The 112,586-nt window shown below is 61.9% G+C and carries 109 protein-coding genes and 5 pseudogenes (2 of these 114 cut by a window edge); 69 read left to right on the top strand and 45 right to left on the bottom strand.

Annotated features, from left to right (window positions below; translation table 11 throughout):
• Positions 1-1,022, bottom strand: the 5' portion of a protein-coding gene (locus NKL04_RS11675) for an ABC transporter ATP-binding protein (protein ID WP_023689478.1). Its footprint begins 79 nt before the window's first position; only the first 1,022 of its 1,101 coding nucleotides appear in the window; its start codon is at positions 1,020-1,022; its stop codon lies off the left edge, out of view.
• A 264-nt stretch (positions 1,023-1,286) separates the two neighbouring features.
• Here NKL04_RS11675 and NKL04_RS11670 point away from each other — a divergent pair, with 264 nt between their 5' ends.
• Positions 1,287-1,997, top strand: a complete 711-nt coding sequence (locus NKL04_RS11670; RefSeq protein WP_023669398.1) for a GntR family transcriptional regulator — start codon at positions 1,287-1,289, stop codon at positions 1,995-1,997.
• A gap of 3 nt (positions 1,998-2,000) precedes the next feature.
• Here NKL04_RS11670 and NKL04_RS11665 read toward each other — a convergent pair whose 3' ends face one another.
• On the bottom strand, positions 2,001-3,230 hold the full coding sequence (locus NKL04_RS11665) for a GNAT family N-acetyltransferase (RefSeq protein WP_023682322.1): 1,230 nt from the start codon (positions 3,228-3,230) through the stop codon (positions 2,001-2,003).
• A 91-nt stretch (positions 3,231-3,321) separates the two neighbouring features.
• On the opposite strand from NKL04_RS11665, the gene NKL04_RS11660 reads away from it, so the two are divergent.
• On the top strand, positions 3,322-4,380 hold the full coding sequence (locus NKL04_RS11660) for a polysaccharide deacetylase family protein (RefSeq protein WP_023682321.1): 1,059 nt from the start codon (positions 3,322-3,324) through the stop codon (positions 4,378-4,380).
• A gap of 15 nt (positions 4,381-4,395) precedes the next feature.
• On the opposite strand, the gene NKL04_RS11655 is transcribed toward NKL04_RS11660, so the two are convergent.
• A complete protein-coding gene (locus tag NKL04_RS11655; RefSeq protein WP_023669401.1) occupies positions 4,396-4,611 on the bottom strand; it encodes a DUF2842 domain-containing protein in 216 nt (71 codons plus the stop codon).
• A gap of 151 nt (positions 4,612-4,762) precedes the next feature.
• Here NKL04_RS11655 and NKL04_RS11650 point away from each other — a divergent pair, with 151 nt between their 5' ends.
• Positions 4,763-5,887 (top strand): COX15/CtaA family protein, encoded by a 1,125-nt coding sequence (locus NKL04_RS11650; protein WP_023700523.1) that lies wholly within the window; start codon positions 4,763-4,765, stop codon positions 5,885-5,887.
• A gap of 53 nt (positions 5,888-5,940) precedes the next feature.
• Here NKL04_RS11650 and NKL04_RS11645 read toward each other — a convergent pair whose 3' ends face one another.
• The 3 genes from NKL04_RS11645 to speB all read right to left on the bottom strand — a co-directional run bounded on the left by NKL04_RS11645 (position 5,941) and on the right by speB (position 8,796).
• Complete coding sequence (locus NKL04_RS11645) at positions 5,941-6,777, bottom strand: aminoglycoside phosphotransferase family protein (RefSeq protein WP_023700522.1); 837 nt, start codon at positions 6,775-6,777, stop codon at positions 5,941-5,943.
• A gap of 61 nt (positions 6,778-6,838) precedes the next feature.
• Positions 6,839-7,765: an N-acetyl-gamma-glutamyl-phosphate reductase gene (gene argC / locus NKL04_RS11640; protein ID WP_023700521.1), complete on the bottom strand. Its 927-nt coding sequence runs from the start codon at positions 7,763-7,765 to the stop codon at positions 6,839-6,841.
• A 29-nt stretch (positions 7,766-7,794) separates the two neighbouring features.
• Complete coding sequence (gene speB, locus NKL04_RS11635) at positions 7,795-8,796, bottom strand: agmatinase (protein WP_023669405.1); 1,002 nt, start codon at positions 8,794-8,796, stop codon at positions 7,795-7,797.
• 98 nt (positions 8,797-8,894) lie between these two features.
• Here speB and NKL04_RS11630 point away from each other — a divergent pair.
• A pseudogene (locus NKL04_RS11630) lies at positions 8,895-9,114 on the top strand (glycerophosphodiester phosphodiesterase family protein); the annotation flags it as partial.
• Between the two features lie 200 nt (positions 9,115-9,314).
• Here NKL04_RS11630 and NKL04_RS11625 read toward each other — a convergent pair.
• Complete coding sequence (locus NKL04_RS11625) at positions 9,315-10,187, bottom strand: aldo/keto reductase family oxidoreductase (protein WP_023689475.1); 873 nt, start codon at positions 10,185-10,187, stop codon at positions 9,315-9,317.
• Between the two features lie 91 nt (positions 10,188-10,278).
• Between NKL04_RS11625 and NKL04_RS11620 the strand changes: the two genes are divergently transcribed.
• Positions 10,279-11,178, top strand: a complete 900-nt coding sequence (locus NKL04_RS11620; RefSeq protein WP_023693291.1) for a LysR family transcriptional regulator — start codon at positions 10,279-10,281, stop codon at positions 11,176-11,178.
• 267 nt (positions 11,179-11,445) lie between these two features.
• On the opposite strand, the gene rpsI is transcribed toward NKL04_RS11620, so the two are convergent.
• The 3 genes from rpsI to NKL04_RS11605 all read right to left on the bottom strand — a co-directional run bounded on the left by rpsI (position 11,446) and on the right by NKL04_RS11605 (position 13,075).
• Complete coding sequence (gene rpsI, locus NKL04_RS11615) at positions 11,446-11,928, bottom strand: 30S ribosomal protein S9 (protein ID WP_023669408.1); 483 nt, start codon at positions 11,926-11,928, stop codon at positions 11,446-11,448.
• A 1-nt stretch (position 11,929) separates the two neighbouring features.
• A complete protein-coding gene (gene rplM, locus NKL04_RS11610; RefSeq protein ID WP_023669409.1) occupies positions 11,930-12,394 on the bottom strand; it encodes a 50S ribosomal protein L13 in 465 nt (154 codons plus the stop codon).
• 216 nt (positions 12,395-12,610) lie between these two features.
• Complete coding sequence (locus NKL04_RS11605) at positions 12,611-13,075, bottom strand: PaaI family thioesterase (RefSeq protein ID WP_023693292.1); 465 nt, start codon at positions 13,073-13,075, stop codon at positions 12,611-12,613.
• Positions 13,076-13,221: 146 nt separating this feature from the next.
• Here NKL04_RS11605 and NKL04_RS11600 point away from each other — a divergent pair, with 146 nt between their 5' ends.
• The 6 genes from NKL04_RS11600 (at position 13,222) to NKL04_RS11575 (ending at position 17,748) form a co-directional block, all read left to right on the top strand.
• The gene (locus NKL04_RS11600; protein WP_023689473.1) at positions 13,222-14,043 is read left to right on the top strand and encodes an enoyl-CoA hydratase; all 822 of its coding nucleotides are present in this window, start codon (positions 13,222-13,224) and stop codon (positions 14,041-14,043) included.
• An 11-nt stretch (positions 14,044-14,054) separates the two neighbouring features.
• Positions 14,055-14,477, top strand: a complete 423-nt coding sequence (locus tag NKL04_RS11595; protein ID WP_023689472.1) for a VOC family protein — start codon at positions 14,055-14,057, stop codon at positions 14,475-14,477.
• A gap of 8 nt (positions 14,478-14,485) precedes the next feature.
• A complete protein-coding gene (locus NKL04_RS11590; RefSeq protein ID WP_023693294.1) occupies positions 14,486-15,262 on the top strand; it encodes an AAA family ATPase in 777 nt (258 codons plus the stop codon).
• Positions 15,259-15,780: a CoA-binding protein gene (locus NKL04_RS11585; RefSeq protein ID WP_023669414.1), complete on the top strand. Its 522-nt coding sequence runs from the start codon at positions 15,259-15,261 to the stop codon at positions 15,778-15,780. Before NKL04_RS11590 ends, NKL04_RS11585 begins: the two co-directional genes overlap by 4 nt.
• Before the next feature lie 167 nt (positions 15,781-15,947).
• Complete coding sequence (locus NKL04_RS11580) at positions 15,948-17,228, top strand: O-acetylhomoserine aminocarboxypropyltransferase (protein WP_023693295.1); 1,281 nt, start codon at positions 15,948-15,950, stop codon at positions 17,226-17,228.
• Positions 17,229-17,415: 187 nt separating this feature from the next.
• Entirely contained in the window at positions 17,416-17,748 is a 333-nt protein-coding gene (locus NKL04_RS11575) for a cupin domain-containing protein (RefSeq protein WP_373420123.1), read from the top strand.
• 20 nt (positions 17,749-17,768) lie between these two features.
• Here the strand turns inward: NKL04_RS11575 and NKL04_RS11570 are convergent, their stop codons facing one another.
• The 3 genes from NKL04_RS11570 to NKL04_RS11555 form a co-directional block, all read right to left on the bottom strand.
• Positions 17,769-18,296, bottom strand: coding sequence for a type 2 periplasmic-binding domain-containing protein (locus NKL04_RS11570; RefSeq protein ID WP_280790547.1), 528 nt, complete (start codon positions 18,294-18,296; stop codon positions 17,769-17,771).
• Between the two features lie 206 nt (positions 18,297-18,502).
• Positions 18,503-19,750, bottom strand: a complete 1,248-nt coding sequence (locus NKL04_RS11560; RefSeq protein ID WP_023700520.1) for a cytochrome P450 — start codon at positions 19,748-19,750, stop codon at positions 18,503-18,505.
• 107 nt (positions 19,751-19,857) lie between these two features.
• Positions 19,858-20,448 carry a hypothetical protein gene (locus NKL04_RS11555; protein WP_023689466.1) on the bottom strand — a complete coding sequence of 197 codons (591 nt, stop codon included), beginning with the start codon at positions 20,446-20,448 and terminating at the stop codon, positions 19,858-19,860.
• A 310-nt stretch (positions 20,449-20,758) separates the two neighbouring features.
• Between NKL04_RS11555 and clpP the strand changes: the two genes are divergently transcribed.
• The 4 genes from clpP (at position 20,759) to NKL04_RS11535 (ending at position 26,112) form a co-directional block, all read left to right on the top strand.
• Positions 20,759-21,388, top strand: a complete 630-nt coding sequence (gene clpP / locus NKL04_RS11550; protein WP_023682306.1) for an ATP-dependent Clp endopeptidase proteolytic subunit ClpP — start codon at positions 20,759-20,761, stop codon at positions 21,386-21,388.
• Positions 21,389-21,683: 295 nt separating this feature from the next.
• Positions 21,684-22,958 (top strand): ATP-dependent Clp protease ATP-binding subunit ClpX, encoded by a 1,275-nt coding sequence (gene clpX, locus NKL04_RS11545; protein WP_023682305.1) that lies wholly within the window; start codon positions 21,684-21,686, stop codon positions 22,956-22,958.
• Positions 22,959-23,231: 273 nt separating this feature from the next.
• Complete coding sequence (gene lon, locus NKL04_RS11540; protein WP_023682304.1) at positions 23,232-25,643, top strand: endopeptidase La; 2,412 nt, start codon at positions 23,232-23,234, stop codon at positions 25,641-25,643.
• Between the two features lie 196 nt (positions 25,644-25,839).
• On the top strand, positions 25,840-26,112 hold the full coding sequence (locus NKL04_RS11535) for an HU family DNA-binding protein (protein WP_023669423.1): 273 nt from the start codon (positions 25,840-25,842) through the stop codon (positions 26,110-26,112).
• 90 nt (positions 26,113-26,202) lie between these two features.
• Here NKL04_RS11535 and NKL04_RS11530 read toward each other — a convergent pair whose 3' ends face one another.
• The gene (locus tag NKL04_RS11530; RefSeq protein WP_023669424.1) at positions 26,203-27,225 is read right to left on the bottom strand and encodes an aldo/keto reductase; all 1,023 of its coding nucleotides are present in this window, start codon (positions 27,223-27,225) and stop codon (positions 26,203-26,205) included.
• Between the two features lie 184 nt (positions 27,226-27,409).
• Here NKL04_RS11530 and NKL04_RS11525 point away from each other — a divergent pair, with 184 nt between their 5' ends.
• Positions 27,410-27,976 carry an SIS domain-containing protein gene (locus NKL04_RS11525; protein WP_023689464.1) on the top strand — a complete coding sequence of 189 codons (567 nt, stop codon included), beginning with the start codon at positions 27,410-27,412 and terminating at the stop codon, positions 27,974-27,976.
• A 3-nt stretch (positions 27,977-27,979) separates the two neighbouring features.
• The gene (locus tag NKL04_RS11520; protein WP_023700518.1) at positions 27,980-28,723 is read left to right on the top strand and encodes a creatininase family protein; all 744 of its coding nucleotides are present in this window, start codon (positions 27,980-27,982) and stop codon (positions 28,721-28,723) included.
• 172 nt (positions 28,724-28,895) lie between these two features.
• Here the strand turns inward: NKL04_RS11520 and NKL04_RS11515 are convergent, their stop codons facing one another.
• The 3 genes from NKL04_RS11515 to NKL04_RS11505 all read right to left on the bottom strand — a co-directional run bounded on the left by NKL04_RS11515 (position 28,896) and on the right by NKL04_RS11505 (position 32,701).
• Positions 28,896-29,813, bottom strand: coding sequence for a carbohydrate ABC transporter permease (locus tag NKL04_RS11515; RefSeq protein ID WP_023669427.1), 918 nt, complete (start codon positions 29,811-29,813; stop codon positions 28,896-28,898).
• Positions 29,814-29,822: 9 nt separating this feature from the next.
• Positions 29,823-30,938 (bottom strand): carbohydrate ABC transporter permease, encoded by a 1,116-nt coding sequence (locus NKL04_RS11510; RefSeq protein WP_023689462.1) that lies wholly within the window; start codon positions 30,936-30,938, stop codon positions 29,823-29,825.
• A 98-nt stretch (positions 30,939-31,036) separates the two neighbouring features.
• On the bottom strand, positions 31,037-32,701 hold the full coding sequence (locus NKL04_RS11505) for an ABC transporter substrate-binding protein (protein ID WP_023669429.1): 1,665 nt from the start codon (positions 32,699-32,701) through the stop codon (positions 31,037-31,039).
• Between the two features lie 272 nt (positions 32,702-32,973).
• On the opposite strand from NKL04_RS11505, the gene NKL04_RS11500 reads away from it, so the two are divergent.
• The 5 genes from NKL04_RS11500 (at position 32,974) to NKL04_RS11480 (ending at position 37,300) form a co-directional block, all read left to right on the top strand.
• Positions 32,974-34,029, top strand: coding sequence for an ABC transporter ATP-binding protein (locus NKL04_RS11500; protein WP_023697414.1), 1,056 nt, complete (start codon positions 32,974-32,976; stop codon positions 34,027-34,029).
• Positions 34,030-34,071: 42 nt separating this feature from the next.
• Positions 34,072-34,524, top strand: a complete 453-nt coding sequence (locus NKL04_RS11495; protein ID WP_023669431.1) for an RbsD/FucU family protein — start codon at positions 34,072-34,074, stop codon at positions 34,522-34,524.
• 4 nt (positions 34,525-34,528) lie between these two features.
• Entirely contained in the window at positions 34,529-35,458 is a 930-nt protein-coding gene (rbsK, locus tag NKL04_RS11490) for a ribokinase (RefSeq protein ID WP_023700517.1), read from the top strand.
• Positions 35,459-35,730: 272 nt separating this feature from the next.
• Positions 35,731-36,534 (top strand): alpha/beta fold hydrolase, encoded by an 804-nt coding sequence (locus NKL04_RS11485; RefSeq protein WP_023700516.1) that lies wholly within the window; start codon positions 35,731-35,733, stop codon positions 36,532-36,534.
• Between the two features lie 130 nt (positions 36,535-36,664).
• Positions 36,665-37,300: an SGNH/GDSL hydrolase family protein gene (locus NKL04_RS11480; RefSeq protein ID WP_023700515.1), complete on the top strand. Its 636-nt coding sequence runs from the start codon at positions 36,665-36,667 to the stop codon at positions 37,298-37,300.
• Between the two features lie 61 nt (positions 37,301-37,361).
• On the opposite strand, the gene NKL04_RS11475 is transcribed toward NKL04_RS11480, so the two are convergent.
• Positions 37,362-38,375: an NADP-dependent oxidoreductase gene (locus tag NKL04_RS11475; protein WP_023700514.1), complete on the bottom strand. Its 1,014-nt coding sequence runs from the start codon at positions 38,373-38,375 to the stop codon at positions 37,362-37,364.
• A gap of 92 nt (positions 38,376-38,467) precedes the next feature.
• Here NKL04_RS11475 and NKL04_RS11470 point away from each other — a divergent pair, with 92 nt between their 5' ends.
• The 5 genes and pseudogenes from NKL04_RS11470 (at position 38,468) to NKL04_RS11450 (ending at position 43,471) form a co-directional block, all read left to right on the top strand.
• Positions 38,468-39,400, top strand: coding sequence for a LysR family transcriptional regulator (locus tag NKL04_RS11470; RefSeq protein ID WP_023700513.1), 933 nt, complete (start codon positions 38,468-38,470; stop codon positions 39,398-39,400).
• Between the two features lie 194 nt (positions 39,401-39,594).
• Positions 39,595-39,999: an MAPEG family protein gene (locus NKL04_RS11465; RefSeq protein WP_023682292.1), complete on the top strand. Its 405-nt coding sequence runs from the start codon at positions 39,595-39,597 to the stop codon at positions 39,997-39,999.
• Between the two features lie 644 nt (positions 40,000-40,643).
• Positions 40,644-41,549: an SMP-30/gluconolactonase/LRE family protein gene (locus tag NKL04_RS11460; protein ID WP_023700512.1), complete on the top strand. Its 906-nt coding sequence runs from the start codon at positions 40,644-40,646 to the stop codon at positions 41,547-41,549.
• Positions 41,550-41,617: 68 nt separating this feature from the next.
• Positions 41,618-42,789, top strand: a pseudogene (locus tag NKL04_RS11455) (alpha-hydroxy acid oxidase).
• Positions 42,782-43,471 carry an RraA family protein gene (locus NKL04_RS11450; RefSeq protein ID WP_023700510.1) on the top strand — a complete coding sequence of 230 codons (690 nt, stop codon included), beginning with the start codon at positions 42,782-42,784 and terminating at the stop codon, positions 43,469-43,471. Before NKL04_RS11455 ends, NKL04_RS11450 begins: the two are co-directional and overlap by 8 nt.
• 13 nt (positions 43,472-43,484) lie before the next feature.
• Here the strand turns inward: NKL04_RS11450 and NKL04_RS11445 are convergent, their stop codons facing one another.
• From NKL04_RS11445 to NKL04_RS11410, 8 genes are all read right to left on the bottom strand, one after another.
• Positions 43,485-44,438: a response regulator gene (locus NKL04_RS11445; RefSeq protein WP_023669440.1), complete on the bottom strand. Its 954-nt coding sequence runs from the start codon at positions 44,436-44,438 to the stop codon at positions 43,485-43,487.
• A 64-nt stretch (positions 44,439-44,502) separates the two neighbouring features.
• Positions 44,503-45,522 (bottom strand): chemotaxis response regulator protein-glutamate methylesterase, encoded by a 1,020-nt coding sequence (locus tag NKL04_RS11440; RefSeq protein ID WP_023682287.1) that lies wholly within the window; start codon positions 45,520-45,522, stop codon positions 44,503-44,505.
• A 22-nt stretch (positions 45,523-45,544) separates the two neighbouring features.
• Positions 45,545-47,278, bottom strand: a complete 1,734-nt coding sequence (locus NKL04_RS11435) for a hybrid sensor histidine kinase/response regulator (RefSeq protein WP_352723726.1) — start codon at positions 47,276-47,278, stop codon at positions 45,545-45,547.
• Entirely contained in the window at positions 47,275-47,817 is a 543-nt protein-coding gene (locus NKL04_RS11430; protein WP_352723725.1) for an Hpt domain-containing protein, read from the bottom strand. Before NKL04_RS11430 ends, NKL04_RS11435 begins: the two co-directional genes overlap by 4 nt.
• Entirely contained in the window at positions 47,814-48,518 is a 705-nt protein-coding gene (locus NKL04_RS11425; protein WP_023726879.1) for a chemotaxis protein CheW, read from the bottom strand. Before NKL04_RS11425 ends, NKL04_RS11430 begins: the two co-directional genes overlap by 4 nt.
• On the bottom strand, positions 48,518-49,759 hold the full coding sequence (locus tag NKL04_RS11420; RefSeq protein ID WP_023700506.1) for a CheR family methyltransferase: 1,242 nt from the start codon (positions 49,757-49,759) through the stop codon (positions 48,518-48,520). Before NKL04_RS11420 ends, NKL04_RS11425 begins: the two co-directional genes overlap by 1 nt.
• On the bottom strand, positions 49,756-50,223 hold the full coding sequence (locus NKL04_RS11415; protein ID WP_023700505.1) for a chemotaxis protein CheW: 468 nt from the start codon (positions 50,221-50,223) through the stop codon (positions 49,756-49,758). Before NKL04_RS11415 ends, NKL04_RS11420 begins: the two co-directional genes overlap by 4 nt.
• Before the next feature lie 23 nt (positions 50,224-50,246).
• The gene (locus tag NKL04_RS11410) at positions 50,247-51,884 is read right to left on the bottom strand and encodes a methyl-accepting chemotaxis protein (RefSeq protein ID WP_023700504.1); all 1,638 of its coding nucleotides are present in this window, start codon (positions 51,882-51,884) and stop codon (positions 50,247-50,249) included.
• A gap of 1,109 nt (positions 51,885-52,993) precedes the next feature.
• Between NKL04_RS11410 and nanR the strand changes: the two genes are divergently transcribed.
• From nanR to ligD, 12 genes are all read left to right on the top strand, one after another.
• Positions 52,994-53,701 (top strand): transcriptional regulator NanR, encoded by a 708-nt coding sequence (gene nanR, locus NKL04_RS11405; protein WP_023682279.1) that lies wholly within the window; start codon positions 52,994-52,996, stop codon positions 53,699-53,701.
• A complete protein-coding gene (locus tag NKL04_RS11400; protein WP_023669450.1) occupies positions 53,701-54,006 on the top strand; it encodes a putative quinol monooxygenase in 306 nt (101 codons plus the stop codon). Before nanR ends, NKL04_RS11400 begins: the two co-directional genes overlap by 1 nt.
• A 47-nt stretch (positions 54,007-54,053) precedes the next feature.
• On the top strand, positions 54,054-54,830 hold the full coding sequence (locus NKL04_RS11395) for an HpcH/HpaI aldolase family protein (RefSeq protein ID WP_023726880.1): 777 nt from the start codon (positions 54,054-54,056) through the stop codon (positions 54,828-54,830).
• 14 nt (positions 54,831-54,844) lie between these two features.
• Positions 54,845-55,897, top strand: coding sequence for an NAD(P)-dependent oxidoreductase (locus NKL04_RS11390; RefSeq protein WP_023689444.1), 1,053 nt, complete (start codon positions 54,845-54,847; stop codon positions 55,895-55,897).
• A gap of 120 nt (positions 55,898-56,017) precedes the next feature.
• Complete coding sequence (locus NKL04_RS11385) at positions 56,018-57,673, top strand: extracellular solute-binding protein (RefSeq protein WP_023689443.1); 1,656 nt, start codon at positions 56,018-56,020, stop codon at positions 57,671-57,673.
• An 84-nt stretch (positions 57,674-57,757) separates the two neighbouring features.
• Positions 57,758-58,699, top strand: a complete 942-nt coding sequence (locus tag NKL04_RS11380; RefSeq protein ID WP_023700503.1) for a carbohydrate ABC transporter permease — start codon at positions 57,758-57,760, stop codon at positions 58,697-58,699.
• A complete protein-coding gene (locus tag NKL04_RS11375; RefSeq protein WP_023827582.1) occupies positions 58,699-59,547 on the top strand; it encodes a carbohydrate ABC transporter permease in 849 nt (282 codons plus the stop codon). The genes NKL04_RS11380 and NKL04_RS11375 overlap by 1 nt, the downstream gene beginning before the upstream one ends.
• A 12-nt stretch (positions 59,548-59,559) precedes the next feature.
• On the top strand, positions 59,560-60,654 hold the full coding sequence (locus tag NKL04_RS11370; RefSeq protein ID WP_023700502.1) for an ABC transporter ATP-binding protein: 1,095 nt from the start codon (positions 59,560-59,562) through the stop codon (positions 60,652-60,654).
• Positions 60,651-62,624, top strand: a complete 1,974-nt coding sequence (locus NKL04_RS11365; protein ID WP_023700501.1) for a D-apionate lactonase family protein — start codon at positions 60,651-60,653, stop codon at positions 62,622-62,624. Before NKL04_RS11370 ends, NKL04_RS11365 begins: the two co-directional genes overlap by 4 nt.
• A 422-nt stretch (positions 62,625-63,046) precedes the next feature.
• Positions 63,047-63,541 carry a YidB family protein gene (locus NKL04_RS11360; protein WP_023669459.1) on the top strand — a complete coding sequence of 165 codons (495 nt, stop codon included), beginning with the start codon at positions 63,047-63,049 and terminating at the stop codon, positions 63,539-63,541.
• A gap of 55 nt (positions 63,542-63,596) precedes the next feature.
• Positions 63,597-63,956: a DUF4112 domain-containing protein gene (locus tag NKL04_RS11355; RefSeq protein WP_023669460.1), complete on the top strand. Its 360-nt coding sequence runs from the start codon at positions 63,597-63,599 to the stop codon at positions 63,954-63,956.
• A gap of 96 nt (positions 63,957-64,052) precedes the next feature.
• Positions 64,053-65,822 (top strand): DNA ligase D, encoded by a 1,770-nt coding sequence (gene ligD / locus NKL04_RS11350; RefSeq protein ID WP_023700500.1) that lies wholly within the window; start codon positions 64,053-64,055, stop codon positions 65,820-65,822.
• Between the two features lie 81 nt (positions 65,823-65,903).
• On the opposite strand, the gene NKL04_RS11345 is transcribed toward ligD, so the two are convergent.
• The 5 genes from NKL04_RS11345 to NKL04_RS11325 all read right to left on the bottom strand — a co-directional run bounded on the left by NKL04_RS11345 (position 65,904) and on the right by NKL04_RS11325 (position 70,544).
• Positions 65,904-66,026: a DUF3606 domain-containing protein gene (locus NKL04_RS11345; protein WP_348529184.1), complete on the bottom strand. Its 123-nt coding sequence runs from the start codon at positions 66,024-66,026 to the stop codon at positions 65,904-65,906.
• 577 nt (positions 66,027-66,603) lie between these two features.
• Positions 66,604-67,641, bottom strand: a complete 1,038-nt coding sequence (locus NKL04_RS11340; protein ID WP_031199112.1) for a sensor histidine kinase — start codon at positions 67,639-67,641, stop codon at positions 66,604-66,606.
• Entirely contained in the window at positions 67,641-69,128 is a 1,488-nt protein-coding gene (locus NKL04_RS11335; RefSeq protein ID WP_023669465.1) for an ATPase domain-containing protein, read from the bottom strand. Before NKL04_RS11335 ends, NKL04_RS11340 begins: the two co-directional genes overlap by 1 nt.
• 174 nt (positions 69,129-69,302) lie before the next feature.
• Complete coding sequence (locus tag NKL04_RS11330) at positions 69,303-69,506, bottom strand: CsbD family protein (protein WP_023669466.1); 204 nt, start codon at positions 69,504-69,506, stop codon at positions 69,303-69,305.
• Between the two features lie 273 nt (positions 69,507-69,779).
• Positions 69,780-70,544: a CGNR zinc finger domain-containing protein gene (locus NKL04_RS11325; RefSeq protein ID WP_156951433.1), complete on the bottom strand. Its 765-nt coding sequence runs from the start codon at positions 70,542-70,544 to the stop codon at positions 69,780-69,782.
• On the opposite strand from NKL04_RS11325, the gene NKL04_RS11320 reads away from it, so the two are divergent.
• Positions 70,531-71,502 carry a DMT family transporter gene (locus tag NKL04_RS11320; RefSeq protein WP_023700498.1) on the top strand — a complete coding sequence of 324 codons (972 nt, stop codon included), beginning with the start codon at positions 70,531-70,533 and terminating at the stop codon, positions 71,500-71,502. The genes NKL04_RS11325 and NKL04_RS11320 overlap by 14 nt on opposite strands.
• Before the next feature lie 276 nt (positions 71,503-71,778).
• On the opposite strand, the gene NKL04_RS11315 is transcribed toward NKL04_RS11320, so the two are convergent.
• The 3 genes from NKL04_RS11315 to NKL04_RS11305 all read right to left on the bottom strand — a co-directional run bounded on the left by NKL04_RS11315 (position 71,779) and on the right by NKL04_RS11305 (position 75,407).
• Complete coding sequence (locus NKL04_RS11315; RefSeq protein ID WP_245271370.1) at positions 71,779-72,138, bottom strand: hypothetical protein; 360 nt, start codon at positions 72,136-72,138, stop codon at positions 71,779-71,781.
• 933 nt (positions 72,139-73,071) lie between these two features.
• Positions 73,072-73,962 carry an adenylate/guanylate cyclase domain-containing protein gene (locus NKL04_RS11310; RefSeq protein WP_023700496.1) on the bottom strand — a complete coding sequence of 297 codons (891 nt, stop codon included), beginning with the start codon at positions 73,960-73,962 and terminating at the stop codon, positions 73,072-73,074.
• Between the two features lie 416 nt (positions 73,963-74,378).
• Positions 74,379-75,407 (bottom strand): LacI family DNA-binding transcriptional regulator, encoded by a 1,029-nt coding sequence (locus NKL04_RS11305; protein ID WP_023669472.1) that lies wholly within the window; start codon positions 75,405-75,407, stop codon positions 74,379-74,381.
• 355 nt (positions 75,408-75,762) lie between these two features.
• Here NKL04_RS11305 and NKL04_RS11300 point away from each other — a divergent pair, with 355 nt between their 5' ends.
• The 14 genes and pseudogenes from NKL04_RS11300 to NKL04_RS11235 all read left to right on the top strand — a co-directional run bounded on the left by NKL04_RS11300 (position 75,763) and on the right by NKL04_RS11235 (position 89,814).
• Complete coding sequence (locus NKL04_RS11300) at positions 75,763-77,376, top strand: extracellular solute-binding protein (protein WP_023700495.1); 1,614 nt, start codon at positions 75,763-75,765, stop codon at positions 77,374-77,376.
• Positions 77,377-77,457: 81 nt separating this feature from the next.
• Positions 77,458-78,318 (top strand): carbohydrate ABC transporter permease, encoded by an 861-nt coding sequence (locus NKL04_RS11295; protein ID WP_023700494.1) that lies wholly within the window; start codon positions 77,458-77,460, stop codon positions 78,316-78,318.
• Positions 78,315-79,271 (top strand): carbohydrate ABC transporter permease, encoded by a 957-nt coding sequence (locus tag NKL04_RS11290; RefSeq protein WP_023700493.1) that lies wholly within the window; start codon positions 78,315-78,317, stop codon positions 79,269-79,271. Before NKL04_RS11295 ends, NKL04_RS11290 begins: the two co-directional genes overlap by 4 nt.
• Positions 79,268-80,359 carry an ABC transporter ATP-binding protein gene (locus NKL04_RS11285; RefSeq protein WP_023700492.1) on the top strand — a complete coding sequence of 364 codons (1,092 nt, stop codon included), beginning with the start codon at positions 79,268-79,270 and terminating at the stop codon, positions 80,357-80,359. The genes NKL04_RS11290 and NKL04_RS11285 overlap by 4 nt, the downstream gene beginning before the upstream one ends.
• A 1-nt stretch (position 80,360) precedes the next feature.
• The gene (locus tag NKL04_RS11280) at positions 80,361-81,422 is read left to right on the top strand and encodes an ABC transporter ATP-binding protein (RefSeq protein ID WP_023700491.1); all 1,062 of its coding nucleotides are present in this window, start codon (positions 80,361-80,363) and stop codon (positions 81,420-81,422) included.
• 35 nt (positions 81,423-81,457) lie between these two features.
• Entirely contained in the window at positions 81,458-82,546 is a 1,089-nt protein-coding gene (locus NKL04_RS11275) for a Gfo/Idh/MocA family protein (RefSeq protein ID WP_352723720.1), read from the top strand.
• Positions 82,547-82,600: 54 nt separating this feature from the next.
• Positions 82,601-83,515, top strand: a complete 915-nt coding sequence (locus NKL04_RS11270) for a sugar phosphate isomerase/epimerase family protein (RefSeq protein WP_023700489.1) — start codon at positions 82,601-82,603, stop codon at positions 83,513-83,515.
• 55 nt (positions 83,516-83,570) lie between these two features.
• Positions 83,571-84,512, top strand: coding sequence for a sugar ABC transporter substrate-binding protein (locus NKL04_RS11265; protein ID WP_023673173.1), 942 nt, complete (start codon positions 83,571-83,573; stop codon positions 84,510-84,512).
• A gap of 61 nt (positions 84,513-84,573) precedes the next feature.
• The gene (locus tag NKL04_RS11260; protein WP_050586906.1) at positions 84,574-85,578 is read left to right on the top strand and encodes an ABC transporter permease; all 1,005 of its coding nucleotides are present in this window, start codon (positions 84,574-84,576) and stop codon (positions 85,576-85,578) included.
• Positions 85,575-86,372 (top strand): ATP-binding cassette domain-containing protein, encoded by a 798-nt coding sequence (locus NKL04_RS11255; RefSeq protein ID WP_023689425.1) that lies wholly within the window; start codon positions 85,575-85,577, stop codon positions 86,370-86,372. The genes NKL04_RS11260 and NKL04_RS11255 overlap by 4 nt, the downstream gene beginning before the upstream one ends.
• Positions 86,366-87,541, top strand: a complete 1,176-nt coding sequence (locus NKL04_RS11250) for an aldose 1-epimerase family protein (protein WP_023673170.1) — start codon at positions 86,366-86,368, stop codon at positions 87,539-87,541. Before NKL04_RS11255 ends, NKL04_RS11250 begins: the two co-directional genes overlap by 7 nt.
• 118 nt (positions 87,542-87,659) lie before the next feature.
• Positions 87,660-88,754, top strand: a complete 1,095-nt coding sequence (locus NKL04_RS11245) for a fatty acid desaturase family protein (protein WP_023700488.1) — start codon at positions 87,660-87,662, stop codon at positions 88,752-88,754.
• Between the two features lie 27 nt (positions 88,755-88,781).
• Positions 88,782-89,074 (top strand): annotated as a pseudogene (locus tag NKL04_RS11240) (Rieske 2Fe-2S domain-containing protein).
• 572 nt (positions 89,075-89,646) lie between these two features.
• A complete protein-coding gene (locus tag NKL04_RS11235) occupies positions 89,647-89,814 on the top strand; it encodes a hypothetical protein (RefSeq protein ID WP_155927361.1) in 168 nt (55 codons plus the stop codon).
• Between the two features lie 253 nt (positions 89,815-90,067).
• Here the strand turns inward: NKL04_RS11235 and NKL04_RS11230 are convergent, their stop codons facing one another.
• The 8 genes from NKL04_RS11230 to NKL04_RS11195 form a co-directional block, all read right to left on the bottom strand.
• Positions 90,068-90,241 carry a DUF3606 domain-containing protein gene (locus tag NKL04_RS11230; protein WP_023700486.1) on the bottom strand — a complete coding sequence of 58 codons (174 nt, stop codon included), beginning with the start codon at positions 90,239-90,241 and terminating at the stop codon, positions 90,068-90,070.
• Between the two features lie 316 nt (positions 90,242-90,557).
• Entirely contained in the window at positions 90,558-90,764 is a 207-nt protein-coding gene (locus NKL04_RS11225; protein ID WP_023673164.1) for a hypothetical protein, read from the bottom strand.
• Positions 90,765-90,967: 203 nt separating this feature from the next.
• Positions 90,968-91,360: a hypothetical protein gene (locus NKL04_RS11220; RefSeq protein WP_023673163.1), complete on the bottom strand. Its 393-nt coding sequence runs from the start codon at positions 91,358-91,360 to the stop codon at positions 90,968-90,970.
• A gap of 87 nt (positions 91,361-91,447) precedes the next feature.
• Positions 91,448-91,804, bottom strand: a complete 357-nt coding sequence (locus NKL04_RS11215; protein WP_023685250.1) for a hypothetical protein — start codon at positions 91,802-91,804, stop codon at positions 91,448-91,450.
• Positions 91,805-91,879: 75 nt separating this feature from the next.
• Positions 91,880-92,512, bottom strand: a complete 633-nt coding sequence (locus NKL04_RS11210; RefSeq protein ID WP_023673161.1) for a DUF4142 domain-containing protein — start codon at positions 92,510-92,512, stop codon at positions 91,880-91,882.
• Between the two features lie 458 nt (positions 92,513-92,970).
• On the bottom strand, positions 92,971-93,198 hold the full coding sequence (locus tag NKL04_RS11205) for a KTSC domain-containing protein (RefSeq protein WP_023673160.1): 228 nt from the start codon (positions 93,196-93,198) through the stop codon (positions 92,971-92,973).
• Between the two features lie 37 nt (positions 93,199-93,235).
• On the bottom strand, positions 93,236-93,430 hold the full coding sequence (locus tag NKL04_RS11200; protein WP_023673158.1) for a hypothetical protein: 195 nt from the start codon (positions 93,428-93,430) through the stop codon (positions 93,236-93,238).
• 193 nt (positions 93,431-93,623) lie between these two features.
• Positions 93,624-93,809, bottom strand: a complete 186-nt coding sequence (locus NKL04_RS11195; RefSeq protein WP_023700484.1) for a DUF3606 domain-containing protein — start codon at positions 93,807-93,809, stop codon at positions 93,624-93,626.
• Between the two features lie 126 nt (positions 93,810-93,935).
• Here NKL04_RS11195 and NKL04_RS11190 point away from each other — a divergent pair.
• The 5 genes and pseudogenes from NKL04_RS11190 to NKL04_RS11170 all read left to right on the top strand — a co-directional run bounded on the left by NKL04_RS11190 (position 93,936) and on the right by NKL04_RS11170 (position 96,375).
• Positions 93,936-94,810: pseudogene (locus tag NKL04_RS11190) on the top strand (ATP-dependent DNA ligase).
• Between the two features lie 71 nt (positions 94,811-94,881).
• Positions 94,882-95,031, top strand: coding sequence for a hypothetical protein (locus NKL04_RS11185; protein WP_023673151.1), 150 nt, complete (start codon positions 94,882-94,884; stop codon positions 95,029-95,031).
• Between the two features lie 23 nt (positions 95,032-95,054).
• Positions 95,055-95,276 carry a DUF768 domain-containing protein gene (locus NKL04_RS11180; RefSeq protein WP_023673150.1) on the top strand — a complete coding sequence of 74 codons (222 nt, stop codon included), beginning with the start codon at positions 95,055-95,057 and terminating at the stop codon, positions 95,274-95,276.
• A complete protein-coding gene (locus tag NKL04_RS11175) occupies positions 95,273-95,503 on the top strand; it encodes a DUF768 domain-containing protein (RefSeq protein ID WP_023673149.1) in 231 nt (76 codons plus the stop codon). Before NKL04_RS11180 ends, NKL04_RS11175 begins: the two co-directional genes overlap by 4 nt.
• A gap of 209 nt (positions 95,504-95,712) precedes the next feature.
• A complete protein-coding gene (locus NKL04_RS11170; protein ID WP_023673148.1) occupies positions 95,713-96,375 on the top strand; it encodes an outer membrane protein in 663 nt (220 codons plus the stop codon).
• A 576-nt stretch (positions 96,376-96,951) separates the two neighbouring features.
• On the opposite strand, the gene NKL04_RS11165 is transcribed toward NKL04_RS11170, so the two are convergent.
• Together NKL04_RS11165 and NKL04_RS11160 are read right to left on the bottom strand one after the other, a co-directional pair.
• Positions 96,952-97,143, bottom strand: coding sequence for a hypothetical protein (locus tag NKL04_RS11165; RefSeq protein ID WP_023673145.1), 192 nt, complete (start codon positions 97,141-97,143; stop codon positions 96,952-96,954).
• 219 nt (positions 97,144-97,362) lie between these two features.
• Positions 97,363-97,824 carry a Ros/MucR family transcriptional regulator gene (locus tag NKL04_RS11160; RefSeq protein WP_023673144.1) on the bottom strand — a complete coding sequence of 154 codons (462 nt, stop codon included), beginning with the start codon at positions 97,822-97,824 and terminating at the stop codon, positions 97,363-97,365.
• Positions 97,825-98,093: 269 nt separating this feature from the next.
• Between NKL04_RS11160 and NKL04_RS11155 the strand changes: the two genes are divergently transcribed.
• The 8 genes and pseudogenes from NKL04_RS11155 to NKL04_RS11120 all read left to right on the top strand — a co-directional run bounded on the left by NKL04_RS11155 (position 98,094) and on the right by NKL04_RS11120 (position 111,013).
• On the top strand, positions 98,094-98,843 hold the full coding sequence (locus NKL04_RS11155) for a Crp/Fnr family transcriptional regulator (protein ID WP_023686036.1): 750 nt from the start codon (positions 98,094-98,096) through the stop codon (positions 98,841-98,843).
• A gap of 1,652 nt (positions 98,844-100,495) precedes the next feature.
• Positions 100,496-101,464 (top strand): ArdC family protein, encoded by a 969-nt coding sequence (locus tag NKL04_RS11150; RefSeq protein WP_023673142.1) that lies wholly within the window; start codon positions 100,496-100,498, stop codon positions 101,462-101,464.
• A 127-nt stretch (positions 101,465-101,591) separates the two neighbouring features.
• Positions 101,592-101,771 (top strand): DUF2958 domain-containing protein, encoded by a 180-nt coding sequence (locus NKL04_RS32085; protein ID WP_502903339.1) that lies wholly within the window; start codon positions 101,592-101,594, stop codon positions 101,769-101,771.
• A 156-nt stretch (positions 101,772-101,927) separates the two neighbouring features.
• A complete protein-coding gene (locus tag NKL04_RS11140) occupies positions 101,928-104,048 on the top strand; it encodes a ParB/RepB/Spo0J family partition protein (RefSeq protein ID WP_352723716.1) in 2,121 nt (706 codons plus the stop codon).
• A 46-nt stretch (positions 104,049-104,094) separates the two neighbouring features.
• Positions 104,095-104,214: pseudogene (locus tag NKL04_RS32080) on the top strand (DUF6117 family protein); the annotation flags it as partial.
• Positions 104,215-104,387: 173 nt separating this feature from the next.
• Entirely contained in the window at positions 104,388-108,716 is a 4,329-nt protein-coding gene (locus tag NKL04_RS11130; RefSeq protein WP_023673139.1) for a strawberry notch family protein, read from the top strand.
• The gene (locus NKL04_RS11125) at positions 108,713-109,750 is read left to right on the top strand and encodes a DUF7146 domain-containing protein (RefSeq protein ID WP_023673138.1); all 1,038 of its coding nucleotides are present in this window, start codon (positions 108,713-108,715) and stop codon (positions 109,748-109,750) included. Before NKL04_RS11130 ends, NKL04_RS11125 begins: the two co-directional genes overlap by 4 nt.
• A 342-nt stretch (positions 109,751-110,092) precedes the next feature.
• Positions 110,093-111,013, top strand: coding sequence for a DUF2493 domain-containing protein (locus NKL04_RS11120; RefSeq protein WP_023673137.1), 921 nt, complete (start codon positions 110,093-110,095; stop codon positions 111,011-111,013).
• A gap of 261 nt (positions 111,014-111,274) precedes the next feature.
• On the opposite strand, the gene NKL04_RS11115 is transcribed toward NKL04_RS11120, so the two are convergent.
• Positions 111,275-111,580 (bottom strand): nucleotidyl cyclase domain-containing protein, encoded by a 306-nt coding sequence (locus NKL04_RS11115; protein WP_031214161.1) that lies wholly within the window; start codon positions 111,578-111,580, stop codon positions 111,275-111,277.
• A 347-nt stretch (positions 111,581-111,927) separates the two neighbouring features.
• Here NKL04_RS11115 and NKL04_RS11110 point away from each other — a divergent pair, with 347 nt between their 5' ends.
• Both NKL04_RS11110 and NKL04_RS11105 read left to right on the top strand, forming a co-directional pair.
• The gene (locus NKL04_RS11110) at positions 111,928-112,536 is read left to right on the top strand and encodes a hypothetical protein (protein ID WP_023702905.1); all 609 of its coding nucleotides are present in this window, start codon (positions 111,928-111,930) and stop codon (positions 112,534-112,536) included.
• Positions 112,533-112,586, top strand: partial view of a phage holin family protein gene (locus NKL04_RS11105; protein WP_023702904.1) — the start only. 339 nt of this gene lie beyond the right edge of the window; the window shows 54 of its 393 coding nt (coding positions 1-54); it begins with the start codon at positions 112,533-112,535; its stop codon lies off the right edge, out of view. The genes NKL04_RS11110 and NKL04_RS11105 overlap by 4 nt, the downstream gene beginning before the upstream one ends.

Below are 112,586 nucleotides of genomic sequence, written 5' to 3'. Positions count from 1 at the left end.
TTGGCGAAGAAGTCGGAATCGTCGATGATAACGGTGAAATCGTCGATGCCGCCGCCGGTGACCGACAGCTTCACCGTGGCGCCGCGATATTCGATGTTGGAGACGATGCCGGTGAAGCCGAGGCCGGGAGAGGGTGCTTCGCCGATGCGCACATGGTCGGTGCGGATGGCAATGTCGATCGGCGTGCCCACCTCTTGGCCCGCCTCCCGGCCTTGCCCGCGGGCGGCGAGCGAGGCGCCACCATTGACGTCGAAGACGACCATGCCGTCGCGCGCGCCGGTGACCCGGCCGGAGATGACATTGTGGTCGCCCATGAAGCGCGCGACGAAGGCGGTGGCCGGCCTTTCGAACACATCTCGCGGCGGCGCCGCCTGTTCGATGCGGCCGTCATTCATCACCACGATCAGGTCCGCCAAGGCCATGGCCTCTTCCTGGCTGTGGGTGACGTGGACAAAAGTGATGCCAAGCGAGGTCTGCAATTTCTTCAGCTCGGCGCGCATGCGTATCTTCAGGAACGGGTCGAGTGCCGACAGCGGCTCGTCGAGCAGCAGCGCCTCGGGATCGGTGATCAGAGCGCGGGCGAGTGCAACACGCTGCTGCTGGCCGCCGGAAAGCTGCGCCGGCCTGCGCGTCGCATAGGCCTCCATCTGCATCAGCTTGAGCATATCGAGCGCCTTGGCACGGCGCTGCTCCTTGTCGACGCCCTTCATCTTCAGGCTGAAGGCGACATTGTCGACAAGGTCGAGATGCGGAAACAGCGCATAGGACTGGAACATCATCGCCGTGCCACGCTTTGCCGGCGGCAGGTCGGTGACGACAATGTTGCCGAGGCGGACATCGCCCGACGAAATGCTTTCGTGGCCGGCGATCATGCGCAGCGTCGAGGTCTTGCCGCAGCCGGAGGGGCCAAGCAGGCAGCAATAGGTGCCTGCCGGTATTTTCAGGCTGATGGCCTCGACGGCAGTCGTCGTTCCGTACACTTTCGAAACGGAGACGATGTCGATCTCGGCGGCTTTGGACATTCAGGCTTCCCCGTTTGGTCGCATTAACCAATGCATTATGCGTGCCAATCGGCGGCAATCGGCCCAAGCGTTTGAATCGACAGCGAAATCGGGGTTCTTGCCCACTGCCTAGCCGGTAGGCTATCTTGTGCATTGCACAAATTATGGGCGATTGTGCGCGATCTGCACAAGAATCGTATGCAATCTTTTTTGGCTTCGTGTCCACTTTGCCTCTCGTGCGCAGGCGACGAGTCGCGCTAGAAGAGGCTGGGAACCATCATCGCCATGAACATTGCCGATCAGATCCATTCCGCCGACAGCGCCAACCAGGATCGCGCCCAGGCGATTCGCGACAATCTGCGGGACGCCATCGTCGACCGTCGGCTGACGCCCGGCACCAAGCTGTCGGAAGGCGAGGTCGGCACGCTGTTCGACGTCTCGCGCACCGTCGCGCGCGCGGCGCTGCAGATGCTGTCCTTCGAGGGGCTGGTGCGTACCGAGCGCAACCGTGGCGCCTTCGTCGCCAACCCTTCGCCCGAGGAAGCGCGCCAGGTGTTCGCATCGCGCCGGCTGATCGAGCCGGGCATCGCCATTGCCGCCTGCGGGCGGGTCACAGCCACCGATATCGCTGCGTTCCGAGCGCAGCTCGACGAGGAAGGGCGCTTCATCGCCGAGCGCGGCCCAACCGCCCGGCGCTCCGAGATCAAGGCGTCGGGCGATTTCCATCTGCTGCTCGCCTCCGTCGCCGGCAATGCCATCCTGCAGCGCTTCATGGAGGAGCTGGTGGCGCGTTCGTCGCTGGTGATCGCCCTTTACGGACGATCCGGCGTGTCGGCCTGCGGGCACAGTGAGCACACGGAAATGGTCGGCGCGCTGGAGAGCGGCGATTGCGGGTTGGTGAGCCGGCTGATGCTGCACCATATCGACCACATCGAGGCGGATCTCGACCTGCGGGTCAGGGCCGGCCCGGCGCTCCGCGAAGCGCTGAATTTCTGAACGCTAGTTTTCGTCGTCCGTGGGAGCGGGCGCTGCCTGTCCGGCGGCCTTGCGGCGCAGCATCTTGGTCAGCTTCCAGACCGTCGGGTTGTTCTTGATGAAGGCTTTCGCCCGTGCGCCCTGCCGCAGCGCCGACGCCAGGGCGCGTCCCTTCAGCGTCAGGGGCGCCAGCACCTCGAAATGCTGGGTCTCGATATCGCACCAGAGCCGCTTGTAGGGCTCGTCGCCGACCGAGAAATCATAGACATCGAAGCCTGTTTGGCAGGCTTCCTCGATGATGTCGAAGAAAAGGAAATCGCCGGGGCTGGTGTGGCCGAGATCGTCCTCGGCGATGGCGCCGAATTCGCAGATCAGGCGTTTGCCCGAGCGGCTCGAGCCGGTGATTGCGCGCAGCTTGCCGGCCACTTCGAGCCCATGCAGCACAAAGGCCGGTTTCTCCTCGGCCAGCGCGCCGGCGAAGAGGGCACGGAAGAAAGCCCGCACCTCCGGCTCGCCGAAGACATTGGCGATGCCCATCTTGGCGAAGCGGAACTCCTTCATCTCGAAGAAAGCGTCGAGCAGCCGGTTCACGTCTTCCGGTGTCTGCGCCTCGATGCGGCGATGAACGCCGACCGCCTCGAACTTGCGTGTCTGCGAACGGTGCTTCTTGCGCTTGCGCTTGCCGCCCACACGCGACAGCAGCACATCGAAACCACCGTCGAGATTGACGGCGAGCGACAGGTTTGGGCTCGGAAAGTTGGAGAACGCCGCCAGCGGATTGGCAACGCCATCGAGGTCGGGGAGCAGCCTTTCCAAGGCAACGAGATCGATGTCGGGGCGCGCCTTGCCGATCGCCGTCACCAGCCTGCGTATCCCCCCGGCATCGGCCTTTGCCAGCCATGCCGGATCGGCGGCGGCGAAATTGCCGTTGGCATGGCGCCCGCCCATGAAGCGGGCGACGCGGAATGGACCAGTTCGCGTGATTTCCAGTGCCAGTGCAAAGACCGGCCTGTCCTCGATTGTCAGCGTGGCGACGACCGCATCGGGATTGGCCTGCGCCGTCCAGGCATGAACCCAGGCCGCGCTTTGCGCCGGCGCAAACAGCGCCGAACGGCAGAATTCGCCGTAAGAGGCGAGCGCGGCAGCATCTGCGATCGACACCGACAGACTGGTCTGGTCGGCAGCCGGCGCACGCGCAGACGCCTTGCTTGCGGCGAGCCGATTGCCGTCAAATGACGCGGTGGCGTCAACCATACCTCAATCCTTAAGGCGTATTCGTCGCGATCAGGAGTTCGCGTCGGCGCGTTCCGTGCTTGGATCGAGCCTAGGCGCAAAAGGTGAATGAATGATCGACGGTGGTGAGGCAGTTCGGAAACTGGCGCTTAATATCGCCCGCTTTACCGGCCTTGCACCGCTGGCCAAGCCGTTCGTCGGCGGCATTGGCGCAATCCTCATGTTGCATCGGGTCACCGCCACGCCGGAGAAGCCGGACGGCGTCAACCGCCACCTCAACATCGCCCCGCGATTCCTCGACGCTCTCGTCGCCGACATGAAGGCGAGGGGCTATGCCTTCGTCACCCTCGACGAGGCGATCGAGCGCATCAAGGCCGGCGGCAAGGACGGCCAGTTCGCCACCATCACCGCCGACGACGCCTATCGCGACAACATGACCGAAGCGCTGCCAGTGCTGGAAAAGCACGACGCGCCGATCACCATCTATGTCGCGCCGGGTCTGATCGACGGCAGCGCCGATTTATGGTGGGACGTGGTCGAGGATATCGTCAACGCGCGGGAGCGTTTGACGCTGGCGACGCCGAAGGGGCCGGTGACCATCGACTGCTCGACCCACGGCAAGAAACTCCACGCCAATGCGCGTCTGCATGCCTATCTGACGCTCGAGGTGCGCGAGGAGGATCAGCGCGCTGTGCTGCGCGATCTGGCGCGCTCGAACGGCATCGACCTCGATGGCTTGCGCCCAAGCACGCTAATGACTTGGGACGATATCCGCGCCGTGGCCGGGCACAGGCTGGTGACGATCGGCGCGCATACGGTCAACCACCGCAATCTGAAGCGGCTCGACGAAGCCGATGCGCGCCATGAAATCGTCGACGTCAGGCGCCAGCTGCAGGCGCAGCTCGGCGAAGACCCCCGTCATCTCGCTTACCCCTATGGTTACGCCAGCGCTGTCGGCTGCCGCGAAGTGGGCTTTGCCCGCGACGCCGGCTACGCCTCGGCGGTGACCACTCGCCACGGCGTGCTGCACGCCGAGCACGCCGGCTTCCTGCACGCGCTGCCGCGCATTTCGATCAACGGCCGCTACCAGAGCGTCGCCCATATCCGCACCATGTTGTCGGGCGTGACGACGCCGCTGGCCAATGCCGGCAAAATGGTCGTCACCATCTAACCTGGGTCGGGCGCTTCAGCCTTTCGGCGGCGGCTCCAGGATCAGCCATTTGATGATGCCCATCGCCGGCAGCACCCAGAACAGGCCGCTGAACAGGAAGAACAGGAAATGCACCAGCGGGCTGGATTGCGACAGCTGCGCGACCGCTATGATCGACGCGACCAGCGCATAGATGATGACCAGCGCCACCAGCAGGAAGGTTCCGATCAGCTTTTTCAGGCGGATGGGCATGAGGCGTTCTCGTTGATCGCCTTCGCTTAGGCCCAACCGCGCGCCTGTGCAACCCGGGAGATGCGGCGCGACGGCGTGCCGCGCCGTCCGGTCTTGTCAGCCGGGTTGCGATGGTTCACCAATCCGCCACGTCAACCTGCCGGGACCAACCATGACCGCCATATCAGCCGCCGCGCCTTACATTGACCGCGATCGCGACTTGAAAAATCGGGCGCTGGTGCGCGGCTGGCTGTATGTCGTGCTTCTGGTGCTGTTTGCGCTGGTGCTGGTCGGCGGCGCCACCAGGCTCACCAATTCCGGCCTGTCGATCACCGAGTGGAAGCCGATCCACGGTGTGATACCGCCGCTCAATGACGCGGAGTGGCAGGAGGAATTCCAGCTTTATCAAAAGATTCCGCAATATGCCGAGCTCAACAAGGGCATGAGCCTGGACGCCTTCAAATCGATCTTCTGGTGGGAATGGGCGCACCGCATCCTGGCGCGCAGTGTCGGCCTGGTCTTCGGCCTGCCGTTGCTGGTCTTGTGGGCGACGCGCCGCATCGAGCGCGGCCTTGGGCCAAAGCTGGTCGGTATTCTGCTGCTTGGTGGCCTGCAAGGCGCCATCGGCTGGTGGATGGTGGCCTCCGGCCTGGTCGACCGCGTCTCCGTCAGCCAGTACCGGCTGGCGACGCATTTGACGCTTGCCGCCCTGATCTTCGCTGCCACCATGGTGGTCGCGCGCGGGCTGGCGCCGCATTCGGAGCCTGCCGCCGGCCGGTCGACGCAAAGACTGGCCGGTTTCATCGTGCTGCTGGCGCTGGTCCAGATCTATCTCGGCGGGCTGGTCGCAGGGCTCGACGCCGGCCTGAGCTACAACACCTGGCCGCTGATGGACGGCAAGATCATCCCCGGCGAGCTGCTGCTGCTCGAACCGGCCTGGCGCAATTTCTTCGAGAACCCGAAGACGGTGCAGTTCGTCCACCGGCTCGGCGCCTATACGGTCTTTGCCATCGCGCTCTGGCATATGATAGCGACGCGCCGGCGGCTGCCGGGCACGACACACGCACGCCGCGCAACGCTGCTGTTTCTGCTGGTGCTGGTGCAGGCCTCGATCGGCATCGGCACGCTGCTGATGCAGGTGCCGCTGCACATGGCGCTGACCCATCAGGCCTTCGCGCTGGTCCTGCTGGGATTTGCCGCCGCCCACTGGCGCGGCAACAAGGGCGCCTATCCACTGCCAACGCGGCCGCCCATGAACGCAGGTACATCGTCTACGGTGTCTTGGCCGTCGCAATAATCTATTTCGCGAACGAACTGCCTCGCTACGTCTAAAGCGCGAGGCTGCGCCGGTCAGAAGCTGAGCCGCACCTTTCGGATCACTCCCGCAACCGACAGCTCGCGGTTCTCGTCGACCGCATTCTCGTCCTCATGATGCCATGCGGCCGACAGGCAGCCATAGGCGATGGCATGGTCGAGAATGGCAGCCGGCGTCTGGCCGAGTGTCCTGGCGAAGATCTCAGCCATATGCGCGCGCTCGGGATCGAGGCAGAGGTCGTCGCGCCCCAGTGGGTTGTAGAACAGATTGGCGGCGTCGAAGCCGGGATCGCCGAGCACGCCCTTCGGGTCGATCGCCAGCCAGCCGCGCGCACCGTGCAAAATGTTGTCGTGATGCAGGTCGCCATGCAGCGGCTTGACCGCATGCGGGGCATCGAGCAGCCGGTCCGCGATTTCGGCGGCCTCGATATAGAGGCTGTGCTCTCCGGCGTCGCGATCGGCTCCGGCCTTTTTGAACAGGCTGGCAAACCGTGTCCGCAGCGGCTGCAGGTCCGGCGGGGCAGGGTGTCTTGAGGGCGAGAACAGTCTCCCCATCAACTCGGCCGCGATTGCGGTCGCGGCGTTGTCGCCTTCTTTGGCCAGAACGTCGGAAAGCAGGGTGTCACCGGCATATTCGAGCAGCATGCGGTGGCCGTCCCGGCCAAGCAGCCGCACCGCGCCTTCGCCGCGCCGCCATGCGAGATAGTGCTCGCCGCGCAACTCGTCCTCGACATCGTCGAATGGTTTGAGCGCCTTGACGATGGCCGGCGAGCCGTCCTCACGCCGCACCTTCCAGATGCGGCTCGAAAACGTCTCCGCAATGAGCTCGGGCGCGCTGATCTTCCAGCGCTTTGGAAATGCAGGCGCGTCCATTCAGAGCGTGATGCCGAAAAGTGTTAAGCGGTTTTCGGGCAACATGCTCTCTCCAACTGAATTAAAGGCCGAGCATCAGATCCATGTTCTGAACGGCAGCACCCGAGGCGCCCTTTCCGAGATTGTCATAGACCGCAATCAGCAGCGCCTGCGCCCTGTCGTCATTGGCAAAGACATAGACCTTCATGCGGTTGGTGCCGTTATAGACCTCGGGATTGATCTCGGGCAGGCGCTCCACGTGCTCGTAAGGAGCTACCTCGACCACGCCGCCCTTGATGGCGGCAAAATGGTCGGCGATTGCCGCGTGCAGTTCGGCGCCGACCGGCACATGGTCGAGCCCGCCGAGCTGCAGCGGCACCACTGTGATCATGCCTTGGGCGAAATTGCCGACCGCCGGCTGCATGATCGGATCGTGCGACAGCTTCGCATAGGTGCGCAGCTCCGGCACATGCTTGTGCTGCAGGGTCAGCCCATAGACCTGGAATTCAGAGGCATCCTCGCCCTTGGCGACATAGTCCTCGATCATCGGCCGGCCGCCGCCCGAATAGCCCGAAATGCCATTGACGGTGATCGGGAAATCCGCCGGCAGCAGGCCGGCGGCGACCAGCGGCCGCAGTGTCGCGATCGGTCCTTGCGGCCAGCAGCCGGGATTGGCGACGCGTTTTGCATTGGCGATGATCTTGGCCTGGCCCTTTTCCATCTCGGCAAAGCCATATTCCCAGCCCTCGGCTACGCGATGCGCCGTGGAGGCGTCGATCACCTTGGTGGTGTCGTTGGCAATCAGCGATACGCTTTCCTTGGCAGCCGCATCCGGCAGGCACAGGATGGCGACATCGGCTGCATTGAGGAACTCGGCGCGCGCCGCCGTTTCCTTGCGGCGCTCGGCCGGGATCGAGATGATCTCGAGGTCGCCGCGCTCGGCCAGCAGCGCCCGGATCTGCAGGCCGGTGGTGCCGTGTTCGCCATCGATGAAGATTTTCGGTTTCATGTGCCCGTCAATTCCCTGCTAATTCAGGCCTATATGCCCTGGCCATGGTTTGCCGCGCCATGGTTGCCGCTGTTCAGCTCTTCCGCCCGCGCTTTTCGCTCGGCCACCAGGCCGAGATAGTGCATGGCCACCATCGAGCCGGCGATCGCCGTTATATCGGCGTGATCATAGGCCGGCGCAACCTCGACGACGTCGGCGCCGACAATATCGACTTGGCCGAGCTGGCGCAGCGTCGACAGGATTTTCGCCGAGGACGGTCCGCCGGCAACCGGCGTGCCGGTGCCGGGCGCAAAGGCCGGGTCGAGGCAGTCGATGTCGAAGGTGAGATAGGTCTTCCTGCCGCCGGTGCGGTCGACGATCGCATAGGCGATGTCGGAAGCCCGCATCTCCTCGATCTCGTGACCGTAAAGGATCTTGATGCCGAACGTATCGGGGGCATGCGTGCGGATGCCGATCTGGATCGAACGATCAGGATCGATGATGCCCTCATTGACGGCGCGCCCGACGAACGAACCGTGGTCGATGCGCTTGCCATCGTCAGGCCAGGTGTCCTGATGCGCGTCGAACTGCACCAGCGCCAGCGGCCCATGGATGGCGGCATGCGCCTTGAGCAGCGGCCAGGTGACGAAATGGTCGCCGCCGAGCGACAACAGGAAGGCACCCGATTTCAGGATCTTCGCCGCCTCGCGCTCGATCGTGCCTGGTGTCTTCTGGTGATTGCCCGAATCGAGCAGGCAATCGCCATAGTCGATGACGGCGAGATGCTCGAACAGGTCGCGCGAGAACGGATATTGCGGGTCGTTGTCGAGGATCGCCGAGGCGCGGCGGATCGCCTGCGGCCCGAAGCGCGCGCCCGGCCGGTTGGTGACGGCGGCATCGAACGGAATGCCCCACACGACGGCGTCCGCGCCCTTTGCATCCTTGGTGTATTTGCGCCGCATGAACGAGAGCGCGCCGGCATAGGTCGGCTCGAAGGAAGGCCCCGTCTTGGAGCGGGCGGTGAACGCGTTGTCGATGGTCTGGTTCGCCATTACGGGTCCTTCTTTGTTCATCGGGCTGCCACAACTACAGAACCGGCACGCAAGATGCCAGTCACAGCTTGGCGAAGGACTTGTATCGCCAAGGTGCAAGGCCCGGCGGCTTCCTCTCCGGCGGCTGCGGCGATGAACTGGCGGTGCAGGCCGGCATGCCGGCCGAGACCACGGTTTCTGGGCCGAACGCGGCGCCACCATCATCCAGACCGACGAACCGAAGGCTGCCATTGGCTGGCTGGGGGCCAACGGGTTTAGGGTGCCTTATGTGGATGAGGCGAAGCCGGCCGAGCCGCGAATACGGCGAGTATCAATTAGTAATCGTACGTCGGCGCCATCACCCCACCCGGCGCTGCGCGCCGACCTCCCCATCGAGGGGAGGTAGGGCGTTGGCGCTTTAGATTCCGACAGTCGTAGCGATTGCGAGGCATGCAAGGCTGCCGCGACCTCCTACCTCCCCTCGATGGGGAGGTCGCGCCGAAGGCGCGGGTGGGGTGACAGCGCCGCCCGCAAAATCTTCACGCCGCTTTCGCCACCCCATCCAATTCCCTTAGCACATCGGCCGACAGCTCCAGTTCCGCCGCCGCCAGGTTCTCTCTCAAATGCCCGATCGACGACGTCCCCGGGATCAGCAGGATGTTCGGCGAGCGGCGCAGCAGCCAGGCGAGCGCAACCTGCAAGGGTGTGGCGCCGAGCCGCGCGGCCACATCCGACAAGGTCGACGACTGCAGCGGGCTGAAACCGCCGAGCGGGAAGAACGGCGTGTAGGCGATACCGGCGCGCGCCAGTTCATCGATCAACCCGTCGTCGTCGCGATGCGCCAGATTGTACTGGTTCTGCACGCAGACGATCTCGGCGATCCCACGGCCTTCCTCGACCTGCGCTGGGGTGACGTTGCTCAGGCCGATATGGCGCACCAGACCCTTGCGCTGCAGTTCGGCAAGCGCGGTCAACTGCGGCTCGATCGAGCCCTCGGCGGGACCCATCACCCCGAACATGATGCGCAGATTGACGACATCCAGCACCTCAAGACCGAGATTCCTGAGATTATCGTGCACGGCCTGCTCAAGTTCCTTGGCGGAATAGGCAGGCAGCCATGAGCCGTCGCTGCCGCGCCGCGCTCCGATCTTTGTGACGATGACGAGGTCTTGCGGATAGGGCGCCAGCGCTTCGCGGATCAGCTGGTTGGTGACATGCGGGCCATAATAGTCGCTGGTGTCGATGTGGTTGACCCCGGAGGCCACCGCTTCGCGCAGCACTGCAATGGCCGCGTCATGATTCTTCGGCGGACCGAAAACGTGCGGGCCGGCAAGTTGCATGGCGCCGTAGCCGAGCCGTTTCACGGTGTGGCTGCCGAGGGTGAATGTGCCGGATTTTTGGATGGTGGACATGGTCGGTCTCCTTTGAGGAGGCGAAGATAGACGCTGCTCAACCTCGGGATAATAAGGTACAATCCGTACAGCTTGTGCGGAATGGCGAACAATGATGGACCTTGGCGATCTGAACGCTTTCGTGACGGTGGCGCGTGCCGGCGGCTTTCGCGAAGGGGCTCGCGCCGGCGGCGGCAGCGCGTCGGGCCTGAGCGAAGCGGTGCGCCGCCTGGAGACGCAGCTCGGCGTCAGGCTGTTCAACCGCACGACACGCAGCGTCGTTCCGACCGACGCAGGTCTCAGCCTGCTCGGACGGCTTGGCCCGGCGCTGTCGGAGGTGGAGGCGGCCCTCGACGTGGTCAATGGCTTTCGCGACAGGCCGGCTGGTTCGCTGCGCCTCAACGTCCCGGTCAGCGCCGCGCGGCTGATATTGCCCGACATCGTTCCGGGCTTCCTCGCCGCCTATCCCGGCATTCGGCTGGAGGTCATCGCCGATGAGAACTTCGTCGACGTGCTGGCGGCGGGCTGCGACGCCGGCATCCGCTATGACGAGCGACTGGAGCAGGACATGATCGCGGTGCCGATCGGACCGCGCGTCCAGCGCTTCGCCACTGGCGCCAGCCCCGCCTATCTCGAGCGCCATGGGCGGCCGCAGCACCCGAGCGACCTGCTTGGCCATGCTTGTCTGCGCGGTCGTTTTGCCAGCGGTGCGATGCTGCCGTGGGAATTCGAGCGCGACGGCGAGGTGGTGCGTGTCGACACGACGGGGCCGTTGATCGTGCGGATCGGCGGGGCGAGCGATCTTGCCGTCCATGCGGCCATTGCCGGCAGCGGCATCGTCGCTCTCTTCGAGGGCTGGCTTCGCCCTCACTTCGAAAGCGGCGCCCTGGAGCCCGTGCTCGAACCGTGGTGGCAGAGTTTTCCCGGACCATTTCTGTACTATCCCGGACGGCGTCTGGTTCCAGCGCCGCTACGGGCGTTTATCGATTACATCAAGGCCGGCAAGTTCTGAGACTTGAACCGAGGCCGGCGCCATCACCCCACCCGGCGCTTCGCGCCGACCTCCCCATCGAGGGGAGGTAGGGTGCCGCGTTTTTATGGTCGAACTGGTTTGCTAGCCGCTGGACCATCGTGGATTGTCCGGGCGGCAAAACTGCCGCGACCTCCTACCTCCCCTCGATGGGGAGGTCGGCGCGAAGCGCCGGGTGGGGTGACTGCCGAGACCCAAAAGAAAAGGCCGCCCGGAGGCGGCCTTTCGATGTCTGGAACGTCGCAGCGCTTAGCGCTTCGAGAACTGGAAGGAACGACGGGCCTTCGCCTTGCCGTACTTCTTGCGCTCGACGACGCGGCTGTCGCGGGTCAGGAAGCCGCCCTTCTTGAGCACGGCGCGCAGTGCCGGCTCATAGTAGGTCAGCGCCTTGGAGATGCCGTGACGAACGGCACCGGCCTGGCCGGACAGGCCGCCGCCGATGACGGTGGCGACGATGTCGTACTGGCCGGCGCGGTTGGAAGCGATGATCGGCTGGTTGAGGATCATCTGCAGGACCGGACGCGCGAAATAGGTCGCGAATTCCTTGTCGTTGACGACGATCTTGCCCGAACCCGGCTTCACCCAGACGCGGGCGATGGCGTTCTTGCGCTTGCCGGTGGCATAGGCGCGGCCCGACTTGTCGAGCTTCTGGACATGGACGGGTGCTGCCGGCTGGGTGTTGGTGTTGCCGGTGGCGGCGCCCAATTCTGCGAGCGAGGAAAGCTCAGCCATCTTATGCAACCTTCTTGTTCTTGGCGTTCAGCGCGCCGACGTCGAGGGTGACGGGCTGCTGGGCGACATGCGGATGTTCCGTGCCTGCATAGACGCGGAGGTTCTTCATCTGACGACGGCCGAGCGGCCCGCGCGGGATCATGCGTTCGACGGCCTTCTCGACGACACGCTCGGGGAAACGGCCCTCGAGCAGCTGGCGCGCGGTGCGCTCCTTGATGCCGCCGGGGTGACCGGTGTGCCAGTAATAGACCTTGTCGGTGAACTTCTTGCCGGTGAACACCACCTTGTCGGCATTGATGACGATGACGTTATCGCCGTCGTCGACATGCGGGGTGAAGGTGGGCTTGTGCTTGCCGCGAAGATGATTGGCGATGACAGTGGCGAGACGGCCGACGACGAGACCCTCGGCGTCGATCAGCACCCACTTCTTCACCACATCCGCAGGCTTCTGCGAAAAGGTTGCCATGGATTTTCTGCTTTCGATTTTGACCTTCCGAAGAAGGCGTTTCTTGTTGCTTGGATTGGCGACAAGGCACTTGCCCGCCGCCAATAACAAAACGGCGGCCTTTGCGGGCCGCTGCTTCGTGACGGCTTATAGGCGAGGGGGTGGTGCACGTCAAGGCGCGGGAAAAGCACGTCTGCTCGTAAAGTGTAATAAAAACAAAGGTTTGATCAAAAGGTATTATTTTACCACATCGGCGGCGCGCTTCGGCGGGATCGAATAGGTGCCGGTCGCATGCGCTACCGTGTGTCCCTTCGGTCCGGCGACGATGTCGATATCGAACACCATCAGGCTCTTGCCCAGCTTCAGGATGCGGCAATGGCCGTCGATCGGCCCGGCTTCGGCCTTGCGGACAAAATTGATGTTGAGGTTGACGGTAACCGAAAGCGCATCCGGCCCGGCATGGCTGAGCACGCAGACATAGCCGCCAATGTCGGCCAGCGTGAACAGCGAGGGCCCGGACACCGTGCCGCCGGGACGCAAATGCCGTTCGCTGGCGTTGAGCCGCACCGTGCAGCCGCCGGGAAACACATCGAGCGCCTCATACGACGTGAACTCGTCGTTGAGCTGGGGGTAGACGCTGGCCATCAGCGCATTGACTTCAGCCGCCGTCAGCACCGGCTTGAGATTGTCCTGGGCGGGCATGTCGGTCTCTCGTTCTATGCCGGGCCTGTATGAACGCAATGATGCGCTTCTGGCAACACCTCTGGCGCAAGCGATGGGTGTTGATGAAACTCGATCCGATATTAGATAGTCTGGCGGCGCCCGGCGGAATCGCGGAGACCCTTGTCATGGCCGAAATCCTTTCGATCAAACCTGTTGCCATAGACGGGCCGGTCATCGCCGGGCTGGACAAGGGCGTGCTGCGCCTGACGCTCGCCAATCCGCCCGCCAATGCCTTGTCGCTTTCCGTCATGGCGGCATTGAGCGCCGAGCTCGACCGTGCCAAGGCCAACAAATCGGTCCGCGTCATCGTCTTGGCGGCCGCCGGGAAAGTCTTCTGCGCCGGTCACGATCTCAAGGAAATGACCGCGCGCCGCGCCGACGCCGACAAGGGCAAGGGGTTTTTCGAGCAGACATTTTCGGCTTGCGCGGCGTTGATGCAGCAGATCGTGCGCCATCCGCTCCCGATCATCGCCGAAGTCGATGGCCTAGCCACCGCTGCGGGGCTGCAACTGGTTTGCAGTTGCGACCTCGCCATTGCCTCGCATGAAGCGACCTTCTGCACGCCGGGCGTCAATATCGGCCTGTTTTGTTCGACGCCGATGGTGGCGCTGTCACGCAACGTGTCTCACAAGCACGCCATGGAAATGCTGCTCACCGGCGAGACCATCGATGCCGCAACCGCCAAGGAATTCGGCCTGGTCAACCGCGTCGTGCCGCGCGAATACCTGAATCAGATCGTCACCAAATACGCGCAAACCATTGCCTCCAAATCATCTCTGGTGGTCAAGACCGGCAAGGAAGCCTTTTACGCGCAGGCCGAGATGGGATTGGCGGACGCGTATGCCTATACCGGCCGCGTCATGGTCGAGAACATGCTGGCCCGCGACGCCGAGGAAGGCATCGGCGCCTTCATCGGCAAGCGCAAACCGGAATGGACGGACGAATAGGTTTTCGATCCATGGAACCGCGCATCTCCATCATCACCATCGCCACCGACGATCTCGAGCGCGCCGTGCGCTTTTACGAAGGCATGGGCTTGAAGCGCCACGCCGGCATCACCGATGGCGTCGCCTTCTTCCAGATGGGCGGCGCCATTCTCGGCCTGTTCCCGAGGCCAAGCGCCGAGGAGGATTCAGGCATTGCCTTCGCCGCAGCACCGTCGGCGGTCTACCTCGCCTACAACACCCGCTCCGATGCCGAAGTCGACGACGTGCTGGCGGCCGCCGAGAAGGCCGGCGGCAGGATCGTCAAGCCGGCAGGCCGCGCCTTCTGGGGCGGCTGGTATGGATATTTCGCCGATGCCGACGGCCATGTCTGGGAAGTCGCACACAATCCGGCCTTCCCGATCGCGGATGACGGCACCATCTCGCTGCCGGACTGAGCGTCCGCATGGGCTATCGCAAGCAACTGACCCGGCTTAAGGCGCCTTATCTCAAACGCATCCTGATTGACCCCGAGCGCGTGGAAGATTGGGACAAGTATCCCTGGAACCTGCCTCTGTTCCGCGGCCGCGAATTCGAGCTCGAATTCACCACGCCGATCACCATCATTGTCGGCGAAAACGGCACCGGCAAATCGACGCTGCTGGAAGCGATCGGCGCGCTGGCCGGTTACGACGAAGCCGGCGGCGGCAAGGGCTACATGCCCGTCGACCACTCCGGCGCCATCGACGAGAGTGGTGCAGCGCTTGCCGACACGTTGCGCGGCCACTGGCTGCCGAAGGTCACAGCGGGTTGGTTCTTCCGCGCCGAATCTTTTTACTCGGTTGCCCGCTATCTCGATCAGGCGGCGCTGGAATCTGGCGGGGCGCCGCCGGATTTCCTGTCCTGGTCGCATGGTGAAGGGTTCATCCGCTTCTTCGAGGAGCGCTGCCGCCGGCAAGGTATCTACATCCTCGACGAGCCCGAAAGCGCGCTGTCGCCATCGCGGCAGATCGAGCTGCTGAAGATGCTGCGGCGCATGGACCGGTCCGGCACGGCTCAAGTGATCATGGCGACGCACTCGCCGCTGCTGATGGCCTGTCCGGGCGCGCGGCTGTTCCGCATCAGCCGCTTCGGCCTCGACCCCACAGATTTCACCGATACCGATCATTTTCGCATGATGCGCGACTTCTGCACGGACCCGCAGTCCTTTATGGAGGAAGCACTGAGGGAGACCGACGAGTGAATCACGATAGCTACGACAATGCCTATATCGGCGGCATCCTCAATTCTGTGAAGACCATCGCCATGGTCGGCGCGTCGGCCAACGATGTCAGGCCGAGCTTTTTCGTGCTGAAATACCTGCTGGCCAAGGGCTTTTCGGTGTTTCCGATCAATCCGGGGCAGGCCGGCAAGGAAATCCTCGGCCGCATGACCTATGCCAGCCTTGCCGATCTGCCTGAACCGGTCGACATGGTCGACATCTTTCGCGCCTCCGCAGCGGTGCCCGGCATTGTCGATGAGGTGCTGAAGCTCGACCCCTTGCCGAAAGTCGTCTGGATGCAGCTTGGCGTGCGCGATGACGAGGCGGCCGCGCGTGCCGAGGCGGCCGGTATCAAGGTGGTGATGAACCGCTGCCCGAAGATCGAATATGGCAAGCTGTCGGGCGAGATCGGCTGGACCGGCGTCAACTCCGGTGTGCTTTCGTCGAAGAAGCCGCTGATGCGGTCGGGATTCCAGAGTTTCGGTGTGCGCCAGAAGTAAGGCAGTGAATGGTGAATGGTGAATAGAAGGATTTTCCTGGAAGCCGGGTAAAGCCGCATATGAGCGGCTTGCAATCAAGGTGGGACTGGCCGACTTTGCGACCACCATTCATCGCTCACCATTGACCATTTCATCATTCACACGTTTACCGCTCAGGGAGGTTTTCGATGACCCGCACGCCCGGTTTCAACACGCTCGCCGTCCATGCCGGCGCCAAGCCCGACCCGGCGACGGGCGCACGCGCCACGCCGATCTACCAGACGACCTCCTTTGTGTTCGACGATGCCGACCATGCCGCCTCGCTGTTCGGGCTGAAGGCCTTCGGCAACATCTACACCCGCATCATGAACCCGACCCAGGCGGTGCTGGAAGAGCGGATCGCGGCGCTCGAAGGCGGCACGGCTGCACTTGCCGTTGCTTCCGGCCATGCCGCACAGGTGATCGTGTTCCACAATCTCATGCGGCCTGGCGATAATTTCGTCGCCGCCACAAGGCTTTACGGTGGTTCGATCAATCAGTTCGGCCATGCCTTCAAGAATTTCGGCTGGGAGGTGCGTTGGGCCGACACCAACGACGTCTCCACCTTCGAAAGCCAGATAGACGACAAGACCAAGGCGATCTTCATCGAGAGCCTGGCCAATCCCGGCGGCACCTTCGTCGACATAGAGAAAATCGGCGACATCGCCCGCAAGCACGGCTTGCCGCTCATCGTCGACAACACGCTGGCCTCGCCCTATCTGGTGCGGCCGATCGAGCATGGCGCCGACATCGTCGTCCATTCGCTGACCAAGTTCATCGGCGGCCACGGCAATTCGATCGGCGGCGCCATCGTCGATGGCGGCACGTTCGACTGGTCGAAATCCGGCAAATATCCGATGCTGTCGGAGCCGCGCCCCGAATATGGCGGCCTTGTCCTGCACGAAACCTTCGGCAATTTCGCTTTCGCCATCGCCGCGCGCGTGCTTGGCCTGCGTGACATCGGCCCGGCGATTTCGCCGTTCAATGCCTTCCTGATCCTGACCGGGCTGGAGACCTTGCCACTCAGGATGCAGCGCCATTGCGACAATGCGATCACCGTAGCCGGCTGGCTGTCCAACCACCCCAAGGTCGCCTGGGTCAACTATCCCGGCCTGCCCAGCGACAAGAACAACGCGCTGCAGAAGAAATACTCGCCGCAAGGCGCCGGTGCTGTCTTCACCTTCGGCCTGAAGGGCGGCTACGACGCAGGCATCAAGTTCGTCGAGGCGCTCGAACTGTTCTCGCACCTCGCCAATGTCGGCGATACCAAGTCGCTGGTCATCCATCCGGCCTCGACCACGCATCGCCAGCTTTCCGACGAGCAGAAGGTCAAGGCGGGTGCCGGACCGGACACGGTCCGGCTTTCCGTCGGCATCGAGGATGTCAACGACATCGTCGCCGATCTGGAACAGGCTTTGACCAAGGTTTGAATTTTTTTAGTGAGTAGTGAGTAGTGAGTAGTAGTCGGTATTCACTAGTTAGCAGTGATTAGTGATCAGCCACCCGCTCGAGGGAGCGCTTTCCGCTCACTACTCACTACTCACTACTCACTAGTCACTACTCTGCACTACTCACTAGTCACTAATCTGTTGGAGGCAAACCCTGTCCGCGCATTACTTGGCAATATCGACCGACAGCGTCGACGCCGAACATGGCGCCCCGGCGCCGGATCGTCTGATTGCGGGCGATCCGAAGTTCCGCACCTGGAATGTCGAGGAGCGCGATGGCCGCCTCTATGCCGGCATCTGGGAAGCGACGCCGGGCAAATGGCGCATCGAATATGACGAATGGGAGTTCTGCCACATCCTGTCCGGCGTCTCGGTGGTTGCCGAGGATGGCGGCGAGGCGCGCACGGTCCGGGCCGGCGACAGCTTCGTGCTCAGGCCAGGCTTCAGGGGCAGCTGGGAAGTGCTTGAAACGACCCGCAAGGAGTATGTGGTCAAGCTCTGATCTCGCGGCGCGCTTGGACTTCACAAAAGCCGATCGATGTCAGTGTCGGAAAAGCCGTATCCGCTCATCATCTCCCTGTGCCAGGGACTGCCAAGCAAATCACTGAGGCATAAGTCGACGCGCTGGAGCAGGGTGGCACTGCCTTTGGCGAGAGCGAAAGCGCCGGGCGCTGGCTGTTTTTCGACTGCCGGGACGTCGACGACGTCGAGAGGCGCGTCGGGTCGCCGGCTCAGATAGCCGCGATGCGCGAGCGCTACACTCGCATAGGCATGCACCACGCCGGCCGCGACGGCGTTAGCTGCTTCGGCCTGGGTGGCAAATATCCTTAGCCGTTCGGGCTGAATAGCGTTTTGCAGGGCCGTCCGGTGCTGGATCTGGCCCGATATGACGCCGATCAGCGCCGTCCGATCATTGGCGACGGACCGATAGCCATCAAAGGCGCGGGGATTGTCTTTCGCGACCAGCAATCCATCCGCCAGCATCCAGATCGGCCTTGTGAAGTCGACCAGCTTCCGGCGGTCTTCGGAAATGAACAGGCCGGTGGTCATGTCCCACCCCTTCGGCAAGCCCAGGCAGCAGCTCGGCAAACTCGGTCTCGATGGGCAAAAGTTCCAGCCCGAGCGTTAGGCAGACCCTCTTGGCCAGTTGGGCATCGCTGCCGCCCAGACGTCCCGATCCGTCGATAAAGCAGAAGGGGTGGTTCCTGTAGAAAGGCGAATCTCATTTTCTCGGGCATGCGTCGGCTCCGCCGTCCTCACAAGCTCACAGTGAGCTTTTCCAGCCCATGGAAATGATAGGTGTCGCGGAAGCGCGGCTGCTCCGCAAGATGGAGTTGCGGCTGCCGCTCGAACAGGGTTTTCAGCGACACCTGCAACTCCAGCCGCGCCAGCGGCGCACCGATGCAGAAATGGATACCGGCGCCGAACGAGACATTCTTCTGGTCTAGTCGGCCGGGCCGGAAGGCGCCAGGTTCGGCAAAGGCAAGCGGATCATGATTGGCCATGCCGAGCAGCAGGCCGATCGTCTCGCCCGGTTGTACGACAACCCCCGATGTCACCTCGACCTCCTGATAGGCGTAGCGGGTGAACATGTGCAGCGGCGCGTCGAAGCGCAGGCACTCCTCGACCGTTGCAGCGGTTGCTTCCGGCGAGGTGAAGAAACGGCCGGGGTCGCCGCCTTGCGCCAGCAACGTGCGCACGGCGTTGCCGGTTTGATGGACGGTCGCCTCGTGGCCGGCATTGAGCAACAGGATGGCGGACGAGACCAACTCGTTTTCCGACAGCTTCTGGCCATCCTCTTGCGCCACGATCAGCAGCGATAGCAGGTCGTCGCCAGGCTTCTTGCGCCGCTCGGCGACATAGCCGCGCAAAAAGTCGGAAAAATCGCGCGCGGCGCGATTGGCCGCTTGCTCGGTCTCGCGCGTCCGGCCATGCATGTACATGGCCACCATCCGGTGCGACCAGTCGAGCAGTTGCGGCCCCATTTCGACCGGCACACCGAGCATTTCGGCAATGATGGTGATCGGCAAAGGTGCGGCGAAGCTGGGCAATAGATCGACGTGGCGCGGTTCGAAACGGTCGATCAGCTCATTGGCCAGCGCCTCCACGCGCGGCCGCAGCCGCTCGACCTGGCGCGAGACGAAGGCGCGGTTGACCAGGGTTCTGAGCCTGGTGTGCACCGGCGGCTCCAGCTCCAGCATCGAATTGCTCTCGATGCCGTCGAAAGCGGCCAAATGCGAGCGATCCTCGCCGATGCCGCGGCTGTCGGGAATGCCGGCCGGGTTCTGGCGGCCGAAGCGGCGGTCGCGCAACAGCCGGTTGACGTCGTCGAAGCCGCCAAAGCACCAGGAGCCGAATTCCTCCCAGAAGAAGGCATTCGATGCGCCATGCAGGACGGCATAGGCGTCGTAAGGGTTCTGGAAAAACGCCGGTTCGTGCGGGTCGAGCCGCAGGCGGCGCGTGGCTGGATCAAAGGCGAGGTAGGGCGGCATGGATGTGGTCATGCCAGACCATTACCGCGGCTTGCCGGCTTGGTGCCAGACCGGATGTTGGCACCCGACGGCCCTATGGATTGAGCCAACCGAGGCGGACCTCGGCGAAGTACCGAAGTCTAATCCTCGCAATGCCTGGCAATATGCACGCGGCGCCAGCTGGTCGAGCCTTCCTGCACCACCACCCGGCGCGCCATCCTCTGGTATGACGGCGCTATCTGGGTGACGTGCCGCCGCTCGGGCCGCACCAGCACTTCATGGGCGACGCTCTCATATTCGGCCGGCAGCACAACCCGGCGGGTGCGCTCCGGTTCAACCACCACCGTTTCGGCCACACGCGCGTAGCGGGCCTTGCGCCACACCTTGCACAGCACCTTGCGGCCGTGGATGACGCGCCATTCCCAGGCATAGCCGCCATCGTCGACCTGGACCGTGCGGTAAACGGTGCGGGTTCTCGCCGGTACGATGTCATAGGTGACTCGGGGCGGCGCGATCTGCTCGACGCGCTCCATGGTGCCATAGATCGGCGGATCATAGTCGACCAACTGCCCGCCGGGACTGACCATGACGTCTTCATAGACGGTGTCATAGAGCGCCGGCCTGTGCACCGGCTCATAGCATTCGGCGGCCCGGCCGCCGGCAACCGCATCGGACACCATGCCGAGACCGGCAAGGCCGGAGATGGCGAGGCAAGCAGTTTTCCTGATCATGGCACTCCCCCTGTTTGAACCCGAAACGTGAGGTTCAATGTTGAATTGTAGGGGAAGGTTCTCCGGGGGAAAGCGGTTTCGCCGCATTTCGTTAAGCGACGCGGTTAAGGAATTGCTACACCGCAAAAACGCCGCTGGCCGCGTTCGGACTTTCCCTTGCGCGGAAACCTTGATTCGACTTAACCAGATGGCTAGGAGCAGGCGGCCTTGCGCTAGGGTGAGCCGGCATCCTATTTACATTCTAACCATCAAGAACCGATTCTGCCCGATGTTCCGGCGCCGGAATCCCCATCTCCAAAAAGGGTAGTCCATGAAGAACCCCGTCGAAACCTACATGAACCTCGTTCCGATGGTGGTCGAGCAGACCAATCGCGGCGAGCGGGCCTACGACATTTTCTCGCGCCTGCTGAAAGAGCGCATCATTTTCATCACCGGCCCGGTCGAAGACGGTATGGCGACGCTGGTTTGTGCACAGCTTTTGTTCCTCGAGGCCGAGAACCCGAAGAAAGAGATCAATCTCTACATCAACTCGCCGGGCGGCGTGGTGACCTCGGGCATGGCGATCTACGACACCATGCAGTTCATCAAGCCGGCGGTGTCGACGCTGTGCATCGGCCAGGCGGCGTCGATGGGCTCGCTGCTTCTGACCGCCGGCCACAAGGACATGCGTTTTGCCACGCCGAACGCCCGTATCATGGTTCACCAGCCTTCCGGCGGTTTCCAGGGTCAGGCCTCCGACATCGAGCGGCACGCGCAGGACATCATCAAGCTGAAGCGCCGCCTCAACGAGGTCTACGTCAAACACACCGGCAAGAGCTACGAAGACATTGAAAAGACGCTTGACCGCGACCATTTCATGACAGCCGACGAAGCCAAGGATTTCGGCCTCATCGACAAGGTCATTTCGTCGCGCGAGCCGGTCGAAGGCGCTGCGGCATAAGCGCTGCATGGCAGTTGCGTGGCTGGATAACGCGCTTTTGCTGGGATTTGCGGCATTTCGGCCACAATTGGCTGTTCCCTCGGTGGATGGGATTGCCTACGTTAAGGCTATGTTGATTTTCGACGGCTTAGCTTTGTGCAGGGTTGGCGCGAATCATTGCGACGTTTTCTGATTTGTGTTTCGTACGGAATGCGTTGCGGGAGCCGGGACACTGGCGGCGGCGAATTCCCGCGATAGATAGAATATGCGCCCTTTCAGCCAGACCATCGGCGGGCGGCCATGAAAGGACAGGAAAATGAGCAAAGTCGGCAACAACAGCGGTGATTCGAAGAACACGCTTTATTGCTCGTTTTGCGGCAAAAGCCAGCACGAGGTGCGCAAGCTGATCGCCGGCCCAACGGTGTTCATCTGCGACGAGTGCGTGGAGCTGTGCATGGACATCATCCGCGAGGAGAACAAGACCTCGATGGTGAAGTCGCGCGAGGGCGTGCCGACCCCGCAGGAGATCCTGAAGGTTCTCGACGACTATGTCATCGGCCAGCCCTACGCCAAGCGCGTGCTGTCGGTGGCTGTCCACAACCACTACAAGCGCCTGGCGCATGCCGGCAAGAACAACGACGTCGAATTGGCGAAGTCCAACATCCTGCTGATCGGCCCGACCGGCTGCGGCAAGACGCTGCTTGCCCAGACGCTGGCCCGCATCATCGACGTGCCCTTCACCATGGCCGACGCGACGACGCTGACCGAAGCCGGTTACGTCGGCGAGGACGTCGAAAACATCATCCTGAAGCTGCTGCAGTCGGCCGACTACAATGTCGAGCGCGCCCAGCGCGGCATCGTCTACATCGATGAAATCGACAAGATTTCGCGCAAGTCCGACAACCCATCGATCACCCGCGACGTGTCGGGCGAGGGTGTGCAGCAGGCGCTTCTGAAGATCATGGAAGGCACCGTCGCCTCCGTGCCGCCGCAGGGCGGCCGCAAGCATCCGCAGCAGGAGTTCCTGCAGGTCGACACCGCCAACATCCTGTTCATCTGCGGCGGCGCCTTCGCCGGGCTGGACAAGATCATCTCGGATCGCGGCAGGAAGACTTCCATCGGCTTCGGCGCCATCGTCGCTTCGCCCGAGGATCGCCGCACCGGCGACGTGTTCCGCCTGGTCGAGCCCGAGGATCTCTTGAAGTTCGGCCTCATCCCCGAGTTTGTCGGCCGTCTGCCGGTCCTGGCGACGCTGGAAGACCTCGACGAGCCGGCGCTGATCCAGATCCTGACCGAGCCGAAAAACGCGCTGGTCAAGCAGTATCAGCGGCTGTTCGAGATGGAGAGTGTCGACCTGACCTTCCATGAGAATGCGCTGTCGGCGATCGCCAAGCGCGCCATCGAGCGCAAGACCGGCGCCCGTGGCCTCCGCTCGATCATGGAAGCGATCCTGCTCGACACCATGTTCGAACTGCCCGCCCTGGAAGGCGTGCGCGAAGTGGTGATTTCGGAAGAAGTGGTGACCGGCAGCGCCCGGCCGCTCTACATCTATTCCGAGCAGAAGGAAAAGAAGGGCAACGTCAGCGCCTGATCTGGCATCTGGCCTAACCTTTTTATGGAACGGCGCCCGCGGGGCGCCGTTTTGCTGTGGTGAGGTACCGATCCTTGTGACGGAGTGGATGAACGAACGTGTCGACCCTTGATCTTTGCCCCTCGTGCATCCAACTAACATCGGAAGGCCGTGGTGCCGAATTCTGTGCTGTAAAACTCCGGTCACAAACGGTGGTAGGCGGAACGATCCCCGGTCGTTAATATGAGATTCGCGGTTGGCTCAATTAGCGGCCGCGACATGAAAGGTTGGACAATGGCCAAAATATCCAAGGCTCCCAGCGACGGCGTCTTCGCAGTCCTCCCACTGCGCGACATCGTGGTGTTCCCGCACATGATCGTTCCGCTCTTTGTCGGGCGTGAAAAGTCGATCAAGGCGCTGGAAGAGGTTATGGGTCAGGAAAAGCAGATCCTGCTTGCCACCCAGATGAATGCCGCCGATGACGATCCCGAGCCCGATGCGATCTTCGACATCGGCACGCTCGCCAATGTGCTGCAATTGCTGAAGCTGCCCGACGGCACCGTCAAGGTGCTGGTCGAAGGCGCTTCGCGTGCCAAGATCGTCTCGTTCACCGACCGTCCGGACTTCCACGAAGCTACCGCCACGGCGCTGGTCGAGCCGGAGGAGGAAGAGGTCGAGGTCGAGGCGCTCGCCCGTTCGGTCGTCACCGACTTCGAAAACTACGTCAAGCTGAACAAGAAGATCTCGCCTGAAGTGGTGGGTGCCGCCAGCCAGATCGACGACTATTCCAAGCTCGCCGATACGGTTGCTTCGCACCTCGCCATCAAGATCCCCGAGAAGCAGGAGATGCTGGCCACGCTGTCCGTCAAGGAACGGCTGGAAAAGGCGATGGGCTTCATGGAAGCCGAAATCTCCGTCCTGCAGGTGGAGAAGCGCATCCGCTCGCGCGTCAAGCGCCAGATGGAGAAGACGCAGCGCGAATACTACCTCAACGAGCAGATGAAGGCGATCCAGAAGGAACTCGGCGAAGGCGAGGACGGCCGCGACGAGGCCGCCGAGATCGAGGCGCGCATCAAGAAGACCAAGCTCTCCAAGGAGGCCCGCGAAAAGGCGGAAGCCGAGTTGAAGAAGCTGCGGACGATGTCGCCGATGTCGGCGGAATCGACCGTCGTGCGCAACTACCTCGACTGGATCCTGTCGATCCCGTGGGGCAAGAACTCCAAGGTCAAGCAGGACCTGGCGTTTGCGCAGAACGTGCTCGACACCGATCATTTCGGCCTCGACAAGGTCAAGGACCGCATCGTCGAGTATCTCGCCGTGCAAAGCCGCCAGAAGAAGCTGAAGGGGCCGATCCTGTGCCTCGTCGGCCCTCCCGGCGTCGGCAAGACCTCGCTCGGCAAATCGATCGCCAAGGCGACCGGCCGCGAATTTATCCGCATGGCGCTTGGCGGCGTGCGTGACGAGGCCGAGATCCGTGGCCACCGCCGCACCTATATCGGTTCGATGCCCGGCAAGGTCATCCAGTCGATGAAGAAGGCCAAGAAGTCCAACCCGCTCTTCCTGCTCGACGAGATCGACAAGATGGGCCAGGACTTCCGCGGCGATCCGTCATCGGCCTTGCTCGAGGTGCTCGATCCCGAGCAGAACTCGACGTTCATGGACCATTACCTCGAGGTCGAATACGACCTGTCGAGCGTGATGTTCGTGACGACGGCGAACACGCTGAACATCCCTGCGCCCCTGATGGACCGCATGGAGATCATCCGTATCGCCGGCTACACCGAGGACGAGAAGATCGAGATCGCCAAGCGTCACCTGATGCCCAAGGTGATCCGCGACCATGCCCTGCAGCCGAAGGAATTCTCCGTCGGCGAAGACGCGATCCGCGGCATCATCCAGACCTACACCCGTGAAGCGGGCGTCAGAAGCCTGGAGCGCGAGCTGATGAAGCTCGGGCGCAAGGCGGTGACCGAGATCCTGAAGACGAAGAAGAAGACGGTGAGCATCACGGCGGCGAACCTCGCTGATTACCTCGGTGTTCCGCGCTTCCGCTTCGGCCAGGTCGAGGCTGACGATCAGGTCGGTGTCGTCACCGGTCTTGCCTGGACGGAAGTCGGCGGCGAGCTGCTGACGGTCGAAGGCGTCATGATGCCCGGCAAGGGCCGCATGACGGTGACCGGCAATCTGCGCGACGTGATGAAGGAATCGATCTCGGCGGCGGCCTCTTATGTCCGCTCGCGGGCCATCGATTTCGGCATCGAGCCGCCGCTGTTCGACAAGCGTGACATCCACGTCCACTTGCCCGAAGGCGCCACGCCGAAGGACGGTCCGTCTGCAGGTGCTGCCATGGCGACGGCCATCGTATCTGTCATGACTGGTATTCCGGTCCGGGCCGATGTGGCGATGACTGGCGAGATAACGCTTCGCGGCCGCATCTTGCCGATCGGCGGCCTCAAGGAGAAACTGCTCGCCGCACTGCGCGGCGGCATCAAGAAGGTGCTGATCCCGGAAGACAACGCCAAGGATCTGGCGGAGATACCGGACAATGTGAAGAACGGTATGGAGATCATTCCGGTCTCACGTGTCGGCGAGGTTCTGAGGCACGCGCTGGTGCGCATGCCGGAGCCAATCGAGTGGGTCGAGCCAGTCAATCCGCCGGCTTCCACCGATACCGTTGACGATGCTGGAAAGTCGCTTGCACATTAGAAACTACTAAAGTTGCAGTGCACAAAGAGAGAGCCGGGCCTTGAGCCCGGCTTTTTCATGTGAAAAACCCACCATTTCCGGGCTTTTTTCAACTTTTTTCCGGCTTTTTGACTTGGGTTTGCGAGCGCTTCTTTCTAAAGTCCCTCTCCTGCCGGATGAGTCGAAAGTTCCGGTTTTCTCATGGAAGGGAATTTTTATGAACAAGAACGAACTGGTTTCCGCTGTCGCTGAATCCGCGAGCATTTCGAAGGGTGACGCACAGTCGGCGGTTGAGGCGGTGTTCTCCGTCATCACTGGCGAACTGAAGAAGGGCGGCGATGTACGGCTCGTCGGCTTCGGAAATTTCACCGTCTCCAAGCGTGCGGCATCGACTGGCCGCAACCCGCAGACTGGCGCGGAAGTGAAGATTCCGGCGCGTACCGTGCCGAAGTTCTCGGCCGGCAAAGGCCTCAAGGACGCGGTCAACTAAAAATTTTTCAGAGAATGTTGAAAAGCCGGGTTCGCCCGGCTTTTCTTTTGCCTCGATGGCGGCAGGCCGTCAGCCCGCTGAGGCGAGCCTTCAGCCCACCGGCGCATCCGCGCGCATCAGGCCTTCCTGCTTGAGGTCCGCCCACAGCGCCGCAGGCAGCTTGGCATCGAGCAGGGCGCGGTTGCTTTCGACTTCACTCGGCCGCTGGCCGCCGGGGATGACCGACACCACGGAAGGGTGCAGCAGCGGAAACTGCAGCGCCGCCTCGATCAGCCTGACGCCATGGCGCTGGCAGACGGCCTCGATGCGCCCGACGCGATCCATGATGTCCCTTGGCGCCTCGGAGTAATTGTAATAGGCGCCTGGCTTCGGCCCGGTCGCCAGGATGCCGGAATTGTAAGGACCGCCGAGAACGATGCCGATGCCGCGTTGCTCACAGAGCGGCAGGAAGGTGGCAAGCGCTTCCTGTTCCAGCAGCGTGTAGCGCCCGGCCAGCAGGAACAGGTCGAAGTCGCCACGCTCCGCCAGCGTCTGGCAAACCTCCCATTCGTTGATGCCGCCGCCGAAGGCCTTGATCACGCCCTGGTCGCGCAGCGCAACCAGTCCGTTGTAGCCCGAGGCCATGAATTCCTCGATGCGCTGGTCTGACGCCTCCTTGCTGCCATGGGTGAAGATGTCGAGGTCATGGACGAAAAGGATGTCGATGCGGTCGACGCCAAGCCGTTCCAGCGACGCCTCGAACGAGCGCATGACGCCGTCGTAGCTGTAGTCGTAGACCTCCTTGCGCGTCGGTGTGTCGAAGAACTTGCCGATGCCGGTTCGTTCCTCCGGCGGGCAGGCGCGCAACAGGCGACCGACCTTGCTCGACAGCACATAATCGTCGCGCTTCCTGCCGCGCAGGAAGGCATTGAGCCGTGTTTCGGCAAGGCCCAGGCCATAGAGCGGCGCGGTGTCGTAGTAACGGCAGCCGGTCGCCCACGCCGCCTCCAGCGTGGCGTTGGCATCCGCGTCGGGGACGGCGCGGTAAAGGTTGCCGAGCGGCGCGCTGCCGAAGCCAAGCTCGGTGAAGTCGAGGCCGCCATTGCCGATGCGGTCGAAATGCCGTGTCTTCATGTCGTGCTGATTTCCTGGATTGATTGTCTGACATGACACTATCACGCCGCTGGCTCAGCAAAAGCCGCCATGGCCGTTGGACAGGCATTTTCGCGGTGATAGCATGAACAAAAACAAGCCTTTTTCCGAAAGCGCGCAACCCGAAATCACCGGCCACAAACCCAGCCGGACAGATGGGACTCTCATGACGAATGCCGGCTCGGATATGTTTTCGACCGCCCTGCAAGAGCTGGGCGCCGTACTGGCGCGCGTCGACGAAGCCGGCATCGACACCGCCTGCGAAACCCTGGCCCGCGCGCAAAAGATCGTCGTCTATGGCTGCGGCCGCGAGGCGTTGCAGCTCAAGGGTTTCGCCATGCGCCTCTATCACCTTGGCCTTGAGGTGTCGGTGGTCGGCGACATGAACACGCCACCGCTTCGCCCAGCCGATGTCTTCCTGGTCAGTTCCGGCCCGGGCGAGACGACGACGGTGCTTACCTTGATGCAAGTCGCCCGCCAGGCCGGCGCCACCGTGCTTTTGCTCACCGCCGAGGCAGGCAGTAGTGCGGTCGCGCTTGCCGACTTCACCTTGCTGATCCCGGCGCAGACCATGGCGCGTGACCAGGGGCCACAAAAGACATCGCTGCTGCCGATGGGCTCGGTCTTCGAAGGGGCGCTGTTCCTGCTGTTCGAGGTGATGGTGCTGAAGCTCAAGGCGCTGACCGGCCAGTCGTCCGAGGCCATGCGCACCCGCCACACCAACATGGAATAGATCATGCGCTACGAACTGATGTTGCCGCACCAGATCCGCAAGGCGATCGCCGAGAACTGGCCGGTCGCTCTCCCGCTCGGCGTGCTCGAATATCACGGCGAGCACATGGCCGTCGGCATGGACACGCTGGCCGTCGTCAAGACGCTGGAGCTCTACGAGAAGGAGGCCGACATCGTCATCCTGCCGGCTTTCTACTACGGTGCGGCGAGCTATGTGGTGGCAGCACCTGAAGGCAACGGCTCGGTGCAGGTCGGCGGCAACCAGCTGGCGCCGTTCGCCGAAGAATTGTTCTACAGCCTGCTGCGCATCGGCTTTCGTAACATCAACGCCATCATCCACCACCAGACCGAGAACTTTGCCGCCGGCATGCCGACCGATCTCGCCTTCAAGGCCGCCGGCCGCCAGGCGATTTTCCGCTTCCTCGAGAAGCAGCGCGGCGAGGGCTGGTGGGGCTCAGACGAGATGGCCGATTATTATGCCGGGCACGCCGCCGGCGAGAATTTCTTCAACTGGGTGCAGGTGCACCCGCTAATGTCGGCTGCCATGAACGGGAAGTATCCGTTCGATCACGCCGGCATCGGCGAGACGTCGCTGATGCTGGCGCTGTGTCCGGAAGCGGTCGATGCAGGGCATTTCGCGGACAACACGAGCTGGTACACGGCGAGCGCGCCGGAGGCTTCTGCGGAGTTGGGGCAGAAAGGCGTTGAGATGATCCTGGATCATCTCAGGTCGATATTGGGGCGCTAGCGGGGGTTCTTCCTTCTCCCCTTGTGGGAGAAGGTGGCCTCGCGAAGCGAGGTCGGATGAGGGGTGTTCCAGGGAACGCCAACGTCTCACTCCGCTGGAACACCCCTCATCCGTCTCGGCGCTGCGCGCCGATCCACCTTCTCCCACAAGGGGAGAAGGAGAAGAGGGCGCCCTACTTCACCGCGCCCGCCGTCATGCCCATGATCAGATACCGCTCAAGCGCAATCCCGATGACCGCCAGCGGTGCGATCGCGGCGGTGGCAAGCGCCGCCATCGACCACCAGTTGATGCCTTGCGAGCCGGTCTGGCTCGCCACCATGACCGGGATGGTCTTGGCGTCGGTCGAGGTCAGCAGCGCGGCGAAAAAATACTCGTTCCAGCACAGCACCATCGCCAGGATGAAAGCGGCGACCATGCCCGGCAGCGCAATCGGCATGACGATGCGGAAAAAAGCGCCCCAGATCGAGAGGCCGTCGACCAGCGCTGCCTCCTCGAGCTCGACCGGGATCGAGTTGAACTGGTCGCGCATGATCCAGATGACGATCGGCAGCACCATCAGCGTGTAGAGCAGGATCAGGCCGATGCGTGTGTCGAGCAGACCGACTTCCCGGTAGAGCACCAGGAAGGGCAGGGCCAGCACCACCGGCGGCAGGATCAGCTGCGACAGGAAGAAGAAGGAGATGTCCTCGTTCTTGAACCAGGCGAACTGATAGCGGTAGCGGGTCAGCCCATAGGCGGCGAGGCTGCCGATGACGATGGCGAGGCTCGACGCGCCGACCGAGGTGATGACCGAATTCATGAAGCGCTTGAAAAACTCCTCGCGCACCGTCGAGGTCTGGAAGATCGAATCCGGCGACAGGCCGAGCGAGCGCCAGCCCTTCCAGTCCGGCTGGAAGTCGACGAACGGGATGAGGTGTCCTTGCGTGACGTCGACCGCGGTCTTGAACGAGGTGGTGATGGTCCAGTAGATCGGGAACAGGCAGATGAAGGCCCAGAACGCCAGCGCGCCATAGATGAAGATGCGATTGGCCAGAAAACCCAGCGGTGAGCGGATTTCCGAGGCAGCATAGTCGGTGGTCTGGACGCTCATTGTGCCTCGTCAGTTCACGTTGCGCACGAAGCGATTGGCGAATTTCAACAGCCAGGTCACGAACACGACGATGATGACGAGATAGGCCATCGCCAGCATGGTGCCGTAGCCGACATTCGAGCGGTCGCGGTATTCGCGGTAGATGAAGCTCGACACCGAATCGGTGGCGCCGCCAGGCCCGCCGGAGGTCACGGTGATGATGATGTCGGCGAGCTTCAACTTGAAGATGATGCGCAGGATCACCGCCGTGACCGACACCGGCAGCATCAGCGGGAAGGTGACCTGCCAGAAAGTCTGCCAGGGCGTGGCGCCATCGACGCGCGCCGCTTCCAGCACGTCGCGCGACATCGCCTGCAGGCCGGCAAGCAGCATGATCATCATGAACGGGATGAAGGTCCAGGCGTCGAGCACCATGATCGAGATGCGGGCGGTGATCGGGTTGGAGAAGAAGGCGGGGTTCTCCCAGCCGAGATGGCGCGCCAGCGTCGCCGCCGGCCCGAAACGGTACTCCATCAGCGATTTGCCGATCATCCAGGATACCGCGACCGGCGACAGCATCAGCGGCATCAGGAAGACGACTCGGAAGAATTTGCGCGCCCGGATCTGCGCGTTGAGCAGCAGCGCCAGGCCGAAGGCAATCACATACTCAACCAGCACGGCGAGCACATAAAGCACCATGTTGAACAGCGCGTTGCGGTAGTAGGGATCGGCCAGCATCTGCCAGAAATTGTCGAGCCCGTTGAACTTGCGGCCGGAAAAGGACGACAGGTTCCAGTCGGTCAGCGCGATATAGAAGCCGAACAGCGTCGGGAAGATCACCATGGCGATGGTGAACAGCAGCGCCGGCAGCAGGAACAGCGCGCGCTGGCCGTCCTCGCCGCGCGTCAGCACCTGGCCGATGCCGAGCGCCACGCCCCACAGAACATAGGCGTAGACGATCGGACGCCAGGTCTCGAAGCCGAGCGTGGTGATCTCGTTCTTGTAGAGGATCTCAAACGCGATCACCGCCAGCAGGCCAAGCGTGGCGGCCGCCATCAGGGCAAAACCCGCCCGCTTGCGGGCCGGCGAGATCAGATCGGCTGGGCCGGCGTTGGCCGGCCATGCATTGGTGGTCTGGTCTGCCACGCGTCCCCGTCCGTTTAAAAAATCAAGCCTGCGACCGGCCCGAGCCGGTCAGGTCCGGCGGCTTGCACCGCCGGACCTGTTGTCACGATAGGATCAGCCTACACGCCGAGCGAGGCCTTGTAGAGCTTGATCTGGTTTTCGCGGCCGATCTGGTCGGTCAGCTTCTCCCAGGCCGCGGCAATGGCGTCGGCGCCTTCCTGCGCCTTCATCTTGCCGGCGAATGTGTTGGCCAGAATGTCCTCGGCAGCCGAATAATACTGGAAGATGCCGGGGATGCGCGGCTCGATCGCCGCGTTCGGATGGTTGTAGCTGTCGGCTTCCGACTTCAGATACGAGGTGATGAACGCCTCGTCGTAGCCTGCCGCCACCCATTCGGGAATGTCGAAATGCGAGTTGCGGTAGGGCTGGAAGCCGGACGGATACATCGCCGTCCAGATCGACAGGTCCTTGCCGCCGAGATGAGCGGCGGCCGACCATGCCGCTTTTTTCTTCTTTTCGTCAGTATCGACGCGGGCCATGACGTAGACGCCCCAGCCGAGATAGGCGCAGTTCGGCGCATAGTTCGGGCCGCTGGCGAGTTTGTCCCAAGCGCCGGTCTTGGCATTGTAGACGTCGTCGGACCCCGGCAGGATCGAGAAGCCGGTGACGTCGCCGATGACCGAGCTATCATTGGTCTTGACGTTGGAGCCGACGTCGCCCCACCAGGTGACCATCGAACCGGTGCCGGCCAGGAACTGCTGGAAGGCTGTCGTGTTCGGGTCGGCGTTGATCTGGTCGGCGGGCTCCGACGGCAGCGCGTCGATGACGTCCTGGATGGCGCGCACCCAGGCCGGATTGTTGATGCGCGGCTTCATCGTGTCGGCATCGAACAGCCAGGCCTTGTCGTCGGGATGCTTGGCATAGGCGGTGGCGCGGCTGCCGAGGAAGTAGAAGCCGAAACCGCCCCAGGCCTTGGGCGCATCGAGATAGCCGAAGACGTCCTGGTCCTTGAACTTCTTGCCCTTGAGGAATTTTGTGACGGCCTGGACTTCCTGCCAGGTCTTCGGCACACCCCATTCGGTGGCCGCGCCGCCGTCCTTCCACGCCTTGGCGAGGTCGGCATCGGCAAAAACGTCGGTGCGGTAATTGAAGTTGTGCGCATCGCCATCGACGGTGATCCGGTACTGCTTGCCGTCCCAGGTGCCGACCGGCGGCTGCAGATAGGCCACGACATCCTTCATGTCGATCTGCTCTTTGACCCAGTCGGGCATCTCGGACGTCAGGCCCTTGCCGCAGACATCGCCTTCGAAGGGCGCGCCCATCTCGATGATGTCGAAGTCGACGGTGCCGGTGGCGATCGACTGCTGCAGGCGGGCATTGTAGTCGGCCTGCGCCAGGTCGATCCAGCTGATCTTGGCGCCGGTATAGGCCTCCCACGGCTTCAGGAAGCCGCGGAACAGCACATTGTGCAGGTTCTGGTTGTTGAGGCCCATGAAGGTGAGCTCGACGCCGGCGAATTCGCCTTCCTTGACGTTGGCCTTGGTGGCTTCCAGGCAGAGTTCGCCGACCTTCTGGAAATCGGCATCCGTCGGCTGACCCTTGCCGACGCCGGGGATCTGCAGAATTTTGGAGCGTAGCTCGCTGGCGGCTTCAGCCGGGCGGGTGAAAGCGCCGAGCCCAGCGCCCGATGCGGCGGCGATCGCGGCCATCGAGGCCGCGCCTTTGAGTATGTCACGCCGGGTGGCACCCGCGCGGACGAGTTTTTCGTACAGACCGACTCTCATCTATTCCTCCCAGAACAACAGTCGTGAATTAAATGCCAATCCCTCCGACGCCGAAACGTCGGCGGTTCTCCTTTATCATACGGGGACGTGGGACCCCACCCTGCGTCGCCTGGAGCTCCGATTTTCGGATAAAAATCCGACTGCCGGATTGGCAACAGCTAATATTTGCGTAATCGATTACCTTGTCAACACGAATGGCTTTTTATCGATAACATACCGACTTGCCCTTGCCGTTGGCAATGGCTAGCTTCACCGCGAGAAAAGGGGGGACGATGGCTCAAGTCGCGATCAGCAATGTGGCCAAGGCGTTCGGAACCGTCAAGGTCCTGCACGAGGTCAGCGTCGATATCGCCGATGGCCAGTTCGTGGTGTTGGTAGGCCCGTCGGGCTGCGGCAAGTCCACGCTGCTCAGGATGGTGGCCGGGCTGGAGACCGTCTCCGGCGGCACGATCGCCATTGGCGAGCGCATCGTCAACAATCTGCCGCCGGCCAAGCGCGACATCGCCATGGTGTTCCAGAACTACGCGCTCTATCCGCACAAGACGGTGGAGCAGAACATGGCGTTTGCGCTGAAGCTGCGCAAGACCGATCCGGCCGTGGTCGCCGAGCGGGTCAAGCGCGCCGCCGACATTCTCGACCTCAATCCGTACCTGAAACGTTATCCGCGCCAGCTCTCCGGTGGCCAGCGCCAGCGCGTCGCCATGGGCCGCGCCATCGTGCGCAATCCGCAGGTCTTCCTGTTCGACGAGCCGCTCTCCAATCTCGACGCCAAGCTGCGCGTGCAGATGCGCACCGAGATCAAGGAACTGCACCAGCGGCTGAAGACCACCACCATCTACGTCACCCACGACCAGATCGAGGCCATGACCATGGCCGACAAGATCGTCGTCATGCGCGATGGCCGTATCGAGCAGGTCGGCGCGCCATTGGAATTGTTCGACCGGCCGGCCAATCTGTTTGTCGCCGGCTTCATCGGCTCGCCGTCGATGAACCTGCTCAAAGGCGTGGTGCGCAAGGGCGACAAGGTCGAGATAGCAGGCACGCTGTTCCCGATTGCTGCCGGCAGCGCCGCCAAGGAGGGCCAGGCCGTGGTCTATGGCGTGCGGCCCGAGCATCTCGAAATCCATCCCGACGGCGTGCCGGCAAAGATCTCGGTGGTCGAACCCACGGGTTCCGAAACGCTGGTCTTCGTGCGCTTCGGCGACAGCGGCGAGATGGTGGCGCTGTTTCGCGAGCGCCACGACTTCAAGCCCGGCGACACGCTCAATCTCAAGCCGCGCCTCGACCAGGTCCATCTCTTCGACGCCGAGACCGGCAACCGGCTCTGATTTCCAATCGACTTTGACCAAACCTGTTTGACGAGGACTGCCATGCTCAAAGGGATCAACCCATTGCTCAATGCCGATGTGCTCCAGGCGCTCAGGGCAATGGGACACGGCGACGATCTGATCATCGCCGACACCAATTTCCCCGCCGATTCGGTGGCAAAGCAGACCGTGCTCGGCAAGCTGCTGCACATCGACGCCTCGGCGGCCGATGTGGTCAAGGCGGTGCTGTCGCTCTATCCGCTGGACACTTTCGTCGACGATGCGGCCGCGCGCATGGAGATCGTCGGCAAGCCGGACGAGATCCCGCCGGTGCAAAAAGAGGTGCAAAAGGAGATCGACAAGGCCGAGGGCAAGGCCTGGCCGATGATCTCGGTCGAGCGCTACGCCTTCTACGAGCGCGCCAAGAAAGCCTATTGCGTCATCCAGACCGGCGAGCGCCGCTTCTATGGCTGCTTCGCCTTTCGCAAGGGCGTCGTGCCGCCGGACGCCGAGTAGGGCCATGGCGTCGGGCAAACCTGTCGTCATTCTGGGCGTTTTCGTCGCCGACACCGCTTACCGGGCCAATCGACAGCCGCGCATGGGTGAAACCATTCTTGGTAATTCCTTCAAGCTGGGACCTGGCGGCAAGGGCTCGAACCAGGCGGTGGCGGCAGGCAAGCTCGGCGCCGACATCACTTTCCTGACCCGGCTTGGCGTCGATGCTTTCGCCGACATGGCCAAGGCGACCTGGGCAGAGGCGGGCGTGAAATCCGCCGTCATCGACACGCCGCAAAGCTATACCGGCGCGGCCTATATCTTCATCGAGGAGACGACCGGCAACAACGCCATCATCGTCAGCCCGGGTGCGGCGATGCTGATCTCGTCTGAAGACATCGAGGCCAATGCCGGCCTGATCCGTGGAGCCGGCGTCTTCGTCACCCAGCTCGAACAGCCGATCGACGCGGCACTGCGCGCACTCGAGATCGCGCGCGGGGCAGGGGTGACCACCATTCTCAATCCGGCGCCCGCGGCCAAGCTGCCGGACCGCATCTACACGCTGTGCGACTATGTGACCCCCAACGAAACCGAGGCCGAGGAACTGACCGGCATCAAGGTTTCTTCGATCGACGACGCTCGCCGCGCCGCCGACAGCCTGCTCAAAAAAGGCGTCGGCTCGGTCATCATCACGCTCGGCGAAAAAGGCGCGCTGCTGCACACGGCCGCTCGGTCCGACCATGTCCCGGTGGTCAATGCCGGCCCGGTGGTCGAAACCACCGGTGCGGGCGATGCCTTCAATGGCGGCCTGGCCGCCGCACTCGCCAAAGGCGTGGAGCCGCTGCAAGCCGTCCGCTTCGCCTGCGCCGTCGCCGGCATTTCGGTGACGCGGCCGGGTACGGCGCCATCCATGCCGACGCTGCATGAGGTCGAGGCGCTGCTGGCCAAGGGGTGACGTCGTTGCGGGAGAGATCGAATTCAGATCCGACCGGATCTGAATTGCCTCATGCAAGATCATGATTCTAGACGATTATGCCACATTTCTCCTGAGGAGAAATGGCGCGAGTGACGGGGCTCGAACCCGCGACCTCCGGCGTGACAGGCCGGCGAAAACGCCTGATTAATCAACGACTGATTCAATTCCTTACGCTCTCGAATTTGCGGGAAAAAGCGCGAAATTGAAACTTGCCTATCAGAACTCCTCGTCAACTCCGCGAGGTATTCACTTTGATCGACGCCTCCGCTGCTGCCAGCCTAGCGGTTGGACCGGGACAGACTGCTCCCGGCGACTTCTGGATCGGCTGGAGACGGCAGATCGATGCGCTCGCTTCCGCCGGATTCCGGGTCATCGTTCCCGACCAGAGGGGCTACAACACCAGTGACAAGCCGAAAGCCATCCGTGAATACACGCTCCCCAAGCTCGTCGGCGATGTCGTTGCCATCGCCGACGCGCTCGGCATCGGAAGGTTTCACCTCGTCGGTCATGACTGGGGCGGTATCGTCGCCTGGGCCGCAGGCGCAAAGCTGCCGCACCGCCTGGAAAGGCTCGTCATCCTGAACGCGCCCCATCCCGAGGTGCTGCTTGCCCATTCCTTGCGATCTCCGACCCAGTTCCTGCGGAGCAGCTATGCGGCCTTCTTCCAGTTCCCCTTGCTGCCGGAGGCTTTTCTGGGGGCGGGGCGCTCGGCTCTGCTGGCACGGGCGCTCATCAAATCCAGCCGAACAGATGCCTTCACGGCGGAGGAAATCGCAGAGTATCGGCAGGCCTGGGAACGGCCGGGGGCGCTGACCGGCATGCTCAACTGGTATCGGGCGCTGCGCTTCCGCCCAAGCCTGAAGGAGCGGATCACGACGCCGACCCTTGTGCTGTGGGGGATGCAGGACCAAGCTCTGGAATATGGCCTGGCCGAGCGCAGTCTGGCCCTTTGCAACGATCGGGGCCTGCAGACGTTCGAGAAGGCGACGCATTGGGTACAGCGCGAAGAGGCCAGCGCGGTGAATGCCGCGCTTCTGGCGTTCCTGGACGGCTGAGATGCCGTTCCGTTCTGTAGGTGGCCTGATTCGCCGTGATCTCCTGACCGTGCTCGCTGCCGCGGTCACAACCCACCACCTTACCTCCTCTGCTGATGCAGCATTGGCAGAGGCCTCAACGGAGCATCCGATGCCACACGTCGTCCTTCTCGGGGATTCGATCTTTGACAACGCTGCCTATGTCGCGCACGGGCCCGACGTAGTGCGGCAGCTGCGGGAGCGGTTGCCGGAGGGGTGGCGTGCAACGCTAAACGCCGTCGACGGCGCCGTCACAAGCGGCGTCGAGCGGCAGCTTGAACGGCTCCCCCAGGATGCTAGCCATCTTGTCGTCAGCGTCGGTGGCAATGATGCTCTTCGTCATGCAGGGATTCTGGAGCAGGGGGCCTGTTCGGTGGCCGAGGTTCTGGACAGGATCAGCGATATCCGGGAGGAATTCGAGCACGACTACTGTACGATGCTCGAGGGGGCGCTGGGCCAAAACCTACCCACCGCTGTCTGCACGATCTACGAGGCGCGCTTTCCCGACCAACAGCGTCGTAGACTTGCCGCAACTGCCCTGACGGTCCTCAACGACGTCATCACCCGGGCGGCGTTCTCGCGCGGTTTGCCGCTCGTCGACCTGCGCTTGGTATCGAATGAGGACGCGGACTTCGCCAATCCTATCGAACCGTCAGTGCAAGGCGGCGCGAAGATCGCGGCAGCCATCGCGGCACTTGTAGTCGAGCACGATTCAGCCGGACGTCGGTCGGTGGTCTTCGTCGGCTAAACGGCGTAATCCCGCCCGATCGTCTGCACTCCCGATGGTCGGTCGGACTGAAAGCAACAATTCAGACGGCCAGCACGATCTTGCCTTGAATACTGCCGTCGGCGGCGCGCTCATGTGCGCGCGATGCCTCGGCCAGCGGGAATGTGCTGTCGATGACGACACGCACAAGGCCGTCGTCGAGCAGGCGGGCGGCTTTTGCCAACTGCGCGCCATTGGATCGAACCTGTGTGGATGAGACCGTGATCCCCAGCCTCTCTGTCTCTTCGTGACCAGCGAAGCCCAGTGGGTTGACCAGGAACAGCGCGCCGCCCGGCTTCAGAACATGGAAGAAGCGCTCCATGTCCGCGCCGCCCACCGCGTCGAGGACAAGGTCGACGTCTCGGACGACATCTTCCGCCGCGGTTGTCTTGTAGTCGATGAATTGATCCACGCCGAGATCGCGCATCAGCGCCTCGTTCTTGGCCGATGTCACCGCGATGACGCGCGCGCCCCGCCATTTCGCCAACTGGACGGCCAGATGCCCGACACCGCCTCCGGCACCATTGATGAGCACCGTCTTGCCGTCGAGGGGCACCGGCTCATGCGGTAAGGGCTGGAACGGATTCGGCTCGTCGTGGCCGAGTTCGATCAAGAACTGCCATGCCGTCAGAAGCGACATCGGCGCACCAGCCGCATGAATATGGTCGATGCCGGCTGGTTTCAACGCAACATGCGATGCCGGCACACTGACATAATGCGCGTAGGCATTGCTACCCGTCATCAAGTTATCGGGGAAGCGAACCATTGCGTAGACCTCGTCCCCGATGCTGAACTCAGCGACGTCAGCGCCAACCGCTTCAATGACGCCCGACACGTCCGTGCCGAGAATCAGTGGGAAGGACGCGTTGGGTCGCCATTCTGGCGGCAATGCGCGATAGCCATCCCGCAGATACCAGTCGGGCGGATTAAGCCCGGCCGCCTGGACTCGGACAAGCACCTCGCCGGGCTTCACACCCGGCCTAGGCGCGTCTTCGTACACCAGCATCTCGGGACCACCGAATGCGTGCAGACGGACTGCCTTCATCTTATCGCTCATTGGTGAAATCTCCGCTCATCCATGTCATTGGAGCGAATCTAGCGGCATGACCGCCGGTTGATAATCGGTGCCGATGGCGGTTAAGTAATGCCATGGCGGAACATATCACTTTGGATCGGCTCACTGGCATCATCGCCTTCGCGCGTGCGGGATCGCTGGGCAGCTACACGGCAGCGGCGCGCGCGCTGTCGATTTCCCCGTCGGCGGTCAGCAAGAGCGTCCAGCGGCTCGAGCGGCATTTAGGAGTGTCGCTGTTTACCCGTACAACGCGCTCGCTCACCTTCACGCCCGAAGGGCGCGACCTGCATGAGCGCGCGCTGCGTCTGCTACGCGAGGCGGAGGAAATCGAGCAGGCGGCAATGACCGCGCGCTCCGAACCATCGGGCACGTTGCGCGTGGCCGCGTCGCTGCCGATCGGACTCCACCTGATTGCTCCGGCTTTACCGGCTTTCCGTCGGCTCCATCCGAACCTGATCGTCGATCTCAGGCTGGGTGACCAGTTGGTGGACATGATCGAGGAAGGGATCGATGTCGCCATACGCATCGGTGATCTGGCTGACACCCGGCTACTATCACGCAAGCTCGCACCCCATCGGCTTTGCTGCTTCGCCTCGCCAGCCTATCTCGAGGAACGCGGCACACCGACCCATCCCGATCACCTGGAAGGGCACGACACCGTCAACCTTCGATATCAGAGCACAGGCCAGGCCTTTCGCTGGCCCTTCCGGATTGGCGACCGTGAAATCGAGATCGTGCCCAATTCCGGTGTGGTCGCCGATGCGAGCGATGCCGTGCTCATCATGCTGGCAGCCGGCGGTGGGATAGGCATAGGCGCCTCCTTCATGGCGGCTCCCTATGTGAAGCGCGGCGAACTGGTCCCAGTGCTGTCCACGTTCGCGGTCGAGCGAAACAATGTCACCGTGCTCTGGCCGGCAAGCCGACGCGCCAACCCCGCCGTGCGCGCCTTTCTGACCATGCTCGACGCCGCTTTCACTCGGCGAATGGCAGCTTCAAGCATCGACTGATCTGGCGCGGAAGGGTCGCTAAAGGGCGAAAGCGGTCAATCCTGCTGATTGGCTGAACGGCAGCTATTCCGGGCACAACGTCCAAAAGCTGCTATTCCGTTTCGGCCCCACTACAGGCCGCCCCTCCTCGTCGAATAGCATTAGACTAGTTGATCGGCTACAACGACCTAGAGTGCTAGCAACGGGGAGGGCACATGTCGGCGAGTGCTTACGCATTGACTGGCTTCATCTCGTGGGCGCTGGCCCTGCTGATCGTGATGGAAGTTATCCGGAGCTACCTGGTGATCTCTGGGCAAGTCCCGGCAAACGGCTTTACGCCAGATAACGGAGCCCTCTCCCCGTTTATGCGGAGGTTAGCCCGTGCCCACGCCAACTGCATTGAAGGGCTTCCAATCTTCGGAGGTCTGCTCGGAGTCGCGATCATCATTTCAAAGACAGATGTCACGGATCCCTTGGCCTCCACGATGTTAGGCGCACGTATAGTGCAGTCGGTGATCCACCTCGTCTCAACCAGCCAACTCGCGGTCAGTCTCAGGTTCACCGCGTTCGCTGTGCAAATGGTGATTGGTGCGTATTGGTGCTGGTTGCTGTTGATCTGAAGAGTGGCGGAGCCCCGACGCAAAAGTGGGCCACCTCGATTCCGGGAGCCTTGGCAAACCCACTCCGGATCGTGACCCGAAAGACTGTCCCTTTTGACAGGCGAGCGAACCGCAAAACTGGCAGTGGCAAAACCGCCGTTGAGGCATGATATTGCTGTTGGATTTTGGGGCTACTCCCCAGCTTCGGAGAAGGATCGGCGTTCAGAGAGCAATTTGCACGCCTGGGCGCTGCGGCGCTCCCCAGCTTTTGGCCACACGCACGCCCTGCAAACGCTCGGGCTCCAGAGCGCCTGGCAGCGGAGCAGAGAATTATTGGACTTTGTGAGTGTTAGAGGGAGAGGAACTGAGATTCAACCTTCTCCACCTGCACTTGTTCCTGGCACGCTGGCCTCAGCAGCACCTAATCCTGCCACCCAACCTGGAGGAGCAAGCCAGTGCTACCGAGCTATGTAGACACCGATCGGCTCGCGCTGTAGCCATAGGCCTCCGCCCGTCGGGGTTCACCGGCGCCGGGGGGGGGCGGCTTAGGGGGGGCCAGCAACGCGCACGTCAGCCAAGCTATCTTTGAGTCGCCGGGTCCGGAGACCGCCAGGCTGGATTATACCCGACAAATCTTGATAGGCTGCCGTTCTGGGGGTCGCACGATGAACGAGGTTGAAAAGCTGGCCGTCGAGGTTGTCGCGACCGGCCTTGGCTGGCCCGAGGGCCCGACGGTGCTGCCCGATGGCCGAATTGTCATCGTCGAAAGCTATCGCAGCCAGCTGACGGCCATAGATCGCGACGGAAGTGCTCGCCAGTTCGCGTATGTTGCCGGAGCGCCCAACGCCTGCGTTCTCGGATCGGATGACCTGCTCTATGTCTGCCAGAACGGCGGCACGACCGGACCTTGGCGGGCCGCGGACATGACGACGCCATCGATCCAGCGGGTTGCCGAAGGCGGAAAGCCGGAAATCCTGCTGAGCGAAGTCGCGGGCATTCGGCTCAATGGGCCAAACGATCTTGTATTTGCTGCTGACGGCCGGCTCATCTTCAGCGATCCCGGCACATACAACCCGGGGAATCCGGACCCAAGCTACATCTTTGCCGTCAACCCCGATGGCAGTGCTTACCTTGCTCTCGGTTTCGACAAGCCGACCTTCCCCAATGGTGTGGCGATCGAAGCCGACGGCTCGATCATTTGGGGGGAGTCCTATACGGGGCGCGTCAAGCGGCAGCGTCCGGATGGTTCCGTCGAAGACCTGGGCCGCTTGCCTGGGGCCAATCCGATCCCGGACGGGCTGAAGGTCGGAGCCGATGGCCGCCTTTATGTCACGGATATTGCCGCCAACGGCATTCACGTTCTGAAGCCCAACGGCACAGCGGAGGGTTTCTTCGTCTGCGGCCAGGCAACGACCAACTGCGTCTTCTCGGGCGAGATGCTTTGGGTGACAAATGCCGGCGTGCTGGCGACCGGCAGCGATCCCTCCTTTGAGGGAACACTCTCCTGCGTGCGTGTTCCGGGAGGCGGTGGACCGACGCATCATGGTCGCATCGGCGGAAAGCAACCGTGAGTAGCTCCTCGTCCGCCTCAAACACAGGCGATGACCGCGGTGCCGGCGGTGCGGCATCGTCCGCTTCGATGGCGGCGTTGAAGTGCCTGTACAGCGTGGCCGCGGTCCGCGTCGCCGCGCGGCGGACTTTGCCACGCCCGGTGTTCGACTTCGCCGATGGCGGTGCCGAGGATGAGCGAACGCTGCGCCGGAACGAGCAAGCTTTTAACGAGGTTGCCATTCTGCCGCGACCACTCAACGGTGCAACGACGCGAGACCTTTCCCTTGACCTCTTCGGCGCGAAACTTGCCATCCCGCTGGGCATCGCGCCAACCGGCCTGGCTGGGCTGTTCTGGCCCGACGGCGAGCGCGCAGCCGCCCGAGCCGCAGCGGCCGCAGGGACATTCTACTGCGCCAGCCACGGATCGGTCTGCACGCTGGAGGATATAGCAGCCACCGGAAGTAGCCCACGGTGGATGCAGGTGTTCGTCTATACCGATCGCGGCTTCACCCGAGAAATGGTGGATCGGGCGCGTGCCTCAAGCTACGACGCGCTGGTGCTCACCATTGATAACCAGATGCTTGGCAACCGTGAACGCGACATCCGCAACGGTTTTGCCATCCCGCCGCGCTTCGGTGTGGCCGGAACCCTCGCGGCCGCCACCAAGGCGGCGTGGCTTCTTCGTATGCGCACCCGACTCCCGAAACTGACTTTCGGCAACTACGCGCGCCCCGGAGATACGGCGACGGTCGGTGCATTGGCGGGCCGAATGGCCGCAATGCTCGATCCCGGACTCTCCTGGGCCGATGTCGACTGGCTGCGCACTGTCTGGTCCGGACCGTTGTTGCTGAAAGGCGTCCTGCATCCCAGCGAAGCCGCCGAGGCTGTAGCCCGAGGAATCGACGGCATCATCGTATCCAATCATGGGGACGTCAGCTTGACGGCGCCGCCGCATCCCTGGACGCGTTGACGGCAGTTGTCGCGGCTGTCGCCGGCCGCGTACCAGTGCTTATCGACGGCGGCATCAGGCGAGGCTCTGACGTCGTCAAGGCCCTGGCGCTCGGCGCCTCGTGCTGTCTGATCGGGCGGCCGCAGTTGTGGGGGCTCGCGGTCGCCGGCGAGGAGGGGGTACGCCACGTGCTCGAACTCTACCGCAAGGAGATCGACCGCGTCATGGGACTGATGGGCGCGCGGAGCCTGCGCGACCTCGGGCCGGACTGTATTTCGTTCGTTCAGGGAATGGGGCCGCTACATGATTGAAGACCCACCACTGCTCACCATCAAGCGCCGTTTCGAACGGCCCGCAGCAGAAATCATCAGTGCTTTTGCGGGCGTGCCGGTTAGCCAGGTCGTAGACGCGATGGGGGGACGCGGCGCCTTGCATTATGCGATCAAGCCACTGTCGCCAGCTACTGCGACGATGGTCGGCGTCGCCGTGACCTGTCACTGCGGTCCCGCCGACAACCTCGCCCTGTTTGGAGCACTGGATGCCGCAGCAAGTGGCGATGTCATCGTCGCGGCCACCGACAGCTTTGCCGGTACCGCGGTAGCTGGCGATCTCGTGCTCGGCATGGCGCGCAACAAGGGGGTCGCCGGCTTCATCACTGACGGTCTGGTGCGCGACGTTGTCGGGATCGAGGCGGTCGGGTTGCCGGTTTACTGTGCCGGGGTCATTGCGAATTCGCCTGCGCGAAATGGTCCAGGCACGGTCGGATTCCCGGTGGTGCTGGGAGGAGTGACTATCTCGCCGGGAGACATACTGGTCGGCGACCGCGACGGTGTCGCCGTGGTGCCTCGCCTGGAGGCTGAGACTGTGCTGGCCCGGCTCTCCGCCATCAGGGCGGCTGAGAAAACTCTTGATGGCCTGGTGCGGCAAGGTCTCGAGATGCCCGACTTCGCCAAGGTCGTCCTCAAATCGAACAGGGCGCGCTTCGTTGACTGAGATGTGAGCTTCTCTAGCTGCGGGACATATGAAGCGCAACACGATTTCGTCCTTCCGATTTGGCACGAAACAGAGCCAAATCGGCGGCATTGACGAAATCGTTTGGCGTCTCGTTCTCGGTGGGCACCGCTGTTGCGACGCCGACGCTGATGGTCACGCGATCCGGGCCGTGGGGTATGTTCAACTCTCGCACGCTCTGGACGAGCCGCTCGGCGATCGCACTGGATTGTTCCAGTATGGTGTCGACCAGCACGATGACGAACTCTTCGCCTCCGTACCGCGCAGCGAGATCGGTGGAGCGGCCGGAACCGCTCTGGATTACGCGGGCGATTTGCTTCAGCACATCGTCGCCGGCCATATGGCCATAGGTATCGTTGTATCGTTTGAAGTTATCGGCATCGATCATCAACAGCGACAGTGGGGACTGTGCGCGAAAAGCGCGTTTCCATTCAGCCGCCAGATATTCGTCAAAATAGCGCCTGTTACCGAGACCTGTCAGGCCATCGATCCGCGTCAGACGTTCAAGCTCTAGATTTGCACTGATCAGCTGTCGCTGGCTTTCCCTCAGCGCTCGGTGTGCCGAGTCTCGCTGGACGTGATCCAGATAGGCCCGCGTGTGATATCGAATGCGTGCAATCAACTCGATACGATCCGGCAGTTTGACGAGATAGTCGTTCGCGCCCGCAGCGAAGGCTTCGCCCTTGGTGGCTGGATCTTCCTTGCTCGACAGCACAATGACTGGAACCGCGCGTGTCGACGCATGCTTCCTGTATTCTCGCACCAGATGTAGCCCATCCACCCCGGGCATGACGAGATCCTGCAGGATGACGGTTGGCTTTACCTCATCCGCGACCGTCATCGCTCTCAACGGGTCGGTGCAGAAGTGTAAGGAAATATCGGGCTCGTTGGCTAGGGCGCGCCTGACCGCCTCGCAAACCATGATCTGATCATCGATGAGCAGAACCATGGATGAATAGTTATCTGCGAGTGGCGGGACCAACTCTGGTTCTTGCGTCATCGGAAGGGGCCTTTCACGTGGAGCGCTCGCAGGCTTCGATTATACGTGAGCCGATCGCACCCAAAGGAAGAATATCAACAGCCGCGCCGATGTCGGCGGCGGCCTTCGGCATGCCATAGACGGCACTTGTTGCTCTATCCTGCGCGATTGTGAGATGTCCCTTGTCACGGAGCTGTCTCAGCCCGCGCGCACCATCCCTGCCCATGCCTGTGAGCAGAACACCAATCACCGAGCCAGGCCACCATTGCGCCGCACTTTCGAAGAACACATCTACCGACGGCCGATAAACATTGTCCTTGGGGCTGGGCGTATAGCCAAGTTGCTGAGCTGACTTGAAAACCAGATGATCCGCAGAACTGGCAACGAGAACGGTGCCCGCTTGTGGACTATCCCTTTCCCCCGCCGGACGGATCGGGAGACGCGTATGCTGCCCTAGCCAATCAACAAGGCCTGGAACGAACTGAGCATCGAGATGCTGGACAAGCACAATCGCGCCGCGAAAATCAACGGGAAACGCGCTCAGGACTGCGGCAACGGCAGCCGGCCCGCCCGCAGAGGCGCCGATTGCTATCACGTGTCGAGTTGACGGCTCAGCCGCACGTGACATCCGCCTTTTTGCCTGGGTAGGCGCATCGCCGATCAACTTGCCTATCGTTCGTATCTTGTTCGTCAAAAGCCGGGCGGATTGCGAGGACGCGTTGCCTTCGATGCCCACTGACGGAATATCGACTGCGTCAAGCGCGCCATGACCCATTGCTTCGTAGACGCCGGCGAGGTTGGCTTCGATACTGGCGGTCACCAGCAAGATTGAGCACGGGGTTTCCGCCATGATTCTGCGCGTCGCTTCCACGCCGTCCATCTCTGGCATCGCTAGATCCATGAGTATCAGATCCGGCAGATCACGTCTGCAGACCTCGACCGCCTCACGCCCATTAGTCGCGATCCACGCGACCTGATGTTCGCCGGTCAACAGAACCAGTCGACGCAGAAGTTCAACCGCCATCGGCATGTCGTTAACTACGCCGATTCTCATTCGCTGGCTTCCAATCTCGATCTCATTCAGCCGCCTCGCCAATCATGTCCACGACGGCATGGATCAGCGCCTCGTCCTGAAAACTACTCTTGGTCAGATAATAGTCCGCACCTGCGTCGAGCCCGCGCGCGCGATCTTCTTCCCGATCCTTGTATGAAACGATCATAATGGGTGTGTTCTTGAGATCAGCGTCCTTTCTGATCAAACTCACCAGCTCGATGCCATCCATGCGAGGCATGTCGATGTCGGTAACGACGAGATCGAAAGGACCAGACCGGACGGCATTCCACCCGTCCATGCCGTCTACCGCCACTTCGACCTCATAACCGTAATTGCCGAGCATCTTGCGCTGGAGTTCGCGAACCGTCAGTGAATCGTCAATCACGAGCACGCGCTTGCGCCTGCTCGCTTCGGGACCGCCCGCGGCGCGCCGAAGAGCTCGAAATCCGCTGGACGATGCAAGCTTTTCCACCGATCGGATCAGATCGTCGACGTCGAAGATCAGAACAGGCGAACCGTCTTCCATCAGGGCCGCTGCGCTGATGTCCTTGATCTTGGCAAACCGTGGATCGAGAGGTCTGATCACTAACTCGCGTTCCCCGAGAAAACGGTCAACGATCAGGCCGTACGCATCGCCCCGACCCGCATCCACGACGACGACCGATAGTTCGTTCGGTTCCGATCCGGGCTCACCTCGATCGAGCACCTCGCGAGCGGTGACCAGCCCGATCTGTCGATCGTTCAATCGAAAATGCGGCCGGCCCTGCAGGACGTTGATCTCCGTCCGCTGCAGTTTCAAAGTCTTGGAAATGGCAGCGAGTGGAAAAGCATAGGGCTCTCCATCGACATCGACGAGCAGCGTGCGCAGGACCGACAATGTCAGCGGCAATTGCAGTTGAAATCGGGTTCCGTGGCCAAATTCTGAGGAGACGCTTGCGACTCCCCGGACTTCCTTCGTCATGGCTTGCACTGCATCGAGCCCCACACCGCGACCTGAGACGTCGGTAAGGCCCGCTTTCATGGAAAAGCCTGGCAGAAACAGAAATGCGAGCAATTCGCTTTCGCTGAGTGTTTCAGCACTTTCCCTGGTTGCAAGTTGCCGGGCGACGACGGTCTCGCGCAGCTTCGAGAGCTCTATCCCCCTGCCGTCGTCCACCACGGCTATCTGCAGCAGCCCGGCATTGTGCCTCGCTTCGAGCCTGATGAGCCCCTCTTCGGGTTTGCCCATCGCGAGGCGCTCCTCAGGCGGTTCAAGCCCATGGTCTACAGCGTTGCGCAGAAGGTGCCCCAAAGGGGCATCGAGCTGCTCGAGGATATCGCGGTCGATGCCGGTCGAGCCGCCTACGATCTCCAGTCGCACCCGCTTGCCAAGGGTACGACCGAGGTCGCGGATCATTCTCGCATAGTGTCGCACGCCGTCCTCAAAAGGCCGCATCCGGCTCGCCAACGTTTCGTCGTACAATCTGTTGGCAAGATCGGTCGCTTTCCGATCCACTGAATCCAACTCATCGAAACGCTCCGCCAGGAACGCTTGGCTCAACCGAAGCTTTCGCTGCGCTTCAGCCAGCGCCTCCACCACCGCCGCATCGTTTGAAACCGGCGGCAGCGCTGCATGAAGATTGTCGAATGCACTTGCGAGGTCCGATTGAAGTCGCTTCAGCCGTAGCAGCCCGTCAGCGAATGGCCTGAGCCGCCGAGCTTCCATCAGCGACTCGCCAGCCAGCCCGAGCAATCGGTTCAGGCTGTCTGCCGTCACCCGAACCATTCTATCAGAGCCGATGCTGTCGTGGGCTTGCGGCACCGCCCCAACGAGGAGGTTCGCTGAAGAGGTCGTCGCCAGTTGCTCCTGGGCATGATCTGGAGTTGCGAAATCAGCTGCAGAATCTTGGGGCCCGGGCTTTGCCTGGGGAGGGACAACCCCTCGAACTTCGCGAGAAAGGTTTCGACTTCTGAGTTGGCGCTCTCGCTCGATGATCCCGATGCGATCAATTTCAAAAGGTCAGAACCTTGCAGAAGCGCGTCTATATGCTCCCGTCGCACCCTCAGATGCCCGCGTTGCGCTGCGACCAGGCAGTCTTCCATCGCATTTGCAACTTTGACTGCGGGCATCAGGTCGATGATGCGGGCAGCTCCTTTCAGGGAATGCGCGGCACGCATGCATGCTTCTAGGGCGTCGGCGGCGATAGGATCGCGTTCGAGTGCCAGAAGTCCAGAGGTCAGAGCCCGTGACTGCATCTCCAGTTCGGCCTGGAAGAGGCTGAGCATCGAAACCTGGCTGAAGTCTTCATCTGTCATGCGATGCTCCGATCCAGCATCGTGAGCAGTTGTCGTGGATCGAGACAGCCAACGGCTCGTCCTTGCCATGGCAGCACGGCAACCGTAGCGGCAGACAGTGCCTTCCCAATCATGGCCGGAACAGCGAGAGTGTCGCGTTCCTGGTACCGATGTAAGCCGTGGATCTCATCAACCATAAAAGCAACCCGCTTGTCGCGCTCGCCTACCACGACAAGGCGGCGAAATACCTTGGTTCGTGTGCCTTGTTCCCCTTCCTTGCGCTCGTCTATCCCGAGCAATTCGGCCAGGGAAAGGCAAATGAGCAATTCACCACGGACATTCGCAATGCCGAGCAGTGCACTGTTCCTGCGATGTGGAAGTGAATGAACGCGACGAGATTCAGCCACTTCATGAAAAATACCGACTGGAAGTGCCAGCCATTCCTCCCCCAAACGGAAGAGAACGGCCGTCTGCAGCGCGTCGTTGTCTGCCGAATCGATCCCTGCACGACCAGCGTTGTCAGGCCATTCGTCGCGAGATGCCGAGGGAGCTGCACGGTCGAGGAGGCGTCGTGCGATCTTCTTGTAGGTCGGGCAATTGCGGCAGTGGAGATGCTGCTCTAGTAGCGGACATGACTTGTCACCCCGTACGCCTATTTGCCGCCAGCAGTCGTTGATTTCGATCTCCTCCACCGGCTGGGCGATCCTTGTCGAAGCCGCCATCAACTGCCGCTCCTTTTCTGGACCCGACCCAGCCGGCCGGCCAGCGCCTCGGCGCCGTTATGGTCGCCTTGCTTGCTAAGCAGCAAGGCCAGGTGGACAAGAGCTTCTCGATGATTTGGCGCGAGATAGAGCGCCTTGCGATAACTTTGCGCGGCTTCGGGTGCAGAACCATCCGCATCCTGGACGAGGCCCAGCAGGTAGAAGATTTCTGCGGAAGGACCGAACTCCCTGAGATGCGCCAGGGCGACCTCCTGTGCCTCCTTTACGCGTCCTGCATTGGCGATCCGTTCAACCGCGATGAGGCTTTCCGAGGCGTGTGCAAGCGGCTTGGCCGGAGCCTGCCCGCGGCCTTCATTGCCAATTGTCGGTCGGAACGGACGAAGAGGCTCGGTCTTGTTGACCTTAGGGCTTGGCGTCCGCACCGGGACGGCGGCCGAAACCTTCGGCGCCGTGGTCTTGACGGGCTCCGATTTCAGAAAGGCGAAGGCCAATGGCCATTCAGCGGAAAGAAAGCCATGCACCCTTGGAAGAGCTGCTTCCGCCGGACCGACCAGAAGAAGTCCGTCTTTGGCCAGCAGGTCCTTCAGGCAGATCAATGCGCGATCCTGCAGCTCTCGATTGAAATAGATCAGCAAATTGCGGCAAAGCAGGATGTCATAGACCTCTTGCCCGAAAGGCGCGTGAGAACCGAACAAGTTTCCTACCATGAACCGAACCTGTTTCAGCACCCCAGCAACAGGCCGCAACCCGCCCTCGGCCGCTTCGAAATAGCGATCCTTGAATTCTAAATGGCTGCCGCGAAACGAATTGCGGCCATAGATGGCGTGTTCAGCCGTCGCGATATTGCGGCTGCTGACGTCCACGCCATCGATCTTGAACTCATGCGCCTCAAAGCCGGCATCGAACATGGCCATGGCGACCGAGTAAGCCTCTTCGCCGGTTGAACATGGCAGGCTTAGGATTCTTATCGGCTGAGCAGGCTTGTGCGCGCGCGCATGCCGCGCCAGCATCGTGAACGCTTCTCGGTCGCGAAAGAACCAGGTCTCTGGGATCACCACCGCATTGATCAGCTCCTGCAGCTCCTGCGAGGAACCGGCCAAGTGGTGCCTATAGGCCTGAGGGTTGGTTATCCGGCATGCTTCCATCCGTTCTCTGACCGCCTGACGAACCACTGTCGGACCAACGCTGGCACTGTCCAGTCCAATGGTTTCCGTCAGGAGCTTTTCTATTGCTCCGGTCATTGATCACCTATTGCCGCCTGGCGGAGCAAAGCGGTACGAATCTCTTCCGAAAGCAGCGCTTCCACTTTGACCCACTGAATGATCTCCAAACCATCGGAAGCCACCGGCCCAAGATAGGGCGGGGTTCCTGGTTCCAGTCCGAACGGCGCGAAATCGGCCGGGTCTCGCTCGATCGTATCCGTCACCCGTTCCGCGATCAGCCCCAGCAGGCGTCGCTCGCCATCATCCGCCGGATAGCGCGTCACAACGATCCGGGTGCTCAATAGGCGCTCCGATGGTCGGCCAAGCGCAAGAAGGGTGACATCGATCAGGGGGATGGGTATTCCGTTATAGCTGACCAAACCCACCACACCAGTTGGCGCACCCGGAAGAACTTTCACGTCGATATAGGGCAGCACCTCTTCAATTTTGTGGACATCGATCAAGTAGCGATCCGGACCCATGCTGAAGGCGAGGAATAGCATTGTCACCTCCTACTGCCGGCTCGCTATGCTCGTAGCTTGAACCTCGATATGCTACTTCGCATGCCGCCTGAGACTTGATTGAGCTCGTCGATCGCGAGCGTCGATTGCTGAAGGGACTCGACTGTTTGCTGAGCTGCCTCGCTTAGCTGGGTTAGCGTGTCGCTGATCTGCCCCGCGCCGGTCGCCTGTGCTTGCATGCCTTCATTGGCGACTTCGAAACGTGGCACCAGCCCCTGAACCTGCTGAATGATCTCGAAGAGTTGCCCGCCGACCTGCTGGATGTCCTGCATACCCCGACGGACCTGCTCGGAAAACTTGTCCATGCCCATCACCCCGGCCGCGACTGCCGACTGGATGTCCTTGACCATTTGCTCGATATCGTAGGTGGAGACAGCTGTCTGGTCCGCGAGCCTTCGGATTTCCGTCGCCACCACTGCAAAACCCCGGCCATATTGGCCTGCCTTCTCCGCCTCGATGGAAGCGTTGAGCGACAACAGGTTCGTCTGATCGGCCACTTTGGTGATGGTCGTCACCACCTGATTGATGCTGCCGGCTTTCTCGCTCAGGATCGCCAGTTTGGAATTGATCGCGCCAGCCGCTTCCATGACCTGCTGCATGGTTTCTTCCATACGGGTCAGCCCCGCTTGCCCCCCGCCAGCCACGGCAGCGGTTTGTTCGGCAACTGTGGAGACCTCGTTCATCGTGCGGACCAGTTCGTTTGATGTGGCGGAGATTTCCTTGGCTGTCGCTCGGATTTCTGTTGTGGTCGCTGCGATTTCAGTCGCAGTTGCCTGCTGTTGCTTGGAGGTGGCGGCGATCTCAGTTATCGACGTGCCGACCTGTATGCTGGACCTTTGAACCTGACCAATGAGGGTTGTGAGATCGTCCGCCATTGCGTTGAAGCCGTCGGCAAGCACGCTGAATTCGTCTCGGCGCCTCAGATCGAGCCGTTCGCTGAAGTCGCCTTGCCGCATCAATTGAACCGCGTCGACCAAACGGGTGAGCGGACCTGTAATGGCGCGAAACAGCTGGTAACCCAAAAGAAGGGCTAGCCCGAGGGCTATCAACAACCCAACGCTCAAACCGACTTCGGCCGTTCTGACGATCGAGCTGATCCGCTGCGTCGCGCTGTTTGCCTCGCCTCTGTGATCCTCAACCATGGCCTGCAGAGCGGACTGCAATTTTACAAAGATCGGCTCTACTTCGTTCTTGATAGCTGGGCTTTCATTGGGAGTTTCACCTTTCGACAAGGCAGCCCGGCTTGTTTCCAGCACAGCAGTTTCAGCCAGACGGAATTCGTTGGCGAGTTGTTTGACGGCTGCATAATTCTGCTTGTCGATATCGGAGACGATCGTTGCCTCATAGTCGTCCATCGACCGCTGCACCTGGTTGCGATTGGTCGTGATCGCGTTTTCAACCGTGCTTCTGTCTGACGGGTTGTCCTGAAGGGCATATTCCTGAAGCAGACTATGGGCCGCCATCTGGCCCGTCATGATCTCGGTACTGTGATAAAGGTCCGGAAGGATGCCCTTCTCGACCTCAGTCGCCTCCTCCCCCGCCTGAAGAAACCAGGCGTACGCGATGAGGGCTATCACGGACATGACCACCAGAACGGCTGCGAAACTGACGAGGATGCGGTGGCGTATTGTCAGACTCTTCATGGAACCGGTTCACCATGGGGGGCGTCGTGGGCTGCGCGACAAGCGCTCGTTCCGACATATTCGAAAAGGTGTGTCGAAAAGCGGTAGTCTGATGCTGAATGGTTTCTTTTCCGTTCCATCGCTAATGATAGCGAGGCGCTCGCCAATCGGCGCCGCCAGAAGCTGTGGTCAAAGGACGACTGCCGTCCACGCACATCAGCCCGACATCGGCTGGGTGGCACGCCGCGTCAGGAGGAGCGTGGATGAGCTGCTTGAGGCCACGAATTGAATGACTGCTTAGGCCAGGTCGAGGTAAGAAAGCCGACGTCCTGCTTGCTGCCCCTAAGCTGCCAGGCGGGAACGCGCCTCATATCAGCCGTCCAGCATGATCGTCGCTACTGAAAGCGGAATCGCCGAAACCAGATGTCGCAAACTGGCCAACGCGTAGATTGGCGTCGAGTGCGGGTTCGGCATTTGCAGGTGACGATAACTAAATGGCAAGCGCCCCCGCCTGAGGCCCTCAGGACTAAAAGATCTTGAGAAAACCAGTTTCAAATGCGCATCCTCAAGCGGCGGCCGCCCACCGCACGAGGATGGGCACAACGTGACGAGCGCTCTGGAGCCTAGAGAGAACTGACCCGACACCACCTTCCTTTGCGGCATTGCGGCGGCGCAAAAAGATTACGAGATGGAGCAGGCGTATTGCCAAATGGGTCCACCAGCGAGAGTTCGCGTTTTCCGCCTCGGCTGTGAACCCCACTTCCATTCGCTGGTCTTGCTCAGGTCGAGGTCTACTTTGCCATCGAGGGCTCATGTTGCGGCTCATAAGCAGGCGGTTGGGTAGGTCTCGGCCAGCACACGGCCCGGTGGCACTCACTGCGGTCCACACCGCAGTTGAAACTGACCACCCGACCCAGGGTTCGAAGACGGTCCCCGATCGGAACACCGAGCAGAGTGTGCTCGCGCTCCTCAAGTCACCGATATCCTTGGTGAAGACGTTGAAGGCGTGTGCAAAGGACGCCTCGACATCGGCGGAGTGATTAAACGGCTCGGCTACCGGATGCTTAGACATCGTTGACAAGGGTGCTATGGGATCATAACGTACCTGACTGGTATAACAGGTATGCCACATGATCGGAGTTCTGATCAAGCAGCGGAAGCTTTCGGACGAGGTGGCAGCGCACCTCGAACGGATGATCCGAGAGGGAGAGTTGGCCGAAGCCGACCGTCTCCCATCTGAACGGGAACTCATGCGGCAGTTCGGGGTAGGGCGGCCTTCCATCCGTGAGGCGCTGCTGCATCTTAGCAAAATGGGCCTTGTCGAGGTAAAATCGGGGGAGCGTGCCCGCGTCACTCGACCCACTCCTCAATTCGTGATTGACGCCCTTTCAGGGCCGGCTCGGCACATGATTTCGGCGCCGGGAGGCGTTCACGACTTCCAGAGCGCGCGCTTGTTTTTCGAGGTCGGTCTTGCCCGCAACGCCGCTGTGCATGCTACCCCGGAAGACATTGACAGCCTCAAGGAGGCGCTCGAACTCAACCGGCAGTCGATCGGCGATCTGGCGCGCTTCGAGCGCACGGACGTAGACTTCCATTACGTGCTGGCGGTAATCACCCGCAATCGGATCTTTACAGCTATTCACGCGGCCTTGGCTGAATGGTTGCTCGAACAGCGTCGCACCACATTGGCCAAGGGTGAAGACCGCAAGGCTTACCAGGCTCATCGCGAAATCTTCGAGGCCGTCGCCGCGCGCGATCCAGACGCGTCAGAGACGGCCATGCGCAGCCATCTCGAATATGTGGCCAAGCGGTATCTGCAACTTGCGAGGCCCAAGTGATGACCGGATTTGTCGTCTGGGTCGATTTCCGCCTGAGGCCTGGTGCCCGGGACAGATTCCGAGAACTTGTCGACGCCAATGCGACCGCCTCGATGCGCACCGAGGCCGGCTGTCGCCGCTTTGACGTGACGGAGGCGCGCGGCGAACTGGATCGGGTCCTGCTCTATGAGATTTACGATAGCGAGGCCGCATTCGAGGACCACTGCCGCACCGCTCATTTCGACGAATTCAATACGCAGAGCGCGCCGCTCGTCGTGACCAAGTTGGTGACGACCTGCGACCTCGTTCTTGAAGCCACGCATTGAAGCGAACATAGGCGGATTGGCCCATTGGGGCGAACGGGAGGAAGTGCATGTCGGAGCCAAGTCTCAGGGCGTTAGCTTCTCACAGGCGGGTCAAGCTCGGTACGCTCGTCGCCGAGTTCGCCACGCCGGGAATCGGTCACATCCTGAAGTCCGCTGGCTGCGATTTCGTCTTTTTCGACATGGAGCATTCGGGATTTAGCTTGGAAACGCTGAAGAGTGCGATCCGTTATTTCGAGGCGGCCGATCTGCCGGTCATGGTGCGTGTCCCGTCGCAGGACTACCATTTCCTCGCCCGCGCCATGGACATGGGCGCCGAAGGCCTGATCGCGCCGATGGTGAGCAGCGTCGAACAGGCGCAGCACATCATCAACTCCATGAAATACCACCCTGCCGGCGCCCGCGGCGTGGCGCTGCAGATCGCTCATGACCGTTACCGTCCGGGCTCGGTCGCTGACAAATTCGAGGCCGCCAACAAGCGCTCGACGTTCATCTGCCTGATCGAGACCGCCGACGGCGTCAAGAACATTGACGGCATCGCGGGACTGGACGGGGTCGATTGTCTGTGGGTCGGACATTTCGATCTGTCCGTCTCGCTCGGCATTCCTGGCGACTTCGCCCACCCCACTTTCACTGCTGCAATGGCCAAAATCGTTGCCGCCGCCAAGAAGCACAACAAATCGCTTGGACGCTTGGTGCCCAACGTCGCCCAGGGACACGAGTTCTACGCACAGGGCTTCGATTTCATTTGTTATTCAGGCGACGTTTGGGTCCTGCACGACGCGATCGCCGACGCGGTTTCCAAGATCCGGGCCGGGTGCCAATAGGAACGGAGGAGACGATGGACAGCGTGAAATTCAGGGTGGCGCTTTCCGGTGATTTCCGCAGGCCGGACGGCTCGCCGACCTACCCAGATTTCGATCTGGAGCCGCTGCGCAATGCGACAGCTGTCGAGATGGTGTTCCTGGAGTCAAACAGTCCGCTTCGCGCCGACCAACTTGAGGATTTCGATGCGCTGATCCTCCTCGCCCATCGTTTCGATGCCACGAGTGTCCCCAGGAGCGGCCGCCTGGCCGTCGTAGCCCGCTTCGGGGTCGGCTACGACACTGTCGACGTTGAGGCATGCACCGCAGCCGGTATTGCCTTGGTCATCACGCCCGATGGCGTGCGACGGCCCGTCGCCGTATCCGTCGTCACCTTCATGCTGGCGCTGACCGGCAAGCTGCTGACAAAGGACGCGCTCACCCGCAAAGGGTCTGTTGGTTTTGAGAAGCGCTCCGAACATATGGGGGTCGGCCTCGTCGGGCGTACGCTTGGGTCGCTGGGCATCGGCAACATCGGTGCCGAGGTCTTCCGCTTGGCGAAGCCCTTTGACATGCAATTCATTGCCCATGACCCGTTTGCCGACAAGGGGGTCGCTGCCGACCTGGGCGTCGAGCTGGTAGGGCTGGAGGATCTGTTTCGCCGCGCCGACGTGCTGTCGGTGAGTTGCCCCCTGTCGTCCCAGACCCACCACATCGTCAATGCCGAGCGGATCGCCCTGATGAAGCCGACAGCTTACCTGATCAACACCGCGCGCGGCCCGATCGTCGACCAGAAAGCTCTGACGCAAGCACTGCAGGAGCGCCGCATCGCCGGCGCCGGTCTCGACGTGCTGGAACAAGAGCCTCCCGACGCAGACGATGCGATCCTCAAACTCGACAATGTCATCCTGGCGCCGCACGCGCTTTGCTGGACCGACCAGTGCTTTGCCGGCAACGGTGCCGCGGACGTCAAAGCGGTAATGGAGGTGCAGCGCGGTCGCGAGCCGCGCGGCGTGGTCAATCGCGAGGTGCTTTCGAGCGAGCTGTGGAAGACCAGGCTGTCTGGGCTCGCCGCCCGCTTTGGAACCTAGGAGGACACTGATTTTCGGCGCGCCGCCGCGGCCTGTTTGCGGCGACCTTACGGGAGGAAATGCTTGACCGCTGCGCCGGCGGACGAGTGAAGCAAAAGGAAAATGGGAGGACCAAGCACTATGAACGATCGTGAAAAACGTGACTTTCAGGCAGGTCTCGAAGCAGAGGTCGACGCCTTCATGCGCGGCGAAACCACCCGCCGAACTTTCATCACCCGCTTCGGTCAGATGACCGGCATGTTGGCCGTGTCCGGCCCGCTGCTGGGGATGATGACCGATTGGGCCCTGGCGCAGCAAACATTGGAATTGGCGGACGGCACGTCGCCGCTCGGCCAGGCGCAGGCCGCAGCCCTGAAAGCATCGAAGGAAGGGCCTGCGGACGGTTCCGCCTTTCGCGCGGCGGAGGCGGCCAAGGCGCATTCGGGCGTCACCCTCAACATGACCTACGAGGCTGGCCTGCAGGCACTCGACCCGCGCAATTTCAGCGGGCCGATGTGGGAGCAGCTTACCGGGATGAAGTCGAATGTCGTCGAGCTGTCGAACCCGGACCAGTACTCCAAGGCGGTCGCCGAGCACATCGCCGGCTCGGGTGCCTATGACGTCCTCGACATCTCGCCGGCCTGGACGCCGTCGCTTGCCGATGGCGGCGTCATCGCCCCGCTAGACGACTACATCGCCAAATACATGAACCCGGCAGACCTCGAGGACTATCATCCCCTGTACAAGGCGCTGCCGACCTACAAGGGCAAGATCTGGGGGTTCTTCGACGACGGCGACATGTTCGCTCTCTACTACCGCAAGGACATTTTCGAGGATCCGAAAATGATGGAGGCTTACCAGGCGAAGTTCAACACCAAGCTTGGACCGCCCAAGACATGGGAAGAATATGCCCAGATCGCCCAGTTCATCACCGACCAGATGGCGCCAAAGGTCTATGGCGCGGGACATTTCCGCAAGGCGGGCAGCCCCGGCAATCAGTTCGACTTTCTGCAGCAGTACCGGGCCAACGGCGGAAAACTCTTCGGCGACGACATGAAGGCAGGTTTGGTTTCGGATGCCGGCGTCAAGACGCTGACAAACATGCTCGCCGCAAACAAGGCCTCGATCCCCGGCAACAACGAGCTCGACGCCGTCTCCTTGTGGGCGGCTTTCCTGACCGGCAAAGTCGCGATGATCTATTCCTGGCCTCCTAGCGGCCGTATGGCGGCGAACTATTCGCAGTCGGCCACGGCAATCAACTTCATTCCGCAGTCCCAAATCGCCGGCAAGGTCGGCTATGCCGTGGTTCCGGGAAATCCGGAACATGCCACCGGCTACAACAAGGCACTGTCGGCCGACTCGCCCAACCCTGAGGCGGCGTATCTGTTCATGCAGTGGGTATGCTCGCCACCCGTCTCGCTGGCACGTTGCATGCTGCCCTACGCGCTACGCGACCCGTACCGCATCTCGCACTTCAAGTCCGAGCTCTACGGCGCGCTCTTCCCGAGTGCCAAGGAGTACCTTGCCAACCTCAACAACTCGGCAAACGTCGGTCTGCTCGACCCGATCATGCCAGGCGCGCAGGACTACTTCTTGAGCATCGATCGCATGTGCACGGCGGTGTGGGCTGGTGCGGATCCGAAGGCGTCGCTTGAAACGGCGGCCGCCGAGTGGAACGAGACGACCGACCGACTGGGTGTGGATTCGCAGAAGGGCTTCTACACCGAGTTCTTGAAACTGCCTGGCGCCACCGCCGACAACACGGTGGAAAAACTTGGCATGGCGGTCACCCTCTGAAGGGAGGCGGACTCTCTGGAGCAATTGGTGTTGCGGGCGCTTGGCTCGCAACACCTCCCCGCTAAGCGGCGATAGGATACGCCTATGCAGCCCACCGCCACGATCCGTCATTTGAAGGCCGCCGGCGCACCGCCCCGGCTGTCTGCCTTTGCCCAATGGGCAGACCGTCATTTCAAGTGGCTGCTGGTCGGCCCCGCTGTGCTGCTGATATTGGCACTGTCGATCTATCCGCTTCTGTTCTCGCTGGTGGTATCCTTCATCAACTACGACTTCCAGGTGCCGGGCCACGCCTTTGTCGGATTGAAGAACTTCGAGCGGGTCGTGTTCGATCCCGTAGCACGTTGGTCCCTGTTGCTGACAGCATCGCTGTCGGGCATCAGCGTCGCTATAGAATTCGTTCTCGGCCTCCTGGTGGCGCTGACAATGGTGCGCAGCTTTCCGGGCCGCGGTGTGATCATGTCGATCCTGATCGTGCCGCTGTTCATCAGCCCGGTCATCGTTGGCCAAGCCTGGACGCTGCTCTTACAGCGGCCTTTTGGACCGACCAACTATGTCCTGACGCAACTATTGGGGCAGGAGGTTACGATCGGCTGGATGACGGAGCGCCCGTGGCTCTACGTCTCGCTGATCATCGCCGATGTCTGGCAGTGGACGCCGTTCATGTTCGTCATCCTGCTCGCCGGGCTGACCGCAATCCCACCCAATCTCTATGAGGCGGCAGAACTCGACGGCGTCAACGCCTGGCAGGTTTTTTGGGCGATCACGCTCCCGCATCTCGGGTCGATGATGCTGCTGGCGCTGACCTTCCGTCTGCTCGACGCAATCCGTATGTTCGATACCATTTTCATCATGACAGGGGGTGGCCCAGGAACACAAACCTACACGGCCTCCTATTATCTTTATACCATAGGCTTCACGCAGTTTCATCTGTCGCAGGCAACAGCAGGAAGTTGGCTGTTCCTGATCTTTACGGCGCTCATCGTGACGTTGCTGGTGCGTCGGCTCTTGAAGGTGGAACCGGTCTGATGGCCGCCGTCGCGCCCGCCCGCCGCAGGAAACGCCGGTCGTTGCCGATCGGCCGAATTCTGCTGCTGGGGTTCTTCCTGGTGTTCGTGCTCTGGCCGCTCTACTGGATGTTCAACACCTCCATCAAGCCCAGCGACGACTACCTCACCGTACCGCCTGTCTGGTTCCCCGCCGCTCCGACGCTTGTCCACTACAAAGCTGCGCTGTTCGCCTATCGTGGTCTCGACGGGCTCATCAACAGCCTGATTATTTCGCTTTCGGCCACGGTGCTTTCGGCGCTGCTCGGCACGCTGATGGCCTATAGCCTGGCGCGCTACGACACCGGCGGCAAGCATCTGTCTTTCTGGGTGCTGTCGCAGCGCTTTTTGCCGCCGATCGGGATCGTGCTGCCGGTGTTCCTGATCTATCGCCAGGTCGGGCTCTACGACACTCATGTCGGCCTGATCATCGCCTATACGGTCTTCACGCTGCCGGTCTCGGTGTGGATGATGTTCGCCTATTTCCGCGGCATGCCGAAGTCGATGGAGGAGGCGGCCCTCGTCGATGGCTGCACGAGATGGGAGGCGTTCTGGCGCGTTGCCGTGCCGCTCGCAGCACCGGGCATCGTCGCGGCGGCTGTCTTCGCCTTCATTGCATGCTGGACGGAGTTCTTCTTCGCTCTGATCTTGACCAGCCGAACTGCCTTTACACTGCCAACGGTCTTCCGCGCCTTCATCGGCTTCCAGGGCGCGCAATATGGCGAAGCCGCGGCCCTTGCCATCGTCTCCCTTGTGCCATCGATCGCCCTTGGGGTCCTTGCTCAACGTCATCTGGTGCGCGGGCTGACGCTCGGCGCCGTTCGCGGTTAGGAAAGCTCCCGCATGGCCGAAGTCAAAATTACCGGCTTGCACAAGCGCTACGGCGCGTTCCATGCCGTGCGCGGCATCGACCTGGACATTCGCGACGGCCAGTTCACCGTTCTGGTTGGACCGTCCGGCTGCGGCAAGTCCACGCTGCTCCGGACCATCGCCGGCCTGGAGGAGATATCGGAAGGCACGATCGAGATCGGCGGCGAGGTGGTCAATGATTTCCGGCCGCGCGATCGCGACGTGGCAATGGTGTTTCAAGATTATGCGCTCTATCCGCATATGAGCGTGGCCAAGAACATTGGCTTCGGCCTCAAGGCTCGCAAGATGCCGAAGCCAGAGGTCGAGGTGCGCGTGGCCGAGGCGGCACGCATGCTTGGCATCACTCCCTTGCTGGGGCGTTTTCCGCGCCAATTATCCGGCGGCCAGCGCCAGCGCGTCGCCATCGGCCGCGCCATAGTCCGCAACCCGCGCATCTTTTTGTTCGACGAGCCGCTGTCCAACCTCGACGCACAGCTTCGCGACGAAATGCGCGGCGAAATCAAACGCCTTCACCAGGACATTGCGACAACGATGATCTACGTCACCCATGACCAGATCGAAGCGATGACGTTGGCTGACCGCATCGTGCTGATGCGCGACGGGTTGATAGAGCAGCAGGGCGCGCCACTCGAGTTGTTCGAGCACCCGGCCTCAACGTTCGTCGCTGGGTTCCTGGGTTCGCCGCGGATGAGCTTCCTGCCAGGTACCCTTGCCTTGGACGCAGGCGCCGCTGCCATCCGGCTCGCGGATGCACTGCTGCCTTTAGCGCGCGGCAGGGGGCTGAAGGGCGTCGCGGACGGACAGCAGGTGCTGCTCGGGTTGAGGCCAGAACACGTCACTCGTGCGCACACTGCAACGCCGGAGCAGGGCACGTTTCGCTATGAGGCAACGATCGACCTGCTGCAGCCGACCGGCTCGCGCAGTTACGCGACATTCCGACTGGCCGGCGCGCCGGTGATGGCTGAGCTGCAGGCGCACGATGTCAGCCGTCCGGGCGAGAAGCTTGCGATCGACATCAACATGAACCGGGCCTCGATCTTCGACGCCACGACGGAGCGCGCAATTTGACCTCGGCAGCTTCCCTGGCAGTCCGCTTGTGTGGCACCGAAGAGCTCGAGGCACCGCTGCGCACGCTGCGCGCCGGATCCTTGTCGGTCGCGTTCGACAATGGGGCGTTGCGTTACATCCACGTTGGGACGATCGAGGTCTTGCGCGGAATCTCGTTTCTTGTACGGGACGAAAACTGGGGAACATGTACCACCGTTCTCGATGATCTGCGGATCGACGAGAGGCCGGATGCGTTCGCCATTGAATACCGTGCAACATGTGCTGCAACATCCGGCCGCCTGATTTACCGGGCGCGCGTCTCAGGCCGTGGCGATGGTGCGCTGTCGTTTGTGGCGGAGGCAGAGCCCGAGACCGACCTTTTGACGAATCGGACCGGCTTCGTCGTCCTTCATCCGATCGAGGGCTTAGCCGGCAAGCCGATAAAGGTGCTGCATGAGGATGGTCACGACGAGCTATCGTTCTTGCCGGACCACATCGATCCAAAATGTCCGTTCACCGACATCCGGGCGTTGTCGCACGAGATCGCGCCTGGGATCTGGGCGACATGCACCATGGAGGGTGATGCCTTTGAGATGGAGGACCAACGCAATTGGTTTGACGCCTCGTATAAAACATATGTCCGCCCTCTGCGTCGCCCGTGGCCTTACAGACTGCCCAGGGGCCAGAAATTCACGCAGGCCGTCCGGCTTCACGTGTCAGGAACGCTCCCTGCCGGGACGTCTGAAAATCGCAATCCACTCATCAACCTGACGATCGGCGGACCGGTCGGCCGAGTGCCCCGCACTGGCGTCGGCGTCGCCGCCGACGAGGCAAAGCACGCGCTCGAAACCCCCGAGCTCCTACGACGAATGGCTCCCCAGTGGATGGTCTGCCAGGTCGATCTCCGGATCGCACACGGCCAGGACGAACTAGAAAGCTACGCCGCGCTCGCACGGCTGACCGGCGCTGGAGTGGTCCTCGAGATTATCACCAAGGGCACGCGCGATCCATTCGGCGAATTGGCGCCGGTCGCGGATGCTGTCCACTCACTCGGCCTCAAACTAGAAGCTGTCTCCGTCTTTCCGGCGCAGGACATGACATCCGTACAGCCGGGAGCACCGTGGCCGACTATGCCCAGCTTCCACGAAAGCTACTCCGCCGCTCGCCGGGCTTTCCCGGGCATCGCGCTGGGCGGCGGCATGGCCGCTTACTTCACCGAACTCAACCGCAAGCGTCCGCCAGCCGAAGCGCTCGACTACGTGACCTTCACCACCTGTCCCAGCGTGCACGCCGCAGATGATGTCTCGGTGATGGAGACACTTCAGGCAATCCCCCATCTAATCCGCTCCGCGCATGCTTTCATGGGGGAACGCTTGCCACTGCGTATCGGTCCCATCCAGCTCGGCTGCCGTGAGAACCCATACGGAAAATCCACTACGCCGAATGAAGCGAACGCTCGCGTCTGTCTATCGCGCATTGATCCTCGTCAGCGCGGGCTGTTCAATGCGGCTTGGACTGTCGGATATTTCGCGGCCTGCGCTCGCGAAGGAATCGATGCCGTCGCGTTCGGTGACTTCGCCGGCCCCTTTGGCCAAATCCATAGGAAGGCTGATTTCGTGCAGCCATGGTATGACCAGCAGGATGGCCCAACGGTCTATCCCGCTTTCCATGTCTTGGCTGGTCTCTCAAAGCTCGGCGGAGCCACCTTGCTGTCCGTAGGAACTTCCGGCTGTGACGGCGTCGTGACGATCGCGGCTGAAAAAGATCGCCGCGTGACCCTGTGGGTCGCTAACCTTACCGCCAAGACGCAATCTGTGAGGCTTTCGGATTCGCCGAGCAGCGCCCGCATTGCTCTTCTCGGCGCCGAGCAGTTCGAGCGGGCGGCAACCGATCCCGACTTCATGGAAAGTTCCGCAAGACCGCTGGATGATCAAAGCATCTCGCTTGGCGCCTACGCCGTCGCGCGAGTCGACCTCGATCGATCGTCTTAGGCCTAGCCGATGTTCGCTGTTTGGCCAAACCCCCGTCAAAGATGAGGGTGGTAGTTCCATACTCTAAGGCAGCGCGCGGGATCATCTCGCTTATACGTTCTACTATCGCGACGCCGACCAGGCTCGCCAGGTTCCGCCTGCCGAGACGCCAAGTTTTGAGGCCGCTCGCGCCGAAGCGATCCGTTGCGTAATCGGGCGATGACGATATGACCGGATGGTTAGTGCGCATGCGCGATCAGGCAGGCAACGAGCTTTGCACGATCAGCGTCTGCGAGGCCGAAGCCGCACCGCAAACGGAAACAAGCCGGTTAGGCAGCACCGCTCACGTCTGTGTCGATACGCCAGCCCTTATTCAATTAGATCGTCGCCGGTCGGAACTTTTGTGATGTTGAGCCCTTGTCCATTGAACAGTGGAGGTACCAATGGCTAACCTGGGAAAATTGGCGATCGCGATGCTCGGCGTCTTGGCATACCAAAATCGCGACAAGATCGGCGACATGATCCGTGGAGCGGGTGATCGCAACCCAAATGATCCGCAAGGCGGGATTCTGGATCAGCTTTCAAAAGGCGTTTCGGGGACCGCGCTTGGCGATATTCTCGACCGGTTCAGAGGGGCAGGCGCCGGATCGAAGGTCGATTCGTGGGTAGGCACCGGGCCGAACGAGCCGATCCAGCCAAGCGAGGTGGAAGCAGCCATAGACGAAGAAACCCTGACTTCCCTCTCGATGCAGACCGGCCTTTCGCGCGAGGAACTCATAAGCCGGATCACGCGAGATTTGCCTGAGGCCGTCAGCAAGATGACGCCTACTGGTGAATTGCCCGTTGAGGCGCCGAAAAGCTCCGGTGAGACGACCTTGCTCGACGACGTGCCATCGCACAGGACGCAAGCGAATTCAGGCGGTCAAAGCGATATCTAAGGTGACGGCTATCCATCAGGGAGAGATACTAAATCGTACTGGCGCGCGAGTTGGCATGATCGGGCAGGGCGGTCACGGTGGTCATACAGCAAACGTACTTGCCGAGTTGGATCTATTGGCCGCGCTACTCGATTCCCGCTGGCGCATTCCAGGCACATCAATTCGTTTTGGACTGGATGCGCTCGTAGGTCTGGTTCCCGTACTCGGAGATGCGGCGACGGGCATTATCTCGGCCTACATCGTCTTGCGAGCTCGAAACGTCGGTGCCGGAAATGGGTTGGTCGCCCGCATGCTAGGCAACGTGCTGCTGGATACGCTCGTAGGAAGTGTCCCAATTCTCGGCTCGATCTTCGACGTCTATTTTAAGGCGAACAATCGCAACATCAGACTGCTGCGCCGTCACATCAACAAGTGAGGCGGATAAGCAATCGTCGCGATGCAATTCTTCTAAAAGGCTCGGAACCGACAGGGGCGCTGGGGCTTGAGTCGCGATTCCTGGAGTCGCGAGCATATGACCAGTGCCATTGACCGGCTTTCGTTCATCGAGTTCCAATCGCCCACACTGGTCGAGAAAGCTCCCGAAGGCGGAGATTGGCTTCACGAGATCAAATATGACGGCTACAGGACGCAGCTGGTCGTTGAAGGCGGAAAGGCGCGAGCATTCACACGTCGCGGCCACGATTGGTCCCACCGTTACAAGAGGATTGTTCAGGCCGCGGCAAGCCTGCCGGTCAAATCCGCTATCATCGATGGTGAAGCTGTCGTCCTGGGCGACACCGGCCTGCCGGACTATCAAGCCCTGGAACGTGAGCTGGGCAACCCAAGTTCGCTGCGGATGACTCTCTACGCTTTCGACCTCCTGTACCTCGATGGCCGTGATCTACGGGAACAACCGTTAGTGAAGCGCAAGGCTGCGCTGAAGAAGCTGCTGACCGAAACCGAGCCAACCCTGACTTATGCCGAGCATCTGGAGGTGAACGGCAATGATATGTTCGACCATGCCTGCCGGATGGGCATAGAGGGAATCGTATCCAAGCGAGCGGATGCTCACTACCGCTCGGGCGTCCAGACCAGTTGGGTCAAGGTCAAATGTGTCAAGAGCGACACTTTTCCAATCGTGGCTTTCGTCGAGAAACTTGGCGCGCAGCCGCGCCGCATCGCATCGTTGTACATCGGCAGGCGAGAGGGCGACCGGCTGCTTTATGCCGGGAAGGCCCAGACCGGCTATACGCTGGACGCAGCCCGGCGCGTTAGGGAGCGGCTTGATCCGCTTGTAACCGCCAAGTCACCGCTGTCGGAGCCGATCAAGAAGCCCAAGGCGACATGGGTCGAACCAGACGTTCTTGCCGAGGTGCAATTCAGTGGCGTGTCGGACCGGGGCATCTTGCGTGAGGCGGTCTTCAAGGGACTCCGCGAGGACCTTCAGGCAATCCCGCCCAAGCCTCCGTCGCCCTCCAAGCGGAGGTCGGAAGGCCAACACGGCGTCCCGCGCGAGAACATTCTCCAGCTGCTACCCGATGCGGTTGCACCTTCCAAGGAAGAGCTGGCAGACTATTGGCGGCGGGTCGCTGATCAAGCTCTAGTTGATCTGGTTCGGCGACCGCTGAAGCTGGTCCGCCACGCCTCCGGCGCAACCTTCTATCACAAGGGACCGCTACCTCGGATACCGGCGTCCGTACATCAGCTCCGGGTTCAAAAGCGCGAAGGCGGCGAAGGCATTCGGGTATGGATAGATGACATGGATGGTCTGCTTGGCTTGGTCGAGATGGATGCCGTTGAGCTTCATCCGTGGAACGCGACGATTGATGACATCGAACATGCGGACCGGCTCGTCCTCGACCTCGATCCCGGAGAAGGCGTTCCATGGGACGATGTGATCGAGGCCACGCTGGCGCTACGGGGCATCTTGGAAGCGGCAGGCTTGGAGAGCTGGCCAAAGGTCACTGGCGGCAAAGGCATCCACTTGATGGCCCCGCTCGTTGCGAAGATGACCCATGACAGCGCCCGGAAACTGGCCAAGTCGCTCGCCCACCGTCTGGTTGATACCGATCCTGACCGATACCTGTTGTCAGCTGACCCCGCAGCCCGAGGAGGCCGGATCTTTCTCGACTATCTCCGCAACGGACAGGGCAATACCGCAATAGGCGCTTTTTCCCCGCGAGCGCGGCCCGGCTTCCCAATTGCCCACCTGGTCACATGGAAGCAAGTCGAGGCGGGCATCCGGCCAGACGTTTTCACGCTCGCGCAGCCTTTCAGACCCGCTCGTCGAAAAGCCGCGTGATGCGTCGCGACCATCAGCCGGTATCAGCGAGTTTCCTTGCCTCGCGTCCGAGCCTCTTCCGGTCGTTGCCGTGTTCTCTGATTAGCTCGCGCGTTCTGGCGTGATACGATGCTGTTTGGCGAAATAGCCAACCTCATAATCTTCATCGACTGATACACGGTTGCGATCTCGAAAATCACGCTTGCTCTTATCGTCTGCCATCATCTTTCCTCCTGATCAGAGAAACAACGACCGACGTTGTATGTTCCCGGCGCCTCACTTCGGCCGCCAGAGGCGCGGGCTGTCCGACCGTACTGGGGCCGCAGCCATTGCGAAGGTGATCTGGCGAAAGTTGGTTGGCCAAAGGCAAGGGTGATTTCGTTTGCTGTTCGGGATAGCTGACCGTCGATCGAGCCTGTCTGCGGGCCTCTTGGTTTTTTACGACGCCAGTCGGAACCCAGACGGGTCGCAGATGATTCAGATGCGCATCCGGGCTATCAACGAGGATCGTGAGCAAAATGGCGGGGGGTGACCACGAAGGCGACAAAACTGCGCTCCGGGAGCCCAAGGTTTCGTCTAGGACGCATGACCCGGGTCACAGCGCCGCGGCACGAGTTCGACTTCATCACCAAGGTCGGCCGCATAGACCACGCCGGAGCTCTCGCAATGTTGCAGAGGCATATGGGAGATATAGAGGCGGTCTTTTTCGGAACTGATGTTTTGGCTAAAGCGCTAGACCAGCCTGCCGAGTGACGCTCAGTTAATCCCTATCGCGGCGCCCAGCCAGCCTTTCCGTTGCCGCTCAGTAAGCCGGCACAAGGCGCGTGTTTCGCAACGGCAAGGCCATGGTGAACTGCAAGCCGTCACGATGGTAGTTCAATTCGATCTTGGCGTTGCATTGCACGGTCACGACTTTTTCCAGAAGTGTCGTGCCAAACCCCCGGCGACTGGGCTGCTCGACTTTCGGCCCATCTCGTTCCCGCCAGTCAAGATTGACGATCTGTGTATCGCCGGACCCGCCTAACGACCAGCGGACATCAAGGCGGCCTCCCGTTTGCGAAAGCGCGCCAAACTTCGACGAATTGGAGGCCAGTTCGTGGAAAGCCATCCCGACAGGGACCGCAATGTCGGCGACTAGCGCTACGTTCGGGCCTTCCAGAACGATACGCGGCCTGTCGCGCGTCTCATAGTGGTCAAGCTCGCTTTCGAGCAGCTTGTGCAGGGAGGCAGTCTGCCAATAATCGTCGGTAAGCATCGAATGGGTCTGGGCCAGGGAAACGAGCCTGGCTGAAAAATCGCGTACGAAATCATCGACGTTGCCGCTCGACTTGGCCGTCGCGCCCATCATGGCGCGAACGTTGGCCAGCGTGTTCTTGACGCGGTGATGCAGCTCGCGGATGAGCAATTTCTGCCGATCGGCGACCTCCCGCTTCTGTTCGATGTAGGACTGGACCTCACGCTGGCGGGCGCGGGCACGCAAGGCGGAGCGCACCGAGTTGGCGAGGCTCGAAGCCAGAAATGGCCGTTCAAGCACGATCAGATAGCGGTCCAGAAATGCCATCCGCGTGTCGACTTCGTTCCCCCGCATCGTCAGAAGCACGATCGGAAAATCCGACCATGCGGGTTGGGCTTCAAGCCAGGCCGCAAACTGCGTTCGATCGGAACTGAGCAGGGCCTCCTCGGCCACGACAAGGCACTGAGCCTCGTCGAGAAGCGGCACTGCCTCTTCCAAGCTGCCGCACACACGCGAGGCAATCTGGTTTGTAGCCAGGATGGAGGCCGCGATCCTCGCGTCACGGCCAAGCGGCGCCAGCACGAGAACGGCGGGGCTGGACGACATCACAGCGCCTTATCCCTCAGAAGGTCTGTCGGCTTGCCTTCAAATTCCGGAGATCCCATCAGGATGCCGCGGAATTGTTCCAGTGGCTCACCTACGGCCACGCCGTTACCGCCGATTTTAAACTCACGAATCGTCTCTTCGTGGGGGCCGACACGTTTCTTGACAACGGAAATCGCGCGTCTCAACTGACCTGCGTTCTCGAAGAAGCGCAGAAGCATGATGGAATCGCAGAGATAGGTCATGTCGACCGGCGCTGCCGTTTGCCCAAACAGCCCGTGATTGGCCAACAGCAGGATCGTCGCCACTGCCTTCTGATTGAGATAGGTGAGGATCTCGTGCATCTGAAGCACCAGATGTTGTTCTTCGGACATGGCATTGAGATAGCCAGTTAGGCTGTCGATCACGACGATCCGCACATTGGATTCTTCGACGGCCGCTTGGATGCGCGAAGACAATTCGCCTGGTGAAAGCTCAGCCGGATTGACAGATTCAAGCATCAGCGTGCCGTCCTCGGCAAACGGCTCCAGGTCCATGCCGAGCCCGGCGGCGCGCGCCAAGAAGATGCGCTTTGTCTCGTCAAACAACAGCACCAGCACACGCTCGCCACGCTCGAGTGCGGCATAGCAATAGGTGCAGGCAATGGTAGACTTGCCAACGCCAGACGGCCCCATCAGCATCGTGCTGGTACCACGGGCCAGCCCGCCGCCAAGCAGGGTGTCGATCCGGTTGTTGCTCATGGCCGGCGTATCATGCTCGGCCACCTCATGCTCGGCTGCAACGAGCCGCGGATAGGCGATAACGCCGCCTGGGCGAATGACGAAATCGTGAAAGCCGCCCCGGATCTGCACGCCGCGCATTTTGATCACGCGTAGCCGCCGACGCTCTCCACCATAGACGGGCGACAGCTGCTCCATCCGAATGACGCCGTGACTGATCGAATGCAAATTGAGGTCATCCTGCTCAGCGGTCAGGTCGTCGAGCATAAGCACCGTCACATTGTTGAGCATGAAGAAGCTCTTCAATGCCAACACCTGGCGCCGATACCGCAGTGACCCTTGCGATAAAAGTCGAATTTCAGAGAGCGAATCGAACACCACGCGATCGGGTCTGACGCGTCCGATCTCGGCCATGGCAGACTGCACGGTTTCGCCGAGTTCCAATTCCGAGGAATGGATCAATGTCTGTAGCTGCGCAGGATCGAAACTGAGCTCCGGCGGCACAAGTTCAAGAATTTGCACCCCCTTCAGATCCCAGCCGTGACGGCCAGCAACCGAGAGCAGTTCGCGCTTGCTTTCTGACAAAGTGATGTAAAGGCATGTCTCGCCATTCTTGGCGCCCTCGATCAAAAACTGGAGGCCAAGAGTGGTTTTTCCAGAACCTGGTTTCCCTTCGATGAGATGGGAGCGGTTCCTGGCGTAGCCGCCACGAAGAATGTAGTCGAGGCCGCTAACTCCAGTTGTGATCGCCGAGGCGTCGTCTCTGTCCAACTAATCCCCCAATGTAATTTCGAGAACCAGATAACGACGGGCACCTTTCGCGGTTCCACGTCTCTCGGTGAGCGCCCTTGTCGTGAGACTCACGAAAAGGCGACAAGAAACGCGGCAAAAAAGGGCGCCGTACCTCTCGGAGCCCTTTTTCAAGTTCAGTTTGGAACCGGCGACCTACCAGCCTTGCCGGCCATACCAGTCATCGATGTCGCGCCGAGCGCGGTCCTTCTCAATGCCGTAGCGCTCCTGAATCTTGCCTTCCAACTGATCGCGGTTACCGGCAATACGGTCCAGATCATCGTCTGTGAGTTTGCCCCACTGTTCCTTGACCTTGCCCTTTACCTGCTTCCAATTGCCTTCGACACGGTTCCAGTCCATGGCACCTATCCTTGTTTGTTTCGGACTGAGAAAAACGCCGTAACGCTACCGGAGTTCCCGTCAAGTTTGAGCAGATCGACCGATCGAAGCGTGGCGAGGTAGGCGGCCCCGAAGCAACCCGCTCTGGAACGCGATGATGGCTTGCCGCGCCGGCTGTGTTCTCCACACTCTTGGCCACAGTCGCTCGCGAGACCAGCTTCGTTGGACAAACAGCGACAGTGATAGCGTGAAGCCAACTATGCTGCGTTGGTCATCCAGGCCTGGCGTCAGATACTAATTCTTGCTGTCGGGAGCCATGTTCCCTGCGGCTTTTGCCCTGAAGCGCCTTACCCGGCTGCGTGTGCCGCAGCTCTCATCCGAGCACCACCGTCTGCGCCCGCCACGCGAGGTGTCGATGAAAAGCCAACCGCAGTTCGGCCCGGTGCACTCGCGCACGCGGCGGCGGTCATTCCTGGACACCAAAAACTCGGCTGTCTCAAAGGCCACGCGGTGGCCGATCGTGTTCAGACTGGCTGCGTCGGTCCACTGCCAAGCGAGGCGGTCGCCGGACGGGAAAAGCGAGCGCTTCGGCAGGGCTAGGGCGACTGCATCGCGCACGATTTGCAAGGCATCGTCCGGCACCCGGGCGCCTGCCGCCTCGGCCTGGAGAGCCGCGTAAACGGCCTCGCGCAAAATCTTGGCCTTTTCCAATGCCGCCTCCGCAAGGAGCGGGCGGGCGGGAGCCTCCGCGAGCAGTGCTCGCGCCTCATCGACGTCGATCAAATCGGCACGTCCAGCCCAGACGACCAGGTCGGCATAGGTCTGCAAGAGGTCTGGCCCCCACACATCGCGTCGCGCGTCGACCGTGTTGACGAAGTCCAAGCAGGGGTGACCGCCAACCATGCGCATGTCGACGATAGTCTTCGCACCATCCATCCCGGAAACATCGGTTGGCGGAACCGTATTGCCAAGAGGCCGTTGTAACGAAATAAACGTCTTTTGGCCGTTACGACGAACCAACAACGCCCAGCGAAGGCTGCTTCCGATGAACCGCAACACAGCGACATTTCTTGTTTTATGTGTGATCTGGGGCACCACGTGGATCGGTATCAAGGCAGGGATCGCCACCGTGCCGCCTCTGATGTTCGCAGGCACGCGTTTTACAGTAGCCGGCTTGCTGATCCTCAGCGCGACGCGCCTAAGGGGCGCTGCTCTACCACGGGTGGCGAAAAGGAGTTGGCCGCGTCTTTTCGTTGTTACGTTGTTCATGATTCCGCTTTGCTATGGCCCACTCTTTTGGGGCATGCTCTACGTCGATACGGGCACCGCGGCTGTTCTTGAGCTTTCGCTGACCCCCGTCACGCTGCTTGGGTTTGCGTTGCTTCTGGGGAACGAACGCTATGACGGCCGCAGGCTCTTTGCGATTTTGCTCGGCGCGGCCGGTCTGTGCGTCCTGTTCGGGCCCGAAGCCTATGCTAGTTGGACACACGCAGACCAGCAGGGCAGGGGGGTCCGGCTGCTGGCGATGGCAGCGGTGGCGTCGGCAGCTTTAATCTATGCATGGGGTTCGGTGCTCGCGCGGCCGCTTCTTGAGGTATATTCATCGGACTTCATCGCCGGCTTCACCACCCTTTTCGGGGGCGCATTCCTAATTCTCATCTCACTCGTTGTGGAGCCAGGCGCGACCGCGGCTCTAAAAGGCAATTGGGGCTGGCCGGCCTGGGTCGGGTGGCTGTTCCTCGTGCTGTTTGGTTCGTTCATAGGCTACACTCTATTTATCCGGCTCCTGCACGAAATCGGCGCCTCGCGCGCCGGAGCATTTGCCTTCGTCTCACCCGTCATTGCCGTCGTGCTTGGCATCATCACCTACGGCGAGGAGGTTAGCCTGATCGACATCATCGGCATGGCTATCATGCTCTTCGCAGCGTTTCTTGCGCTACGCGAGCGCAAACAGGAAACATCATCCGCTTCCCCGCCGTTGATTCCACGCTCCGCGCGGGCTGATGGCAGAATATGAAAGACGGCGCGCGCATCCAGCCGCCAATCAGCCTTGAGACGGAAAAGCACAAGGTTCGCGTCTATGCGAAAAGAGGGCTGTCCCGGCAGCGTATCCCGCCTACCACCGGCGGCGAGGAAAGCTCCAGCTCATATGACAACACTAGTCGGCGAGGGATTTTGCCGAGTTGTTGTCAAGATTGCAGGCGGGATTTGATGGAAAAATCGCGAGGCTGCAATCAGCGACCTATTCGTTCCGATCGCGATGCAGGCTATCCGCCAACGCGTCGACAAAGTGTCAGCCGCATCGCTTCAGTTCCGCCACCTGAACGCCGAGACGGAATGCCTGACCATCGGCATAAGAACGTGCATAGCTTTCTGCTTCGAACGGAAACGTCAGGGTGCTGCCGTAGGCGGTGATGCGGACCGTCCACTTCTTGTCGCGAACGAGTTCGACCGAATTGTCGGGCGACGTCATGATTTCCTCCGGCACCAGCAAGGCGAAGGCACGGATAACGTCGCAAAGGTCGTTTGAATGCAAACAATCCGACACGCTCATGTCGCTTGTTCTATACGCCCAGATTTTCTCTCGATTAGAGCAGCGCCCGGCTGCAATGTCGGTGGCGTTAAGTCCCCTAGCTGCCAAGACCTTTCCCATTGGGTCGGTCCCCTTGCGGCCTCACGCAGCGACCTTTCTGAACCCAATCGCCGAGATCGTCAGCCCGCAGTGTCTTCGAGAGAATAGCCGGCAAGCCGCAGGGTGCGAATGGCAACTCTGCGACGACTGCTTCAACAACTTTCGCGACTGGCTCATGTGAACGTCGACCACCTGGGCGCTCACACTGGCTTTCTGCGACCAGCCAGCTGCGATGAATTCATCACGGCTGATCACCTTTCAGGATTCTCGAGCCATGTGGCGCAGCAACTTGAACTCGATCGGCCCAAGAGGAATTTTCCCCGGTGCTGCAAAGACGGTGGTATCGAGCTCCATCTCGACGCCGCGATATGTCAGTGGTCTGCGCTTCTGGGCCAATTTTCGTGACGGTAGCCCAATCGCGAGCCTTCGCAGGTGTTCGAGGAGCTATTGCGGCGCAAATGGTCTGATGAAGCGTTCGTCGACCCCGGGCTGCAACAGCCGGTGCTGACCTTCAGCACCTGGGGATATCAAGGCGACACAGGGCAGGGAATTGGTCCGGGCATCCCGCTTCAGCCGGCCGCTCCCGTCGCCAGCTCATTGTCTGGCCGACAGTCCAGCACAATTCCCACGCACCGGCCTTTTCGCGGCAAGACCTAGCGCGTCATCGATCGAGCGGGCCAGCTTGCTGCCGAAGCCATCCACCTGCCGAATGTGGCTTAGGAGCAGATAGAACTCCGCATGCTGCGAGGGAGATGCACCGGCCCGCGGCTCCGTCGAACTCAGCGAGGGAAACGGAGGTCAGCTCTTTGCAGTCCAACTTCGAGAGCAGACGTTCCTGGATTGGCCTTGGCACATTTGTGAACGGTCGATTCCAATGGCTGTCAAAGAGTACGGCGCGACATTGAGGGCGCAGCGAACCACTTCGAAACCGGTCGAGCTAGTAGCCGGGCCGGGTCAATCCGAGACAATTTCGTAGTGAAGAAGCTGGGCTTCGTCGAGTGCCGACTTCACTCCAGGCGAGATGACGCCGCAGCCGAAGAGGATAATATCTTCACGGCGTACGAATACTTCATGGCCCAGTCCCATGGACACAAATGTGCCCGAAGAGCTTCGTTCGAGAAGCCGAGCTCTGCCATTCAATATGGTGAAGGCGGCGTGGCGCCTCGATACCCAGGGCCGCTCGACGATGATATCGCATTCCGCCGATCTGCCGACTGTCACGGATTCGCCGTTTCGACAGGATCGCAGCTGATCTCTGTAGCGGATGACCAGATGAATCTGCCGCGGCAGGACCGAGCGTCTATCTGTAGTGGCGCCATGGCTGGTGATCTGCGTACCGGGGCCCCCATCGTCGCTCCACAGGGTATAGACATCGAAGAACTCTTGCTTCCCCTTCAAGGCCATTTTGTCGCGGAGCCGCAGGCCCTTGCGGCTTCTCGGGGAAAGGGCTTCGCAGAAGCTCTGGCTGATCAGCACCTCTCCGGGGTTCGCCGTGGTGGACAACCTTGCGGTGACATTGACAACGTCACCGAATATCGCGCCCCGCGCGCGAATGACCGCCCCGAAATGCAATCCGATACGGGCGCTTAACGGACCTTTAGTCAGTTGGTGGCTGATTTGGCAGACGGCCGTCAGCGCCATTTCCGGGCTCTCGAAGAGGCTGAGTATGTCATCGCCCTTCGAGTAAATGAAATCACCACCGTGTTTGGCGACGATCTCGCGCATCGTGTCCAGGCAATCCGAGACCTGCTGTAGAGCGGCATCGTCTCCGATCCGCTCATAGAGTGGCGTGCTGCCCACGACATCAGCTAAGAGGACTGCGGCAAGAAGCGTTTCCTGGTCCATCGATCTCGTGTCCGACCCAAAAAGTCAGCGTGCGTGTATAACACACGAGGTTGCCTGCGACATATCTGCTCGTGCGCCTGGGGCCGGGGCGATGCCTCAGGTGATCGTCGCGGACGGACGGGCGTATGCCATTCGTCGGCTTCGTGCCGACATCCAGAACCCTCTTCGCCCCAATCGTTCGCGACTTCGGTGCTATGAGTGGACTTGGTCTTTTTAGGTTCGGAAAGGCTGACCGAGTTGCAACGGGCGACGGCCTTCTCATGCACCATCAACCACGACCCGATCTCGGCCCTCCGACTTCGCACGGAATAGTGCCAGATCGGCGGCTTTGACGAGATCATTCGGGCTCTCGTTCGTATTTGGGACCGGTGGCGACGCCAACGCTGTGCTTTGCGATACGATCACGGATCCATTGATCAGATTTCAGGTATATTCTCTTTGAAGATCACCTGAAGTCGTGGTTGATGCGGTTCATAGTTCAGGTGCCTGACAGAGTGGCTTAAAATGTTGAGCGCTTCCCGCGCCTCGACGCGCGGATTTTGATCTATGACCGCATCGAGCGTCCCATCCAACAAAAGTTCCTTGGTGCCGTCTGTCACCTCGTGGCCGAGAAAGAGAATGTCTTTGGCGCGTCCACGCTCCTTGAGCGCCCGAGCGATGCCGGTGTTGCCGGCGCCGACATTGTAGATCGCGGCAAGATCGGGGTGCCGGTCCAGAAGCGCTGATGCTTCCGAATAAGCCTTCTCTCGGTCATCCAGCATTTCGCGCATCTCGACGATCTTGAGGTTGGGCGACTCCTCGGTCAAGATGTGCCGGAATCCCATCTCGCGTTCCTCATGGCCGCGGTAGGACAGCGAACCGGCGAACAGCGCCACCTTGCTTGGGCGTTCGGATCCCATGAAGCGGTTGAGCAGATAGCCGGCCAGCCGCCCCGCGGCGCGGTTGTCGATGCCGATATAGGCCACTCTCGGAACATGCAGGATGTCGGAGGCGATGGTCACCACCTTGACGTCATTGGCTGACAGCGAGCGGATCGCCTCGCGCACCGTTGGATGATCGAGCGCGATCACGCCGACGCCTTGTGTCTGTCCACGCAATTCTTGCAGCAGGCGGGCGAGCCGGTCGGGGTTGAAGCCCTCTATGGTGGCGATGTGGACGTCAAGATCGGGGCGCGCTAGGGCCTGCGCCTCGATGTGTCGATGCAGCATCTTGATGAAGGAATTGGTGCCGGCCGGCAGGGCGAAGTCGAGACGGATGACCTCTCCAGGTGAGGGCCTGGGCGGCGCTCCGTTCGGGCCTTCCGCGATGTAGCCGAGGCGCTGCGCCATTTCGAGCACGATCTCACGCGTGCGCGCCCGCACACCGGGCCTGTTGTTCAGCACGCGGTCGACGGTGGCGGCGGAAACGCCGGCTTCCCGGGCTATGTCAGTCAAGGTGGAACGCACCGTCTTCATCTCCTCAATGCATCAAATCGCACAATGCCGCTAGCCCGTCCGACGGCCACAGCTGCCAGCCATCAGCGATTCTGATGGGAAATGATGTATCGAGCCTTAGCCGATGCGCAAGGAGGTTGGGCTAAATCGCGTCGCCCGGCGTGATAGTCGCGTGCCAGAAAGGCAGATTTCCCATCAAATCGAGGCATTGAGCCCGTGTGTCGACCTTTGCATGACGTATTTTCTCCGCGGTTGCGGTGTTACGATGTATTTTGAGTATTTATGATGTTGACAGCCTTCCGGTGCTGCCGTCAATATCCCTCAACGGGCTCGTGGAGGAAACATCGGCCCTGAGGGAGGAATTCCAATGTCTGATTTGATCCGCATATCGCGACGCGGCTTGTTGGCGTCCGGAGGGAAGGCGGCGGCGTTCGTGGCTGCGGCCGGTATCGCACCGCAATTCATCCGTCCCGGCCGTGCCGTTGCGGCCGACGCGCTGGCGCCAGGCATGGTAGGCGGTCCCACCGGTTTCGAGGGCGCCGAGCGCTATCAATATGGCGCCGACACGCCGGAAGCCCGTGCCGTTGAGGCGGCCAAGGCCTTGAAGGGAGCTGGCAAGGCACCGGCCAAGATCGTGCTTGGCCTGTCGGATGGCTCGATTGGCCAACTCACACAGCCTTTCCCTGCGGGTGCGCCGTCGATCAAGGAGCTGTGGGAAAAGGAAACCGGCATCCAGATCGAGATCGTCGGCCTGCCGAACGGCCAGGAATTCACCAAGACGATGCAGGACATCTCCACCAAGGGTGGGGCCTATGACATCTACTCGACGGAATGGAACCGCCTCGGCGACCTTGCCGAGACCGGCGGCATCGCCAAGCTCGACGACTTCGTCGCCCAGTACAAGCCCGAATGGGACGATCCCAAGACCGGCTATGTCGACGGCGCCAAGGGCGTGTCGCTGCTCAACAAATATCGCGGGTCCAACTATGGCGTGTCGCTGGACGGCGACTTCCAGACCTGGGTCTACCGCACCGACCTGTTCGGCGACGCTGCCGAGCAGAAGGCGTTCAAGGACAAATTCGGCTACGATCTGGCGCCGCCGAAGACCTGGAAGCAGCACAGTGACATCGCGGGCTTCTTCCAGCGGCCCGACAAGGGCCTGTTCGGCTCCACCGACCTGCGCAACCAGGGCTGGGGCTACACCAACTGGTATCAGCGCTATGTCTCGATGGCATCGCCCAACCAGTTCCTGTTCGGCGACGACGGCAAGCCGCTGATCAATTCCGAGCACGGCATTGCCGCCACCAACGAATATGTCGGCTCGCTGGTTCATCACTCGCCGGACGCGATCTCCTGGGGCTGGCCGGAGCAGTATGGAAATTTCGCCAAGGGCGGCGCGGCGATGACCTGCGCCTTCTCGAACCTGCCGAAATTCCTCGACAATGCCGGCAACAAGGATTCTGCCGTCACCGGCAAGATCGGCTCGATGCTGCCGCCCGGCCGCGAAGTCGACGGCAAGCTGATCAGCCGTTCCGTGCTGTGGTTCTCGCTGACCGGCATGGTCTCGTCGCAGTCGAAAAACCAGGAGGTCGCCTACCTTTTGCTGCAGTGGCTGGGCTCCGCCCGCATCTATGCCTGGATGAGCGCCAATCCGGGCGGCTATCTCGATCCGTTCCGGCTCTCGGATTTCTCCGATCCGCTGGTGCGCCAGACCTACCACGCCTACCACATCGACGTGGTGCGCGAGACCGTCGCCCGCACGGTGCCGACGATCAACTATCCCGGCGCCACCGCCTTCCACAACGCATTGGACGAAAATCTGATGGCGTCGCTGACCAAGGCCAAGACAGCGGAACAGGCGATGGCCGACACGGAAGCGGAGTGGAAGAAGATCGCCCGCCGCATCGGCGAGGACAAATTGCTCGAAGCCATCAGGACGAACAAGGAGGCCTGGCCGACGGTTCTCGACCCGATCAGCTGATCCGTCTCCCTGGATCAGCGCTGGAGGGGAGGAGCATCTGTTCCTCCCCGCCGCAGTCAACGCCACCAGCAAAGCAGCCAGATGAACCGTTCCGTCCCCTTCGAGATATTCCGCTACGCCGCGATCTTCGCGGCGATGGCGGTGACGCTGGTACCGATCCTGTGGATGGTGTCGATGGCCTTCAAGCCGATCGCCGAATGGTCGGCGACCGGCGCCGACCTGACATGGTGGCCGAAGAACCCGACGCTCGGCAATTTCCAGTTCGTCTTCGGCGAGTCCAACAACAATCTGATCGTGGCGCTCGACCGCACCGCGCTGAAGCCGATCCTGTCGTCGCTGCTGTCTTCGGTGTTCGGCACGGCGATCGCAATGTCGGCGGGCACGGCTGCGGCCTACGGGCTGTCGCGTTTCGGCTCCGGCCAGAACCTGCCGCTGGCGCTGATCCAGCTCAGGCTGTTTCCGCCAATGGCGGTGATGATCCCGGTCATGATCATGTGGGCCTTCCTGAACTTCACCGACAGCTGGTTTGGCCTGGCCCTGATCTACGGCATCGTCACCCTGCCGTTCGCTTTCTGGCTCATGAAGACCTTCTTCGACGACATGCCGCGCGAGATCGAGGAAGCGGCGCTTGTCGAAGGTTGTTCGCGGCTGCGCGTCTTCACGCGCATCACGCTGCCGATGATGCGCGCACCGCTGGCCAGCGCCGCCCTCTTCGTCTTCATCCTCAACTGGTCGGACTATCTGATCGCGCTGCTGCTGACGACGCGTGAATGGGTGACGATCCCGGTCTACATGGCCTCGCTGTCCTCCTCGATGACCGGGCAGCTCTATGGCGCCAAGGCCGCGCTCGGTCTTATCGCCGCGGTGCCGCCGGTCATCATGGGCATCGCCATCCAGCGCCATCTGGTGCGCGGACTGACGTTCGGCGCGCTCAAGCAATGAGCGCGGTGACCGTGACTGTCTCAAAGGACGCAAAGGCCGCGCTTGGCAAGCCCGCGCTGCGGGACGAGGGAGCGCGGCTGGGATTCCGGCTGACGCTGCCGGCGCAGGTTTTGGTGCTCTTCATCTCCGTCTTCCCGCTGCTGATGCAGCTCTACATCAGCGTCACCGACTGGTCGCCGCTCTCCGGCCTCGGCTGGTGGAACGCATGGGAGATGTGGAACAGCTTCGCCAACTACACCGACCTTGCCGCCGATGCGCGCTTCTGGAGCGCGCTGAGGCGCACGGCCATCGTCATGGTCGTGTGCGTGCCCGTCGAATTCCTGCTTGGCCTGGCATTGGCGACGCTGTTCGCGGACGATTTTCCGGGCAAGCGGGTCTTCTATTCGATCCTGCTGATGCCGATGATGGTGGTTCCGGCGGTGGCCGGCTACATGTTCTTCATGCTGTTCCAGTCGGGCGGGCCGCTGAACGACATCCTGTCGGCACTCAGCGGTTCCCGCGTCACCATCGCCTGGCTGTCTGACCCCACACTGGCGCTGATCGCGGTGATCATCGCCGATATCTGGCAGTGGACGCCGCTGATGTTCCTGATCCTGCTTGCCGGCCTGGTCGGCGTGCCGCAGGACCAGATCAAGGCGGCGACCCTGCTCGGCGCCAACCCGTGGCAGCGCTTCGTCACCATCGTGCTGCCGAAGATGAAGACGATCGTCATCATCGCGCTGGCGATCCGCGTCATCGAGAACTTCAAGATCTTCGACACGCTCTACATCATGACCGGCGGCGGCCCCGGCGTCGCCACGGAGACGATCTCCGTCTACATCTACAAGGTCACGACGCAGGACCTGATCTGGGGCTATGTGGCGGCGATCGCGCTGGCCATCCTGGTCGTGCTTTCGATCGTTGCCGTATTCGCCATGAAGCGCATGGCGCGCGCAAGGCTGGTGCCGGCATGAGCGCGATCCAGCTGCGCAACCTGGTCAAGACCTTTGGCGAGTTCACGGCGCTGAAGACCATGGACCTCGACATCGCCGATGGCGAGTTCATGGCGCTGCTCGGGCCTTCGGGCTGCGGCAAGTCGACGACGATGAACATGATCGCCGGCATGGAAGAGCCGACCAGCGGCAAGATCCTGTTTGGCGAGCGCGACATGGCCGGCGTGCCCATGGGCCGCCGCGGCGTCGGCTTCGTTTTCCAGAACTACGCCATCTTCACCCACATGACGGTGCGCCAGAACCTTGCCTACGGGCCGCGGATGCACGGTGCGGCGACAGCCGAGATCGACCGCCGCGTCGGCGCCGTCGCCGAGCTGCTGCAGTTGACGCCGCTGCTCGACCGCAAGGCCGACCGGCTCTCGGTCAACATCCTGCAGCGGGTGGCAATCGGACGCTCGGCGATCATGGAGCCGGCGATCTTCCTGCTCGACGAGCCGCTGTCCAATGTAGACGCCGCCTTCCGGGCGGTAATGCGGACCGAGCTCAAGCAGCTGCAGCGCCAGTTCAGGCAGACGATGGTCTACGTCACCCATGACCAGCTCGAGGCCATGACCATGGCCGACCGCATTGCCGTCATGGATCACGGCGTGCTGCAGCAGGTGGGAACGCCCCTGGAAGTCTACAACAATCCAGCCAATGTCTTCGTCGCCCGCTTCATCGGCGCTCCGGGCATGAACCTGCTGAAGGGAAGGCCGGCGGAGAGCGACCGGGGCCTGGTGGTCGATCTCGGGCCACTGGGGGTCACGCCGACGCTGCCGGATGCGCTGGCCGCCACCTTGCGCGGATCGCGCTCTGAGGTGCTTTACGGCTTCCGGCCCGAACAGGTGTCGCTGGTGCAGAGCGGGCAGGGCCTCGCCATGCCGGTGAGCTTCGTCGAGCGGATCGGCGCGAGGACCATCGTCCATCTCGGCGATGGCGAGACCGCCGTGAAGGCGGTGTTCGACAATGCTGTCGGACTGTCGATCGGCGAGCTTGCCGTCGTCGCCCCCGTGGCATCGTCCGTGCGTGTCTTCGATGCCCGCAGCGGCATTGCGATGAAGGCAGGTTGACATGGCCGATATCGTCTTTCGCAATGTCAGCAAGCGTTACGGCACGACGCTCGCCGTCGACGACGCCTCGTTCACCGTCAATGACAACGAATTCTTCTGCTTCTTCGGGCCGCCGCTGGCGGGCAAATCGACAATCCTGCGCCTGGTGCTCGGGCTGGAGACGCCTGACGCCGGAGAGATCCTGATCGGCGGCAAACCGGTCAACACCGTCTCGCCGGCCGAGCGCAATGTCGCCATGGTGTTCCAGAACCTGGCGCTGTTCCCGCATATGAGCGCGCGCGAAAATGTGCGTTTCCCGCTGGTCGAGCGCAAGGTCGCCGAGGCCCAGATCGAAACGCGTGTCGCCGATGTGGCCGCCAAGCTCCACATCGGCCATATTCTGCACAAGCCGCCGGCGCAGCTTTCCGGTGGCGAGCGGCAACGCGTGGCGATAGCCCGCGCCCTGGTGCGCGACCCGAACGCCTATCTGATGGACGACCCGATCTCTGCGCTCGATGCGCGGCTGCGCGAGGAAACGCGCGTCGAGCTCAAGCGCATCCAGCGCGAACTCGGCAAGACGCTGATCTACGTCACCCATGACCAGGAAGAGGCGATGTCGATCGCCGACCGCATCGCGATTCTGGAGAATGGCAGGATCCGACAGATCGGCGCCCCGTCCGAGATCTACGACCGCCCGGCGAACACCTATGTGGCGCGACTGCTTGGTTCGCCGATGATGAACATCCTCAAATCCGTTCGCGGCGAAGATGGCCTCGAGGCCGCCGAAGGCACGGTCAGCATCGACGATCGCGCTGCTCCGGCCGACGCGATCGAAATCGGGCTCAGGCCGGAGGACATCAAGGTCGGGCCCTGGGTCGAAGGGGGCGCTGGCCGCCCGGCGCGCGTATTCGAGGTCGAGCCCCTTGGCGGCTACACGGTGGTAACGCTCGCCGCCGGAGAGGCGCGGCTGAAGGCGCTGCTGCGCGGCCAGCCCGACATCAGGCCGGATGCGGTGGTAGCGATATCCTGCGAGCCGGCCCGGGTGCATTATTTCGGGCAGGACGGAGGCGCGTTGGCGAGATGATCGCGGCTGCGAAAACAGAATTGCGGGAGGAAGACATGGCGAGCGAAGGCTTCGAGCCGGACGTGAAGGTCCGCACCAGCGAATACCGGATCGGCTGCATCGGCGCCGGCATGATCATGGCCGAATGCCATCTTGCCGCCTATGCGCAGGCCGGTTTCCCAGTCGTCTCCATCGCTTCGCGCACCAAGGCCAGCGCCGAGAAGGTGGCTGCACGCTGGAGCATTCCGACCATCCACGACACACCGGAACAGCTGATCGAGGATTCCGAGGTCGAGATCGTCGACCTTGCCTTTCCACCCGACCAGCAGCCGGCGCTGATCCGCCATGCGCTGAAGCAGCCCCACATCAAGGCGATCCTGGCGCAGAAGCCACTGGCGCTGTCGGTCGATGAAGCCGTGAAGCTGCGCGACGAGGCAGCCAAGTCCGGCAAGATACTCTCGGTCAATCAGAACATGCGCTACGACCAATCGATGCGCGTCCTGAAGCAGATCATCGACAGCGGCGCACTGGGCGACATCGTCTTTGCGCAGATCGACATGCATGCGATCCCGCACTGGCAGACTTTCCTTCAGGACTACGACCGGCTGACGCTCGCCAATATGAGCGTGCATCATCTCGACGTGCTGCGCTTCCTGTTCGGCGATCCCTCGGAAATCGCCACGCTGACACGCAAGGACCCGCGCACTACATTCGAGCATAGCGACGGCATCACCGTCTCGACGCTGCGCTTTCCCTCCGGCGTGCTCGCCGTGTCGCTGGAGGATGTCTGGTCCGGACCGCGCCAGGAGGGCTATGAGGACGACCAGCACATCAACTGGCGCGTCGACGGCACCAAGGGTGTCGCCAAAGGCACGATCGGCTGGCCGAAAGGCGTGGCCTCGACGCTGACCTATGCCTCGACCGAGACGACCGGCGGCGAATGGGTCAGCCCGAGCTGGGACACGATGTGGTTCCCGCATGCCTTCATCGGCGTGATGGAGCAATTGCAGCATGCGGTGAAGACAGGCGCGCCGCCGGCGCTCTCCGTCGCCGATAACGTCAAGACAATGGCACTGGTCGAGGCGGGCTACCGCTCGATGGCGCAAGGCCGCACCGTCAAACTGTCCGAGATATCGATCGACTGAACATGCCGCCGAATAGTGTGGCGGCTGAATCGCTTACCGGGAGGAGTTCACATCATGATGCAGGCAGGTATCTTCACCGGCTATTTCCCCTATGAGCTCGCGGAGGCCGCCCGCCGCATCCGTGCACTCGGCTTCAACACGGTGCAGCTCGACCTGCATTTCAGGGATATCGATCTGTCGGCCGGGCAGATCACTGAGGAAAAGGCCAAGCAGGTGCGCGACGTCTTCCGCGACAACAACCTGCCGATCTGCTGCGTGTCGGGCTACACCAACATTATCCACCCCGATAAAGTCGAGCGCGACAAGCGCGTCGGCTATCTCAAGGAAATCATCCGCAATGCGCGCGCCTTCGGCTCGCCCTACGTGATCTCGGAGACCGGCACCTACAACACCGAATCCGACTGGGTGCATCACCCCAAGAACAAGACCGAGGAAGGATTCGAGGAATGCCGCAAGGTGATCTCGGAGCTTGCCCAGACGGCTTACGACCATGGGGCGGTGTTCCTGCTCGAAACCTATGTCAACAATGTCGTCGGTTCGGTCGAGGAGACGGTGAAGATGTTCGCCCAGGTCGACCATCCGGGCCTCGGCCTGCTGATGGATCCGACCAACTATTTCGAAACCCACAACATCGACCGGATGGACCAGATCCTGAACCAGGTGTTCGATACGCTGACCGACAAGATCAAGATCGCGCATGCCAAGGACGTCAAGCGTTCGGGCAGCGACAAGTCGGAAAAGCATGCCGACATCGGCGACGAGGATGCGATGGAGAGCCACACGTTCCGCGGCGTCGGCGAGATCGAGCTGCCGGCGCCCGGGCTGGGCTCGCTGAATTACGATCTCTATCTCCAGCGGCTGGCGGAAAAGCACCCAAACATCCCGGTCATCATCGAGCATCTCTCGGAAGACGACGTGCCGCGCGCGAAGAAATTCCTCGACGGGAAGTTCCGCGCCAACGGGCTGTGAGCGCCGGTTGCGCCGCCGGCGCATGGCGGCGCAACTCCAACCAAGGGAGGAATGAATGTTGAAATTCGCATTGAAAGTGGCTGCCGCGGCAACGCTGGTAGCCGGGGTCTCCTTGAGCCTGCCGGCATTCGCGCAGGACGGCCAGAAGACCTTCTATCTGCTGTCGCATGGTGGCCCTTCGGACGCGTTCTGGATCGACTGGAATGCCGGCGCGACCAAGGCCTGCGACCAGCTCAAGGTGACCTGCAAGATCTCGTTCAGCGGCGGCGACATGGCGGCGCAGAAGGAGGCTTTCAACTCGGCGCTCGCCGCCAAGCCGGACGGCATCGCTACCACCTCGGCTCAGCCCGGCCTGTGGACGGAGGAGGTGAAGGCCGCCAAGGCCGCCGGCATACCGATCGTGTTCTTCAACACCGATGATCCGGCGACCGGGCGGCAGGCCTATGTCGGGGCCGACCTCAGGGAAGCGGGCGTCATCTGGGCCAAGTATCTCGTCGACCACAAGATGGTGAAGCAGGGCGACAAGGTGTTCCTGCCGGTCGAAGTGCCGGGCGCCAGCTACCAGCAGCTCGAGACCGAGGGCATCGCCAGCGTCTTCGATCCGCTCGGCATCAAGTACGACGTGGTCGATTGCGGCACCGACCCGGCCGGCATCATCGCCAAGATGACCGACTACATGGTCGCCAACAATCCGCCGGCAATCATTGCACTGGGCGATTCCGTGGCAGCAAGCATCAAACGCGTCTTCGACGGGGCCGGTGTGTCGGCCGGCAAGGTCCCGGTCGTCGGCTGGGGCAACTCAAAGGAGACGGCCGAGGCGGTCAAGTCCGGCTTCGTCAATGCTGCGGCCTGGCAGTACCCGTCGGCGCAGGGCTTCATGCCGGTGGCGCTGCTCGGGCTTGCGGCCTCTGGCGAGCCGGTCGGCTACGACATTCACACATTCAGCCTCTACGACGCCTCGAGCGTCGAGCCGATCCTGAAACTCTACAACAAGTGACGACAATCGGCGCCCGCCCCGAAATGGCGGGCGCCGGACGAAACGCATGGTCCTGACAGATATGGCAATCACAGCAGACGACGACACGCAGCGAGCGAAGGGCAGGTCTGCGCTGCTGCGTTCGCCGCAATTCTCCTCGCTCATCATCCTCATCGTGCTGCTCGTGGTTTTCGCCATCGCCGACGGCAACTTCCTGTCGCCGCTCAACATATCCAACATGATGGCGTTCCTGCCCGAGCTCGGCATCATCGCTCTCGGCATGACGCTGCTGCTGACGGCGGGCGAGTTCGATCTGTCGGTCGGCGCCGTGTTCGGCCTTGCGCCCGTCGTGGTGATGCTGCTGGTGCAGAATGGCGGTATCGACATCGGCGTCGCCCTCCTGGCCGGGCTTGTGCTGTGCATCGCGATCGGCGCCATCAACGGGCTGATCGTCACCAAGATCGGCATTTCCTCGTTCCTGGTCACGCTGTCGATGCTGCTCGTCGTGCGCGGCGCGGCGCTCTACATCACGCAGGGATTCCCCCTGAAGTCGTGGGACCAGCCCGGCTTCTTCGTCACGCTGCTTGCCGGCAGCTTCAATGTAGGCTCGTTCCGGTTCTACACCTCGCTCTGGTGGTTCATCGGCCTGTCGCTGCTGGCGATTTACATCCTGCGCTACGCCAAGCTCGGCAACTGGATCAGCGCCATCGGCAGCAACCGCAACGCAGCGGTGGCGCGCGGCGTGCCGGCCGACGCGGTCAAGATCTGGCTGTTCATCCTGACCTCGGTGGTGGCCGGGCTGGCCGGCATGATCAGCGCGTTCCGGATTTCGGCCGCCTCGCCGGTGGCCGGCACCGGCTACGAACTCGAAGTGATCGCCATGGTGGTGGTCGGCGGCACGGCGCTCACCGGCGGGCGCGGCACCATCCTCGGCACCATCGTCGGCGCGCTGATGCTGCGCGCCATCCGCAACGGCATCGTGCTGATCGGCGTGCCGGGCTTGGCATACAACATCTTCGTCGGCGTCATCATCCTCGCCATGCTCATCCTGCACGCTTTGCTGCAGAAGAACGCCGCAAGGAGCTGACGATGGAAGTGCTGCGTCTGCAAGACCTGCAAAAGTCCTTCGGCAACGTGCGTGCGCTGAAGAACGCCTCGTTCACCCTCAACGAAGGCGAGGTGGTTGCCCTGCTCGGCGACAATGGCGCCGGCAAGTCAACGCTGATCAAAGCGATCTCCGGCGTCTTCCCGGCCGACCACGGCGACATCTTCGTGCGCGGCGAGAAGGCATCGATCCGCTCGACGCGCGACGCGATGGACCTCGGCATCGAGACCATCCATCAGGACACATCGCTCGCGCCGGACCTCAGCATCGCGCGCAATCTTTTCCTGGGCCGGGAGCCGGTCAATTTCGGCTGGCTCGGCGTGTTCGCGCCGCTCGATCTCGCCAAGCTTCGCAACGCCGCCTCGGCGCTGCTGAAGCGGGTCGGCATTTCGAAAAAGCTCGATGCCGATGCACTGGTGAGCACGCTCTCGGGCGGTGAGCGGCAATCGATCGCGATCTCGCGCGCCATGCAGTTCGCCGCCAAGGTGATCATACTCGACGAGCCGACCAACAATCTTGGCGTCGAGGAAACCCACGGCGTGCTGCGCTTCGTCAAGGAGGTGCGCGACGCCGGCCACTCGGTGCTGCTCATCACCCACAACATCCACCACGTGTTCCAGGTCGCCGACCGCATCATCGTCATGCGCCGCGGCGAAATCGTCGCGGAACAGACGGTCGCCGACACCGACCTGTTGACGGTGGAAAGCATCATCACCGGCGCCGACATGTCGGCCTTGCTCAAGGAGGCGGGCAAAGTGAAGGACGTCGCATGGTAGAGCTTTACGGCAAGACGCTGTCGCGAAGGCAGGTGGCCGAGCGGTCCGGCATGCTGTCGCAGTTTGCCGGTGTGCGGCTTATGACGCTCGGCGACGGCGTGGAGCGCGGCATCCGGATGCTCGAGTTCCGCACCGGCTCCGGCCTGCGCTTCACGGCGCTGGTCGACCGGGCGCTTGATATCGCCGATTGCGACTTCCGGGGCCAGGCGATCGGCTGGCATTCGCCGAGCGGCTTTCGCCACCCCGGACTGCACGAGCATGAAGGGGAGGACGGTTTCGCCTTTGGCCGGTCGTTCTCGGGGCTGCTCGTCACCTGCGGCCTCGATCATATACTGGGCCGGCAAGACGTGCCGGCCGAAAGCTACAATTATCCCGGGCGCAAGCGGGTATTGCACTCGCTGCATGGCCGCATCGGCACCGTGCCGGCGCGGCTGACCGGCTACGGCGAGGCCTGGGACGGCGACCGCTGCGTGCTGTGGGCGGAAGGCATCGTCCAGCAGGCAACCGTGTTCGGCGAGGATCTCCATTTGCTGCGCCGCATCGAGGCCGATGTCGGCGGCAGCGAGATCCGCCTGTCGGACCGCGTCGTCAATCACGGTTTCAGCCGCACGCCGCATATGTATTTCTATCACGTCAATGTCAGCCATCCCTTGCTCGACGAGGGTTCGCGCTACCTGGCGCCGATCCGGGATGTCGTCTGGGCGGCGCACGCCGGCGAACGCTACGAGGCGCAGAAAGTCGGCTACCGAACCGTGCCGGCGCCGCAGCTGGGGTTCAGCGAGCAGGTCTGGGAGCACGAGCTTGGCTCCGATGCGGCGGGCGAGGTGCCGGTGGCCGTCGTCAATGACCACCTGGGCCTCGGCTTCGAGGTCGTTACCCGCAAGGATCAGCTGCCCTGCACCTATCAGTGGCAGAACTTCCAGGCCGGCCTATATGCGTTGGGAATCGAACCTTCGACGCATCATGTTCTGGGCAATCTCGCCGCGCGCGAACGGGGCGAGATGATCTGGCTGGACCATGGCGAAAGCCGCTCCTATGACGCCGTGTTCCGGGTGCTCGACGGTGCCGGCCAGATCGCCCAAGCGGAAGCGAGGATAGGATCGATCGCCCGGCAGCCGCAACAGGATTACCCTGCGCCGTCGGGCGCTTTTGCGAGACTGCAGGCGTGACCGGCTTGAAACGCACGATCGGTTGCCGCGGCGGGCGGGAAGTGCGCCGGAATACGGAAGCAGGCGCGGCCCGGCCGGCCCCAGGCGGCCCTTGCGGAGCGCAGGCGGGAAAGCGGAGATGACGATGACGGCAAGCAGGAAGCGCGACTACAGCCTGGTCGGTGAAAGCACCAAGCGCGCCATTGAGACCGGATTGGCTTCGGCCGAATGGTATCACACCGATGTCCCGCGCAAGGCGATCAAGGAGTTGATGCAACGCTCCGACGGGCCGGCGATCCGCGACACGATCATCTGGGTCGCCGCGATCCTGGTGTCGGCCGCCGGCATCGTATGGTTCTGGGCCACGTGGTGGGTGGTGCCGTTCCTGTTCGTCTATGGCGTGCTTTACGGCTCGTCCAGCGACTCGCGCTGGCACGAATGCGGCCACGGTACCGCGTTCCGGACGCGCTGGATGAACGATGTCGTCTACCAGATCTCAAGCTTCATGCTGATGCGCAACCCCGTGCAATGGCGCTGGAGCCATGCCCGCCATCACACCGATACCATCATCGTCGGCCGCGATGCCGAAATCGCCGTCATGCGCCCCCCAGATCTGCTGCGGGCGGCGCTCGCCTTCACCGGTATTCTCGATTTCCGCTATTCGCTGCCGGCGCTGGTGCGCCAGGCGTTCGGCAAGCTGTCCGATGAAGAGAAGAGCTATATCCCCGAGATGGAGCAGCACAAGGCGGTGATCGCTGCGCGCTGGCATGTCGCCATCTATGCGGCGACAGTCGGGCTGACGCTGTTCACGTGGTCGCTGCTGCCGCTGGTGCTGATCGGCCTGCCGCGCCTCTATGGCAGCTGGCACATGGTGCTGACAGGGTTGCTGCAGCATATCGGCCTGGCCGACAACGTGGTCGACCATCGGCTGAACACCCGCACCGTCTACATGAACCCGGTCAGCCGCTTCATCTACTGGAACATGAATTATCACGTCGAACACCACATGTTCCCGATGGTGCCCTATCATGCGCTGCCGAGGCTGCACGAGCTGATCAAGCACGACCTGCCGGTAGCGAACCCATCGATGTGGCATGCCTATCGCGAGGTCTGGCCGGTGCTGCTGAAGCAGCTGCGGTACGAGGATTTTTATCTCAAGCGCGAATTGCCGCCGACAGCCAGACCCTATCGCGGCGAATTTCACCAGGTGGATATGTCGGCGGCGGCTGAATAGCCATAGCGGATGGTGCGGGAGCCGGAGATGGCCGACTGGATTGAAGCGTGCGCGGTCGATGACATCGAGGAAGAGGATGTCATCTGCTTCGATCCTCGCGGTTTGCCGCTCGCCCGATGACGAGCTCTTCGCCACCGACGGATATTGGACCCATGAGAAGGCGCATCTAGCCGAAGGGCTGGTGATCGACGACGTCATCGAATGCCTTGAAGCACATTGGCCGCTCTGCGACCGGCCAGGTCAAGGGCGCGCCGGTCTGCGTCAAGCTCGCGATCTATCCGTTGAGAATCGAGGCCGGCAAGGTGATGATCCAGATCTGACGCGTGGTAACCGGTCCAGCACCGCGTTTAGCAAACTCAGAGTGACGTTTTCCTGAGCCGAAAGAGACAGACCGTCGCCGACGGGCGCGCCATGGAGGGTAAGCGCCAGCTGACCATGCTGCGCGTGCTGGTCATGGACGTGGCCGAGGGCCGCCGACCGGGCTGAGGTCGATCGTCTCGATGCCGCCGGAGTTGTGCTGAACCCTAGATCGCGATGCGGCCCCCAGCCTGTTCACCGTGCCGGGCTAGAATTTCTTCGAGATCGGCACCGCCGACTGTTTTCTAAGTTGGGCTTTCCGGCTCCACAAGACGGGCACCGACGCCGTCATTGCAGCGCCGGCTATGCCACGGTCACCGTGCCCAGACATATGTGCTTGGCCCTTTGACCCTGATCGACGAGGTCCTGATTCACTGCTGCTTCTGCTGATCAGCTTTGAGGTGCTGATTGTGCGGTTTGATCTGGCAGCGTTGATACTGGGCGCTACCGCGATCGAAGCGGAAGGACAGCGCCTACCGCAGCGGCAAAACGACCGCCTGAACAAGATCAGTGTGAGGGAAGGAGATGGAATTTATTGGTGCGCAGCGAGCGCGGCAAAGCTGCGCAGGTGATCGTGGCTGGAAAGCGTCGCTACAAAGGCTGTGCGTTGTCAGTTTGGAAGCCGACACGCGTCCGGCAGACGACGGTGATCTCGCTGGCTGACTGCGGCGCGGGATTATTATTGAACGACGGCAGGAAGTAGGCTCGGTGCCACGCCGTGCGTCCAGGACTCGGGTTGGAGTGGATTATGGTTCGGGGTGACCATAGCCGATCTGCGCAGCCTCGAACCTCCAGCGCTTGCCGCATGTTGGGCAGGGGTACAATTTTCACTTTCACGCTCGACCTGCTCCGCGTGTGCGTCAGGATGATGCTACACTCAAATTCTCACCACGGCTCAAGGTTCTCCTCGGCAGCGAGGCTTCATGCCGTAAGCGAGCCGCCCCGGGAAACTGATTTCAATTCCTTCGCAGCCGCAACGAGGCGCGGTCATTCCCGGCGGCTTTGATGAGCTCCATCACCTGCTCAGGCGTGATGCCGTTCTGCTGGGCAAAATGGAAGAGTTCGTTGCGTTCGTTGGACGAGACCCGGTTCCTGTCGCGAAAATCACGCTCGGTTTTGTTGTCCGTCATCATCTTCTCCTTTCAACCTCAATTCGCCGGCCCGAACCGCCCGCTGGAGCAAAACCCGAGACCGCCCAACGCGGAGGCTGATCGAGCCTCGCTAGGGCTGCTGCGAGTAGACGAAAGCTCCAACTGGCGAAAGCTGGGGGAGCTTGTCCAACGCCGGGGTGGGCTCGGTGCACGCCGTGGCATCGCTTCGGCGACTTTAACCACCCGCCCAGAACACGGATGGGAGCAGCCTCGGAAAGATCCGCCCACCAGGCAATGAAGCTACGCGAACACCGAGTTCCTCGTCCTGTAGCATCAGCAGACGCTCGTGGATGTCTTACCCGGCATTCTCGCCGGAATGATCGAAGTGGATGGCGAGGCCAAAGGCGAGCGCTCGCTCGGCGATCATATTGACAAGATGGCTTTCGCCGATCGACAGCGCCGGAACGGCCTCTTTCAACGCCTCGAGAGCGTGCCGTATCGACAAAAGACCCCGCCGCTTGCGGCTGCTCACATATTGATCGATCAGGGATTCCAGTGGCATCTGCCTGCCTCCGCTTCGGACAGGATCTCGTAGCGTGGCTGCGGAGCAACAGCATTCACATTGGTTAAGAGATGGCGGCGAACGCCATCATGCATGCCGCCAAAAACAGACGGCGGTGGGGCTGGCTGATTTACCCCGGGTTGGAGCGCTACCCTCGGGTAAGCATGGCACGACCGTCGCGCCGGGTTCGGACATTTTCGGTGCTACTGCTCCGGTACCGCGGAGGTTTGTGGATGGTTGCGTGCCGCCTCGGCGATTTCCGGAATGAATTTCGTCGCGGTGCAGCTTCGGTTTACATTGGCGCGGGCGGTAAATACCTCTTGCCCGCAGACTTGCGAAGCGAGCGCGATCGGCACGTGCACCGCCAGTGGCAACTCGGTCTCAGCCACTCCCAGATGTCTTGCAACCTGTTGCTTCACCTCCGGCCGGCCGAGCGAGACGTCAACGCCGACATCATCCTTGGCGGTCGGCGACGATCCTTGCGCCGGCAGTCGACCCTGCTTGGCTGTTTGCGACGAGTCGCCGGATTGCTGCGCGGGCTGACTTGTCTGCGCAGATGCCTCGACGCCCAAAGTCAGCGAGGCCGCCAGTCCCAAAAAAGCCCGGAGCCCCAAAGACGCAACCCGAAGTCCGAATGTGCTCATTGTCATGTTCCTCACCGTGCGGGGTTCAACCTGGCGCGCTCAGAGTTCGGTGTTGCTTCGGCCTCTTTCGAAGACAGGGATGTCTTCCTCCTCCTCATCATTGTCACCGGTTGGTATGTCCTCGGCGTAGCTGCGGGTCAGTTCCTCGGTTTCGCTTAAGCCGTCGATCGTCTCATTGGCGCCTGCCCCTTCATCATGACGACCGGTAATTTCGCTGCGGGGCCTTGCGCCGATCGGCTGGTCGACATCGTCGGCTCCCCCGAAACCTGGCTCCGCGCCGTGCCTGTCTTCGTGGCCCACGGGGCTGTCCAACACGGCGGCATCCTCCGGGCGAATGGGTTCATCATTGGCGAAGTCACTTCGTCTCGAATGCGAGGTCTCGTTTTGCTTTGGCATGTCAGGTCTCCTGTTCGTTTGGCAAATTCGACGACGCTGGTGCTTGCACGCCGGACTACCTGAGCGACGCACCCTTTAGAGCCTGCATCGACGACCGCTTGAAGGTTGCAGCGTCCCTGGGGGCGGAGGCAGTGCCAGAGGGTTGGCACAGACTCCACAGCGCCGCGAAGAACCAACGTCGTGGCCAGATCCACTCAGCCCTGAGAACCGCTCTTGCTCAGTTGCTGGGCATGTTTGAAATGCTGCCGGATGAGCCGGCGCGGTCTTTTTCGCATGGGCCGCCAAATGTTTTTCCTGACCGTTTTCCGCATAGGAGGTCATCAGCGTCAGGGCTTCCTGGTGCGCTGCAACCTGGGCGTCGACGTAGGCGTTATCGAACGCCCCGCTGCTGTCGTTGCTCAATGCTTCCAATTGGGCAGCATGCTTGCTTGTCATCTCCGGTGCCACTGCGACGTCGTCCTTCTTTGCCGCCGCAATGAGCCGCTTGGAAGAATTCGTGTGGTCCTTGATCATCATGCGAGCGAATTCCTTCACTCGTGATGTCTTCGATTTCCGCAGCGCCAACTCACTCGACTGGATCTCGAACATGTCTGAACTCGCAGCTGCTTTGACAAATTCCTGCGGGGACGTCGTCGCGGTCTGAGCCATTGCCCCCGGGCTGATGAGACCGATGGCGATCGCAGCCAAAAGCACTTTGACGAAATGCATGTTGTGCTCCCAACACGGCCGAGCTGCCGTTGTTCCCCTTTTTGTGACAATAAATACCGGGCGGCAGGCGTAGACCCCGAATGGCTCCTGCTCAGCGCTTTGATCATAGATCCGGCCGTATTGCAGGACCGGTGACTGCGCGGAGCTCAGCGCGGTTCTCCGACAAGGCACTATGATCGCAGAGCAGCCGACCGACTTCGTAAGCCCAGTGGATGCGCAGGAGTGCGCTGTTTGCCGACCCGTCGCCGTGGGTCACGCGTCGTGGCAGACCTGTCCGACAGGTCCATGAAACTTCTGCAAAACTGCGATGATGATGGGCAAATAGGCCCAGCACCTAGCTTAGTATAATACGCGCCCGCTGGCCCGGCCGGCCGGCTTTTCGTTTGCCCTCGGAACCTGGTCAATTCGCACAGTTGCTCCCCTGCGATGGCGCGGGCCGCCTCGAATCTGAAATTCTGTCAATCGCCCGATGCGGCTGCTGCCCTCCCTGCCGCGAGCCGGAATGCATAACGATTGCGGATGTGGCTGTTAAAATAGACGCCCTTGGCAAAGGCAGCTTTGAACGCGGCAACGGCCTCAGCAGGTACGTCCAAAAACTCGTAATGCTTCCCGCTCGCTACAAACCAAACCGAGAGAACCCTGGTGTTCGGGTCATAGTCGAACTTGCGTATCGAAGTCGACGGCATGGTATGCCATCCAAACTCAGCCGGGTTGGATCGCCAGCTACAGGCTGAAACAGTATTCGAAGACGTGCCCGCGCTTCTCGTCGGCAACCCTGATCCAAATGGGTTCGCTGGTGCGCAGGGTGACGTCGCGCTCCGTCGCTTCCCGCGCCGCCCTGATCGGCGTTGTCGCGTGCACGATGTGGGTAGCCGTCACGGTATCGCCATCCATTTCCTCAACGTGGTATTTCGGCACTTGTGTTCCTAAGCGTCTAGTTCGAGAGGCTGATCGTGATCCGGATCGGCATGATAAGCGACCTGGCGAAAATCGCGCATATCGATCTGTTGCCCGCAAACAGGGCAAGGGAGGAAATGCGCGAGTTCGCTCGCGGGCGGGCCGTCATGTCGGTGCCCAATTATTGGTCTGCCGAGATCCGATAGCCTGGTCATTATTTCCGCAGAGCCTTCGCTTCTCGCTCCAGCGTTTCGCGTTGGTTGCCGTGCTTCGCGATCAATTCCTTGACCTGCTGCGGGGTGATCCCGGCCTTGGCTGCGAAATACTCGACTTCATAATCCTCATCGGCCGAGACCCGGTCCCGATCGCGAAAGTCCCGCTTGCTCTTGTCGTCGGCCATATCGATTCCTCCTTCGCTCATCCCGCAACGCCGAGTTGACGTGTTTGTTGCACCCAAGAGGCTGATTTCCGGTTTCGGAACTATTTTAGCTCAATCTTATTGAATCGCCGGAGGGCGGATCAGTGCATGCGTTTGAAGTTCATCGAGCCGTTGATGCCGACCCTTGTGGAGAACCCTCCCGAGGGTGAAGGCTGGACCCACGAGGTCAAGTTCGACGGCTACCGATCGCAGATGATCATCGATGAAGACGGCACACGCATTTATACGCGCAACGGCCACGACTGGACTGCGAAATATCGCGACCTGGTGGGGGAGGCAAAGAGTCTTGGTGCCGAAAGCGCGATTGTCGACGGTGAGATCATCGTCTTGAACGAAGCTGGCTTTTCGGACTTCGGCGATCTGCGCAAAGCGATCACCCGCCGACAGCAAGACCTCTATTTCGTCGCCTTCGATTGCACCTCAATGGGCACGATCTGCGCGACATGGCGCTTGAGGTGCGGCGCGAGATCCTGGCCAGCATGATCAAGCCCGGGCGGCGTATTCAGTTCAGCGAGCCTCTGCCCGGCGAAGCCAAGGCGATCCTCCACTTGCTCGACCAAGCCGGACTTGAAGGCATGGTGTCGAAGCGGAAGGACAGCAAATACCGCAGCGGTCCGTCAGCCAACTGGCTGAAGGCCAAGTGCTATGCGATCGACGAGTTCGATCTGCTCGGCGTCGAGCGTGAAGCGGGCAAGCCGGCTTTCGCTCTCATGGCCGAGCGGGGCACAGGGCGCTATGTCGGCAGCGCGTTCGTCACCTTGAACCGGGAAATGCGCGAGAGGCTATGGAAACGCGTCCAAGAGCACCCAGGCACGGCGCCCAAGGGCGTCATGAAGCGGCCTGCGACGCAATGGGTCAAGCCGGGGCTGATCGGCCGCGTAAAGCACCTGCGCGGCGAGGATGACCTGCGCCACGCCTCACTGCAGGACTTCCGAGAGGATGACACAGATGGCCGTGGCTAGGAAAGATCAGGAGCGCGCCACCTACGCCTGGATGTACGCCCAAGCGAGCAAGGATGGCAAGGAGACGTGCGGTGCCAGCCTACTGGGGAGAGCATGCCGACGCGTGGCTGCAGGGCTTTGACGGTGAGCCGGTGGCCGCCTTCGGCAAGACCAAGACTGTCAACGACGAAATGGAAGCCGAGGTCGACGAAGCTGCCGTCGAGCGCCCTGCTGGAACCTAAGCGCTGGATCGAGCTTAGGCTTCATGAGCACACGCGGCGTCAACTTTCTCGATCGCTGGATCGGCAACAATTTCCCCGAAACGGCTAAAACCGACGCCGTTTCGGTAAGTGAGTACATACACAAATTGTATGCCGACGCTAAAGCCTTGACGATCGAGCGCGAAGAGATCGACGAAGAGGTTGATAGCCTATATCGGACGCTGGTCGATGCCGTCGTGCACTTTGCCCCAGGTGTTTCCGAATGAGCAAGCCGGCCGTCCTATTTTTGAACCAATGGATAAAAAAACACGATCTATCCGACGCCGGTGCGCCGAAAGAGCGAGCGGAGATCGAGCAGCTCGCAAAGCGCCTAATCGCCGACGCGGAGGCTGAGGGGATTGCGGAAAGCGAGCTGACCGAGGCGTTCGACGACAAGGAGGTCGACAGCCTTTATCGTACCCTCCTCGATGTTAATTCTGGGATACCGGAATGAGTGTTCCCGGCCTGAAGGTTCCGGACAGTTTGGGTGGCCGAGCAGTTGCCCACTGTGGCGAGGGGCGATCCGATCGCCACCAGCGAGTTGGCATAAGGTTCTCATGTAAGTGCGGGCGGCCGATTTGAATTCGGCCAACTGTGGCAGAAAAACAACTGCATCAATCGGCGCGCTCTGCTACCAAAAAGGTTAGTTACAGGAGATCACCTATGAAGAAGCTGCTTCTTGGTCTGTCGTTGTCTCTGCTGGCTTCGTCGGCGTATGCTGCCGATGCCATCGTTGCAGAAGCCGCGCCGGTCTTTAGCTGGACGGGTGGGTATGTCGGCCTACAGGCAGGCTATGCTTGGGGGAATGGCAACATAGACGAAATCGGTGGGCCGGGCTTTGTCGACACAGATCCCGACGGGTTCCTTGGTGGCGTCTACGCCGGTTACAACTATCAGATGTCCAATAACATTGTGATTGGCGCGGAGCTGGACGTCGTATATGCGAATGTTGATGGCAGCGGCCAAGTCTTCAGCGCTCCTGGTATCCCGATCCCGGGCGGCATCGCCACCGAAGAACTCAACTGGAGTGCGGCGGCAAGACTGCGCCTAGGATATGCCGTTGATCGCTTTCTTCCTTATATTGCGGGTGGCGTTGCGTTTGGCGATGTCGACATAAGTAATAATGGAGGCGGACCTTCGTTCGGAGATACATTCACAGGATGGACGATAGGCGTGGGCTTGGATTATGCCATGACCGACAATCTGCTGCTGCGAGGCGAGTATCGCTATACCGACTTCGGTACAGAATCCTTTGGTGGTCTGGTCAATGCCGACGTTGATCTGAAGACCAACGAGGTTCGCTTCGGCATCGCCTACAAGTTCTAATCCCCTGATGTCATAATAGCCTGTCGCTCACCGCGACGGGCTTTTTTGTGCAAGAACCGTTTGCGGCGATCCCCTCAACGGAGTTCGCTACCATGGTCAAGACGAAAACCCCTCACAACACGTTTCGCAGGAACAGCTCGCCCGCTTCAAGATCGAGGCGGAACGGCTGCACAAGGCAATCGTCGGCCCGATTGTCGCCGATCTGCGACAATCACCAGGCCGTGCAGGATCCGCATGAAGTGCTGCTCAAGAACGTGAACAATCACCGACAGGGATGCGCTATCCGATGGCCTCTTACAGGTCCGGCGTCGCTGCCTAGTGCTGGATAGGTGGAGTCCCGAGACCGGGGAAGGGCAGCACGTTGCCGCCCGTCCCCCGCCGGCGGCGCAGTTCAACCTCTCGATAGACGAGGATGCCCATCACCATTTCCGCGCTGGCGATTTCCGATCTCGATGGCAACGACTTGAGCTATTGGTGCAGTTGTCGCGTTTCCATGGTCGCAATGTGGCCGGCGATGGCTTCGATGCTATCGCCCAAATTCGCCAGTAACCCTGCGGACCTCTGCATATGCTTGCTCTACAGCCGCGAAAACGTGTTGAGATGCAGACGCGACCTTTGGCCTTCTGCAAAGGCCACGGCATAGGATTCGAGCTTGAATGATCGGGTGAGTTCCTGGTCTTCCTCGATCACGCGGACAAACCACTCGCCACAGGGTTTGCCAACTTCGACACAAGGGCGTGCTTTGCGAATTGGAATTATGTCAGCCATGGCGTTGCCTCCCAGCAATCAGGCCAAGCGGAGATTAACGTCGTAAGCGGCCTACAACAAGAAAAGATTGGGCAGCAATACGAAGCTGAGGTGTGGGCCACAAATGGCCGGCGCCATGGGTTGGGGAACCTGGGTGGGCACCGGCCAAGAGCGGACAGGTCCGCCGCGATGCATACATCGCCGATTGGTGCCGCGGTGGTAATGGTGTGATCGCGGAAGCTACGCTTTAGCCTTAGCCGTCGGCCTTGCCTTGCCCGTTGCAGTTGCCGTGGGCTGCGGTGCCTTCCTACCCAGACCGATCGACTTCGCCATGGCAGACCGTGAGGCCGCATAGTTGGGAGCGACCATCGGATAAGTGGATGGCAAGTTCCACTTCGTTCGATACGCGTCAGGAGTGAGACCGAAATCCACGCGCAGATGTCGCCGAAGGGTTTTGAACCGCTTACCATCTTCAAGACAGATGATGTAATCGGGAAATACTGACCTTTTTGGATTTACCGCAGGCACTGGTTCTTCGGTCGCGGCAGCCACGCGATGGCCAATCCCAGACAGCGACCCGTGCACTGAGGCTATCAGGTCCGCCAAGCCCGCGACCGGCACGGGATTGTTGCTGACGTACGCGGATACCACATCCGCCGTGAGTTCAACCAGTTCAGCGGCGTGGTCGGGGGCGTCGGTCATGGTGTGAGTCCTCGAATTTGAGAACGATCTATTATAGCTGCTGCCGCAGCTGCGCAACTCGAGGCCCGATGATGGGCCGCTTCCCTCGTAAGCACCAATCCTGTTGAGCCTGTGTTTGCCGATGGGGAAAGGACCATCGGAAGCAGTGCCAGACTTATCACAGGTTAAGTCGGTCCGGTGTTTATGATATAAGGTCGGGCATCATTCGCGTTCTGCTGGCCGCGGGTGACTGAGAGACCATAGCGCTCCCGCCCAAACGGAGAGCCGACATGCTTTATCAAAGCCCCTTAACCGCCAAGTTCCATCGTGCCTTCACCCTCACGTCAGGTGAGCGTCAAGCTCTCGACGCGGTAAGAATAAGGATCGTTGCGATTGGCGCAAACCAGAACTTGGTCCGGGAAGGCGACCAGCCGTCCCGGTGCATAATGGTCCTGGCTGGCTTAGCCAGCACCTCGAAGGTAACAGGAGACGGGAAGCGTCAGGTCACTGCTTATCATGTGCCTGGCGACATGCCCGATCTGTTGAGCCTGCACCTCGATCTGTTGGATAGCGACGTTCGAACGGTGAGCGCTTGCAGTGTTGGCTTCATAGATCACTCGGCTATCCGGCTGCTCTGCGAACGCCACCCCAGGCTGGCGGCAAATCTTTGGCGAACGACACTGGTTGATGCATCGATTTTTCGCGAATGGGTGGTCAATGTCGGGAAGCGCCAAGCGCTTGGCCGAGTGGCCCACCTTCTCTGTGAAATCATGCTACGTATGGAAGATGCCGGACTTGCGTCCGATCAAACCTGCGCTTTTGGTGTGACTCAAGCTGATCTTGGCGAGGCGACAGGGCTGTCGGCAGTCCACATCAACCGCACGCTCAAGTCTCTTCGGGAGAAGCACCTTACATCACTTGTGAATGGCCAATTGACCATCCATGATTGGGAAGGACTGGCCTTTCTTGCTGAGTTCCGGCACGATTACCTGCACTCAGCAAGGAACAATAAAACGGCCGAGTTCATGTCAATGCACTGATTGCTCCAGGGAAAAATCGCCAGAAATGCGGATTGGCTCCAAGGGTAGCCGGACCACTTGTTGGCCTTCGCTGGCCATCAGCGGTGCGATCGCCCCCCAACATGGTCAATGCTTTGATGGCGCGTCGAAGCGTTAGCGCAAGGGGTTCACTTGCGCGCAGAGTGCATTCGGATGCTTACCGGCCCACATGGGCGTTGACTGTCCGTATGGCCGTCTGCGTAGCACCATCCATCCCCTCAACGTGATACTTCGGCACTACAGGGTTTCCACCTCTCTTCATGGCTTTCGATTGGCCGCGCGATCGACCAATTTGTGGGCTCAGCCGCATCAATTCGAGCCCCGCTATTGGCTAGCGACTGTGGAAGAGGTTCCTGGGGCACGCCATGCCGGCGCCCAAGGGAGTAAATCTCGGCGACGCAATGGGTCAAGCCCGGGGCTCATGCGTCGCTGCAGATTTCGGGAGGACGGCGGATATTCGCTTTTCTCCGACCGAAAGCGTGCCAAGGGACGTCGCCAGCTAAACAGCAACCGGCGTTGACGCTTGGGAGCGCCTGGCAGCGTTCACGGTGGCCTGTATGGGCGCTCGACATTTCGCGAGTGGCATGTGTTGCGAGCTTGTTGCAGATCATGTTCGCACCATGCAACGGCAAAACGCCTCATCGAGCGCTATGGAAAAGCCGCATTGTCAGTTCGGTCGAGCGAGCGCTTTTCTGCACGAGTTGTGACAGGGGAGGGCCTGTCAGGCTTGGAATTCACAAGCTGCAACGCAATTGAGGAAGAAGCCGAAAGGGTGCAAGACCAGATCGATTTCTTGCAGCCAAACTCGGCTCTGGTGTGGTTCAATCCTGTTTGCATCATCGCGGATCAGCGGTCGGACTGTCGAGAACTGAACTGCGCGATCTCAGCCGGTGGGCTTCGAACCAAAACATGCGGACCACCGCGGACGGGGACAGTCGGTCCCGCGTCCCGTCCTGCGGCCGGCGCTATGCTGACGCTCCTACGGCTGTCCTGCTCACCGCCCGCGGCGGGGGGCGAATTTCCTCCGTCCTGCGCGTGACAATTGTCCGCTGTTGCGGCCGCGCGCAGGACTGCGGCTTATGCGCCGTTCTTTCTTGAGCGCCGACGGTCGCCGGCGCGGTGCTTGGGCATGGAACCGAATCCCAGGCAGCGTATTGACATGTATCCGAGTTCCTCATGTCCGAGTAGACGGCACTCTCAACAAGCGCAAGGGCCGAATGTTTCTCGATTACCTGCGCAACGGCCAGGGCTCCACTGCAATCTGCCCCTGTCGACTCGGGCACGCACGGGGGCGTTGTGCGCGGTGCCTGTCAGCTGGGATGAGTTGCCCACCTGCGAAAAACGCCAACGGCTTCGATGTCTTCGCCGCCGCCGCGCGGGCTCAGTTGCGCGAAGCCTGGGAAGGTTATTTCGACGTCGCACAAACGCTTACCGACCGCATTCGGCACGCAGTCCGGCAGCAATAACCATAGGTCAGCGACACTACTGATTGGCGCGGACCGCCTTTGCCCCGAGTTCAGGAGCGTCCCCTTCGAGGCCTGGGCTATGCCTCTAGAGTGAGAGTACGGACCGGTTTGCCGTGACGGGTTGAGAGCTGGAGGAGAGGCCTCCGGCGCCCGTCGCGGAGAAACCCGATGTCCAGACATTACGCTCGCGCCGGCGCCGACCGGACAAGCCTCTATGATGATATCACCAACAAGATCATCGCCGAGCTGGAGGCTGGGCGCTTTCCCTGGGTGCCCTGGGGCACGGCGGCGGCGCAAGCACCCCTCGCCATGCCGGCCAATGCCGCCTCTGGCCGTGCCTATTCGGGGATCAACGTGCTGATCCTGTGGGGTGCGGTCGTCGAGCATGGCTTTCCCGTCCAGGGCTGGCTGACTTTCCGCCAGGCGCTATCGCTGGGCGGCCATGTCCGCAAGGGCGAACACGGGACCACCGTCGTCTATTCTGACCGCTTCATCCCTGACGACGAGAAGAAACGCGCGCGGGAGACCGGCGAGGCAGCACGGGCCATACAGTTTCTGAAGCGCTTCACCGTCTTCAACGTCGCGCAATGCGAAAATCTGCCCGACGATCTGGCGATGTTTCCGCCCGCACCAGAGCCCGGACTGATCGAACCGGCCGTAGAGGCACTAATCAAGGCGACAGGGATCGATTTCCGCATCGGCGGCAATAGCGCCTATTATGTGCCGGCGCACGACTACGTGCAGGTGCCGCCTCCGCAGGCGTATTTCGAGACCATTGACTGGCACCGCACCGCCCTGCACGAGCTTGGCCATGCGACCGGCCATCCCTCCCGCGTCGGCCGTGACCTCGGCGGCGCCTTCGGCACAAAGCGATATGCTTTTGAGGAACTGGTCGCCGAAATGAACGCAGCCTTCTGCTGCGCCTCGCTAGGTATTGTGCCGACCGTGCGCCACGCCGATTACCTGGGCTCCTGGCTCGATGTCCTGCGCGAAGACAACCGCGCCATCGTGCGTGCCGCCTCCCAGGCCAGCAGGGCAGCCGACTGGTTGCTCGCCTTCCTTCCGCAACCTGACAACGGAACCAGGGCAGGACCCGGCAACGTCGATGAGGTCGAAATCGAGAAGAGGGCGGCATGATCGTTCTCACCGAGGAACTGCGCGTGCCTGCTCGCCAATAGCCGCGATCGCGACGCCGAACACGTACCGGTGGTGAAGCTCTTCAAATCAACTCGGCGAAGGAATTTGGCTCGGAACCGCGCTCGAGATGACGTCGATCCGGCTACCTTTCGGCATCGGCATCGAGCGGGACATGCTCTTTGGCACCGACCTGCCGATTTCCGTCTGGGCAGAGGCCGTCCGCCGGGGCGGAACCTTCGCGACGCCGAACGCAACTCGACCATGCCGGCCAATCTGGCCGAGACGGCGAGTGAGATCTAGCTTGTAATCCGCAAGCCGCAGATGCGCAGTCGTGTCTGCGGCCCTGTCCCACCTCTGGATCTTCGGTGCGGCTCAGTCCTCAGAGTGAGAGGGCTGCGCCCATCTTTTTTGACGGGTTTGGAGGTCGAGAGAGTCTCGGTCGCCCCGTCGCGGAGATAATCTCATGACTACGCCCAAGCAGAAGATCACCCTCAACGCTTCACGTGACATCCCCTTCGACAAGCTGATGCTGAGTCAGTCCAATGTCCGGCGCATCAAGCGCGGGGAAACCATAGAGGACCTCGCCGCGTCTATCGCACGGCGCGGCCTGCTCCAGAGCCTCAACGTCCGGCCAGTATTGGACGGCGAGGGCAACGAGACCGGCATGTTCGAGGTGCCGGCTGGCGGGCGCCGCTATCGCGCGCTGGAACTGCTGGTCAAGCACAAGCGCATGATCAAGACCGAGCCAGTTCCCTGCGTCATAAGCGACGCCCACAGCGCGGTCCCGATCGAGGAGGACTCGCTGGCCGAGAATTTTCAGCGCGAAGATTTACATCCGCTCGACATGTTTCGCGCCTTCCAGACACTTCATGACCAGGGCGCGAGCCATGAGGAGATTGCCGCACGCTTCTTCGTCTCCGCAACATTCGTGCAGCAGCGCCTCAGGCTGGCCAGGGTTTCGGCCAAGCTGCAGGAGATTTACGAGCAGGATGGCATGAAGCTCGAGCAGCTCATGGCGTTCACCGTGACCGACGATCACGCCCGTCAGGAGCAGGTCTGGGAGGCGCTCGAAAACTCCTGGTCGAAGGAGCCGCAGCAGATCCGGCGCCTGCTGACGGAGACCACTGTGCGGGCAAGCGATCGCCGGGCGCTGTTCGTCGGTGTCGACGCGTATGTCGCTGCCGGCGGCGTGGTGCTGCGCGACCTGTTCGAGGCCGACAATGGCGGCTGGCTGCAGGACCCCGCTCTGCTCGACCGCTTGGTCGGCGATAGGCTGAAGTCGATCGCCGACGAGATCGCGGCGGAGGGCTGGAAGTGGATCGTGGTCGATGCCGATCTGCCCTACGGGTACAATCACGGTCTGCGGGCAATCGCTGGCACCCCCGTCGGTCTGACCGACGCGGAGCGGGCGGAACGCGAAGCCCTGCGGGCGGAGTACGACCGGCTGGAAGCCGAGTATGGCGAATCCGACGAACTCCCCGACGATGTCGATCAGCGCCTCGGTCACATCGAGACCGCGCTTGAGGCCTTCGAGAGCCGGCCGATGCACTACGATGGGGCCGAGATCGCCCGCGCCGGTGTGTTCATCAGCATCGATCGTGATGGCGATCTCGTCGTCGATCGGGGCCATGTGCGCCCCGAGGACGAAGCGATGCAGGCGGTCGACGGCCACTCGGCCGAGCCAGGTTGCGCCACCGAGAACGAAGACAGCAGACACAATCCTTCGGCCCGCGCCATTATCACCATCGGCGCGCAGGCGTCCGAGCCTGAGGAGGATGACGGCGACACCATCAAGCCGCTACCCGAGCGCCTGGTCATCGAACTTACTGCCCATCGCACGTTGGCGCTGCGCAATGCAGTGGCCGAGAACCAGCATGTGGCCATCACGGCGCTCTTGCACCGGCTCGTCCTCGACACCTTCGGTCAGCGTTCCGCCATCGGCTGCGTCGAGGCCTTCGTCCGACATGTCCACTTGCCGTGGCAGGACGTCGGTCTCAAGGACAGCCCTGCGGCCAAGGCCGTCCATGAGCGCCATGAGGCATGGAAGAGCGACATTCCACTGGATGACGACGAGGCCCTATGGGCGTGGCTCGACGGACTCGATGAAGCAAGCCGGCAGACGCTGCTGGCGCATTGCGTCAGCTATGGGATCAACGCCTTGTTCGAACGACCCAATCCCTACGGCAGCGGCGTTTCCCAGCATGGACTCGATCAGCGCCGGCGTGAAGCCGATCGGTTGTCCCGTGCCACCGGGCTTGACATGGTAGATGCCGGCTGGCGGCCGACGGTGGATAACTATCTCGGTCGCGTCACCAAGTCCCGCATTCTCGAAGCCGTGCGCGAAGGCGCCGGCGACCAGGCCGCCCAGCTTATCGACCATCTCAAGAAGGCCGACATGGCCAAAGAGGCCGAGCGCCTCCTGGCCGATAGTGGCTGGCTACCCGAACCGCTCCGCCTTCGCGGCAATGACGCCGCCTGGCCGAATGTGGGCGAGGAAGCTGACCTCCCCGAATTCCTGGCCGGTGATGACGAGGCCGGCTCGGCCACCCATGAGACTGCCGCACACGCGGTCGCCGCCGGATAGCACCGTCGGCGGAGTGGCGCGGGTCGCTCGGCCCTTTCTTCTTCACTACGAGTTCACGCCGTTCGCTCATCTTGCCGACGGCAATCCCTATGATGCCTACCTGCCGCCCGATCCCGACAGCGCCAATGGTTTCCTACAGAAGTCGGGGCCTGACGGCGGAATATGATCGAGATCGGTTGATACCGGCAAGCGCTCCACCTCATGGCGGGGCGCTTGTTTCATTTTGGCTTCGGTGGAGGCCAGAGAGGGAGAGGCGAGCCGGGATGGTTTTGAATCCGCACGGTCCAGAGAGAGCGCCGCGCGGCTCGATCCTGTCCCCGCTCTCCCGAGGTTCACACCATGTACATGATCTCGCCCGCTGTGGCAGTTCCCGCAGCCGCGCCGCTCCCGCTCTCTCAAACCGGTGCAGCCGGCGCTATCTTCGCCGCCGCCGGCCTTCTGCTTCCCCATCTCGAGCGCGGCGACAGCATCGACGCGCCAAAGCTGCGCGCGGCGATGGAAGCCGCATTCGGCGCCTCCGACGCCGCCGGCGCCTGGGACTGGAAGCAGGCCTACGATGCCTGCGAGGCTGCGACGGTCCTTTTCCTGCGCAAGTACGGAAAGGCGTTGTTCCGCAAGGCCGCGTCTCCGGCTCTCCGGCTGTCAGCATTGTCGAAGATCGCCCGGCTCATGCCGACGCATACCCGCCGATCCGAAGAAGCACAGACCTTCCAGCAGTTCTCGACGCCGATTCCGCTCGGCATGGTCGCCGCAACGGCCGCTGCCATCACGCCGGCCGACCGTGTGCTGGAGCCTTCCGCCGGCACCGGGCTGCTCGCCATCCTGGCCGAGATAGCCGGCGCCTCGCTCATTCTCAACGAGCTTGCCGAAACCCGCGCGGCACTTCTCTCCGGCCTCTTTCCGGCCGTCTGCGCCAGCCGCTTCGACGCCGCCCAGATCGACGACCATCTCTATCCCGGCGCCGTGCCGAGCGTGGTGCTGATGAACCCGCCCTTTTCGGTCATGGCCAACGTCGAGGGCCGCATGGGCGACGCGGCCTGGCGGCACATCGCCTCGGCCCTGGCGCGCCTTGCGCCCGGCGGGCGGCTGGTGACGATTACCGGTGCGAACTTCGCGCCCGACCACCCGGCCTGGACCGCCGCCTTTACTCGCCTGCAGGAACGTGGCCGCATCGTCTTCTCCGCCGCCATCGACGGCTCGGCCTATGCCAAGCATGGCACGACCTTTCCGACACGCCTCACCGTCATCGACCGGGTGCCGGCGGACGATCCGGACGTGTTCCCGGCAGATCAGGGCGTTGCCCCGGATGCCGCGACGCTGATCGCATGGGTCGGCGAGCATGTGCCGGCACGGCTGCCGGTCACCATACCCGCAGGTGCAACTCCCACATCGTCGTCGGCCGCACCCCGCACAGTGCGCGGCTATCTTGGTCCCACGGCAAGAATAACACCGCGGCCACCGCTCACTGATCCCGATGCCGTTGAGCTCGCCTATGAGGTGCTCGACTGGAAGGCCGCCGAGGGCGGCCACATCAGCGACGCCATCTACGAGGACTACGCGCTTCAGGCGATCCGCATTCCCGGCGCGCAGCCGCACCCCACCCAACTCGTGCAATCGGCGGCCATGGCCTCGGTCGCGCCGCCGAAGCCGAGTTATCGGCCGCGCCTGCCGAAGAACGTCCTTGACCTGCTCTCGGACGCGCAGCTCGAGACCGTCATCTATGCGGGCGATGCTCACGCCGAGTATCTCGCCGGCGCCTGGACGCTCGACGATACCTTTGACGTAATTAGCGCGGCGGCAGATGACGCGGCGCGGGCCGTGCGCTTCCGGCAAGGCTTCATGATCGGCGACGGTACCGGTGTAGGCAAGGGCCGCGAGTCCGCCGCCGTAATCCTAGACAATTGGATGCAGGGCCGTCGCAAGGCCGTCTGGATCTCCAAGTCAGACAAGCTCATCGAGGATGCGCAGCGCGACTGGTCCGCGCTCGGCATGGAGCGCTTGCTGGTCACCCCGCTCTCCCGCTTCCCGCAGGGCAGGCCGATCACGCTGGCCGACGGCATCCTGTTCACCACCTATGCCACGCTGCGGTCCGACGATCGCGGCGAGAGGCTTTCGCGGGTCAAGCAGATCGTCGAATGGTTGGGTCCGGATTTCGATGGGGTCATCATCTTCGACGAGGCGCACGCCATGCAAAATGCCGGTGGCGGCAAGAGCGAACGCGGCGACGCCGCTCCCTCCCAGCAAGGCCGTGCCGGCCTGAGGCTACAGCACGCCCTGCCGAATGCCCGCATCGTCTATGTGTCGGCGACTGGCGCCACCACCGTGCACAATCTCGCCTATGCCCAGCGGCTCGGCCTCTGGGGCGGCGAGCATTTTCCATTCTCGACCCGCGCCGAGTTCGTCGAGGCGATCGAGGCTGGCGGCGTGGCGGCGATGGAAGTACTGGCACGCGACCTCAGGGCACTTGGCCTCTATACCGCCCGCTCGCTCTCTTTCAACGGTGTCGAATACGAACTGCTCGAGCATGAGCTGACGCCCGAACAGGTCCGCATCTATGACGCGTACGCTGGGGCCTTCGGCGTCATCCACAACAATCTCGATGCTGCGATGCAGGCGGCCAACATCACCGGCAGCACCGGCACGCTCAATGCCCAGGCCAAGTCGACCGCGCGCAGCGCCTTTGAAAGCGCCAAGCAGCGCTTCTTCGGCCATTTGTTGACCAGCATGAAGACACCGACCCTGATCAAATCCATCACCGGCGATCTGGAGGAGGGCCATGCGGCCGTTGTCCAGATCGTCTCGACGGGTGAGGCGCTCATGGAGCGGCGGCTGGCCGAGTTGCCGACCGAGGAATGGAACGATGTTCGCGTCGACATCACGCCGCGCGAATACGTCCTCGACTACCTCGCTCATTCCTTCCCGGTGCAGCTCTACGAGCCCTTCACGGATTCGGAGGGCAATCTGTCGTCGCGCCCGGTCTACCGCGATGGCCAGCCGGTCGAGAGCCGCGAGGCGGTCGCCCGGCGCGACGAGCTGATCGCGAAACTCGCCAGCTTGACGCCTGTCCCCGGTGCGCTCGACCAGATCGTCCAACATTTCGGCGCGGACCTCGTCGCCGAAGTCACTGGCCGCTCGCGCCGCATCGTGCGCAAGCGCGACCGCCTGGTCGTCGAGCACCGAGCAGGGTCGGCAAATCTGGCCGAGGCGCAGTCCTTCATGGACGATCAGAAGCGCGTTCTGGTGTTTTCCGACGCCGGCGGGACGGGTCGTTCCTACCATGCCGAACTCTTGGCACGGAACACGCGGCTGCGTGTGCATTATCTGCTCGAAGCCGGGTGGAAGGCCGACACCGCCATCCAGGGCCTGGGCCGCACGCATCGGACCAATCAGGCGCAGCCGCCGCTGTTCCGGCCGATCTCGACCAATGTGAAGGCGGAAAAGCGCTTCCTCTCGACGATCGCCCGCCGTCTCGACACGTTGGGCGCAATCACGCGCGGCCAGCGCCAGACCGGTGGCCAAGGGCTGTTCCGGCCAGAGGACAATCTTGAAAGCCACTATGCCGGCGATGCCTTGCGGCAGCTCTATCTCCTGATCGTACGCGGCAAGGTCGAGGGCTGCACACTCCAGCGTTTCGAGGCGGCGACCGGTCTCAAGCTGATGGACAACAACGGCATCAAGGACGAGTTGCCGCCGATCACCACCTTCCTCAATCGCCTGTTGGCGCTGACCATCGAAGTGCAGGGCGTGCTGTTCGGCGCCTTCGAGCAGCTTCTGGCCGCTCGGATCGGTGGCGCCATCGCCTCGGGCACCTATGACACCGGGCTGGAGACCCTGCGGGCCGAGAGCTTCGTCATCACCGACCGGCAGGTCATCTACGCCCATCCGCGCACCGGCGCCGAAACGCGGCTGCTGACGATCACCCAGCGCAAGCGCAATCGGCCCGTCATGCTCGATGCGGCGCTCCATCACCTTCGCGATTTGCGCGCCATCCTACTGATCAACGAGCAATCTGGCCGCGCCGCCGTGCAGATCCCAACCACCAGCATCATGCTCGACGACGGCGAGATCGAGCGGCGGGTCCGCCTGATCCGGCCAATGGAAGGCCAGAACATGCCGCTCAAGGCTATGGGCGAAACCCGCTGGGTCGAGGCCCACCGTGAAGCTTTCGCTGCAGGATGGAATGCGGAGGTCGCCGAGACTCCCGAGTTTGCCGATGCCGTGCTGCACATGGTGACGGGCCTGTTGTTGCCGATCTGGAAGCGTCTGCCAAACGAGTCGACCCGCGTTTTTCGACTTCAGACCGACGAGGGCGAGCGCATAATTGGTCGCCTTGTCACGCCGGCCTGGGCCGCCAACGCCACGGCGACAGGCGTCGCATCGCTATCGCCCGAGCAGGCGCTCGCGGCGCTGATCGACGGGCGGACGATCCTTGATCTCGCCGAGGGTCTCCAGCTTCGCCGCAGCCGCGTCATGGGCGCGTGGCGCATCGAACTGTCGGGCTTCACCGACACGATGCGGGAGCGCCTCACCGCCTACGGTCTCTTCCACGAGATCATTTCGTGGAAGCTCAGGATGTTCGTGCCGATCGACGCCAACGGGCTCGCCGTGCTGGAGCGCGTGCTCGACCGCTTCCCAATCGAGCGGGTCAGTGAGCGGGAGGCTGCATGATTCCGCGTCACGCTGCATCCGACCTCGCACACCGCCTCGCCGAACATGCCGAGGCGGTGTGCCGCCACTACCTCTCCAATGGCCGTCGCCAGGGCAACTATTGGAGCGTCGGCGACGTCCGCAATGCGCCGGGCCGCTCGATGTTCGTGCGTCTGCAGCCATCCCCGAAGGGACCGCCAGGCAAATGGACCGACGCCGCTACCGGCGAGCATGGCGACCTGCTCGACGTCATCCGCGAATCCCTCGGACTGGTCAACTTCCGGGACGTCGCCGATGAGGCGCGCCTGTTTCTCGCTATGCCAGATGCCATGCCACCCCGACCGGCCGCGCCGATCACGCAGGTCCCCATTGGATCTCCGGAAGCGGCTCGCCGACTGGTCGCCATGTCGAAGCCCATTATCGGCACCCTCGTGGAAACCTATTTGCGTGGACGTGGCATTGCGACTTTGTCCGGCACCGGATCGCTGCGGTTCCATCCGCGCTGCTACTACCGGCCCGGCGGTCATGGACCGACCGAGACCTTGCCGGCAATGATTGCCGCCGTTACCAACTTGGATGGACATCTGACCGGCGCGCACCGCACCTGGCTCGCACCGGATGGCACCGGCAAGGCACCGGTCGACACGCCGCGTCGGGCAATGGGTGACCTTCTCGGTAACGCCGTCCGCTTCGGCGTACCCGGCAGCGTCATGGCGGCAGGCGAAGGCATCGAGACGACGCTATCGCTCAGATGCGCCTTGCCCGATATGGCGATGGCTGCGGCACTCTCAGCAGCCCATCTTGCCGCCATCCTGTTCCCGCCGACCCTGCGCCGGCTCTATGTCATCCGCGACAACGATCCGGCCGGTGACGGTGCCCGAGACAACCTGCTAGAGCGCGCTACGGACGCCGGAATCGAGGCAATCGTGCTGTCGCCGGTGACGGAGGACTTCAACGAAGACCTCCGCCATTTCGGACTTGTCGACTTCCGGTCCTCGATTGCGGATCAGCTCATGCGCAAAGATCGTATCCGCTACCTGACACAGGCGGCATGAGCCGTGAGGGGAAGCGCGCGGCGCACGGTGCCGGTGCGGCGCAATGGATGCGTAGCCCGCCGGCAGAGAACCGCGACCCGGCCTTCGAGAGGGCGATCGGGCCACGAACTGGCCGGCCAGGCAATGGCGGCGGCCGACTATTTTCCGGCGACGCACGACCACTCGCGAATGGCAGGGATCGGGCGCGACGCCTTTCCATCGCGATGCAAAATAGCCGGCCGCCGCCATCCTCCGCTGCGCTCCGGCCCTCCGCTTCGCTTGGGGTGTCGGGCCAACCCGCCCGTGGGCTCTCGTCGCCATGAAGGCCGCGAGGGTCGCGGTCAAACCGACGGGAGCATCCCCATGAGCGAGCACGACGACATTGAACCGCACCACGCCGCTTCTGCGACCGATCACATCCTCACCGAACTCCAGCTCTATGGCTGGCGACCATTTGCGGACGAGCCCGATCCGCGACCGCTCCCCGGTGGCGACCAAGTGGCCGGAGCCGTGGCCGACATCTTTGACGCCCTCATCGGCACCCTCGCCGACACGCGCCTCGAACCCGACCTTGATGACCTGCTCTGGTCCGTCACCAATGTCTTCCACCGAGCTGTACAACGGATCGAGCGGCAACTGGACGACAATGAGCAGGCCCAGCGCCGCCTGCAGCGCGAGCAGGACGGAAGCGAGATCAAGGCGGTTGAACTCGAGACACTCACCGCCCAGGGCCAGACCATGATCGAACGGCGCGACGCCTTCGAGTTGATGCGTGACCAGGCCGCCGAACACTACGATCAGTACACCGGTTCTGCCTGGCGACCGCGCACGGGGTCGATGGTAAACCACCACCATCTCACCGCCGCAATGATCGATAGCCGCGACTTCCTCGCGGCCAGGCGGCGCGCGGAAGCCGACGTCATGTTGCCCGCTGGCTCCAAGATCGCCTTCTCCGGCGGCGATACCGCCGATCACGAGCTGATCTGGGCAAAGCTCGACCAAATCCGTGCCAAGCACCCCGACATGGTGTTGATGCACGGCGGATCACGCAAAGGCGCCGAAAAGATCGCCGCCGGCTGGGCCGATCATCGCAAGGTGCCGCAGGTCGCCTTCAAGCCCGACTGGAGCAGACACGCCAAGGCCGCTCCCTTTAAGCGCAACGACCAGATGTTGGCGGTCATGCCGATCGGCGTCATCATCTTTCCCGGCACCGGCATTCAGGAGAACCTCGCCGACAAGGCCCGCAAGCTCGGCATCCCGGTCTATCGATTAGGCGGCTCGTGAGCGCCCCCTTTGACCCTAGATCTTAGTCCAGGTTGGTCACCGCTATTCCACAATCTCACCGATGTGGAGGTATGTCTTTCACGACGCGAACGGCGGCTTCGCGCCTCATGACAGTCGGTTCCCCGGTTCAGTCCATTCACCAAAAGCGGGCGTCGCCAAACGGCCAGCCCTCAGGCTGTTATGTTCGCGGCAAATGCTCAGCTGGGCCGAATGGATGAGGCGCGACGATACCAGGCAAAATTCTGGGCACTCCGCCGGACGTCACGAGTCCTCGATGCGCAGGCCGATCTTTCCCGCTGCATGTTCCTGCACGCGTTCGGAAACGCAGATCCTGCCAGGCTCGGCGATCCTCTCCAGACGCGCGGCGATGTTGACCCCCGCGCCCAAGACGTGACCGTCCTGTTCGATGATGTCGCCGACGGCAATACAGGGATCGAGGTGGTCACGTTGATGGCTGTTCAAGCGCTCGAGGGCACCTTCTTCGTCAGCGCCCATCAGTTGACTGTACCCGGCGAGGTCAGCCGCAAGGATCGCCGAGAGCTTGCGCTCGACCCGACCGATTTCCATCCAGTCCCTCTGCAAGGCGTCAGGATCATATTTGCCCAGGTCAAGCGATCCAAGTCCGCTCTTCCGGTTTTCTTTGGGATCGCGTCAACCATGTCGGGCGCACCCGTTCGTACGGAGCAACTGGGGCTCCGCACGAGGGACAGGGCAACTCACTGGTGACTGGGTGCGTGCCTGACGAAGCTCTTCGTTTCGGCTGAGATAAATGCTCTCACTTACGGAACATCGCAGGTTCGTCGAAGTTGGAAAGCTACGGAGGACGTGCACATGAACAGTGTAATCTATCTTATCGGCCTTATCGTCGTCGTGCTCGCGGTCCTCTCCTTCCTCGGTTTTCACTAGGTGGCCTCATGCAGCATGAGAACGATCAGGGCGGACAGCCCACCGAATTCGACAAGGCGAAAAGCGACGTCTCCGAAAGACTTCGCCAGGAAAATGAGCGTGCCAGCGAGTTGCTTCACGACGCGCGGGACGAGGTGACCCGTAAGGCTGGCGACTATGCATCTGAAGCCACGCAGGTCATCTCCGACAAGGCGGAGGAGGCGCAGCGCGACATCGGATCGAGCTTGGCGGCGTTGGGTGGTGCACTGCGAGCGGCCAGCGATCACCTTGCCAGCAACGATGAAAGGAACGCATCGAAGTTCGCTTTGGATGCTGCCAGTGGCCTTGAGCGGCTTTCATCGTCCTTGAAACAGAAGCCCTTTAGCCAAGTCCTTGATGACGTGCAGTCCTTCGGCCGCCAAAATCCCGGTGTCCTGCTTGCGGGATCGGTGTTAGCCGGATTGGCTCTCGGGCGGTTCATCAAGGCTTCTCCACCGGCAAGGCGCGAATCTCAGGCTGCTCCGGGAGACCTCGGATCACACACCGATCAGGCCCAGGGTTGGTCCGCTGATCGTTCGCAGGATTTTGGCCTCGTCGGTGATGACGGGGCCACGCAGAACGCGGAGCAGGACAGATGAACACCCAGGACAATCCCAGCCTTGCCGGGCTAGTCACCGATTTGGCCCAG

The organism is Mesorhizobium sp. C264A (genome assembly GCF_040324515.1).
Classification (GTDB): domain Bacteria; phylum Pseudomonadota; class Alphaproteobacteria; order Rhizobiales; family Rhizobiaceae; genus Mesorhizobium.
This window is presented reverse-complemented; position numbering and strand designations above follow the sequence as displayed.

What these genes read in the sequence shown, in the direction of transcription:
- NKL04_RS11670 (WP_023669398.1), top strand. Translation starts at nt 1,287, where the DNA reads ATGAACATTGCCGATCAGATCCATTCCGCCGACAGCGCCAACCAGGAT.
- NKL04_RS11665 (WP_023682322.1), bottom strand. Translation starts at nt 3,230, where the DNA reads ATGGTTGACGCCACCGCGTCATTTGACGGCAATCGGCTCGCCGCAAGC.
- NKL04_RS11660 (WP_023682321.1), top strand. Translation starts at nt 3,322, where the DNA reads ATGATCGACGGTGGTGAGGCAGTTCGGAAACTGGCGCTTAATATCGCC.
- NKL04_RS11655 (WP_023669401.1), bottom strand. Translation starts at nt 4,611, where the DNA reads ATGCCCATCCGCCTGAAAAAGCTGATCGGAACCTTCCTGCTGGTGGCG.
- NKL04_RS11650 (WP_023700523.1), top strand. Translation starts at nt 4,763, where the DNA reads ATGACCGCCATATCAGCCGCCGCGCCTTACATTGACCGCGATCGCGAC.
- NKL04_RS11645 (WP_023700522.1), bottom strand. Translation starts at nt 6,777, where the DNA reads ATGGACGCGCCTGCATTTCCAAAGCGCTGGAAGATCAGCGCGCCCGAG.
- argC (WP_023700521.1), bottom strand. Translation starts at nt 7,765, where the DNA reads ATGAAACCGAAAATCTTCATCGATGGCGAACACGGCACCACCGGCCTG.
- speB (WP_023669405.1), bottom strand. Translation starts at nt 8,796, where the DNA reads ATGGCGAACCAGACCATCGACAACGCGTTCACCGCCCGCTCCAAGACG.
- NKL04_RS11625 (WP_023689475.1), bottom strand. Translation starts at nt 10,187, where the DNA reads ATGTCCACCATCCAAAAATCCGGCACATTCACCCTCGGCAGCCACACC.
- NKL04_RS11620 (WP_023693291.1), top strand. Translation starts at nt 10,279, where the DNA reads ATGATGGACCTTGGCGATCTGAACGCTTTCGTGACGGTGGCGCGTGCC.
- rpsI (WP_023669408.1), bottom strand. Translation starts at nt 11,928, where the DNA reads ATGGCTGAGCTTTCCTCGCTCGCAGAATTGGGCGCCGCCACCGGCAAC.
- rplM (WP_023669409.1), bottom strand. Translation starts at nt 12,394, where the DNA reads ATGGCAACCTTTTCGCAGAAGCCTGCGGATGTGGTGAAGAAGTGGGTG.
- NKL04_RS11605 (WP_023693292.1), bottom strand. Translation starts at nt 13,075, where the DNA reads ATGCCCGCCCAGGACAATCTCAAGCCGGTGCTGACGGCGGCTGAAGTC.
- NKL04_RS11600 (WP_023689473.1), top strand. Translation starts at nt 13,222, where the DNA reads ATGGCCGAAATCCTTTCGATCAAACCTGTTGCCATAGACGGGCCGGTC.
- NKL04_RS11595 (WP_023689472.1), top strand. Translation starts at nt 14,055, where the DNA reads ATGGAACCGCGCATCTCCATCATCACCATCGCCACCGACGATCTCGAG.
- NKL04_RS11590 (WP_023693294.1), top strand. Translation starts at nt 14,486, where the DNA reads ATGGGCTATCGCAAGCAACTGACCCGGCTTAAGGCGCCTTATCTCAAA.
- NKL04_RS11580 (WP_023693295.1), top strand. Translation starts at nt 15,948, where the DNA reads ATGACCCGCACGCCCGGTTTCAACACGCTCGCCGTCCATGCCGGCGCC.
- NKL04_RS11570 (WP_280790547.1), bottom strand. Translation starts at nt 18,296, where the DNA reads ATGACCACCGGCCTGTTCATTTCCGAAGACCGCCGGAAGCTGGTCGAC.
- NKL04_RS11560 (WP_023700520.1), bottom strand. Translation starts at nt 19,750, where the DNA reads ATGACCACATCCATGCCGCCCTACCTCGCCTTTGATCCAGCCACGCGC.
- NKL04_RS11555 (WP_023689466.1), bottom strand. Translation starts at nt 20,448, where the DNA reads ATGATCAGGAAAACTGCTTGCCTCGCCATCTCCGGCCTTGCCGGTCTC.
- clpP (WP_023682306.1), top strand. Translation starts at nt 20,759, where the DNA reads ATGAAGAACCCCGTCGAAACCTACATGAACCTCGTTCCGATGGTGGTC.
- clpX (WP_023682305.1), top strand. Translation starts at nt 21,684, where the DNA reads ATGAGCAAAGTCGGCAACAACAGCGGTGATTCGAAGAACACGCTTTAT.
- lon (WP_023682304.1), top strand. Translation starts at nt 23,232, where the DNA reads ATGGCCAAAATATCCAAGGCTCCCAGCGACGGCGTCTTCGCAGTCCTC.
- NKL04_RS11535 (WP_023669423.1), top strand. Translation starts at nt 25,840, where the DNA reads ATGAACAAGAACGAACTGGTTTCCGCTGTCGCTGAATCCGCGAGCATT.
- NKL04_RS11530 (WP_023669424.1), bottom strand. Translation starts at nt 27,225, where the DNA reads ATGAAGACACGGCATTTCGACCGCATCGGCAATGGCGGCCTCGACTTC.
- NKL04_RS11525 (WP_023689464.1), top strand. Translation starts at nt 27,410, where the DNA reads ATGACGAATGCCGGCTCGGATATGTTTTCGACCGCCCTGCAAGAGCTG.
- NKL04_RS11520 (WP_023700518.1), top strand. Translation starts at nt 27,980, where the DNA reads ATGCGCTACGAACTGATGTTGCCGCACCAGATCCGCAAGGCGATCGCC.
- NKL04_RS11515 (WP_023669427.1), bottom strand. Translation starts at nt 29,813, where the DNA reads ATGAGCGTCCAGACCACCGACTATGCTGCCTCGGAAATCCGCTCACCG.
- NKL04_RS11505 (WP_023669429.1), bottom strand. Translation starts at nt 32,701, where the DNA reads ATGAGAGTCGGTCTGTACGAAAAACTCGTCCGCGCGGGTGCCACCCGG.
- NKL04_RS11500 (WP_023697414.1), top strand. Translation starts at nt 32,974, where the DNA reads ATGGCTCAAGTCGCGATCAGCAATGTGGCCAAGGCGTTCGGAACCGTC.
- NKL04_RS11495 (WP_023669431.1), top strand. Translation starts at nt 34,072, where the DNA reads ATGCTCAAAGGGATCAACCCATTGCTCAATGCCGATGTGCTCCAGGCG.
- rbsK (WP_023700517.1), top strand. Translation starts at nt 34,529, where the DNA reads ATGGCGTCGGGCAAACCTGTCGTCATTCTGGGCGTTTTCGTCGCCGAC.
- NKL04_RS11480 (WP_023700515.1), top strand. Translation starts at nt 36,665, where the DNA reads ATGCCACACGTCGTCCTTCTCGGGGATTCGATCTTTGACAACGCTGCC.
- NKL04_RS11475 (WP_023700514.1), bottom strand. Translation starts at nt 38,375, where the DNA reads ATGAGCGATAAGATGAAGGCAGTCCGTCTGCACGCATTCGGTGGTCCC.
- NKL04_RS11470 (WP_023700513.1), top strand. Translation starts at nt 38,468, where the DNA reads ATGGCGGAACATATCACTTTGGATCGGCTCACTGGCATCATCGCCTTC.
- NKL04_RS11465 (WP_023682292.1), top strand. Translation starts at nt 39,595, where the DNA reads ATGTCGGCGAGTGCTTACGCATTGACTGGCTTCATCTCGTGGGCGCTG.
- NKL04_RS11460 (WP_023700512.1), top strand. Translation starts at nt 40,644, where the DNA reads ATGAACGAGGTTGAAAAGCTGGCCGTCGAGGTTGTCGCGACCGGCCTT.
- NKL04_RS11450 (WP_023700510.1), top strand. Translation starts at nt 42,782, where the DNA reads ATGATTGAAGACCCACCACTGCTCACCATCAAGCGCCGTTTCGAACGG.
- NKL04_RS11445 (WP_023669440.1), bottom strand. Translation starts at nt 44,438, where the DNA reads ATGGTTCTGCTCATCGATGATCAGATCATGGTTTGCGAGGCGGTCAGG.
- NKL04_RS11440 (WP_023682287.1), bottom strand. Translation starts at nt 45,522, where the DNA reads ATGAGAATCGGCGTAGTTAACGACATGCCGATGGCGGTTGAACTTCTG.
- NKL04_RS11430 (WP_352723725.1), bottom strand. Translation starts at nt 47,817, where the DNA reads ATGACAGATGAAGACTTCAGCCAGGTTTCGATGCTCAGCCTCTTCCAG.
- NKL04_RS11425 (WP_023726879.1), bottom strand. Translation starts at nt 48,518, where the DNA reads ATGGCGGCTTCGACAAGGATCGCCCAGCCGGTGGAGGAGATCGAAATC.
- NKL04_RS11420 (WP_023700506.1), bottom strand. Translation starts at nt 49,759, where the DNA reads ATGACCGGAGCAATAGAAAAGCTCCTGACGGAAACCATTGGACTGGAC.
- NKL04_RS11415 (WP_023700505.1), bottom strand. Translation starts at nt 50,223, where the DNA reads ATGCTATTCCTCGCCTTCAGCATGGGTCCGGATCGCTACTTGATCGAT.
- NKL04_RS11410 (WP_023700504.1), bottom strand. Translation starts at nt 51,884, where the DNA reads ATGAAGAGTCTGACAATACGCCACCGCATCCTCGTCAGTTTCGCAGCC.
- nanR (WP_023682279.1), top strand. Translation starts at nt 52,994, where the DNA reads ATGATCGGAGTTCTGATCAAGCAGCGGAAGCTTTCGGACGAGGTGGCA.
- NKL04_RS11400 (WP_023669450.1), top strand. Translation starts at nt 53,701, where the DNA reads ATGACCGGATTTGTCGTCTGGGTCGATTTCCGCCTGAGGCCTGGTGCC.
- NKL04_RS11395 (WP_023726880.1), top strand. Translation starts at nt 54,054, where the DNA reads ATGTCGGAGCCAAGTCTCAGGGCGTTAGCTTCTCACAGGCGGGTCAAG.
- NKL04_RS11390 (WP_023689444.1), top strand. Translation starts at nt 54,845, where the DNA reads ATGGACAGCGTGAAATTCAGGGTGGCGCTTTCCGGTGATTTCCGCAGG.
- NKL04_RS11385 (WP_023689443.1), top strand. Translation starts at nt 56,018, where the DNA reads ATGAACGATCGTGAAAAACGTGACTTTCAGGCAGGTCTCGAAGCAGAG.
- NKL04_RS11380 (WP_023700503.1), top strand. Translation starts at nt 57,758, where the DNA reads ATGCAGCCCACCGCCACGATCCGTCATTTGAAGGCCGCCGGCGCACCG.
- NKL04_RS11375 (WP_023827582.1), top strand. Translation starts at nt 58,699, where the DNA reads ATGGCCGCCGTCGCGCCCGCCCGCCGCAGGAAACGCCGGTCGTTGCCG.
- NKL04_RS11370 (WP_023700502.1), top strand. Translation starts at nt 59,560, where the DNA reads ATGGCCGAAGTCAAAATTACCGGCTTGCACAAGCGCTACGGCGCGTTC.
- NKL04_RS11360 (WP_023669459.1), top strand. Translation starts at nt 63,047, where the DNA reads ATGGCTAACCTGGGAAAATTGGCGATCGCGATGCTCGGCGTCTTGGCA.
- NKL04_RS11355 (WP_023669460.1), top strand. Translation starts at nt 63,597, where the DNA reads ATGATCGGGCAGGGCGGTCACGGTGGTCATACAGCAAACGTACTTGCC.
- ligD (WP_023700500.1), top strand. Translation starts at nt 64,053, where the DNA reads ATGACCAGTGCCATTGACCGGCTTTCGTTCATCGAGTTCCAATCGCCC.
- NKL04_RS11345 (WP_348529184.1), bottom strand. Translation starts at nt 66,026, where the DNA reads ATGATGGCAGACGATAAGAGCAAGCGTGATTTTCGAGATCGCAACCGT.
- NKL04_RS11340 (WP_031199112.1), bottom strand. Translation starts at nt 67,641, where the DNA reads ATGTCGTCCAGCCCCGCCGTTCTCGTGCTGGCGCCGCTTGGCCGTGAC.
- NKL04_RS11330 (WP_023669466.1), bottom strand. Translation starts at nt 69,506, where the DNA reads ATGGACTGGAACCGTGTCGAAGGCAATTGGAAGCAGGTAAAGGGCAAG.
- NKL04_RS11320 (WP_023700498.1), top strand. Translation starts at nt 70,531, where the DNA reads ATGAACCGCAACACAGCGACATTTCTTGTTTTATGTGTGATCTGGGGC.
- NKL04_RS11315 (WP_245271370.1), bottom strand. Translation starts at nt 72,138, where the DNA reads ATGGGAAAGGTCTTGGCAGCTAGGGGACTTAACGCCACCGACATTGCA.
- NKL04_RS11310 (WP_023700496.1), bottom strand. Translation starts at nt 73,962, where the DNA reads ATGGACCAGGAAACGCTTCTTGCCGCAGTCCTCTTAGCTGATGTCGTG.
- NKL04_RS11300 (WP_023700495.1), top strand. Translation starts at nt 75,763, where the DNA reads ATGTCTGATTTGATCCGCATATCGCGACGCGGCTTGTTGGCGTCCGGA.
- NKL04_RS11295 (WP_023700494.1), top strand. Translation starts at nt 77,458, where the DNA reads ATGAACCGTTCCGTCCCCTTCGAGATATTCCGCTACGCCGCGATCTTC.
- NKL04_RS11290 (WP_023700493.1), top strand. Translation starts at nt 78,315, where the DNA reads ATGAGCGCGGTGACCGTGACTGTCTCAAAGGACGCAAAGGCCGCGCTT.
- NKL04_RS11285 (WP_023700492.1), top strand. Translation starts at nt 79,268, where the DNA reads ATGAGCGCGATCCAGCTGCGCAACCTGGTCAAGACCTTTGGCGAGTTC.
- NKL04_RS11280 (WP_023700491.1), top strand. Translation starts at nt 80,361, where the DNA reads ATGGCCGATATCGTCTTTCGCAATGTCAGCAAGCGTTACGGCACGACG.
- NKL04_RS11275 (WP_352723720.1), top strand. Translation starts at nt 81,458, where the DNA reads ATGGCGAGCGAAGGCTTCGAGCCGGACGTGAAGGTCCGCACCAGCGAA.
- NKL04_RS11270 (WP_023700489.1), top strand. Translation starts at nt 82,601, where the DNA reads ATGATGCAGGCAGGTATCTTCACCGGCTATTTCCCCTATGAGCTCGCG.
- NKL04_RS11265 (WP_023673173.1), top strand. Translation starts at nt 83,571, where the DNA reads ATGTTGAAATTCGCATTGAAAGTGGCTGCCGCGGCAACGCTGGTAGCC.
- NKL04_RS11260 (WP_050586906.1), top strand. Translation starts at nt 84,574, where the DNA reads ATGGCAATCACAGCAGACGACGACACGCAGCGAGCGAAGGGCAGGTCT.
- NKL04_RS11250 (WP_023673170.1), top strand. Translation starts at nt 86,366, where the DNA reads ATGGTAGAGCTTTACGGCAAGACGCTGTCGCGAAGGCAGGTGGCCGAG.
- NKL04_RS11245 (WP_023700488.1), top strand. Translation starts at nt 87,660, where the DNA reads ATGACGATGACGGCAAGCAGGAAGCGCGACTACAGCCTGGTCGGTGAA.
- NKL04_RS11230 (WP_023700486.1), bottom strand. Translation starts at nt 90,241, where the DNA reads ATGACGGACAACAAAACCGAGCGTGATTTTCGCGACAGGAACCGGGTC.
- NKL04_RS11225 (WP_023673164.1), bottom strand. Translation starts at nt 90,764, where the DNA reads ATGCCACTGGAATCCCTGATCGATCAATATGTGAGCAGCCGCAAGCGG.
- NKL04_RS11215 (WP_023685250.1), bottom strand. Translation starts at nt 91,804, where the DNA reads ATGCCAAAGCAAAACGAGACCTCGCATTCGAGACGAAGTGACTTCGCC.
- NKL04_RS11210 (WP_023673161.1), bottom strand. Translation starts at nt 92,512, where the DNA reads ATGCATTTCGTCAAAGTGCTTTTGGCTGCGATCGCCATCGGTCTCATC.
- NKL04_RS11205 (WP_023673160.1), bottom strand. Translation starts at nt 93,198, where the DNA reads ATGCCGTCGACTTCGATACGCAAGTTCGACTATGACCCGAACACCAGG.
- NKL04_RS11195 (WP_023700484.1), bottom strand. Translation starts at nt 93,809, where the DNA reads ATGGCCGACGACAAGAGCAAGCGGGACTTTCGCGATCGGGACCGGGTC.
- NKL04_RS11180 (WP_023673150.1), top strand. Translation starts at nt 95,055, where the DNA reads ATGAGCACACGCGGCGTCAACTTTCTCGATCGCTGGATCGGCAACAAT.
- NKL04_RS11175 (WP_023673149.1), top strand. Translation starts at nt 95,273, where the DNA reads ATGAGCAAGCCGGCCGTCCTATTTTTGAACCAATGGATAAAAAAACAC.
- NKL04_RS11170 (WP_023673148.1), top strand. Translation starts at nt 95,713, where the DNA reads ATGAAGAAGCTGCTTCTTGGTCTGTCGTTGTCTCTGCTGGCTTCGTCG.
- NKL04_RS11165 (WP_023673145.1), bottom strand. Translation starts at nt 97,143, where the DNA reads ATGGCTGACATAATTCCAATTCGCAAAGCACGCCCTTGTGTCGAAGTT.
- NKL04_RS11160 (WP_023673144.1), bottom strand. Translation starts at nt 97,824, where the DNA reads ATGACCGACGCCCCCGACCACGCCGCTGAACTGGTTGAACTCACGGCG.
- NKL04_RS11155 (WP_023686036.1), top strand. Translation starts at nt 98,094, where the DNA reads ATGCTTTATCAAAGCCCCTTAACCGCCAAGTTCCATCGTGCCTTCACC.
- NKL04_RS11150 (WP_023673142.1), top strand. Translation starts at nt 100,496, where the DNA reads ATGTCCAGACATTACGCTCGCGCCGGCGCCGACCGGACAAGCCTCTAT.
- NKL04_RS32085 (WP_502903339.1), top strand. Translation starts at nt 101,592, where the DNA reads ATGACGTCGATCCGGCTACCTTTCGGCATCGGCATCGAGCGGGACATG.
- NKL04_RS11140 (WP_352723716.1), top strand. Translation starts at nt 101,928, where the DNA reads ATGACTACGCCCAAGCAGAAGATCACCCTCAACGCTTCACGTGACATC.
- NKL04_RS11130 (WP_023673139.1), top strand. Translation starts at nt 104,388, where the DNA reads ATGTACATGATCTCGCCCGCTGTGGCAGTTCCCGCAGCCGCGCCGCTC.
- NKL04_RS11125 (WP_023673138.1), top strand. Translation starts at nt 108,713, where the DNA reads ATGATTCCGCGTCACGCTGCATCCGACCTCGCACACCGCCTCGCCGAA.
- NKL04_RS11120 (WP_023673137.1), top strand. Translation starts at nt 110,093, where the DNA reads ATGAGCGAGCACGACGACATTGAACCGCACCACGCCGCTTCTGCGACC.
- NKL04_RS11115 (WP_031214161.1), bottom strand. Translation starts at nt 111,580, where the DNA reads ATGGAAATCGGTCGGGTCGAGCGCAAGCTCTCGGCGATCCTTGCGGCT.
- NKL04_RS11110 (WP_023702905.1), top strand. Translation starts at nt 111,928, where the DNA reads ATGCAGCATGAGAACGATCAGGGCGGACAGCCCACCGAATTCGACAAG.